102 protein-coding genes and 1 riboswitch (1 of these 103 only partly in view) are annotated in these 111,555 nt (G+C 74.0%); of the genes, 52 read left to right on the top strand and 50 right to left on the bottom strand.

The window, feature by feature from the left end:
- Window positions 1-126: 126 nt before the first annotated feature.
- Together ACFYUZ_RS21880 and bioB are read right to left on the bottom strand one after the other, a co-directional pair.
- Window positions 127-1,407: an adenosylmethionine--8-amino-7-oxononanoate transaminase gene (locus ACFYUZ_RS21880; protein ID WP_389311684.1), complete on the bottom strand. Its 1,281-nt coding sequence runs from the start codon at window positions 1,405-1,407 to the stop codon at window positions 127-129.
- A complete protein-coding gene (bioB, locus tag ACFYUZ_RS21885; protein WP_389311686.1) occupies window positions 1,400-2,641 on the bottom strand; it encodes a biotin synthase BioB in 1,242 nt (413 codons plus the stop codon). Before bioB ends, ACFYUZ_RS21880 begins: the two co-directional genes overlap by 8 nt.
- Window positions 2,642-2,784: 143 nt before the next feature.
- Here bioB and ACFYUZ_RS21890 point away from each other — a divergent pair, with 143 nt between their 5' ends.
- Window positions 2,785-3,987: an 8-amino-7-oxononanoate synthase gene (locus ACFYUZ_RS21890; protein WP_389311688.1), complete on the top strand. Its 1,203-nt coding sequence runs from the start codon at window positions 2,785-2,787 to the stop codon at window positions 3,985-3,987.
- A 170-nt stretch (window positions 3,988-4,157) separates the two neighbouring features.
- Complete coding sequence (locus ACFYUZ_RS21895) at window positions 4,158-4,595, top strand: ATP-binding protein (protein WP_389311689.1); 438 nt, start codon at window positions 4,158-4,160, stop codon at window positions 4,593-4,595.
- A 138-nt stretch (window positions 4,596-4,733) separates the two neighbouring features.
- On the opposite strand, the gene ACFYUZ_RS21900 is transcribed toward ACFYUZ_RS21895, so the two are convergent.
- The 3 genes from ACFYUZ_RS21900 to ACFYUZ_RS21910 all read right to left on the bottom strand — a co-directional run bounded on the left by ACFYUZ_RS21900 (window position 4,734) and on the right by ACFYUZ_RS21910 (window position 6,666).
- Complete coding sequence (locus ACFYUZ_RS21900) at window positions 4,734-5,210, bottom strand: C40 family peptidase (RefSeq protein WP_389311691.1); 477 nt, start codon at window positions 5,208-5,210, stop codon at window positions 4,734-4,736.
- A 3-nt stretch (window positions 5,211-5,213) separates the two neighbouring features.
- Window positions 5,214-5,335, bottom strand: a riboswitch (cyclic di-AMP (ydaO/yuaA leader).
- Between the two features lie 400 nt (window positions 5,336-5,735).
- Window positions 5,736-6,041, bottom strand: a complete 306-nt coding sequence (locus ACFYUZ_RS21905; RefSeq protein ID WP_389311693.1) for a hypothetical protein — start codon at window positions 6,039-6,041, stop codon at window positions 5,736-5,738.
- Window positions 6,042-6,048: 7 nt separating this feature from the next.
- Entirely contained in the window at window positions 6,049-6,666 is a 618-nt protein-coding gene (locus ACFYUZ_RS21910) for an ATP-dependent Clp protease proteolytic subunit (protein ID WP_389311695.1), read from the bottom strand.
- A gap of 63 nt (window positions 6,667-6,729) precedes the next feature.
- On the opposite strand from ACFYUZ_RS21910, the gene ACFYUZ_RS21915 reads away from it, so the two are divergent.
- Window positions 6,730-7,008: a type II toxin-antitoxin system Phd/YefM family antitoxin gene (locus tag ACFYUZ_RS21915; protein WP_123458727.1), complete on the top strand. Its 279-nt coding sequence runs from the start codon at window positions 6,730-6,732 to the stop codon at window positions 7,006-7,008.
- Window positions 7,009-7,138: 130 nt separating this feature from the next.
- On the opposite strand, the gene ACFYUZ_RS21920 is transcribed toward ACFYUZ_RS21915, so the two are convergent.
- A complete protein-coding gene (locus ACFYUZ_RS21920) occupies window positions 7,139-8,137 on the bottom strand; it encodes an ABC transporter permease (protein ID WP_389311697.1) in 999 nt (332 codons plus the stop codon).
- A 104-nt stretch (window positions 8,138-8,241) separates the two neighbouring features.
- On the opposite strand from ACFYUZ_RS21920, the gene ACFYUZ_RS21925 reads away from it, so the two are divergent.
- From ACFYUZ_RS21925 to ACFYUZ_RS21960, 8 genes are all read left to right on the top strand, one after another.
- Window positions 8,242-8,874, top strand: coding sequence for a TetR/AcrR family transcriptional regulator (locus ACFYUZ_RS21925; protein WP_389311699.1), 633 nt, complete (start codon window positions 8,242-8,244; stop codon window positions 8,872-8,874).
- A gap of 162 nt (window positions 8,875-9,036) precedes the next feature.
- A complete protein-coding gene (locus ACFYUZ_RS21930) occupies window positions 9,037-9,339 on the top strand; it encodes an urease subunit gamma (protein WP_030686168.1) in 303 nt (100 codons plus the stop codon).
- 14 nt (window positions 9,340-9,353) lie between these two features.
- Entirely contained in the window at window positions 9,354-9,713 is a 360-nt protein-coding gene (locus tag ACFYUZ_RS21935; RefSeq protein ID WP_389311701.1) for an urease subunit beta, read from the top strand.
- A complete protein-coding gene (locus ACFYUZ_RS21940) occupies window positions 9,706-11,427 on the top strand; it encodes an urease subunit alpha (RefSeq protein ID WP_389311703.1) in 1,722 nt (573 codons plus the stop codon). Before ACFYUZ_RS21935 ends, ACFYUZ_RS21940 begins: the two co-directional genes overlap by 8 nt.
- A gap of 9 nt (window positions 11,428-11,436) precedes the next feature.
- Window positions 11,437-12,102: an urease accessory protein UreF gene (locus ACFYUZ_RS21945; RefSeq protein WP_389311705.1), complete on the top strand. Its 666-nt coding sequence runs from the start codon at window positions 11,437-11,439 to the stop codon at window positions 12,100-12,102.
- Window positions 12,103-12,165: 63 nt separating this feature from the next.
- Entirely contained in the window at window positions 12,166-12,843 is a 678-nt protein-coding gene (gene ureG / locus ACFYUZ_RS21950) for an urease accessory protein UreG (protein ID WP_389311707.1), read from the top strand.
- Window positions 12,840-13,583, top strand: a complete 744-nt coding sequence (locus tag ACFYUZ_RS21955) for an urease accessory protein UreD (protein ID WP_389312171.1) — start codon at window positions 12,840-12,842, stop codon at window positions 13,581-13,583. The genes ureG and ACFYUZ_RS21955 overlap by 4 nt, the downstream gene beginning before the upstream one ends.
- A gap of 143 nt (window positions 13,584-13,726) precedes the next feature.
- Window positions 13,727-15,304, top strand: coding sequence for an alpha/beta hydrolase (locus tag ACFYUZ_RS21960; RefSeq protein ID WP_389311709.1), 1,578 nt, complete (start codon window positions 13,727-13,729; stop codon window positions 15,302-15,304).
- Window positions 15,305-15,356: 52 nt separating this feature from the next.
- Here the strand turns inward: ACFYUZ_RS21960 and ACFYUZ_RS21965 are convergent, their stop codons facing one another.
- Window positions 15,357-16,391, bottom strand: coding sequence for an NAD-dependent epimerase/dehydratase family protein (locus ACFYUZ_RS21965; RefSeq protein ID WP_389311711.1), 1,035 nt, complete (start codon window positions 16,389-16,391; stop codon window positions 15,357-15,359).
- An 85-nt stretch (window positions 16,392-16,476) separates the two neighbouring features.
- On the bottom strand, window positions 16,477-17,175 hold the full coding sequence (locus tag ACFYUZ_RS21970; RefSeq protein ID WP_389312173.1) for a lysophospholipid acyltransferase family protein: 699 nt from the start codon (window positions 17,173-17,175) through the stop codon (window positions 16,477-16,479).
- A gap of 78 nt (window positions 17,176-17,253) precedes the next feature.
- On the opposite strand from ACFYUZ_RS21970, the gene ACFYUZ_RS21975 reads away from it, so the two are divergent.
- Window positions 17,254-18,267: a DUF3048 domain-containing protein gene (locus ACFYUZ_RS21975; RefSeq protein ID WP_389311713.1), complete on the top strand. Its 1,014-nt coding sequence runs from the start codon at window positions 17,254-17,256 to the stop codon at window positions 18,265-18,267.
- Window positions 18,268-18,283: 16 nt separating this feature from the next.
- Here the strand turns inward: ACFYUZ_RS21975 and ACFYUZ_RS21980 are convergent, their stop codons facing one another.
- The 5 genes from ACFYUZ_RS21980 to ACFYUZ_RS22000 form a co-directional block, all read right to left on the bottom strand.
- A complete protein-coding gene (locus tag ACFYUZ_RS21980; RefSeq protein WP_389311715.1) occupies window positions 18,284-18,484 on the bottom strand; it encodes a hypothetical protein in 201 nt (66 codons plus the stop codon).
- Between the two features lie 210 nt (window positions 18,485-18,694).
- Window positions 18,695-19,645, bottom strand: a complete 951-nt coding sequence (locus ACFYUZ_RS21985; RefSeq protein WP_389311717.1) for a cytochrome c oxidase assembly protein — start codon at window positions 19,643-19,645, stop codon at window positions 18,695-18,697.
- 102 nt (window positions 19,646-19,747) lie between these two features.
- Entirely contained in the window at window positions 19,748-20,773 is a 1,026-nt protein-coding gene (locus tag ACFYUZ_RS21990; protein ID WP_389311719.1) for a 6-phosphofructokinase, read from the bottom strand.
- Between the two features lie 158 nt (window positions 20,774-20,931).
- Complete coding sequence (locus ACFYUZ_RS21995) at window positions 20,932-21,660, bottom strand: glutamine amidotransferase (protein WP_365229757.1); 729 nt, start codon at window positions 21,658-21,660, stop codon at window positions 20,932-20,934.
- A gap of 19 nt (window positions 21,661-21,679) precedes the next feature.
- Window positions 21,680-22,927 carry a MurT ligase domain-containing protein gene (locus ACFYUZ_RS22000; RefSeq protein WP_389311721.1) on the bottom strand — a complete coding sequence of 416 codons (1,248 nt, stop codon included), beginning with the start codon at window positions 22,925-22,927 and terminating at the stop codon, window positions 21,680-21,682.
- Window positions 22,928-23,053: 126 nt separating this feature from the next.
- Between ACFYUZ_RS22000 and def the strand changes: the two genes are divergently transcribed.
- On the top strand, window positions 23,054-23,617 hold the full coding sequence (def, locus tag ACFYUZ_RS22005; protein ID WP_389311723.1) for a peptide deformylase: 564 nt from the start codon (window positions 23,054-23,056) through the stop codon (window positions 23,615-23,617).
- A gap of 58 nt (window positions 23,618-23,675) precedes the next feature.
- Here the strand turns inward: def and ACFYUZ_RS22010 are convergent, their stop codons facing one another.
- Window positions 23,676-24,323: a TetR family transcriptional regulator gene (locus ACFYUZ_RS22010; RefSeq protein ID WP_123458712.1), complete on the bottom strand. Its 648-nt coding sequence runs from the start codon at window positions 24,321-24,323 to the stop codon at window positions 23,676-23,678.
- A 162-nt stretch (window positions 24,324-24,485) separates the two neighbouring features.
- Between ACFYUZ_RS22010 and ACFYUZ_RS22015 the strand changes: the two genes are divergently transcribed.
- Window positions 24,486-25,697: an acyl-CoA dehydrogenase family protein gene (locus tag ACFYUZ_RS22015; RefSeq protein ID WP_389311725.1), complete on the top strand. Its 1,212-nt coding sequence runs from the start codon at window positions 24,486-24,488 to the stop codon at window positions 25,695-25,697.
- Between the two features lie 11 nt (window positions 25,698-25,708).
- Here ACFYUZ_RS22015 and ACFYUZ_RS22020 read toward each other — a convergent pair whose 3' ends face one another.
- Window positions 25,709-26,176: a VOC family protein gene (locus ACFYUZ_RS22020; protein ID WP_389311727.1), complete on the bottom strand. Its 468-nt coding sequence runs from the start codon at window positions 26,174-26,176 to the stop codon at window positions 25,709-25,711.
- A gap of 143 nt (window positions 26,177-26,319) precedes the next feature.
- Between ACFYUZ_RS22020 and ACFYUZ_RS22025 the strand changes: the two genes are divergently transcribed.
- Entirely contained in the window at window positions 26,320-27,687 is a 1,368-nt protein-coding gene (locus ACFYUZ_RS22025) for a cytochrome P450 (RefSeq protein ID WP_389311729.1), read from the top strand.
- Between the two features lie 48 nt (window positions 27,688-27,735).
- On the opposite strand, the gene ACFYUZ_RS22030 is transcribed toward ACFYUZ_RS22025, so the two are convergent.
- The gene (locus ACFYUZ_RS22030) at window positions 27,736-28,503 is read right to left on the bottom strand and encodes a putative protein N(5)-glutamine methyltransferase (RefSeq protein ID WP_389311731.1); all 768 of its coding nucleotides are present in this window, start codon (window positions 28,501-28,503) and stop codon (window positions 27,736-27,738) included.
- The gene (locus tag ACFYUZ_RS22035; protein ID WP_389311733.1) at window positions 28,496-28,978 is read right to left on the bottom strand and encodes a glutathione peroxidase; all 483 of its coding nucleotides are present in this window, start codon (window positions 28,976-28,978) and stop codon (window positions 28,496-28,498) included. The genes ACFYUZ_RS22030 and ACFYUZ_RS22035 overlap by 8 nt, the downstream gene beginning before the upstream one ends.
- 36 nt (window positions 28,979-29,014) lie before the next feature.
- On the opposite strand from ACFYUZ_RS22035, the gene ACFYUZ_RS22040 reads away from it, so the two are divergent.
- Window positions 29,015-29,242: a DUF6011 domain-containing protein gene (locus tag ACFYUZ_RS22040; protein WP_389311734.1), complete on the top strand. Its 228-nt coding sequence runs from the start codon at window positions 29,015-29,017 to the stop codon at window positions 29,240-29,242.
- 12 nt (window positions 29,243-29,254) lie between these two features.
- Here ACFYUZ_RS22040 and ACFYUZ_RS22045 read toward each other — a convergent pair whose 3' ends face one another.
- Complete coding sequence (locus ACFYUZ_RS22045; RefSeq protein ID WP_389311736.1) at window positions 29,255-30,208, bottom strand: GntR family transcriptional regulator; 954 nt, start codon at window positions 30,206-30,208, stop codon at window positions 29,255-29,257.
- Window positions 30,209-30,374: 166 nt separating this feature from the next.
- On the opposite strand from ACFYUZ_RS22045, the gene ACFYUZ_RS22050 reads away from it, so the two are divergent.
- A complete protein-coding gene (locus tag ACFYUZ_RS22050; protein ID WP_389311738.1) occupies window positions 30,375-31,484 on the top strand; it encodes an FAD-dependent monooxygenase in 1,110 nt (369 codons plus the stop codon).
- A gap of 147 nt (window positions 31,485-31,631) precedes the next feature.
- Window positions 31,632-32,702 (top strand): RNA ligase (ATP), encoded by a 1,071-nt coding sequence (locus ACFYUZ_RS22055; protein WP_389311740.1) that lies wholly within the window; start codon window positions 31,632-31,634, stop codon window positions 32,700-32,702.
- 9 nt (window positions 32,703-32,711) lie between these two features.
- Here the strand turns inward: ACFYUZ_RS22055 and ACFYUZ_RS22060 are convergent, their stop codons facing one another.
- Window positions 32,712-33,575 carry an acyl-CoA thioesterase gene (locus tag ACFYUZ_RS22060; protein WP_389311742.1) on the bottom strand — a complete coding sequence of 288 codons (864 nt, stop codon included), beginning with the start codon at window positions 33,573-33,575 and terminating at the stop codon, window positions 32,712-32,714.
- 12 nt (window positions 33,576-33,587) lie between these two features.
- A complete protein-coding gene (locus ACFYUZ_RS22065) occupies window positions 33,588-36,146 on the bottom strand; it encodes a DEAD/DEAH box helicase (protein ID WP_389311744.1) in 2,559 nt (852 codons plus the stop codon).
- Window positions 36,147-36,232: 86 nt separating this feature from the next.
- Here ACFYUZ_RS22065 and ACFYUZ_RS22070 point away from each other — a divergent pair, with 86 nt between their 5' ends.
- Together ACFYUZ_RS22070 and ACFYUZ_RS22075 are read left to right on the top strand one after the other, a co-directional pair.
- Entirely contained in the window at window positions 36,233-37,024 is a 792-nt protein-coding gene (locus ACFYUZ_RS22070; RefSeq protein ID WP_389311746.1) for a metal-dependent hydrolase, read from the top strand.
- A 155-nt stretch (window positions 37,025-37,179) separates the two neighbouring features.
- Window positions 37,180-38,793: a peptide-N4-asparagine amidase gene (locus tag ACFYUZ_RS22075; RefSeq protein ID WP_389311748.1), complete on the top strand. Its 1,614-nt coding sequence runs from the start codon at window positions 37,180-37,182 to the stop codon at window positions 38,791-38,793.
- A 50-nt stretch (window positions 38,794-38,843) separates the two neighbouring features.
- Here the strand turns inward: ACFYUZ_RS22075 and ACFYUZ_RS22080 are convergent, their stop codons facing one another.
- From ACFYUZ_RS22080 to ACFYUZ_RS22090, 3 genes are all read right to left on the bottom strand, one after another.
- A complete protein-coding gene (locus ACFYUZ_RS22080; RefSeq protein ID WP_389311750.1) occupies window positions 38,844-40,271 on the bottom strand; it encodes a Gfo/Idh/MocA family protein in 1,428 nt (475 codons plus the stop codon).
- A gap of 156 nt (window positions 40,272-40,427) precedes the next feature.
- The gene (locus ACFYUZ_RS22085; protein WP_389311752.1) at window positions 40,428-43,352 is read right to left on the bottom strand and encodes an FAD-binding and (Fe-S)-binding domain-containing protein; all 2,925 of its coding nucleotides are present in this window, start codon (window positions 43,350-43,352) and stop codon (window positions 40,428-40,430) included.
- Window positions 43,353-43,391: 39 nt separating this feature from the next.
- Entirely contained in the window at window positions 43,392-43,853 is a 462-nt protein-coding gene (locus tag ACFYUZ_RS22090; RefSeq protein WP_389311754.1) for a MarR family winged helix-turn-helix transcriptional regulator, read from the bottom strand.
- 87 nt (window positions 43,854-43,940) lie between these two features.
- Between ACFYUZ_RS22090 and ACFYUZ_RS22095 the strand changes: the two genes are divergently transcribed.
- A complete protein-coding gene (locus ACFYUZ_RS22095; protein ID WP_389311756.1) occupies window positions 43,941-45,785 on the top strand; it encodes an ABC transporter ATP-binding protein in 1,845 nt (614 codons plus the stop codon).
- Between the two features lie 274 nt (window positions 45,786-46,059).
- On the opposite strand, the gene ACFYUZ_RS22100 is transcribed toward ACFYUZ_RS22095, so the two are convergent.
- From ACFYUZ_RS22100 to ACFYUZ_RS22125, 6 genes are all read right to left on the bottom strand, one after another.
- A complete protein-coding gene (locus ACFYUZ_RS22100) occupies window positions 46,060-47,160 on the bottom strand; it encodes an NAD(P)-binding domain-containing protein (protein ID WP_389311758.1) in 1,101 nt (366 codons plus the stop codon).
- Between the two features lie 61 nt (window positions 47,161-47,221).
- Window positions 47,222-48,433: an LLM class flavin-dependent oxidoreductase gene (locus ACFYUZ_RS22105; protein WP_389311760.1), complete on the bottom strand. Its 1,212-nt coding sequence runs from the start codon at window positions 48,431-48,433 to the stop codon at window positions 47,222-47,224.
- Window positions 48,433-49,464, bottom strand: coding sequence for an ABC transporter substrate-binding protein (locus ACFYUZ_RS22110; protein WP_389311761.1), 1,032 nt, complete (start codon window positions 49,462-49,464; stop codon window positions 48,433-48,435). The genes ACFYUZ_RS22105 and ACFYUZ_RS22110 overlap by 1 nt, the downstream gene beginning before the upstream one ends.
- A gap of 35 nt (window positions 49,465-49,499) precedes the next feature.
- The gene (locus ACFYUZ_RS22115) at window positions 49,500-50,234 is read right to left on the bottom strand and encodes an ABC transporter ATP-binding protein (RefSeq protein ID WP_389311763.1); all 735 of its coding nucleotides are present in this window, start codon (window positions 50,232-50,234) and stop codon (window positions 49,500-49,502) included.
- Window positions 50,207-51,067, bottom strand: coding sequence for an ABC transporter permease (locus tag ACFYUZ_RS22120; RefSeq protein ID WP_389311765.1), 861 nt, complete (start codon window positions 51,065-51,067; stop codon window positions 50,207-50,209). Before ACFYUZ_RS22120 ends, ACFYUZ_RS22115 begins: the two co-directional genes overlap by 28 nt.
- A gap of 113 nt (window positions 51,068-51,180) precedes the next feature.
- Window positions 51,181-51,264: a putative leader peptide gene (locus ACFYUZ_RS22125; protein ID WP_352027631.1), complete on the bottom strand. Its 84-nt coding sequence runs from the start codon at window positions 51,262-51,264 to the stop codon at window positions 51,181-51,183.
- Between the two features lie 188 nt (window positions 51,265-51,452).
- Between ACFYUZ_RS22125 and ACFYUZ_RS22130 the strand changes: the two genes are divergently transcribed.
- Genes ACFYUZ_RS22130 through ACFYUZ_RS22140 form a run of 3 tightly spaced genes read left to right on the top strand, consistent with a single transcriptional unit; the run spans window position 51,453 to window position 55,230 of the window.
- Window positions 51,453-52,589 (top strand): hypothetical protein, encoded by a 1,137-nt coding sequence (locus ACFYUZ_RS22130; RefSeq protein WP_389311766.1) that lies wholly within the window; start codon window positions 51,453-51,455, stop codon window positions 52,587-52,589.
- A gap of 42 nt (window positions 52,590-52,631) precedes the next feature.
- Complete coding sequence (locus tag ACFYUZ_RS22135) at window positions 52,632-53,180, top strand: FABP family protein (protein WP_389311768.1); 549 nt, start codon at window positions 52,632-52,634, stop codon at window positions 53,178-53,180.
- A 37-nt stretch (window positions 53,181-53,217) separates the two neighbouring features.
- Window positions 53,218-55,230, top strand: a complete 2,013-nt coding sequence (locus ACFYUZ_RS22140) for a prolyl oligopeptidase family protein (RefSeq protein WP_389311769.1) — start codon at window positions 53,218-53,220, stop codon at window positions 55,228-55,230.
- A gap of 6 nt (window positions 55,231-55,236) precedes the next feature.
- Here ACFYUZ_RS22140 and ACFYUZ_RS22145 read toward each other — a convergent pair whose 3' ends face one another.
- Window positions 55,237-56,220 carry a LuxR family transcriptional regulator gene (locus ACFYUZ_RS22145; protein WP_389311771.1) on the bottom strand — a complete coding sequence of 328 codons (984 nt, stop codon included), beginning with the start codon at window positions 56,218-56,220 and terminating at the stop codon, window positions 55,237-55,239.
- 160 nt (window positions 56,221-56,380) lie between these two features.
- On the opposite strand from ACFYUZ_RS22145, the gene ACFYUZ_RS22150 reads away from it, so the two are divergent.
- Together ACFYUZ_RS22150 and ACFYUZ_RS22155 are read left to right on the top strand one after the other, a co-directional pair.
- Complete coding sequence (locus ACFYUZ_RS22150; RefSeq protein WP_389311773.1) at window positions 56,381-57,793, top strand: aminopeptidase P family protein; 1,413 nt, start codon at window positions 56,381-56,383, stop codon at window positions 57,791-57,793.
- Between the two features lie 214 nt (window positions 57,794-58,007).
- Complete coding sequence (locus tag ACFYUZ_RS22155; protein WP_389311775.1) at window positions 58,008-58,571, top strand: STAS domain-containing protein; 564 nt, start codon at window positions 58,008-58,010, stop codon at window positions 58,569-58,571.
- Here ACFYUZ_RS22155 and ACFYUZ_RS22160 read toward each other — a convergent pair.
- Both ACFYUZ_RS22160 and ACFYUZ_RS22165 read right to left on the bottom strand, forming a co-directional pair.
- On the bottom strand, window positions 58,502-59,215 hold the full coding sequence (locus ACFYUZ_RS22160; RefSeq protein WP_389312175.1) for a response regulator: 714 nt from the start codon (window positions 59,213-59,215) through the stop codon (window positions 58,502-58,504). The genes ACFYUZ_RS22155 and ACFYUZ_RS22160 overlap by 70 nt on opposite strands.
- Before the next feature lie 2 nt (window positions 59,216-59,217).
- Entirely contained in the window at window positions 59,218-60,531 is a 1,314-nt protein-coding gene (locus ACFYUZ_RS22165; RefSeq protein ID WP_389311777.1) for a sensor histidine kinase, read from the bottom strand.
- A gap of 203 nt (window positions 60,532-60,734) precedes the next feature.
- Between ACFYUZ_RS22165 and ACFYUZ_RS22170 the strand changes: the two genes are divergently transcribed.
- From ACFYUZ_RS22170 to ACFYUZ_RS22185, 4 genes are all read left to right on the top strand, one after another.
- Window positions 60,735-61,436 carry an ABC transporter ATP-binding protein gene (locus tag ACFYUZ_RS22170; protein WP_389311779.1) on the top strand — a complete coding sequence of 234 codons (702 nt, stop codon included), beginning with the start codon at window positions 60,735-60,737 and terminating at the stop codon, window positions 61,434-61,436.
- Between the two features lie 263 nt (window positions 61,437-61,699).
- On the top strand, window positions 61,700-64,000 hold the full coding sequence (locus tag ACFYUZ_RS22175) for an ABC transporter permease (protein ID WP_389312176.1): 2,301 nt from the start codon (window positions 61,700-61,702) through the stop codon (window positions 63,998-64,000).
- Window positions 64,001-64,036: 36 nt separating this feature from the next.
- Window positions 64,037-64,552 carry a PadR family transcriptional regulator gene (locus ACFYUZ_RS22180; RefSeq protein WP_389311781.1) on the top strand — a complete coding sequence of 172 codons (516 nt, stop codon included), beginning with the start codon at window positions 64,037-64,039 and terminating at the stop codon, window positions 64,550-64,552.
- Between the two features lie 338 nt (window positions 64,553-64,890).
- The gene (locus ACFYUZ_RS22185; RefSeq protein WP_389312178.1) at window positions 64,891-65,376 is read left to right on the top strand and encodes a DUF2000 family protein; all 486 of its coding nucleotides are present in this window, start codon (window positions 64,891-64,893) and stop codon (window positions 65,374-65,376) included.
- A gap of 65 nt (window positions 65,377-65,441) precedes the next feature.
- On the opposite strand, the gene ACFYUZ_RS22190 is transcribed toward ACFYUZ_RS22185, so the two are convergent.
- Window positions 65,442-66,884, bottom strand: coding sequence for a PLP-dependent aminotransferase family protein (locus ACFYUZ_RS22190; RefSeq protein ID WP_389311783.1), 1,443 nt, complete (start codon window positions 66,882-66,884; stop codon window positions 65,442-65,444).
- A gap of 139 nt (window positions 66,885-67,023) precedes the next feature.
- Here ACFYUZ_RS22190 and ACFYUZ_RS22195 point away from each other — a divergent pair, with 139 nt between their 5' ends.
- The 3 genes from ACFYUZ_RS22195 (at window position 67,024) to ACFYUZ_RS22205 (ending at window position 72,306) form a co-directional block, all read left to right on the top strand.
- Window positions 67,024-68,298, top strand: a complete 1,275-nt coding sequence (locus ACFYUZ_RS22195) for a Tm-1-like ATP-binding domain-containing protein (protein ID WP_389311785.1) — start codon at window positions 67,024-67,026, stop codon at window positions 68,296-68,298.
- Window positions 68,295-69,128 carry a phosphoenolpyruvate hydrolase family protein gene (locus ACFYUZ_RS22200; protein WP_389311787.1) on the top strand — a complete coding sequence of 278 codons (834 nt, stop codon included), beginning with the start codon at window positions 68,295-68,297 and terminating at the stop codon, window positions 69,126-69,128. The genes ACFYUZ_RS22195 and ACFYUZ_RS22200 overlap by 4 nt, the downstream gene beginning before the upstream one ends.
- A gap of 82 nt (window positions 69,129-69,210) precedes the next feature.
- Window positions 69,211-72,306, top strand: a complete 3,096-nt coding sequence (locus tag ACFYUZ_RS22205; RefSeq protein WP_389311789.1) for an AAA family ATPase — start codon at window positions 69,211-69,213, stop codon at window positions 72,304-72,306.
- Here the strand turns inward: ACFYUZ_RS22205 and ACFYUZ_RS22210 are convergent.
- Window positions 72,288-74,063: a protein kinase gene (locus tag ACFYUZ_RS22210; protein WP_389311791.1), complete on the bottom strand. Its 1,776-nt coding sequence runs from the start codon at window positions 74,061-74,063 to the stop codon at window positions 72,288-72,290. The genes ACFYUZ_RS22205 and ACFYUZ_RS22210 overlap by 19 nt on opposite strands.
- Entirely contained in the window at window positions 74,060-75,715 is a 1,656-nt protein-coding gene (locus ACFYUZ_RS22215; protein WP_389311793.1) for a hypothetical protein, read from the bottom strand. The genes ACFYUZ_RS22210 and ACFYUZ_RS22215 overlap by 4 nt, the downstream gene beginning before the upstream one ends.
- Before the next feature lie 434 nt (window positions 75,716-76,149).
- On the opposite strand from ACFYUZ_RS22215, the gene ACFYUZ_RS22220 reads away from it, so the two are divergent.
- The gene (locus tag ACFYUZ_RS22220; protein WP_389311795.1) at window positions 76,150-78,210 is read left to right on the top strand and encodes a SpoIIE family protein phosphatase; all 2,061 of its coding nucleotides are present in this window, start codon (window positions 76,150-76,152) and stop codon (window positions 78,208-78,210) included.
- A 6-nt stretch (window positions 78,211-78,216) separates the two neighbouring features.
- On the opposite strand, the gene ACFYUZ_RS22225 is transcribed toward ACFYUZ_RS22220, so the two are convergent.
- The 3 genes from ACFYUZ_RS22225 to ACFYUZ_RS22235 all read right to left on the bottom strand — a co-directional run bounded on the left by ACFYUZ_RS22225 (window position 78,217) and on the right by ACFYUZ_RS22235 (window position 79,981).
- Window positions 78,217-78,834, bottom strand: a complete 618-nt coding sequence (locus tag ACFYUZ_RS22225; protein ID WP_389311797.1) for a DinB family protein — start codon at window positions 78,832-78,834, stop codon at window positions 78,217-78,219.
- A gap of 167 nt (window positions 78,835-79,001) precedes the next feature.
- Entirely contained in the window at window positions 79,002-79,397 is a 396-nt protein-coding gene (locus ACFYUZ_RS22230) for a molybdopterin-binding protein (RefSeq protein ID WP_389311799.1), read from the bottom strand.
- Between the two features lie 104 nt (window positions 79,398-79,501).
- On the bottom strand, window positions 79,502-79,981 hold the full coding sequence (locus tag ACFYUZ_RS22235) for an Lrp/AsnC family transcriptional regulator (RefSeq protein WP_389311801.1): 480 nt from the start codon (window positions 79,979-79,981) through the stop codon (window positions 79,502-79,504).
- A gap of 400 nt (window positions 79,982-80,381) precedes the next feature.
- On the opposite strand from ACFYUZ_RS22235, the gene ACFYUZ_RS22240 reads away from it, so the two are divergent.
- From ACFYUZ_RS22240 to ACFYUZ_RS22250, 3 genes are all read left to right on the top strand, one after another.
- Window positions 80,382-82,499, top strand: a complete 2,118-nt coding sequence (locus ACFYUZ_RS22240) for a SpoIIE family protein phosphatase (protein ID WP_389311803.1) — start codon at window positions 80,382-80,384, stop codon at window positions 82,497-82,499.
- Between the two features lie 329 nt (window positions 82,500-82,828).
- Window positions 82,829-84,337, top strand: a complete 1,509-nt coding sequence (locus ACFYUZ_RS22245) for an FUSC family protein (RefSeq protein WP_389312180.1) — start codon at window positions 82,829-82,831, stop codon at window positions 84,335-84,337.
- Between the two features lie 131 nt (window positions 84,338-84,468).
- Complete coding sequence (locus ACFYUZ_RS22250; RefSeq protein ID WP_389311804.1) at window positions 84,469-85,524, top strand: lactonase family protein; 1,056 nt, start codon at window positions 84,469-84,471, stop codon at window positions 85,522-85,524.
- 99 nt (window positions 85,525-85,623) lie between these two features.
- Here ACFYUZ_RS22250 and ACFYUZ_RS22255 read toward each other — a convergent pair whose 3' ends face one another.
- Both ACFYUZ_RS22255 and ACFYUZ_RS22260 read right to left on the bottom strand, forming a co-directional pair.
- Window positions 85,624-86,547, bottom strand: a complete 924-nt coding sequence (locus ACFYUZ_RS22255) for a sirohydrochlorin chelatase (protein ID WP_389311806.1) — start codon at window positions 86,545-86,547, stop codon at window positions 85,624-85,626.
- A 213-nt stretch (window positions 86,548-86,760) separates the two neighbouring features.
- A complete protein-coding gene (locus ACFYUZ_RS22260) occupies window positions 86,761-87,792 on the bottom strand; it encodes an N-acetylglucosamine kinase (protein WP_389311807.1) in 1,032 nt (343 codons plus the stop codon).
- An 88-nt stretch (window positions 87,793-87,880) separates the two neighbouring features.
- On the opposite strand from ACFYUZ_RS22260, the gene ACFYUZ_RS22265 reads away from it, so the two are divergent.
- The gene (locus ACFYUZ_RS22265; protein ID WP_389311809.1) at window positions 87,881-88,558 is read left to right on the top strand and encodes a uracil-DNA glycosylase; all 678 of its coding nucleotides are present in this window, start codon (window positions 87,881-87,883) and stop codon (window positions 88,556-88,558) included.
- A gap of 45 nt (window positions 88,559-88,603) precedes the next feature.
- Here the strand turns inward: ACFYUZ_RS22265 and ACFYUZ_RS22270 are convergent, their stop codons facing one another.
- The 3 genes from ACFYUZ_RS22270 to ACFYUZ_RS22280 all read right to left on the bottom strand — a co-directional run bounded on the left by ACFYUZ_RS22270 (window position 88,604) and on the right by ACFYUZ_RS22280 (window position 91,539).
- Complete coding sequence (locus ACFYUZ_RS22270; RefSeq protein WP_389311811.1) at window positions 88,604-89,152, bottom strand: RICIN domain-containing protein; 549 nt, start codon at window positions 89,150-89,152, stop codon at window positions 88,604-88,606.
- A gap of 127 nt (window positions 89,153-89,279) precedes the next feature.
- A complete protein-coding gene (locus ACFYUZ_RS22275) occupies window positions 89,280-90,362 on the bottom strand; it encodes a WD40/YVTN/BNR-like repeat-containing protein (RefSeq protein ID WP_389311813.1) in 1,083 nt (360 codons plus the stop codon).
- 97 nt (window positions 90,363-90,459) lie between these two features.
- Window positions 90,460-91,539: an NADH:flavin oxidoreductase/NADH oxidase gene (locus ACFYUZ_RS22280; RefSeq protein WP_389311815.1), complete on the bottom strand. Its 1,080-nt coding sequence runs from the start codon at window positions 91,537-91,539 to the stop codon at window positions 90,460-90,462.
- 123 nt (window positions 91,540-91,662) lie between these two features.
- On the opposite strand from ACFYUZ_RS22280, the gene ACFYUZ_RS22285 reads away from it, so the two are divergent.
- Window positions 91,663-92,016, top strand: coding sequence for an ArsR/SmtB family transcription factor (locus ACFYUZ_RS22285; RefSeq protein ID WP_389311817.1), 354 nt, complete (start codon window positions 91,663-91,665; stop codon window positions 92,014-92,016).
- Between the two features lie 100 nt (window positions 92,017-92,116).
- Here ACFYUZ_RS22285 and ACFYUZ_RS22290 read toward each other — a convergent pair whose 3' ends face one another.
- The gene (locus tag ACFYUZ_RS22290) at window positions 92,117-92,764 is read right to left on the bottom strand and encodes a DUF305 domain-containing protein (RefSeq protein WP_389311819.1); all 648 of its coding nucleotides are present in this window, start codon (window positions 92,762-92,764) and stop codon (window positions 92,117-92,119) included.
- Window positions 92,765-92,943: 179 nt separating this feature from the next.
- Here ACFYUZ_RS22290 and ACFYUZ_RS22295 point away from each other — a divergent pair, with 179 nt between their 5' ends.
- Window positions 92,944-94,482, top strand: coding sequence for an LVIVD repeat-containing protein (locus tag ACFYUZ_RS22295; RefSeq protein ID WP_389311821.1), 1,539 nt, complete (start codon window positions 92,944-92,946; stop codon window positions 94,480-94,482).
- On the opposite strand, the gene ACFYUZ_RS22300 is transcribed toward ACFYUZ_RS22295, so the two are convergent.
- From ACFYUZ_RS22300 to ACFYUZ_RS22315, 4 genes are all read right to left on the bottom strand, one after another.
- On the bottom strand, window positions 94,461-95,132 hold the full coding sequence (locus ACFYUZ_RS22300; protein WP_389311823.1) for a TetR/AcrR family transcriptional regulator: 672 nt from the start codon (window positions 95,130-95,132) through the stop codon (window positions 94,461-94,463). The genes ACFYUZ_RS22295 and ACFYUZ_RS22300 overlap by 22 nt on opposite strands.
- Before the next feature lie 129 nt (window positions 95,133-95,261).
- Window positions 95,262-95,957: a phosphatase PAP2 family protein gene (locus ACFYUZ_RS22305; protein ID WP_389311825.1), complete on the bottom strand. Its 696-nt coding sequence runs from the start codon at window positions 95,955-95,957 to the stop codon at window positions 95,262-95,264.
- Between the two features lie 99 nt (window positions 95,958-96,056).
- Window positions 96,057-96,992, bottom strand: a complete 936-nt coding sequence (locus tag ACFYUZ_RS22310; protein WP_389311827.1) for a M56 family metallopeptidase — start codon at window positions 96,990-96,992, stop codon at window positions 96,057-96,059.
- Window positions 96,993-97,118: 126 nt separating this feature from the next.
- Window positions 97,119-97,745, bottom strand: coding sequence for a DUF5134 domain-containing protein (locus ACFYUZ_RS22315; RefSeq protein ID WP_389311829.1), 627 nt, complete (start codon window positions 97,743-97,745; stop codon window positions 97,119-97,121).
- Between the two features lie 171 nt (window positions 97,746-97,916).
- Between ACFYUZ_RS22315 and ACFYUZ_RS22320 the strand changes: the two genes are divergently transcribed.
- From ACFYUZ_RS22320 to ACFYUZ_RS22340, 5 genes are all read left to right on the top strand, one after another.
- Window positions 97,917-98,468 carry a GNAT family N-acetyltransferase gene (locus ACFYUZ_RS22320; protein ID WP_389311831.1) on the top strand — a complete coding sequence of 184 codons (552 nt, stop codon included), beginning with the start codon at window positions 97,917-97,919 and terminating at the stop codon, window positions 98,466-98,468.
- Between the two features lie 157 nt (window positions 98,469-98,625).
- Window positions 98,626-100,032: a DUF6421 family protein gene (locus ACFYUZ_RS22325; RefSeq protein WP_389311833.1), complete on the top strand. Its 1,407-nt coding sequence runs from the start codon at window positions 98,626-98,628 to the stop codon at window positions 100,030-100,032.
- Between the two features lie 35 nt (window positions 100,033-100,067).
- Window positions 100,068-100,829 (top strand): SDR family NAD(P)-dependent oxidoreductase, encoded by a 762-nt coding sequence (locus ACFYUZ_RS22330; protein ID WP_389312182.1) that lies wholly within the window; start codon window positions 100,068-100,070, stop codon window positions 100,827-100,829.
- Complete coding sequence (locus ACFYUZ_RS22335) at window positions 100,826-101,905, top strand: threonine aldolase family protein (protein WP_389311835.1); 1,080 nt, start codon at window positions 100,826-100,828, stop codon at window positions 101,903-101,905. Before ACFYUZ_RS22330 ends, ACFYUZ_RS22335 begins: the two co-directional genes overlap by 4 nt.
- A 74-nt stretch (window positions 101,906-101,979) precedes the next feature.
- Entirely contained in the window at window positions 101,980-102,579 is a 600-nt protein-coding gene (locus ACFYUZ_RS22340) for a transglutaminase family protein (RefSeq protein ID WP_389311837.1), read from the top strand.
- A 30-nt stretch (window positions 102,580-102,609) separates the two neighbouring features.
- Here the strand turns inward: ACFYUZ_RS22340 and ACFYUZ_RS22345 are convergent, their stop codons facing one another.
- Entirely contained in the window at window positions 102,610-103,332 is a 723-nt protein-coding gene (locus ACFYUZ_RS22345; RefSeq protein WP_389311839.1) for a lysophospholipid acyltransferase family protein, read from the bottom strand.
- A gap of 223 nt (window positions 103,333-103,555) precedes the next feature.
- Between ACFYUZ_RS22345 and ACFYUZ_RS22350 the strand changes: the two genes are divergently transcribed.
- The 6 genes from ACFYUZ_RS22350 (at window position 103,556) to ACFYUZ_RS22375 (ending at window position 110,084) form a co-directional block, all read left to right on the top strand.
- Window positions 103,556-103,867, top strand: a complete 312-nt coding sequence (locus tag ACFYUZ_RS22350; protein ID WP_389311841.1) for a TlpA family protein disulfide reductase — start codon at window positions 103,556-103,558, stop codon at window positions 103,865-103,867.
- A 197-nt stretch (window positions 103,868-104,064) separates the two neighbouring features.
- Window positions 104,065-104,595 carry a flavin reductase family protein gene (locus ACFYUZ_RS22355; protein WP_389311843.1) on the top strand — a complete coding sequence of 177 codons (531 nt, stop codon included), beginning with the start codon at window positions 104,065-104,067 and terminating at the stop codon, window positions 104,593-104,595.
- 199 nt (window positions 104,596-104,794) lie between these two features.
- The gene (locus ACFYUZ_RS22360) at window positions 104,795-105,580 is read left to right on the top strand and encodes an electron transfer flavoprotein subunit beta/FixA family protein (protein ID WP_389311845.1); all 786 of its coding nucleotides are present in this window, start codon (window positions 104,795-104,797) and stop codon (window positions 105,578-105,580) included.
- A 57-nt stretch (window positions 105,581-105,637) separates the two neighbouring features.
- Window positions 105,638-106,600, top strand: coding sequence for an electron transfer flavoprotein subunit alpha/FixB family protein (locus tag ACFYUZ_RS22365; protein WP_389311847.1), 963 nt, complete (start codon window positions 105,638-105,640; stop codon window positions 106,598-106,600).
- A 156-nt stretch (window positions 106,601-106,756) separates the two neighbouring features.
- Complete coding sequence (locus ACFYUZ_RS22370) at window positions 106,757-108,055, top strand: DUF6986 family protein (RefSeq protein WP_389311849.1); 1,299 nt, start codon at window positions 106,757-106,759, stop codon at window positions 108,053-108,055.
- Window positions 108,056-108,131: 76 nt separating this feature from the next.
- Window positions 108,132-110,084 (top strand): protein kinase, encoded by a 1,953-nt coding sequence (locus tag ACFYUZ_RS22375; protein WP_389311851.1) that lies wholly within the window; start codon window positions 108,132-108,134, stop codon window positions 110,082-110,084.
- A 176-nt stretch (window positions 110,085-110,260) separates the two neighbouring features.
- On the opposite strand, the gene ACFYUZ_RS22380 is transcribed toward ACFYUZ_RS22375, so the two are convergent.
- On the bottom strand, window positions 110,261-111,292 hold the full coding sequence (locus ACFYUZ_RS22380) for a LacI family DNA-binding transcriptional regulator (RefSeq protein ID WP_389311853.1): 1,032 nt from the start codon (window positions 111,290-111,292) through the stop codon (window positions 110,261-110,263).
- Between the two features lie 130 nt (window positions 111,293-111,422).
- Between ACFYUZ_RS22380 and ACFYUZ_RS22385 the strand changes: the two genes are divergently transcribed.
- A protein-coding gene (locus ACFYUZ_RS22385) for an ROK family protein (RefSeq protein WP_389311855.1) crosses the window boundary here: on the top strand, window positions 111,423-111,555 show its 5' end (the start). Its footprint extends 830 nt past the window's final position; 133 of the gene's 963 nt are visible here — the first part of the coding sequence; the start codon lies at window positions 111,423-111,425; its stop codon lies beyond the right edge, outside the window.

Raw genomic sequence — 111,555 nt, forward strand, 5'->3', positions numbered from 1 at the left:
GGGGGGGGGGGGGGGGGGGGGGGGGGGGGGGGGGGGGGCCCCGGCCCGGCCCCCCGGGGGCGGGGGGGGGGGCGCCCCCCGGGGGGGGGCGCCGCCCCGGGGGGCCGGCCCCCCCACGACGGAGGGTCAGCCCGCCGCTGCCGCCGCCCGTACAGCCGCGCAGATCCGGGCCACGTCCTCGTCGCCCGTCACGTACGGCGGCATCGTGTAGATCAGGTCGCGGAACGGGCGCAGCCACACGCCCTCCCGGACCGCCGCGCGCGTCGCCGCCGCCATGTCGACCTCGTGGTCGAGCTGGACGACGCCGATCGCGCCGAGCACCCGCACCTCGCGGACGCCCGGGAGGTCGGCCGCCGGGGCGAGCCCCTCCCGCAGGCCCGCCTCGATCCGCTTGACCTCGACCTGCCAGTCCTGGGAGAGCAGCAGGTCGATGGAGGCGAGGGCGACCGCCGAGGCCAGCGGGTTGCCCATGAAGGTCGGCCCGTGCGCCAGGACCGGGACCTCGCCGCGCGAGATCCCGTCGGCGACGCGGCTCGTGCAGAGGGTCGCCGCCATCGACAGATAGCCGCCGGTCAGCGCCTTGCCCACGCACATCACGTCGGGGGAGACCCCGGCCTGGCCGGCGGCGAACAGCGTGCCCGTCCGTCCGAACCCGGTCGCGATCTCGTCGAAGACGAGCAGCACGTCGTGCGCGTCGCAGGCCTCGCGCAGCACCCGCAGATACGCCGGGTCGTGGAAGCGCATGCCGCCCGCGCCCTGCACGACCGGCTCCACGACCACCGCGGCCAGCTCGTGCGCGTGCTCGGCGATCCGGGCCCGCAGCAGCTCCGCGTACGACTCCTCGTACCCGGCGGGCGGGGCGTCCACGAACACCTGCCGCTGGAGCACCCCCGACCACAGCTCGTGCATCCCGCCCTGCGGGTCGCACACGGACATCGGCTGCCAGGTGTCGCCGTGGTAGCCGCCGCGCCAGGTGAAGAGCCGCTGCTTCTCGGGGCGGCCCAGGGAACGCCAGTACTGCAGGCACATCTTGGCCGCGACCTCGACGGAGACCGAGCCAGAGTCGCTGAGGAAGACGTGCCGCAGCGGCTCCGGGGTGATCTCCACGAGCCGGGCGGCGAGCCGGACGGCCGGCTCGTGGGTGAGCCCGCCGAACATGACGTGGCTCATCTTCTCCAGCTGGCCGCGCACCGCCTCGTTGAGCACGGGGTGGTTGTAGCCGTGGACCGCCGACCACCACGAGGACATGCCGTCGACCAACTCCTCCTGTCCCTCGACGGGTTCGGCGAGCCGGAGCCGCACACCGGACGCGGACGCGACGACCAGCGGTTCCGCCCGGCCCGGCATGGGGCCGTACGGATGCCAGACGTGCGCCCGGTCCAGGGCGAGGAGTTCGTCGTTACGCATTCGGCGCGAGGTCCGTGCCGGCCCCCCGGCGGCGCACGGCCACCAGGTCGGTGCGGGCCTCGCCGGCCGCGGGCGCCGCCGGCGCCGCGTGACCGCCGCAGGGACCGCAGCCGCCGCCCTCCTCCGCGTGCGCACCGCAGCCCGCGCCCTCCGCGGAGGCCTCCGAGCCGCAGCCCGCCGAGGCCTTCGAACCGCAGCCGCCCGCCGCGCCCGCCGCCGCGAGCGCGTCCGCGCGGTGCTTCGGCAGGGTGGTCGTGCCGGCGCCCTCCACCTCGAAGCCCGCGTCCGCGATCATGTCCAGGTCGGCCTGGCCGGCCTGGCCCTCGCTGGTCAGGTAGTCGCCGAGGAAGATCGAGTTCGCGATGTTCAGCGCCAGCGGCTGCATCGACCGCAGGTGCACCTCACGGCCGCCGGCGATCCGCACCTCGACGTCGGGGCAGACGAAGCGGACCATCGCGAGGATCCGCAGGCAGCGCTGCGGGGTGAGGTTCCACTCCTTGGCGAGCGGGGTGCCCTCGAAGGGGATCAGGAAGTTGACCGGCACCGAGTCCGAGTCCAGCTCGCGCAGCGCGTAGACGACGTCGACCAGGTCCTCGTCGCTCTCGCCCATGCCCGCGATCAGACCCGAGCAGGCCGACAGACCGGCGGCGTGCGCCTTCTGCACGGTGTCCACACGGTCCGCGTAGGTGTGGGTCTTGGTGATGTCCCCGTACGTCGCCTCGGACGTGTTCAGGTTGTGGTTGTACGCGTCGGCGCCGGCCTCCCGCAGCCGCTCCGCCTGGCCGTCCGAGAGCAGACCGAGGCAGGCGCACACCTCGACGCCCTCGTTCTGCTCCTTGATCGCCTCGATCGTCTTGCCGACGCGCTCCACGTCCCGGTCCGTCGGGCCGCGGCCGCTCGCCACCAGGCAGACCCGCTTGGCGCCGCCCGCGACACCCGCCGCCGCGGCCTGCGAGGCCTCGTCCGGCTTCAGCCACGTGTACTTGAGGATCTCCGCCTTCGAGCCGAGCCGCTGCGAGCAGTACGAGCAGTCCTCGGGACAGAGACCGGACTTCAGGTTGACCAGGTAGTTCAGCTTCACCCGGCGCCCGAACCACTGACGGCGCACCTTGCCGGCCGCCGCCACCACCTCGAGCAGTTCGTCGTCGGAGGTCGCCAGCACGGCGAGCGCTTCTTCACGGGTCGGCAGCTCGCGCCGCAGCCCCTTCTCCACCAGCGTGTTCAGCAGGTCCATAACCGCAGATCCTTGCCTACCGCCCGCCCCCGGGCCAAGGAGGAACCGAACAAACGCCCCCGATCGAGGTGTGTGGATGACCACATCCCCACCTCGGCGTCCTGCGGTTAGGGTCTGTGCGCTGCCTACAAAAGGATCGCCGCATGCCACGGGACGAGGACGCACGCGCCGCGGGCGCCGACGACGCACGGGCCGCGGACCCGCGCCGCACCGCCTTCGACTGGACCGACGCCGAGGCGCGCCGCCGGGCCGAGGCCGGTCTCGTCCGGACGCTGCGGCCCCGGGCGGCCGAGTCGGACCTCCTGGACCTGGCGGGCAACGACTACCTCGGCCTCACCCGTCGCGCCGAGGTCACCGAGGCGGCGGCCGAGGCGGCCAGGCGCTGGGGCGCCGGCTCCACCGGCTCGCGGCTCGTCACCGGCACCACCCGGCTGCACACCCGTCTGGAGCGCGAACTCGCCGAGTTCTGCGGCTTCGAGGCGGCCCTCGTCTTCTCCTCCGGCTACACCGCGAACCTGGCCGCGCTCACCGCGCTCGGCGGCCGGGACGCGCTGATCGTCTCCGACGCCTCCAACCACGCCTCGATCGTGGACGGCTGCCGCCTCGCGCGCGCCGAGACCGCCGTCGTCCCGCACGCCGACGCCGAGGCCGTCGCCAAGACCCTGGACGCGCACCCGGGACGCCGGGCCCTGGTCGTCAGCGACTCCGTCTTCTCCGTGGACGGCGACAAGGCCCCGCTCCCCGAGCTCGCCGAGGCCTGCCGCGCGCACGGCGCCGGACTGGTCGTCGACGACGCCCACGGCTTCGGCGTCCTCGGCGACGGCGGCCGGGGCGCCCTGCACGAGGCCGGGCTGGCGGGCGACGAGGACGTCGTCGCCACCCTCACCCTCTCCAAGTCCCTCGGCAGCCAGGGCGGTGCCGTCCTCGGCCCGGCCCGGGTGATCGAGCACCTGGTGAACGCGGCCCGCACCTTCATCTTCGACACCGGCCTCGCCCCGGCCGCCGCGGGCGGAGCGCTCGCGAGCCTCCGCCTGATCGCGGCCGAACCGGGTCTCGCCGCGCGGGCCCGCGCCGTCGCCGGGGCGCTGCACCGGCTGCTCACGGAGGCCGGGCTGACCTCCGCCCGGCCCGACGCGGCCGTCGTCTCGGTCCACGCGCCCTCCCCGGAGGCGGCGCTGCGCTGGGCGGCGGACTGCCGCGAACAGGGCCTCGCCGTCGGCTGTTTCCGGCCCCCGTCCGTCCCCGACGGCATCTCGCGGCTGCGCCTCACGGCCCGGGCCGACCTGACGGACGCGGAGATCGGGCGTGCGGTGGAGACGGTCCTGCGGACCGCACCGCGGGTCTGACGACCCGTCGGGAGGTCCAAGGACGTTCTCCGGCAGCAGAGTTCACCGCTTCGGGCGACAGATGGGGACATATCTTGGTGGAACGCCTGCCGGGGCGGCACGATCGGTGGCACTCTGACGCGTAGCGCGATCCGGGGCCGAAGCCCCGGCGGGAAAGGGACAGCGTCGCCATGGCAGACCACCAGGAAGCATCCGTCACGCTGCCGAGCGATCCCGCGTCGGTCCCCACCGCCCGGCGGTACGTCGCGGAGGTCCTCGACGGATGGGGCCTCGACGGTGCCGACGACCTGGCGGACGCGATCCGCCTGATGGTCTCGGAACTGGCCACCAACGCCGTCCTGCACACCTTCGGGCAGTCGCCCACCTTCACGGTCGACGTCCGCCTGGAGCGCGACGAGCGCCTCCACATCGGCGTCACCGACAGCCACCCGCGCTGGCCGCGCCGTCTTCCGGCGGCGGTCCAGCAGGACAACGGCCGGGGCATGGTCATCATCCGCTCCCTGGCGGCGGAGGCGGGCGGGCGGCTCTCGGTCACTCCGACCGAGGAGGGCGGCAAGACCGTCTGGATCACCCTCCCGTGGGCCCAGGAGGCCGTCTCGTACGTCTAGGGACCGATCCGGAGACAGGCCCTGTCCGGGGACGGGCCCCGGCGCTCCCCGGCGCAGGGGTGCGGCGGCGCCACCGCACCCCTGGGGCGGGGTCACGGGCCCGTCCGGGCCCGGGGCCGGGTCAGTGCCCGGCGGGCGTCATCGGACGCGGCCGTAATAGACCTTCGACGTCCAGATCTTGTCGAGCTTCACCCAGGATCCCGTCTTGGGCGAGTGCCAGATCTTGCCGCTGCCGGCGTAGATGCCCACGTGGTAGACCCTCCCGCCGGAGTGGAAGAAGACCAGGTCCCCCTGTTGCCTGCCGGACGCGGAGACGTGCCGGGTGCTGTTGTACTGCTGCTGCGCGGTGCGGGGCAGCGACTTGCCCGCCTTCTTGTACGCGTAGAGCGTCAGACCGGAGCAGTCGAACCGGGACGGCCCGGCGCTCCCGTACCGGTAGGGGGCTCCCTTCTTGGACGCGGCGACGCTCAGTGCCTTGTTCGCGTAGGTGGTCGCCGCCTGGGCCTCGGGTGCCGCACCCGGTGCGAGCATCGTGCCGCCGACGGCGGCGAGGGTGAGAGCCGAGACGGCTCCGGCCCGGGACAGCAGGGACGGGACGTGCATCTGCGCAGTCATGCGCAACCCTTCGTCAGCCGCCTGCGAAGGATGACCTGTCGGGTTCGGGCTGGCGAAGATGCCCGGCCGCGGCTGCGGCTTCACCCCAAGGGACGGCCCCGCTGCGGAAACAGCGCGTACGTCCCGTACTGCTCGGGTCCTCCACTCCTGCCGATCCACTCCTGTCGACCAGACGTCCGGGACGGCGGCAGGACTCGGCGTCCGCCCGGACCGCCCCGCCTCGGATGGCGGGGGCTTGTCGTCGACAGGGATCTTGACCTACACCCGGGGCGAAATCCGAGTTGAAACGGCCATATGTGAGGCTCCTCACGACTGATCCATTCGGGTGGACAGGTTGCTTTCGTGATCGCCGGAGGTTTGGGCTACGAGCCCCGCACCAGCGATGGAACGTCCCATTCCGCCAGATGCGTACACCTGTTGCGCAACTCACCCCGCACATATGTCGACTCATCGACTACGCCGAACGAGGGAGCGATCCTGCGTCGCGTGTCGGCCGTACGGACCTCGACACGACATGCCGGAATGTCAACTCGCCCGTGCGCGGGGGACGGTGACGCGGTCGGCGCGGCGCTCGCCGTCCAACACCCGCAGGGCGCGCGCCAGGGTGTCCGCGTGCACCTCGCTCTCGCCCCGCATATGCATGACCGTCAGGGCCTCGCGCAGCGCCTCCGCGCGTCCCACCAGCGCTTGTGCCGCCCGGAGCGCCCCATAGGTATGCATGCCCCTGGATGGGTTGATCTTCCCCAGGAGGTCGACGACTTCGAGGTACGCGTCGATCAACTGGCCCTCGGCCCGCGTCAGTGCGGGCAGCGGCGGCAGCTCGGGCACCACGGCCGGCTCACCGCGTCGCGCCGGCGTCGCGCCGGCTCGTGATCACGTGGTCCACCAGTCCGTACGCGACGGCCGCGGGCGCGTCCAGGACGGTGAGGCGGTCGAGGTCGGCGTCGATCCGGTCCCGGCTCTGCCCGGTGTACTCGGTGAGCATCCCGGCCGTCAGGGCGCGCAGCCGGAGCAGTTCGCGCGCGTGGATGTCGAGGTCGCTCGGCTGTCCCCGGAGGGGCTCGTCCACGGCCGGCTGCCGGAGGGTGATCCGCGCGCCGGGGAGGACGTGCCGCTTCCCGGGGGTGCCCGCGGCGAGCAGCACGGCGGCGGTGGACACGGCCTGGCCCAGGCAGGTGGTCTCCACGTCGCAGGCGAGCGTCCGCATCGTGTCGTGGATGGCGGTCATGGCGCTGATCGAGCCGCCGGGGGAGTTGACGTAGAGCGCGACGTCCTGGTCGGGGGCGGCGTATTCGAGGTGCAGGAGCTGGGCGATGACGTCGTTGGCCGAGGTCTCGTCGATCGGCGTGCCGAGGAAGACGATCCGGGATTCGAGGAGCTTCGAGTACGGGTCGAGGGTCCGGGTTCCGAAGCTCGTCCGCTCCGTGAACTCGGGCAGGACATGACGGGCGTCCATGGCTGAGCACCTCCAGCTGTCTGTAAAAAATGTACAGGACGTACAGGCCGTAAGATGGGGAGCATGACCTACGAGATCCCGGTGACGCAAGCGCGGGCTGAACTGGCCGACCTCATCAACCGCGTCGTCTACGGCGGGGAGCGCGTCGTCGTGACCCGCCACGGGAAGCCGCTCGTCGCCCTGGTCTCCGCCGCTGACCTGGAAGAACTGGAGGCGGCGGAGAAGCCCGCCGACGAGCAGGTGGTCAGCTCGCTCTCCGGGCTGCACCCGGTCGACTCCGCTCCCGGCGAACAGCGCCGCTTCGGCATCGCCGCCCACCACCGCGACCCCGGCGCTTCCTGACGGCGGGCGGGCGGGCGGAGCGGCACGGACCCGCGCGGGCGGGCGCCGGCCCCCGCGCGCGGGCAGCGCGAAAAGCCGCGCACCCCCGTCCGCTGCAGCGGGGGTACGCGGCGGTCTTGGACCGGGGTTCTCAGCCCACCGGCACCGGAGCCTGCGCCGGGGCGGGAGCCGCTTCCGCCCGGCGGCGCCGAGCCCCGAACGCGGTCGCGGCCAGCCCGGCCACGGCCCAGAGGGAGAGGACGAGCAGCGGGCGGCCCGCCGCCGCGCCGTCGAAGGCGGACACCGACCGCAGGGCCGAGCCCCCGGCGCCCGGCGGCAGCCACCGGCCGAGCGCGCCCACCCCCGTGGGCAGCAGCTCCGGCGCGCTCGACATCCCCGAGAAGGCGTTGCCGAAAAGGACGGTCAGGGCGGCTGCGAGCCCGAAGCCGGGCTTGCCGAGCAGGGTGGCGAGCCCCGCGAAGGCCGAGCCGATGGCCAGGACGGTCAGCCCGAGGACCCCGGCCTCGGCCCACCAGCCGCCGGTCAGCGCGCCGAGCCAGCTGTCGGCGAGCGCGGCGCCCACGAGTCCGGCGAGCGCCGCCGCGCCCACCAGGGTCGCGACCGCCCCGGCCCCGCGGAGCCCGAGCAGGACGGTGGCGACGCCCGCGGCCGCCCCGACCAGGGCGAGCGGCAGCAGGCTCGCGCCGAGCACGGCGCCGCGCGGGTCGCCCGCCGGTGCGGCGACCACGTCCGTGACCCGGACCGGCGCTCCCGCCGGGGCCTGCGCGGTCACGGCCTCGCGCAGCAGCCCGGCCACGACGGGGCTCGCCGCCGAGGCGGTGAGGAGTTCCGTGCCGCTGGGCGTGACGACCACCGCGCCGTACACGTCCCGGTCCTCGATCGCGGCCCGGGCGGCACCGGCGTCCGCGTAACGGTGGATCTCGAAGGCTCCCTCGTGCCGTCCGAGTCCCCGCTCGACCGCGTCGGCCGCGGCGGCGGGTCCGGCCACCCCGACGGGCAGGTCGCGGGGGGCGAGGCGCGCGGCGGGCCAGGCGAAGACCGAGAGGGCGAGGGCGGCGACGACCGGTATCAGGAGGAGTACGGCGAGGGTTCTGCGGCCGGCGGCCGGCGGGGTGGTGGCGGCGGGCATGGCGGCCTCGATTCAAAGCGAAGGATCGTTCGTTTTACGTGGGCTCAGCGTGCGCCGTCGCTGGGAAGTTGTCAAGAATGAATATTCGTTTTAAGTTCGGCCCCATGGCACGTGTCTCCCAGGAACACCTCGACGCCCGGCGCCGCCAGATCCTCGACGGCGCCGCGCGCTGCTTCGCCCGCAACGGTTTCCACGCCACGTCCATGCAGGACGTGCTCGCCGAGGTGGGCCTGTCCGCGGGTGCGGTCTACCGCTACTTCCGCGGCAAGGAGGAGCTGATCGGGGCCATCGCGACCGAGGCCTTCGCCGGCATCCGGGGCGCCTTCGAGGAGGCCTCCCGGGCGACCCCGCCGCCCACCCCCGACGTCCTCCTCGGCGCGGTGCTCCGGCTCTTCCTGGAGGAGCGGGTCGAGGGCGCGGACCGACAGGCCTTCGCGCGGCTGATCATCCAGGTGTGGACCGAGACCCTGCGCAACGAGGCGCTGGCCGAGACCCTCTCCGAGGGCTACCAGGGGATGCGGGCCGCCTGGACGAGGCTGGTGACCGCCTACCGCGAGAGCGGTCTCCTGCGCGCCGACGTCCCCGCCGACCACGTGGCCCGCACCCTCATCGCCACCGCTCAGGGCCTCATCGCCCAGCAGGCGCTCTTCGGCGACGTGGCCGTCGAGGTCCTGCAGGACGGGCTCCGTGGCCTGATGTCGATGTCCGTGCCCGGAGGCGCCGAACCGATTCGATGATCATGGAAACGCAAAGCCGGGGTTAACGAGCCGGAAAAACTTCCGCCCTAACGTGCAATGTCTGGCCGCGTACCGCATCTCCGCAGTTCAACAGAGTGTTGACGGTCGGTAGGGTCCGCAGCTGTCCGGGTCAGATCCGGTCGACGACTGTGAGGTGGAAGAGTGCAGCTGAGCCCGCACGAGCAGGAGCGCCTGCTCATTCATGTGGCGGCCGATGTGGCCGAGAAGCGTCGGGCCCGGGGAGTGCGGCTCAACCACCCCGAGGCCGTCGCACTGATCACCTCCCACATCCTGGAGGGCGCCCGGGACGGCCGGACGGTCGCCGAGCTGATGGCCTCCGGGCGCAAGGTGCTCACCCGCGACGAGGTCATGGACGGCATCCCGGAGATGATCCACGACGTCCAGGTCGAGGCCACCTTCCCGGACGGCACCAAGCTCGTCACCGTCCACGACCCCATCGTCTGAACGGGCGGCCGCCGATGATCCCCGGAGAGATCCTGTACGCGGACGGACCCGTCGCCCTCAACGAGGGGCGTCCCGTCACCCGCCTCACCGTGCTCAACGCCGCCGACCGGCCCGTCCAGGTCGGCTCCCACTACCACTTCGCCGAGGTCAACCCCGGCCTCGACCTCGACCGCGCCGCCGCCCGGGGGCAGCGGCTGCACATCGCCGCCGGGACCGCCGTCCGCTTCGAACCCGGCATCCCCGTCGAGGTCGAACTGGTCCCGATCGCGGGCCGTCGGATCGTGCCCGGCCTGCGCGGCGAGACCGCCGGCCCCCTCGACGCCACCGGCCCCTCCGACGCCACCGAACAGGACAAGGACGGCGACCGTGCCTGACCTCCACCGCGCCGTCTACGCCGACCTGTTCGGCCCCACCACCGGCGACCGCGTACGCCTCGCCGACACCGACCTCCTCGTCGAGATCGAGGAGGACCGCTGCGGCGGCCCCGGCCGCGCCGGCGAGGAAGCCGTCTTCGGCGGCGGCAAGGTCGTCCGCGAGTCCATGGGCCAGGCCCGCACCACCCGGGCCGAGGGCGCCCCCGACACCGTCATCACCGGCGCCGTCGTCATCGACCACTGGGGCGTCGTCAAGGCGGACATCGGCATCCGGGACGGCCGGATCACCGCGCTCGGCAAGGCCGGCAACCCCGACACCATGGACGGCGTCCACCCCGACCTCGTCATCGGCCCCGAGACCGAGATCATCGTCGGCAACGGCCGCATCGTCACCGCGGGCGCCGTCGACACCCACGTCCACTTCATCTCGCCGACCGTCGTCGAGCAGGCCCTCGCCACCGGAGTCACCACCCTCGTCGGCGGCGGCACCGGACCGGCCGAGGGCACCAAGGCGACCACCATCACGCCCGGCCCCTGGCACATGGCCCGGATGTTCGAGGCGCTGGACACCTTCCCCGTCAACATCGGCCTGCTCGGCAAGGGCAACACCATGTCCCGGGAGGCGATGCGCTCCCAGCTGCGCGGCGGCGCCCTCGGCTTCAAGATCCACGAGGACTGGGGCGCGACCCCCGCCGTCATCGACGCCTGTCTGAGCGTCTGCGAGGAGACCGGCGCCCAGCTCGCCATCCACACCGACACCCTGAACGAGGCGGGCTTCGTCGGCGACACCCTGGCCGCCATCGCCGGCCGCACGATCCACGCGTACCACACCGAGGGCGCCGGCGGCGGGCACGCCCCCGACATCATCACCGTCGTCTCCGAGCCGCACGTCCTGCCCAGCTCCACCAACCCGACCCGGCCGCACACCGTCAACACCATCGAGGAACACCTCGACATGCTGATGGTCTGCCACCACCTCAACCCGGCCGTCCCCGAGGACCTCGCCTTCGCCGAGTCCCGCATCCGGCCCTCCACCATCGCCGCCGAGGACGTCCTCCACGACCTGGGGGCCATCTCGATCATCTCCTCCGACTCCCAGGCCATGGGCCGGATCGGCGAGGTGATCATGCGGACCTGGCAGACCGCCCACGTCATGAAGAAGCGCCGCGGCGCCCTGCCCGGCGACGGCCGCGCCGACAACCACCGCGCCCGCCGCTACGTCGCCAAGTACACGATCAATCCGGCCGTCGCCCAGGGCATGGACCACCTCGTCGGCTCGGTCGAGCCCGGCAAGCTCGCCGACCTGGTCCTCTGGGAGCCCGCCTTCTTCGGCGTGAAGCCGCTCGTCGTCGTCAAGGGCGGCCAGATCGCCTACGCGCAGATGGGCGACGCCAACGCCTCCATCCCCACCCCGCAACCGGTCCTGCCGCGCCCGATGTTCGGCGCGCTCGGCCGCGCCGCGGCGGCCGGCTCGGTCAACTTCGTCGCCCGGGCGGCGATCGAGGACGACCTGCCCCGGAAGCTCGGCCTGCACAAGGAGTTCGTCCCCATCGGCTCCACCCGGCGGGTGACCAAGGCCGACATGCGCGAGAACGACGCCCTGCCCCGGGTCGAGGTCGACGCCGACACCTTCTCGGTGAGCATCGACGGCGAGACCGTCGAACCGGCGCCCGCCGCCGAACTTCCCATGGCCCAGCGCTACTTCCTCTTCTGAGCCCTTCTGATGACACTCTCCGCACTCCTCGTGCTCGCCGACGGGCGCTTCCCCGCCGGCGGGCACGCCCACTCCGGCGGCGCCGAGGCCGCCGTCAGGGCGGGCCGCATCAAGGACGCCGCCGACCTGGAGTCCTTCTGCCGGGGCCGTCTGCACACCACGGGCCTCACCTCGGCCGCGCTCGCCGCCGGAGCCGCGCACGGACTCGACCCGTACGAACTCGACGCGGCGGCCGACGCCCGCACGCCCTCGGCGGCCCTGCGCGCCGCCGCCCGCAGACTCGGCCGCCAGCTGATGCGGGCCGCCCGCGCCACCTGGCCGAGCCCCGAACTCGACGCGCTGGCCGCCGCGTTCCCCCGCGGCGCCCACCAGCCCGTCGTCCTCGGCACCGCGGCGCGGGCCGCCGGGCTCGGCCCCGAGGAGGCGGCGCACTGCGTCGCGTACGAGACGGTCGGCGGCCCGGCGACCGCGGCCGTCCGCCTCCTCAGCCTCGACCCCTACCAGGCCACCGCCGTCCTCGCCCGCCTCACGCCCGAGATGGACCGGGTGGCCGAGCGCGCCGCCGCGGCCGCCCGGCAGGGCGTCGTCGACGACCTGCCCGCCGCCTCCGCGCCGCTGCTCGACCTCACCGCCGAACAGCACGCCGCCTGGCCCGTCCGCCTCTTCGCGTCCTGAGCACCGCCCCTCGCACCGCCCCGAGCACCACCCCACCACCGGCCCGAGCACCCGGGAGCCCCCGTGCACCTCGATCACGCCCACACCCACCACGGCGCCGTCTCCGCCGACGCCCACCGTCCCGACGGCACCCGCCGCGCCCTGCGCATCGGACTCGGCGGACCCGTCGGCTCCGGCAAGACCGCCACCGTCGCCGCCCTCTGCCGGGAGCTGCGCGACACCCTCTCCCTCGCGGTCGTCACCAACGACATCTACACCCGCGAGGACGCCGAGTTCCTCCTCCGCAACGCCGTCCTGCCGCCCGAGCGCATCCAGGCAGTGGAGACCGGCGCCTGCCCGCACACCGCCATCCGCGACGACATCTCCGCCAACCTCGAAGCGGTCGAGGACCTGGAGGACGGCGTCGGCCCCCTCGACCTCGTCCTCGTCGAGTCCGGCGGCGACAACCTCACCGCCACCTTCTCCAAGGGACTCGTCGACGCCCAGATCTTCGTCATCGACGTGGCCGGCGGCGACGACATCCCCCGCAAGGGCGGCCCCGGCGTCACCACCGCCGACCTCCTCGTGATCAACAAGACCGACCTCGCCCCGTACGTCGGCTCCGACCTGGAGCGGATGGCCCGCGACGCGAAGGAGCAGCGCGGCGACCTGCCCGTCGCCTTCACCTCCCTGCGCGGCGAGAACGGCGTCGCGCCCGTCGCCGACTGGGTCCGGGCACGGCTCGCGGCGTGGACCGCGTGAGCCTGCGCGCCACCGCCCGGATCACCGCCGACGCCGACGGCGGACTGCCGCTCCTGGTGAGCGACGGCCCCCTCGCCCTGCGCCGCACCCGGGCCGCCGGACCGTACACCCGGGTCACCGTCGTCGGGGCGATGAGCGCCCCGCTCGGCGGCGACCGGCTGGCGATCGAGACCGAGGTGCGGGACGGGGCCCGGCTCCAGGTCGACTCGGCCGCCGCCACCCTCGCCCTGCCCGGCCGGAGCGCCGACCCCGCCGCGTACGACGTGCGGATCGCCGTCGGCGACGGGGCGGTGCTCCGCTGGCTGCCCGAGCAGCTCGTCTCCGCGGCCGGCTCGCACCTGCGGATGCGCACCACCGTCGACCTCGCGCCCACGGCGCGGCTCGTCCTCCGGGAGGAGCAGGTCCTCGGCCGGCACGGCGAACCGCCCGGCACCCTCGTCACCCGTCTCACCGTCCGTCGCGCCGGCCGCCCCCTGTTCGACCAGGAGCTCGCCTTCGGCCCCGGGGCGCCCGGCGGCTGGGACGGCGGCGCGGTCCTCGGCGGCCACCGGGCCACCGGCCAACTCCTCGTGGTCGACCCGGCGTTCGCCGAGACGCCGGTGGAGGCGCGGCCGTTCGGGGAGAACGCCGTGGTCAGCCCGCTCGCCGGCCCCGCCGTCCTCGCCACCGCCGTCGCCCCCGACGCGCTCGCGCTGCGCCGGCTCCTCGATGAGGCTTTGTCCGAACTCGCCCCGTTCTGACCCTTCCTCGAAGCCGTACCGCTCAGCGGTACACCACTCACCGGTTATTGGTTCGGCAAAGAAACAGGTGTACGCCCTTTCGTCTTGAGCCCCAGGGACGAAAGGATCCCCCGGACACACAGACTCCTTCAGGGGGAGGACCATTGAGACGCACAGCAGTGCTCGGCTCTGCCGGCACTCTGATAGCGGGCACGCTCATGGCGACCGCGCTCGCCGCGCCGACGGCCGGTGCCGTCACCGGCCAGGACCGGGACGCCGAGGCGCGCGGCGCGGCCGTCGCCGCCGCCGAGGCCGCCAAGGCCGGCATCGACTGGCAGGACTGCCCGGCCGACTGGGGCTTCGCGAAGCCCATCCAGTGCGGCTGGGTCACCGTCCCGGTCGACTACGCCAAGCCCAACGGCAAGAAGATCAAGATCGCCGTGGACCGCGCCGTGTCCACCGGCACCGCCGCCGAGCGCCAGGGCGCGCTGCTCTACAACCCGGGCGGCCCCGGCGGTTCCGGCCTGCGCTTCCCGCGCCGGGTCACCACCAAGAGCCCGCTCTGGGTGAACACCGCGAAGGCGTACGACTTCGTGGGCTTCGACCCGCGCGGCGTCGGCCACTCGGCGCCCATCTCCTGCGTCGACCCGACCGAGTTCGTCAAGGGCCCCAAGCTCGACCCGGTCCCGGACAGCGAGGCGGACAAGCTCGCCCAGCGCAAGCTGGCCGCCGAGTACGCCAAGGGCTGCGCCGAGAAGAGCGGCGACATGCTGCCCTACATGACGACGCGCAACACCGCCCGTGACCTCGACGTCATCCGGGCCGCGCTCGGCGAGAAGAAGCTCAACTTCATCGGCGTCTCCTACGGCACCTACCTGGGCGCCGTCTACGGCACGCTGTACCCGGACCACGTGCGTCGCATGATCGTCGACAGCGTGGTCAACCCGGCGAAGAGCAACATCTGGTACCAGGCCAACCTGGAGCAGGACATCGCCTTCGAGGGCCGCCTCAAGGACTGGATGAACTGGGTCGCCCAGAACGACGCCACCTACCACCTCGGCGACACCCTGGCGGAGGTCCAGCAGCAGTGGGTGACCCTGCGCGCCGCCGCCAAGAAGGAGCCCCTGGGCGGCAAGGTCGGACCGGCCGAGCTCATCGGCTTCTTCCAGAGCGCCCCGTACTACGACTCCTCGTGGGCCCCGGTCGCCGAGGCCTGGAGCGCGTACGCCGCGGGTGACCCGCAGCCGCTGATCGACGGCGCCGCCGCGGACCTCACCGACACGGCCGGCAACATCGCGTCGGAGAACGGCAACGCCGTCTACACCGCCGTCGAGTGCGCCGACGCGCCCTGGCCGACGAACTGGAACCGGTGGAACCGGGACAACTCGGCCCTCCACGAGCAGTACCCGTTCATGACCTGGGCGAACGCCTGGATGAACCTGCCGTGCGCCACCTGGTCCGCGCCGCGTCAGAAGCCGACCCAGGTCAAGACCGGCAAGGGCCTGCCGCCGGTGCTCATCGTCCAGTCCGAGCGTGACGCGGCGACGCCGTACGCCGGCGCGGTCGAGCTGCACAAGCGCTTCAAGGGTTCGCGTCTCATCACCGAGAAGGACGCCGGTTCGCACGGCGTCACCGGTCTGGTGAACCCGTGCATCAACCCGCGGGTCGAGACGTACCTGCTCACCGGCAAGGTGGACAGCCAGGACGTGACGTGCGAGCCGCACGCCACCCCGAAGCCGTAACACCCCGCACGGCGTGAAGGGAGGGGCGGCCGTCCGACGGCCGCCCCTTCCGTCATGACCGGGACGCCAGCCAGGCGTCCTCCGCCGCGTAGTCGAAGAAATCCACCTGGTACTTCGCGAGACCGGGGAAGGCGTCCCGCCACTCCCGCCCCTTCAGCTGCCCGGCCAGCCACTCGACCGTCTCCGGCAGCGACTCCGCGTACGACACCACCGGCCGGTACCCCAACTCCCGCTCGGCCGCCGTCATGTCGTAGACGATGGGATGCTCCGACGTCCACGGAGTGAGCCCCACGGTGCCCTGCGGCGCCCCCTCCATCAGCACCGTCTCGCTCTCCGCCCCCAGGACCGCGTCGATCGCCGCCCCGATCTCCGCCACCGTCGGCGCCTCCGGGTCCGCCGCGTTCAGCACCCGGCTGCCGGGGGCCGCCGCCGCGAGCCGGACCAGCTCCGCGATGTTGTCGACGTGGGCCGGGTGGAACCGCGACGTCCCGCCGTACGCGAGCACACGCACCGGCCGCCCGTCGAGCGCCCGCTTCACGAACCACAGCTCGCGCGGCCCGGGGCAGTACGGCCCGTGGACGGCGCCCGCCCTCAGCAGCGTCGTCGGCAGCGCGTCGCCCGCCGCGAGCAGCTCCCGCTCCAGGGCGATCTTCCGCGTGCCGTACGTGGTGTCGCCGGGCGCGACCGTACGCCAGTCCTCCGCGAGCGGCACCGGATAGGCGGGGAAACCGTCCGGCCGGTCCTGGGTGTCGAAGCTCCGCCCCCGCTCGTCCTCGTACACCGCCCCGCTCGACACCACCACCGCCGAACCGATCCGGTCGGCCAGGCCCGTCAGCTGCCGGCCGTGACCGGCGTCGTACGCGACGATGTCCACGAGCACGTCGCACCCGTCGCCCAGGCCCGCCGCGAGCGCGCCCTCCTCGTTCCGGTCGAGCCGGACCGACCGGACCTCGTCCGGCCACCCGTCGTCCCTGGCGCCGCCCCGCGAGGCGGCCGTCACCTCCCAGCCGTCCGCGACGAGCGCCCGCACGGCCGCCCGTCCCACCTGTCCCGTCCCACCCAGCACGAACGCGTTTCCCTTGGTCATGCCAGGGACGTTACGGCCGCCCGGCGCCGCGGCCCAGGGGATTGCGCCGTGCGCGGATCCGCCCTCGGCGTTCCCCGCGCGGGAACTATTCCGACGGTGCGTCACCACGCGGCCCGGTGGCCTTCACCACCGCCGCGTACTCGTCCACGTACTCCTGGCCCGACAGGCGCAGGATCGCGTACATGATCTCGTCCGTCACCGCCCGGACCACCGCCCTCTCGCCCGCCGACCCGGCGAACCGGGAGAAGTCCAGCGGCTCCCCGAACCGGATGGTGACCCGGCGGATCCTCGGCACGACCTTCCCCGGCGGCTGGATCTCGAAGGTCCCCACCATCGCGCACGGCACCACCGGGACCCCCGCGGTCAGCGCCATCACCGCCACCCCCACCTTGCCCTTGTAGAGCCGCCCGTCGTGCGAACGCGTCCCCTCCGGATAGATCCCGAGCAACTCGCCCCGGCCCAGGACGCCCAGGCCCTCCCGGATCGCCGCCCGGCCGGCCTCCTTCCCCGACCGGTCGACCGGGATCTGCCCGGCGGCCCGGAAGAAGGCCGCCGTCAGCCGGCCCTTGAGCCCCGGACCCGTGAAGTACTCCTGCTTCGCGAGGAAGGTGATCCGCCGGTCCAGGACGGCCGGCATCAGGAAGTGGTCGGAGAAGGAGAGGTGATTGCCCGCGACGATCGCGGCCCCCTCCTCCGGGACGTGCTCGAGCCCCTCGATCCGCGGCCGGAACAGCAGCCTGAGGAGCGGCCCGAGCAGGACGTGCTTCATCAGCTGGTAGAACACCCGCGACCCCCGTTCGTCGTCCGTCACGCCCGTTGTATCCCCGCACGGGCCCGTGGTCCACTGGTGGGGGAGCGTCACATGACGGGCGAGCGCGGAACCAGGCGCCCCGGCCGCGTCCTCACCGCGCTGCTGTGCGCGCTGACGGCGGCCGGGCTGTACGGCTGCTCCGACTCGGGCCCGCCGCCGCAGCCGCGCCCCACGCCGACGACCGCGCCCGCCACCCCCACCGCCCCCGCCACCGGGCTCTCGCCCTTCACCGGACTTCCCGCGAAGCCCGCGCCCGTCCTGACCGTGAAGATCGACAACGTGCCGGCGGCCCGCCCCCACACCGGACTCGGCGCCGCCGACCTCGTCTACGTCGAGCAGGTCGAGGGCGGAGTCACCCGCCTCCTGGCCGTCTACTCCTCACGCCTCCCCGACCTCACCGGCCCCGTCCGCAGCGCCCGTGAGTCCGACATCGCCCTGCTCGCCGACTACGGCCGACCGGTCCTCGCCTACTCCGGCGCCCAGTCCGCCCTCACCCCGCTCCTCCGGGCCGCCCCCCTCGACCTCGTCACGGAGAGCACCGCACCCCGGGCCTTCCTGCGCTCACCGGACCGGCCGGCCCCGCACAACCTCTATCTGCGCCCCGGCCGCGCCCTCGCCGCCGCACCGCGGGCCGGCGACGCCCGGGACATCGGCTTCCGCTTCGGGCCCGCCCCGCCCGGCGGCACCCCGGTCACCACCTCGACCGTCCGCTACCCGGCGGCCCGCTACACCTTCACCTGGTCCGCCGCCGACCACGCCTGGCACGTGGCCATGGACGGCCGCGAGGCCCGCGCCACCGACACGGGTCCGCTCACTCCGAAGACGGTCGTCGTCCAGCACGTCACGATCCGCCCCTCCCGCTTCCACGACCGCTTCGGCTCGGTCTCCCCGTACAGCGAGACCGTCGGCAGCGGAACCGCCCTCGTCCTGCGCGACGGGCGCGCCCACGAGGCCCGCTGGTCCCGCCCCTCCGCCGGATCCGGCACCACCTTCACCACCCCGGCCGGAGCGCCCCTGTCCTTCGCCCCGGGCCAGACCTGGATCGTCCTGGCCCCGCGCGCGTAGGGGGGCGTCCCGCCGGTCAGGACGTGGTGCCCGGCGGGCGGGGCCCGGGAGACGGTGGTACGGAGCTGTCCGCCGCCGCCATCCCGATCGTCGCCACGACGAGGACCACCAGACCGAACCAGAGCCAGCCGCTGCTGCCGAGCGCCACCGTGTAGGCCGTCGTCAGCACCAGCGCCACGCCGGTGAGCACCGTCATCGTCTTCGTGGGACCGGACATCAGCCCGCCCTCCTCCCGACCGGGGCCGCGCAAGCCGTCCAGCCCATCGTGACCCCACGAGAGGGGCGCGCGCTACTCCCGGGACGCTCCGGCGTGCGCCGGAACGCGAACCGGGCCCGGCGCCGAAGCGGCACCGGGCCCGGAAGGGGGGAAGAGGGGGCGAGGATCCAAGATCTTGGATCCAGGATTCAGAATCCTGGATCCCGAGCGTCAGCGGCTCCGCGCCCGCAGCGAAGCCAGATACGCGTTGTACGCCTCCAGCTCCTTGTCGCCGTCCCGGTCTGCCGCCCGGTCCTTGCGGACGGCCTGCCGCTGCTCGGAGTGGTACCACTGGTAGACCAGCGCGATCAGCACCAGCACGGACGGGATCTCGCTGAAGGCCCAGGCGATGCCGCCCGCGGCGTTCTGGTCGGTGAGGGCGTCGATGCCGAGCGAGGCCGGCGGGTTCTTGTACGCCTCCACCAGCGGCTCGGTCGCCATCATCATCGCGATGCCGAAGAACGCGTGGAACGGCATTCCCGCGAACAGCTCCAGCATCCGCATCACGTATCCGGGACGGTGCGGGCCCGGGTCCACGCCCATGATCGGCCAGAAGAAGATCAGGCCCACCATCAGGAAGTGGACCATCATCCCGATGTGCCCGACCTTCGACCCCATCAGGAAGTCGAACAGCGGCGAGAAGTACAGCGCGTACAGGCTCGCGATGAACATGGAGATGGTGAACGCCGGGTGCGTGATCACCCGCATGTACCGGCTGTGCAGCAGCTTCAGGAGCAGCTCGCGCGGGCCCAGGGAGCCGCGGCCCGCCACCGGCAGCGCCCGCAGCGCGAGGGTCACCGGCGCGCCGAGTAGCAGCAGGATCGGCGACAGCATGGAGATCACCATGTGCTGCACCATGTGCACGCTGAACATGACCATGCCGTAGTCGTTGAGCCTGGTGCACATCACCAGGGCGATCGTCAGCACGCCGACGGTGAAGAGCACCGTCCGGCCGACGGGCCACGCGTCACCGCGCCGCCGCAGCCGCGCCACGCCCCAGCCGTACAGACCGAGTGCCGCCAGGCATCCGATCAGGAAGAAGAGGTCAGGGGAGAACTCCAGGCCCCGCCCCAGCGTGAACGGCGGCAGATCCGTGGTCATGCCGTGCCCGCTGTGATCCATCCGTACACTCCTGGAGCCCGATTCGCGCTTGTTGTCCGCACCAGACTAGAACCGCCCCCGGCCGCGATCGCGACCGGGGGCGGTGGTGACGTACGGGAGTCGTCAGAGCACGCACTCCGCCTCGACGTACCGGTCGGCCGGAACCGTCTTGAGGGTCTCCACGGCCGAGGCCAGCGGGACCATCGTGATCTCCGTGCCGCGCAGCGCGGTCAGCATGCCGAACTCGCCGCGGTGCGCCGCCTCGACGGCGTGCCAGCCGAAGCGGGTCGCGAGGACGCGGTCGTACGCGGTCGGCGTGCCGCCGCGCTGGACGTGGCCGAGGATGACCGGGCGGGCCTCCTTGCCGAGGCGCCGCTCCAGCTCGGCGGAGAGCTGGTTGGCGATGCCGGTGAAGCGCTCGTGGCCGTAGATGTCGGTGCCGGCGGTCTTGAAGTCCATCGAGCCCTCGCGCGGCTTCGCGCCCTCGGCGACGACCACGATCGCGAACCGCTTGCCGGCCTCGAAGCGCTCGCCGACCCGCGAGGTCAGCTCGTCGATGTCGAAGGGGCGCTCGGGCACGACCACGGCGTGCGCGCCGGCGGCCATGCCGGAGTGCAGCGCTATCCAGCCGGTGTGGCGGCCCATCACCTCGACGACGAGGACCCGCTGGTGCGACTCGGCGGTGGTCTTCAGCCGGTCGAGGGCCTCGGTGGCGACGGTGACGGCCGTGTCGAAGCCGAAGGTGACGTCGGTGGAGGCGATGTCGTTGTCGATCGTCTTCGGGACGCCGACGATCGGGAGTCCCGCCTCGGAGAGCAGGTTCGCCGCCTTCAGGGTGCCCTCGCCGCCGATCGGGATGACGGCGTCGAGACCGAGGTCGGCGACGTGGCCCTTGGCACGCTCGACGCCGTCGACGAGGTGCGCGGGCTGGACCCGGGAGGAGCCGAGGATGGTGCCGCCCCGGGCCAGGATGCCGCCCACCGCGTCGAGATCGAGCTTGCGGTAGTCGCAGTCCAGGAGGCCCTTCCACCCGTCGTGGAAGCCGATGACCTCGTCGCCGTGGTCGACCACGGCGCGGTGCACGACGGAACGGATGACAGCGTTCAGACCGGGGCAGTCTCCGCCGGAGGTGAGCACGCCAATGCGCATAGCCCAAAAACCTTTGCAACGTGGGCCGACTCCCGGACCACGTCGTCCGGCTGGATCCCCGCCACCCTATCGCCGCAGGGGTGGCGGGACCGAACCGGATGTCCGCACAGTGGACAACGTACGTTCGTACGAGGGACCTGCGGCGGCCCCGGGGTGACTCAGGCGGGCTGCGTGGCCGCCGCGATGCGCTCGGCGCGCAGCGCCTCGTACCAGCGGTCGTCGGTCGGCGGCAGCGCGTTCACGTCGAGGGCCAGCTTCAGGAGCAGGTCCGCGATCTGCGGGTTGCGGGCCATGACGGGGCCGTGCATGTACGTGCCGAAGACGGTGTCGTTGTACGCGCCCTCGGTGCCGTCGCCGGTCCCGTTGCCGTTGCCGAAGACGGTCCGGGCGAAGGGCCGGGCCGTCGGGCCGAGATGGGTGATGCCCTGGTGGTTCTCGAACCCGGTCAGCTGGGGGAGGCCCAGGCGCGGGTCGATGTCCCCGAGGACGTCGCCGACGCAGCGGGCGCCCTCGCCGCGGGTCGTGGTCACGTCGAGCAGGCCCAGGCCGGGCTGCCGCTCGCCGACGTCGTTGATGAACTCGTGGCCCAGGATCTGGTAGCCGGCGCAGACCGAGAAGATGATCGCGCCGTTGGAGGCGGCCCGGGACAGGCCGCCGTCGCGGAGGAGCCGCTCGGCCGCGAGCCGCTGCGGACGGTCCTCGCCGCCGCCGATCAGGTAGATGTCGCCCGAGGTCGGCACCGGCTGGTCGCTGCGGACGTCGACGCGCTCGACGTGGAGACCGCGCTGTTCGGCACGGCGCTGGACGACGAGGACGTTGCCCTGGTCGCCGTAGGTGCTGAGCAGGTCCGGGTAGACCCAGACCAGGCGCAGGCTGCTGTCACTCATGCTGCAAGTCCTCTACGGGTCAGTTGCCGACGCGGCGGCGGACGTCCTGGAAGGCGGTGTAGTTGGCGATCAGCTCGATCTGTCCGGGCGGGGCCATCGAGACGGCCTCGTCCAGCGTCTCGCAGACGCGGAAGTCCACGCCCGCGACCTCGAGGCGGACCGCGAGGTCCAGCTTCCGGTCGCCGATCACCATGATCGGGTGGCCGACGAGCCGGCCGTAGTCCACGTCCCAGAGCCAGGAGGTGTCCGTGCCGTCGGCGCCCCGCGCGTTGACCGAGAGGATCACCGGGGCGGGCGGCCCGTCGATGAGGGAAAACGTTTCGAGCCAGCCGGCCGGGTTCTTCGCGAGGAGCAGACGCAGGTCGCGGTTCTGGAAGGAGACCACGTCGTAGCGTCCGGCGACGGCCTGCACCTGGTACATGCGCTCCAGGGCCACCTGCGGCGGCACCCCGAAGACCGCGGCGACGGCGGCCGAGGTGGCGGCGTTCGCCTTGTTGGCGCGGCCGGGCAGCTGGAGGCGGATCGGCCAGGCCGAACCGTGCGGGTCGAGCACGTGGTCGCCGCTGAGCGCCCAGCTCGGCGCGGGGCGGCGGAAGCCGCACTCGCCGCAGAACCAGTCGTCGCCCGGACGCTGCATCACACCGCCGCAGGCGGGGCACGACCAGGCGTCGTCCTTCCACTCCTGGCCGGCGGCGACCCACACCACGTTGGGGGAGGAGGAGGCGGCCCACACGATGAGCGGGTCGTCGGCGTTGGCGATGACCACGGCCTTGGTGCCGTTGAGGCCCTCGCGCCACTTCTCGGCGAGCATCCGGGTCTCGGCCGCGCGGTCGAGCTGGTCGCGGGAGAGGTTGAGCAGCGCGATCGCCTTGGGCGTGGTGTCCCGGGCGACGCCCGCGAGGTACTTCTCGTCGACCTCGATCACGCCGAACTTGGAGTCCGTGCCGCCGGCCAGCGCCGAGGTGATGCCGGCGGGCATGTTGGCGCCGAGGGCGTTGGAGACCACGGGGCCGGCGGCGCGCAGGGCCTCCGCGATCAGCCGGGTCGTGGTGGTCTTGCCGTTGGTCGCCGACACCAGGACGACGTCCAGATGCTGCGCGAGCCGGCCGAGCAGGTCGGGGTCGAGCTTCAGCGCCACCCGGCCGCCGATCACCGATCCGCTGCCGCGCCCCGCCGCACGCGACACCGCGGCCGCGGCCTTGCCCGCCGTCACGGCCAGCTTGGCGCGCGGCGACAGCGGCTCTGGATTACCGGGGTGTCCTGACATCGTTCTTGTTCCTCCTTGCGTCGGTCCGGGCTCAGCCTATCGAGATCCGGCCAGCAGCCCGAACAGCGGCACCGGCGAGCGGCCGCACGAAACGAGGAGGTCACGGCGGACCGTACCCTTACGGCCATGCGAAACCGCCCCATCCCCGGCAGTTCCGGCCTCGTCCGAGCGATGACGCTCCTCGGCGACCCCGTGCTGCACACCCCCTGCGCGCCCGTCACCGACTTCGGACCCGAACTGGCCCGGCTCGTCGAGGACATGTTCGCCACGATGTACGCGGCGCACGGCGTGGGCCTGGCGGCGAACCAGGTCGGCGTGGGCCTGCGGGTGTTCGTGTACGACTGCCCCGACGACGAGGAGAACCGCCACCTGGGCCATGTGGTGAACCCGCGCCTGGTGGAGGCGGACGGCGACGTGATCCCGGGCCCCGAGGGCTGTCTCTCCCTGCCGGGCCTGGAGGCGCCGACCCCCCGCTTCGACCGCGCGGTGGTGGAGGGCGTACGCCTGGACGGCACCCCGATACGGATCGAGGGGACGGGTTTCTTCGCCCGCTGCCTCCAGCACGAGACGGACCACCTGGAGGGCGGGGTCTACGCGGACCACGTCACGGGGTGGCGCAAGTCACGCCTGCTGCGGGCGATCCGCAAGCAGCCGTGGGGGGCCGGGGCGGGCCGGATCGCCCGGGCCTGACCCGAAGACGGGTCCCGGAAGGACGGGCCCCGGAAGGACGGGCCCTGGAAGGACGGCCCTAGAAGCCCGGCCCGCCGGGGAGGTCGTCGGCCGCCGCGAGGCGGCCCCACAGGAGGTCGGCCAGGCTCTTGACCAGGTCCGCGCGGGAGCAGGGGCGCTCGCCGAGCCACCAGTCGCCGGCCGCGTGCATCATGCCGACGATGCCGTGGCCCCAGATGCGGGCCTGGGCCTCGGCGGCCGGTCCCAGGTCGACGCGCTCGGCGATGACCTGGCCGAGCTCCTCGCCCATGCGGCGCAGCAGCGGGGCCGAGTGGCGGCCGACGTCGAAGCCCTGCTCGGTCTGGTGCGGCTCCTCCGCCGGGTGCATGAGGAAGCGGTAGACCTGGGGCATCGCCTCGATGGACGCCAGGTACGTGTCGAGGGTGGCCTCGACGCGGCGGCGCCGGTCGGCGGGGGCGTCGAGCGAGGCCCGGAGCGAGGCGAGGAGCGCGTCCGTGTGCCGGGTGGCCAGGGCGCGGTAGAGGCCGCCCTTGTCGCCGAAGTGGCGGTAGAGGATCGGCTTGGTGATGCCGGCCTCGGCCGCGATCGCGTTCATGGACGCCTTGGGGCCGTCCCGGAGCACCACCCGGTCCGCCGCCTCCAGCAGCTCGCGGCGCCGCTGCTCGGCGGTCGTCTGCTGGTCGGTGGCCCGGTGTGCGATGTCCATGTGCGTGTCTCCCCGCCCGTGCGATTCGTGAGGCTCTCGCAACGTAACACCCGGCCGGGATCCGGCGTCGGTCGGGCCGAACCGCTTCACCGCAGGTTGACAGCCTCTACCCACCGGTAACAGACTGCTGTTACCGCAAGTAACGTCATGCTGGGAGGGAACATGGGCGAGTTCACGCTCGAACTCAACGAGGACCAGAAGCAGGTCCGCGACTGGCTCCACGGCTTCGCCGCCGATGTGATGCGCCCCGCGGCCGCCGAGTGGGACGAGCGTGAGGAGACCCCCTGGCCGATCATCCAGGAAGCGGCCAAGATCGGCATCTACTCCCTCGACTTCTACGCCCAGCAGTTCTTCGACCCGACCGGCCTCGGCATCCCGATGGCGATGGAGGAGCTCTTCTGGGGCGACGCCGGCATCGCCCTCTCCATCGTCGGCACCGGTCTCGCCGCCGTCGGCGTCCTCGCCAACGGTACCGAGGAGCAGATCGGCACCTGGGTCCCGCAGATGTACGGCGACGCGAACGACGTCAAGGTCGCCGCCTTCTGCTCCTCCGAGCCCGACGCCGGCTCGGACGTCGCCTCCATGCGCACCCGCGCCGTGTACGACGAGGCGAAGGACGAGTGGGTCCTCAACGGCACCAAGACCTGGGCGACCAACGGCGGCATCGCCAACGTCCACGTCGTCGTCGCCGTCGTCGACCCCGAGCTCGGCTCCAAGGGCCACGCCTCCTTCATCGTGCCGCCGAACACCCCCGGCCTCTCGCAGGGCCAGAAGTTCCAGAAGCACGGCATCCGGGCCTCCCACACCGCCGAGGTCGTCCTGGAGGACGTCCGCGTCCCCGGCTCCTGCCTGCTCGGCGGCAAGGACAAGCTGGACGAGCGCCTCGCCCGCGCCCGCGAGAAGGCGAAGTCCGGCGAGCGCGTGAAGAACGCCGCCATGGCCACCTTCGAGGCCTCCCGCCCGGCCGTCGGCGCCATGGCCGTCGGCACCGCCCGCGCCGCGTACGAGGTCGCCCTCGACTACGCCAAGACCCGCGTCCAGTTCGGCCGCCCGATCATCGAGAACCAGGGCGTCGCCTTCCAGCTCGCCGACATGGCCACCCAGATCGACGCCGCCCGCCTCCTCGTCTGGCGCGCCTCCTGGATGGCCACCGCCGGCAAGCCCTTCACCGCGGCCGAGGGCTCCATGTCCAAGCTGTACGCGAGCGAGGTCGCCAAGAAGGTCACCGCCCAGGCCATCCAGATCCTCGGAGGCAACGGCTACACCCGCGAGTACCCGGTGGAGCGCATGCACCGCGACGCGGCCATCTACACGATCTTCGAGGGCACGAGCGAGATCCAGCGCATGGTCATCAGCCGCGCGCTCGCGAAGTAGCCGCCCCGTCCTCAGACGAGGCAGAACTCGTTGCCCTCCGGGTCCTGGAGGACCACCGCGTAGTAGTCCATGCCGTTCGGCTCGTCCATCGCGTACAGCACGGTCGCGCCGAGCGCCGTCAGCCGGGCCACCTCGCCGTCCACGCGTGCGCGACGGAGGGCGAGGGGGACCTCGCGGCCGCCGCCGACCTTCAGGTCGAGGTGGACGCGGTTCTTGACGGACTTGGGCTCCGGGACGCGCTGGAACCAGACCCGGGGGCCCACGCCCTTCGGGTCGACGATGGACTCCGGGAGCTCCCCGGCGTCCTCGCCGAGCTCGTCCTCCGGGACGCCGATCGCCTCCCAGTACGCCCGCCAGGTGGCGTGGCCGGCGGGCGGCGGGTCGGGGACGTAGCGCAGGGCCTCCAGCCAGAAGGGCACCAGGCGCTGCGGATCGGCGCAGTCGATGGTCAGTTGCAGCGTCAGCTCGGGTCGCTCCATGGGACGAGCCTCCCAGACGCCACTGACAACGGCTCCTTCCGAGCCGACCGGCCAGATCCGGTCCGCAGTTCGGGCATCCCTACCGGCCAGTCACCTCCTGAGGGAGAATCAGCTCGCAGGCGACGATCGAGGGGGAACCGTTCATGGCCATCACCACAGGCACCGAAGCACCCGAACTCGAGGGAAATCCGCTCCTCGGCTCCATGCTCGACCTCAAGCGGGACTCGCTGGGCACCTTCCTGCGCGCCCGGCGCGAGCACGGCAACGTCGTGAAGATCGCCGCGGGCCCGCCCGGCATCCGCGCCACCATCTACGGCGTCTTCTCCGCGGAGGGCGCCCAGCAGGTCCTCGCCGGGGAGTCCGCCAACTTCCGCAAGGACAACGCCTTCTACCAGGAGATCCGCGAGTCCTTCGGCAACGGCCTGCTGACCAGTCAGGACGAGGACTACCTCCGCCAGCGCCGGCTCGTCCAGCCCCTCTTCACCAAGCGCCGGGTCGACGGCTACGCCGCGGCCGTCGCCGCCGAGATCACCACCCTCATCGGTGAGTGGCAGGACGACGAGGCCGACACCGTCGACGTCCTCCACGAGATGACCCGCTTCGCCCTGCGCGCGGTCGCCCGCATCCTCTTCGGCACCGACGTCGACGCGGCCGTCGAGATCGTCGAGCGCAGCTTCCCCGAGCTCAACGCCTATGTGCTGAGCCGTGGCTACGCCCCGCTCAAGGTCCCGCGGGACTGGCCCACCCCCGGCAACCGCAAGGCCGCCGCCGTCCACCGGGCGCTGTACGAGGTCTGCGACCGCATCATCGCCGAGCGACGCGCCTCCGGCCGGGCCTCCGCCGAGGGCGACGACCTGCTCACCCTGCTCGTCGAGGCCGAGAGTGCCGAGGACGGCAGCTTCGACGCCACCGAACTGCGCGAGCAGGTCCTCATCTTCCTCCTGGCCGGGCACGAGACCACCGCCACGTCCCTCGGCTTCGCCCTCCACCTGCTCGCCAAGCACCCGGAGGTGCTCAAGCGGGCCCACGAGGAGGTCGACCGGGTCCTCGGCGGCCGGACCCCCGTCGCCGCCGACCTCGACGCACTGCCCTATGTGACCCGGGTCCTCAAGGAGACGATGCGGCTCTACCCGGCCGCCCCGGCCATCGGGCGCCGCGCCGTCGCCGCCACCGTGGTCGACGGCGTCGCCGTCCCGGCCGGCGCGGACGTCGTCGTCGCCTCCTGGGTCACCCACCGGCATCCCGCCTACTGGGAGGACCCGGAGCGCTTCGACCCGGACCGTTTCACGCCCGAGGCGGAGGCGGCGCGCCCCCGCTACGCCTGGTACCCCTTCGGCGGGGGTCCGCGGGCCTGCATCGGGCAGCACTTCTCGATGCTGGAGTCGGTGATCGCCCTGGCGATGATCCTCCAGAAGCACGGCCTCGAAGCCGTCGACACCGAGGTGCCCGTCGGCTCCGCCATCACCCTCTACGCGACGGGCCCGGCCCGCTGCCGTCTGCTGCCGCGCTGAGACACGAGGGAGCGGCCCCGGCACGGGGGGCCGCTCCCGACGCTTCCCCTACGGCCTCGTCGCGACGACGACCGTCGCCCACCACTCCTCGGAGGTGACGACGCGCGGCACCAGACCGGCCGCGGACATCACCGCGAGGGCCGTCTCCGCCTGACGCTCACTCGTCTCCACCAGCAGGTGTCCGCCCGGCGCCAGCCACTCCGGCGCCTCGGCGGCGACCCGCCGCATGACGTCGAGCCCGTCCGTGCCGCCGTCGAGCGTGACGTGCGGCTCGTGGTCGCGGGCCTCGGGCGGCAGGAGCCCGATCTCCTCGGTCGGCACGTACGGCACGTTGGCGACCAGGACCTCGACCCGGCCCCGCAGCTCCCGCGGCAGCGGCGCGAAGAGGTCCCCCTCGTACACCCGGCCGCCGCGCGGCTCCACGTTCCGCCGGGCGCAGCGCACCGCCGCCGGCTCGATGTCCGAGGCGTGCACCTCCGCGCCCTCGACCCCGGCGAGCAGCACCGCGCCCGCCGCTCCGGAGCCGCAGCACAGGTCGACGCAGACGGCACCGGGCCGGGCCAGCTCCACCGCGTGGCCGACGAGGAACTCCGTGCGCCGCCGGGGCACGAAGACGCCGCCGTCGACCTCGATCCGCAGCCCGGCGAAAGCGGCCCACCCCACGACGTGCTCCAGGGGCAGGCCCGAGGCCCGCCGCTCGACCATCAGGTCGAGCTCGGCGGGCCCGGCGGCGGCCGCGAGGATCATCTCCGCCTCCTCCTCGGCGAAGACGCACCCGGCGGCCCGCAGCCGCTCGACGACCCCCGGGTCAGACAAGCTGCGCCTCGATCGCCGCCACGACCTCGGCGGCCTCCGGCTCGGTGCGCGGACGGAAGCGGGTGACCTTGCCGTCACGGCCGATGAGGAACTTCTCGAAGTTCCACTGCACGTCACCGGCCTCGCCCTCGGCGTCGGCGACCTTCACCAGCTCGGAATAGAGCGGGTGGCGCCCCTCCCCGTTCACGTCCGTCTTCTCCAGGAGCGGGAAGGACACGCCGTACGTCGCCGAACAGAAGGTCGCGATCTCCTCGGCGCTGCCGGGCTCCTGCCCCGCGAACTGGTTGCAGGGCACCCCGAGCACGGTGAAGCCGCGCTCCCCGTACTCCTTCTGCAGCCGCTCCAGACCCGCGTACTGCGGGGTGAGCCCGCACTTCGAGGCCACGTTCACCACCAGCACGGCCCGGTCGCGGTAGTCGGCCAGGGAGACCGGCTCACCGGTCAGGGTCTTCAGGGGGATGTCGTACAGACTCATGGACTGCTCCTCGTCGGAATGAGGTTTGATCTCAACATGGCAGATGAACCACTGGCAATCGCGATCGATTCCGCAGCTCAGACAGGACCGCGCCGGGTGTACTGCCGCCTCTGCGGCCGCCCCCTGACCGGCGCGGACTCGCGCCGCACGGGCCTGGGGCCCACGTGCGACGCGAAGCTCCACCCGGCGCCCCCGGACATCCGCACCCGCCGCCACGAGGTGGAGCAGGACACCCTGCCGGGCCTGGACCCGTCGGCCGACTGAGGCGAGGTCGGCCTAGGCCCGCCGGCCTTCGACGAGGGGGGCCAGGCCGTCGAGGAGTGCCTTGAGGCCGAACGCGAAGAGCGCGTCGAGGCGCAGGTCGTAGCCGTCCTCGAAGGCGCCGACCACCTTGCTGAAGGTCGGGAAGCGGCCGGACACCACCAGTGCCCGGAGGGCGGGGCCGCGACTGTCCATCCACTGCTCCTCGGACTGGCCCGTGGCGGCCTCGGCGTGCGCCTCCTTCTCCAGGTGCACCGCCAGGCCCTGGACATGGCTGTAGAGCAGGACGTGGATGTCGAACAGCGTCGTGGGGTCGAGTCCGTGGCCGTCGAGGGCGTCCAGCATCCACTCGCCGTGGACGATCAGGCCGGGTACGAGCAACGGGCGCGTCAGGGTGTCGAGGTGGGCCAGCCACGGGTGTCTCCGGTACAGGCTCCACAGGGTCCGGGCGCCCAGCTCGACGCGGCCGCGCCAGTCCCCGGGGGCGTCCGCGGGGTAGGACTCCTCGCCGAACGCGGCGTCGGCCATGTGCAGGACGAGGTCTTCCTTGCTCGGGACGTACCGGTAGATCGACATGGCCGCGACGCCGAGGCGGGCCGCGACGCCGCGCATGGAGAGCGCCGGGAGCCCTTCGGCGTCGGCGATCTCGATGGCCGTACGGACGATCCGGTCGAGGCTCAGCTCCTGCTCGGGGTCCGGGGCGGTCGACGGGCGCCTGCGGGCCGGCCCGGCGGGGGCGGTCCCGGCGACCACCGTGCCGATCCGGGGCCGGGCCTCGACGAGCCCCTCCAGACGGAGGGCGGTGAGGGCCTTGGTGGCGGTGGCGAGCGCCACCCCCCACTCCGCGGCGATCTGCCGGGTCGAGGGAACCCGGTCCCCGGGGGCGAGTTCACCGTCCGCGATGCGCCGCCGGACGGCGGTGACGATACGCAGATACGGCGGATCAGGCGCTGCTGTGGTCTTCGTCACGGTCCGCCACCCTTCCAGCCTGTACTAGTGCAGAGGGTAGCAGCGGCGATGTCGAAAGAGGGGGTGCTGTCCTAGTGCAGGCCCCCGAATGCGGTCCATTGAGGACGGTGCGCGTACGGCGTACGTTCAGGCGCGTACACCGTACAGACCAACGGAGGAGCCTCTCATGCGGACCATACTCATCTCCGGCGGCGGCATCGCGGGCCCCGTCCTCGCTCATGGGCTGCGCCGCCACGGCTTCGCGCCCACCGTCGTGGAACGAGCTCCGGGACGACGCCCCGGCGGCCAGGCCGTGGACATCCGCGGCGTCGCGCTCGACGTCGTGGAGCGGATGGGCCTGCTGGAGCGGGTGAGCCGCGAGCGGACCCGGATGCGCGGCATGTCGATCCTCGACCCCGACGGCCACGAGGTCGACCGCTCCACGGAGGCGACCTTCAGCAGCGGACGGCTCGACAGCGAGGACATCGAGGTGCTGCGCGAGGACCTGGTACGTCTGGTCCACGAGCACACGCAGGGCGGCGTCGAGTACCTCTTCGGCGACAGCGTCACCCGGCTCGACGAGGACGAGACCGGCGTCCGCGTCGACTTCGCGCACGGACCGTCCCGCACCTTCGACCTCGTGGTCGGGGCCGACGGCCTCCACTCCACCGTACGGCGCCTGACGTTCGGTCCGGAGGAGCGATTCGCCCACCATCTGGGGAGCTGCCTCTCGGTATTCAGCGCCGACAACTTCCTCGGCCTCGACAACTGGCAGATGTGGCTGACGGACGGTGACACGGGCTTCGGCATCATGCCCGTACGCGACAACACCGAACTCAGGATCGCCTTCGGTTTCCGGTCCGCCCCGCTCGCCCGCGACCGCCGTGACGGCGGCGCTCTGCGGCAGCTCGTCGTGGACAGGCTCGCGTCCATGCGATGGGAAGGGGCCCGCCTGGCCGAAGCCGCCCGGACGGCACCCGACTTCTACTGCGACGCCATGGCCCAGATCCGCATGGACACCTGGTCGCGGGGCCGGGTGACCCTGCTCGGCGACGCCGGCTACTGCCCGTCCCCCCTGTCGGGCCAGGGCACCAGCCTGGCGCTCGTCGGCGCCCACGTGCTGGCCGACTGCCTCGCCAGGGCCCGCGGCGACCACCGCACCGCGTATGCCCGCTACGAGCGGCGGATGCGCCCCTTCGTCGCGCTCAACCAGGCCCTTGCCACCGAGAATCCCGGCGGCCCCGCCTCGGAGGAATCCGTCGAGCACGCCAAGAACGCACTCACCTTGGACGGCTGATCCTCAGCCACGGAACGGGGGAGGAGCCGGGCGGCGCCCGGCGGAGGCGGCGACGTTACCAGCCGTCAAAACCGTTGGGCCAGCGGTTTCGTGACCCGTGAGGATGTCCGGCGATGAGACCGAAACCCGAGTCCACGGAGTCCTGAGATGTCCACCCTGCGCGTCACCGCCGAGGTCCTGACCGTCCACCCGCATCCGAACGCCGACGCCCTGGAGCTCGCCCAGGTCGGGCTCTACCGGGCCGTCGTGGCCAAGGGGGCCTATACGACGGGCGATGTCGCCGTCTACATCCCCGAGCAGGCCGTGCTGCCCCTCGCGCTCGTCGACGAGCTGGGGCTGACCGGGCGGCTCGCCGGAGGGAACTCGGACCGGGTGAAGGCCGTACGGCTGCGCGGGGAGCTGTCGCAGGGGCTCGTGTGCCGGCCCCGTGCGCTCGACGGCACCGACCTGGCGCGGGCCGCGGCCGACGGGGTCGACTTCGCGGAGGCGCTCGGGATCACCAAGTGGGTCCCGCCGATACCGCCGACGATGAGCGGGGACGTGGAGGCGGCTCCCGACCTGCTGCCGTGGGTCGACATCGAGAACCTCAAGCGCTATCCGGACCTGTTCGAGGCCGGTGAGCCCGTCGTCCTGACGGAGAAGCTGCACGGCACCGCCTGCCTGCTGACCTTCCACGCCGAGGACGGCCGCGTGCAGGTCTCGTCCAAGGGCTTCGGGGCGAAGGGGCTCGCCCTCCAGGAGGACCCGCGCAACCTGTACTGGCGCGCCGTCCACGGCCACGGCCTCGCCGCCGTCGCCGAGCGGCTCGCGAAACGCCTCGGCGCACGGAGGGTCGGGCTCTTCGGCGAGGTGTACGGCTCCGGGGTCCAGGACCTCGCCTACGGGGCCGACGCCCGCTCCGAGACCGTCGGCTACGCGCTGTTCGACGTGTCCGCCGAGATCGACGGACAGGTGCGGTGGCTCGACCCGGAGGCGGTCCTGGAGAGCGGCGAGGTCCCCCTCGTGCCGCGGCTGTACTCCGGACCGTACGACCTCGACACCGTCCTCGCGCACGCGAGCGGCCGGGAGACCGTCTCCGGCCGGGAGACGCATCTGCGGGAGGGCGTCGTCATCAGGCCCGCGACCGAGCGGTACAGCCCGGTCACCGGCGGCCGGGCCATCGCCAAGGCGGTCAGTCCGGCCTACCTGACCCGCAAGGGCGGCACCGAGTACGAGTGACCGGAAGGGCTACAGCTTCCTGAACAGGCCCTCCTGGACCACCGACACCAGGAGCCTGCCCTCGCGGTCGTAGATCCGGCCCCGCGCGAGTCCCCGGCCGCCCGTGGCGACCGGGGACTCCTGGTCGTACAGGAACCACTCGTCCGCCCGGAAGGGCCGGTGGAACCACATCGCGTGGTCCAGCGAGGCCATGTCGAAGCCGCGCGGGCCCCACAGCGGCTCGACCGGGATCCGGACCGCGTCCAGGAGCGTCATGTCGGAGGCGTACGTCAGGGCGCAGGTGTGGACCAGCGGGTCGTCACCCAGCGGACCGACGGCCCGCATCCACACGGCGCTCCGCGGGTCCGTGTCCTTGACCTCCTCCTGCGTCCAGCGCAGCCGGTCCACGTACCGGATGTCGAAGGGCTGCCGGCGGGCCATCCGCTCCAGGGCCTCCGGCAGCGCGCCCAGGTGCTCCCGGATCTCGTCCGCGAGGTCGGGCAGGGTCTCCGGGTCCGTCAGGTGCCGCGGCGGCAGCTGGTGCTCGAAGGCGCCCTCCTCCGGCTTGTGGAAGGAGGCCGTCAGGTTGAAGATCGTCCGGCCCTCCTGGATCGCCGTGACCCGGCGGGTCGTGAACGAACGACCGTCGCGCACCCGCTCCACCTGGTACACGATCGGCACCCCGGGCCGGCCCGGCCGCAGGAAGTAGGCGTGCAGCGAGTGCACCGGCCGGTCGCCCTCCGTGGTGCGGCCGGCCGCCACCAGGGCCTGCCCGGCGACCTGGCCGCCGAAGACCCGTTGCAGCGACTCCTGCGGGCTGTGCCCGCGGAAGATGTCGACCTCGATCCGCTCCAGGTCGAGCAGATCCACGAGCCTCTCGGCGGGGTTGGTCACCACAGGTCTCCTCTACAGCTGTCCGACGGACGTCACGCGGACCACCGCCCGGCCCTCCTCGTCGGAGGCGGCGAGATCCACCTCCGCGCTGATGCCCCAGTCATGGTCGCCGTTCGGGTCGGCGAAGGTCTGCCGGACGCGCCACAGCCCGTGCGCCGCGTCCTCCTCGATCGCGAGCAGCTTCGGGCCGCGCGCGTCCGGTCCCGTCCCCAGGTCGTCGTACTCGTCCCAGTACGCGTCCATCGCCTCGCCCCACGCGTCCGCGTCCCAGCCGGACTCGGCGTCCAGCTCGCCGAGCGCGTCGACGTTGTCGAGGGCGGCCAGCTCCACCCGGCGGAACATGGCGTTGCGCACCAGCACCCGGAAGGCGCGGGCGTTCGACGTGACCGGCTTGACCTGGTCGGCCTTCTCCTGGGCCTCCTCGGCCGTCTGGATCTCCGGGTTGGCCAGCTGCTCCCACTCGTCGAGCAGCGAGGAGTCCACCTGCCGCACCATCTCGCCCAGCCAGGCGATCAGGTCCTCCAGGTCCTCGGTCTTCAGGTCGTCCGGGATGGTGTGGTCGAGCGCCTTGTACGCGCTCGCCAGGTACCGCAGGACGATGCCCTCGGTCCGCGCCAGCTCGTACCAGGAGGTGAACTCCGTGAAGGTCAGCGCCCGTTCGTACATGTCACGGATGACCGACTTCGGCGACACCGGGTGGTCGCCGACCCACGGGTGCGACTTCCGGTAGACGTTGTACGCGTGCCAGAGCAGCTCCTCCAGCGGCTTCGGGTACGAGATGTCCTGGAGCCGCTCCATCCGCTCCTCGTACTCGACGCCGTCCGCCTTCATCTGCCCGACGGCCTCCCCGCGCGCCTTGTTCTGCATGGCGGCGAGGATCTGGCGCGGGTCGTCCAGGGTCGACTCGACGACGGACACCATGTCCAGGGCGTACGAGGGGGACTCCGGGTCCAGCAGGTCGAACGCGGCCAGGGCGAAGGTCGACAGCGGCTGGTTGAGCGCGAAGTCCTGCTGGAGGTCGACCGTCAGCCGGATCGTGCGGCCCTCGGCGTCCGGCTCGTCCAGCTGCTCCACCACACCGCCGTCGAGCAGCGAGCGGTAGATCGCGATGGCCCGGCGGATGTGCCGCAGCTGCGCCTTGCGCGGCTCGTGGTTGTCCTCCAGGAGCTTGCGCATCGCCTCGAAGGCGTTGCCCGGCCGGGCGATCACCGAGAGCAGCATGATGTTGGTGACCTTGAAGCGGGAGGTCAGCGGCTCCGGCTCGGCCTCGATCAGCTTCTCGAAGGTGGTGTCGCTCCAGGCGACGAAGCCCTCGGGGGCCTTCTTGCGGACCACCTTGCGGCGCTTCTTCGGGTCGTCGCCGGCCTTCGCGAGCGCCTTCTCGTTCTCGATGACGTGCTCGGGGGCCTGCGCCACCACGAGACCGGCCGTGTCGAAGCCGGCCCGGCCGGCCCGGCCCGCGATCTGGTGGAACTCACGGGCGCGCAGCGTGCGCACCCGGTTGCCGTCGTACTTGGTGAGGGCCGTGAAGAGCACCGTGCGGATCGGCACGTTCACCCCGACGCCGAGGGTGTCGGTCCCGCAGATCACCTTCAGGAGGCCGGCCTGGGCCAGCTTCTCCACGAGCCGCCGGTACTTCGGCAGCATGCCCGCGTGGTGCACGCCGATGCCGTGCCGCACGTACCGCGAGAGGTTCTGGCCGAACTTGGTGGTGAAGCGGAAGTTGCCGATCAGCTCGGCGATCTGGTCCTTCTCCTCGCGCGTGCACATGTTGATGCTCATCAGCGACTGCGCGCGCTCGACGGCCTGCGCCTGCGTGAAGTGCACGATGTAGACGGGCGCCTGCTTGGTCTCCAGGAGCTCGGTCAGGGTGTCCGTGATGGGCGTGAGCCGGTACTCGTACGACAGCGGCACCGGCCGGGTCGCCGAGCGGACCACCGAGGTCGGCCGCCCGGTCCGCCGGGTCAGGTCCTTCTCGAACATGGACACGTCGCCGAGCGTGGCCGACATGAGGACGAACTGCGCCTGGGGGAGTTCGAGCAGCGGGATCTGCCAGGCCCAGCCGCGGTCCTGCTCGGCGTAGAAGTGGAACTCGTCCATGACGACCTGGCCGATGTCGGCGTACTTGCCGTCCCGCAGCGCGATCGAGGCGAGCACCTCCGCCGTGCAGCAGATCACCGGCGCGTCCGCGTTCACGGAGGCGTCGCCGGTCAGCATGCCGACGTTCTCGGTGCCGAAGAGCTTGCACAGGTCGAAGAACTTCTCCGACACCAGCGCCTTGATCGGCGCGGTGTAGAAGGTCACCTGGTCATGGGCGAGCGCGGTGAAGTGCGCCCCCGCCGCGACCAGCGACTTTCCCGATCCGGTGGGTGTGGAGAGGATCACGTTGGCCCCGGAGACGACCTCGATCAGCGCCTCTTCCTGGGCCGGGTAGAGCGTGATGCCCCGGTCCTCGGCCCAGGAGGAGAAGGCCTCGAAGAGGGCGTCGGGGTCGGCGGTCGGCGGCAGCTGATCGATAAGGGTCACGCCCCCATCTTGCCCGCATTCCGCTCGGATGGGGGAACCGGCCATCAGCCGTCTTGATCACGGACGGTAGGCTCGTCCGTCGACCGGACGTCAACTGAGCGCCGGCAGGGGAGAAACGGGGCGGGCCAACCATGATGGGACCGGCGCACTCGCTGTCCGGAGCGGCGGCCTGGCTGGGCGTCGGAGCGGCCGCGGCCGCCTTCGACCACCCGATGCCCTGGCCCGTTCTCGTCGCCGGCGCGCTCATCTGCGCGGGCGCGGCCCTCGCACCCGACCTCGACCACAAGTCGGCGACCATCTCCCGCGCCTTCGGTCCGGTCTCCCGGGGCCTCTGCGAGATCGTCGACAAGCTGTCGTACGCCGTCTACAAGGCGACCCGCTCCTCCGCCGACCCCCGCAGGTCCGGCGGGCACCGGACCCTGACCCACACCTGGCTCTGGGCGGTCCTGATCGGCGCCGGGGCCTCCGTCGCGGCGGTCACCGGCGGCCGCTGGGCCGTCCTCGCGATCCTCTTCGTGCACCTGGTCCTCGCCGTGGAAGGCCTGCTGTGGCGGGCCGCCCGGATGTCCAGCGACGTCCTGGTCTGGCTGCTCGGCGCCGCCGGCGCCTGGATCCTGGCGGGCGTCCTCGACCAGCCCGGCCAGGGCGCGGCCTGGCTCTTCACGAGCCCCGGCCAGGAGTACCTGTGGCTGGGCCTGCCGATCGTCCTCGGCGCCCTCGTGCACGACGTCGGCGACGCCCTGACCGTGTCCGGCTGCCCGATCCTGTGGCCCATCCCCGTCGGCCGCAAGCGCTGGTACCCGATCGGCCCGCCCAAGGGCATGCGCTTCCGGGCCGGCAGCTGGGTCGAGCTCAAGGTCCTGATGCCCGCCTTCATGGTCCTCGGCGGCGTCGGCGGAGCCTCGGCGCTCGGCTTCCTCTAGGGGCCGGCTTCCTCATGGGGCCCGCTTCCTCTGGAGGTCGGCTTCCTCCAGGGCCCGGCCGGGGAGCGGATCTTTTCCCATCGGGGAACAGATCGCGCCATGTCCGCTCATCGTCCTCTGGACCGCGGCGCGGGACCACGCTTCACTTCCGCCCCATGAGATCACTCAAGATCATGAGCGTGATCGGCGGTCTGGTGCTCGCCGCCGGCGCGCTCCTCACCGCCCACCCGGCCGCCGCCGAGGGCCGGACCGGCCCGACGCCCCCCGCCGAGTTCACCACCGACTGGCACGACCCGGTCACCGCCGCGCCGCCCGTCGCCACTCCCGGCACCCGCACCTGCGAGGTCACCCTCGCCGCCGCCCGGTTCCGCGACTTCACCCCGTACCGCGGGAGCTACGCCCCGCCGAAGGAGTGCGGCACGGACGCCCGCTGGAACAAGGTCGTCCTGCGCCTCGACGGACAGGTCAAGGGCCGCCAGTACGACCGCCTCGGCCACCTCACCCTCGGCGGCGTCGAGCTCCTGCGCACCTCCACCCCCGAGCCCTCTCCCGACGGCATCTCCTGGTCCGTCGAGAAGGACGTCACCCGGTACCGCGACACGCTCAGCCGCCCGCAGTCCGTCGAGATGCTCATCGGCAACGTCGTCAACGAGACGTACACCGGTGTCATCGACGTCCGCGTGACCCTCACCTTCCACACCGCCGAGGGCCGCGTGAAGCCCGCCGCGGGCACCCCCGACCGGGTCGTCCCGCTCACCGGCGCCACCCTCACCACCCCGCGCAACACCGAGCGCGTCCTCGCCGAGGTGTACGCCACGGGCTCCGGCGGCGGCTGCGAGGAGTTCTGGTACCTCACCGTCCCCGACGCCGCCCCCTACTCCTGCAAGGCCACCGACGGCCCCCACCGGGAGGTGCGGATCTCCGTCGACGGGAAGCTCGCCGGCATCGCGGCCCCCTTCCCGCACGTGTGGACCGGCGGCTGGTCCAACCCCTTCCTCTGGTACGTGACGCCCGCGCCGCGCGCCTTCGACGTGCAGCCGATCGTCTACGACCTCACGCCGTTCGCGGCCCTGCTCAACGACGGCGCGGCCCATCGCGTCGAGGTCTCCGTCGCCGGCGTCCCCGCCGGGCAGTCCGGCTGGAGCGTCCCCACCAACGTGCTCCTCTGGCAGGACGAGGGCAGCGAGGTCGTCACCGGCGCCCTGGACCGTCACGAGCCCGGCACCCCGCGCAACTCCGCCGTGTACACGGCCGGTTCGCCGGACGTCCTGGAGACCACGGGCGGCGACACGCTCACCGTCGCCGGCCACCTGAACACCTCGCACGGCCGCGTCGCGACCACCGTCACCCGCACCGTCGACCACCGATCCACCCACCGCTGGGGCGCCGACGAGAACCCCGACGCGCTGACCGCCCGCTGGACCGACGACGAGACCGTGACCGTCGGCCGGACCGCGACCCGCACCCGGCGCGCGTACACCATGGACGGAGAGATCTCCGTCGACGGCGCGAACCGACTGCGGACCGTCCTCACCGTCGGCGACCGCGCCGCCGTCGACGTCGTCCGGGGCGGCAAGCGGCTGTCCTGGTCGCGCCTGGACGACACGTACACCGGCGACGCCTCCTTCACCCTCGGCGTCCCCCGCGAGCAGCGGCGCGCGATCGGCACCAGCACCGAGCGCTACCGCCTGTACGGCTCCGACGGCTGCTACGACCGGAGCCTGACGTCCGTCCAGGGCACGGTCACCGAGGACCTGCGGCGCTGCTGAACACGGCGCTGCCCGGCCCCTTCGTCCCGGGGGCCGGGCAGCACCGCCGGTCAGGCCGGCTTCGCCGAGTCCACGCCCGAGCGCGCCCTGGGCCACTCGCCGCGGGTGAAGTCGGGGATCTCCTGCGGCGCCCCGTTCGCCTTGATCGAGGCGTGGCTCAGCGGCACCGGAGCCGTCCAGGTGGCGGCGTCGTACACGTCGAAGTCCGGCGGAAGGCCCAGCTGGAGGCACTGCGTCAGGCGGTGGACCATGATGTAGTCCATGCCGCCGTGGCCGCCCGGCGGATCGGCGTGCTCCTTCCACAGCCAGTGGTCGAACTCGGCCGCGTACGCCGAGAAGTCGCCCCACGCGTCGTCCTTGTGGTCCGGCTCCAGATAGATCCGGGCCGGGTAGTCCTCGAAGACCCCCCGCGTACCGCCCAGGCTGTTGATCCTGCTGTACGGGTGCGGGGTGGAGACGTCGTGCTCCAGGCGGATCAGCCGGCCCTTCGCCGTCCGGATCACGCTGATCGTCCGGTCGCTCTCGACGTACGTCTCCTTCCAGCTCGGGTCGCCGGGCGGCACGTGCGCCGCGCGGTACTCGGCGAGCCCGAGCGCCGGGGTGCCGAAGCTGCTGATGCTCACCGCCCGGTCGCCCCGGTTGACGTCCATGTAGTTGGCGACCGGCCCGAAGCCGTGGTTCGGGTAGAGGTCCCCGCGCAGCCGCGTGTGCCACAGCCGGCGCCAAGGTCCCTCGTAGTACGTCGGCGAGAACATCAGGGCGCGCAGGTCGTGGTTGTACGCCCCCGCGCCGTGCAGCAGCTCCCCGAACTTGCCGGCGTGCGCCATCCGCAGGACCCGCATCTCGTTCCGCCCGTAGCAGCAGTTCTCCAGCTGCATGCAGTGGCGGCGGGTCTGCTCCGACAGGTCGACCAGCTCCCACAGCTCGGCGAGCTCCAGCGCGACCGGACACTCCACGCCGACGTGCTTGCCGTTCAGCATCGCCGATCTGGCGATCGCGAAGTGGCTGTCCCAGGGTGTCGCCACGTGCACGAAGTCGACGTCCGTGCGGGCGAGGAGGTTCTCGTAGTCGGCCTCGCCGTGGGTGTACAGGGCGGGGGCGGGCTGTCCGGCGGCGACGACGGCCGCGGCGGCCCGCTCGGCCTTCTCGCGCACCGGGTCGCAGACGGCGACCACCCGGACCCAGGGGAGGGCGAGGTAGAGGCGGACCATGCTGCCGCCGCGGTTGCCGAGCCCGACGAGGGCGATCCGGACGGTGGAACGGCGTTCGAACGGGACCCCGGCCATGGTGGCGCCCCGGCGCCGTGGCACGGCCGCGGTCCCGGACCCGGCGGCGGATCCGGTGGCGGGGGCGGATCCGGTGGCGGCCCGGGCGGTCTGCCCGCCCACGGTGGCGATGCCGAGCCCGGCCCCGGCCGCTCCCGCGGTGGTCCTGAGGACCGTGCGGCGGCTCGGGGGGCGAGGTGTCTGGTCGTCCATGGAACCTCCCTGCTGACGGGTGGTTGGACTGTACTGTTCAGGCTCCTCCGGCGAGCCGCACCGGCCGCGGATGATCACCCGAACATACGAAGGGCCCCTCACCGTACGGGGTGAGGGACCCTGTGCGCCCGGGGCGGCAGGCTGATTGACGGATGGTCAGGGGCGAGTGGCGCGTTCCAGTGCGAGCAGCACCGATCCGTAGCTCCGGCCCGTCGCCCGGTCCATCCCGATCTCGCACATCCGGTTGGCCGAGAGGTGCGCGTCGAACGGCCTGGCCGTGACCTCGGCCGCCTCGCGGGCCGTCGCCGAGGCCGTCAGCTCCGGATGCAGCATGCCCCGGTCACCGGCGAAGGCGCAGCAGCCCGCGTCGGCCGGGACGACGACCTCCTCCGCGCAGGCCTCGGCGAGCACGGTGAGCTTCTCCTCGTCGCCCAGGTGCCGCATCGAGCACGTCGGATGCACCACGGCCGAGGCGACGCGGCGGCGCACCTCCAGCCGGGGCAGCAGCTCGTCCGCCGCCCACACGACCGAGTCCAGCACGGTCAGTTCGGCGTGCAGCGCCCGGTTGTCCTCCGTCAGGTACGGCACCACCTCGTGCGCGATCCCGAGGGCGCAGGAGGAGGCGTCCACCACGAGCGGCAGCCGCCCGCCGGCCGTCCACCCCCAGGCGGCCTCGACGATCCGGTTCGCCATCACCTCGTTGCCCCGTTCGTACCCCTTGGAGTGCCAGATCGTCGCGCAGCACGTGCCGGCCACGTCGTCCGGGATCCACACCGGCCGCCCGGCCCGCGCCGACACCGCGACGACCGCCTCGGGGAGCGAGGGCCCGCGCTCGCCCTCCGGGCCCCCGAAGACGCGGTTCACACAGGCCGGGTAGTAGACGGCGACCGCCGCCGGACGGTGGGTGCGGGGCAGCCGCCGCGCCGCCGCGCCCGGGATCTCCGGCAGCCACTCCGGTACGAGGTCGGGGCGGACGGCCCTGCGGGCGAGGCCCGTCAGAGATCCCAGGACCCGGTCGCCGATCCGGTCCGCGGCGGCGACGGCGAGCCGCGCGGAGGCCTCCACCGCGCGGAAGTTCCTCGCGGCCAGGGCGGCGATCCGCTCCTCGCGCGGCGAGTGCCGCTCGTGCCGGAACTCCTTCATGAGCGCCCCCGTGTCGATCCCGACCGGGCAGGCCAGCCTGCAGGTGGAGTCGCCGGCGCAGGTGTCGACGGCGTCGTAGCCGTACGACTCCAGGAGCCGGGCCTCGACGGGGGAGCCGTCGGACTGGCGCATCATCTCCCGGCGCAGCACGATCCGCTGGCGCGGAGTGGTCGTCAGGTCCTGGCTGGGGCAGGTCGGTTCGCAGAATCCGCACTCGATGCAGGGATCGGCGGTCCGCTCCACGGTGGGGATCGTCTTCAGGCCGCGCAGATGGGCCTGCGGGTCGCGGTCCAGGACGATCCGCGGGGCGAGGACCCCGGCGGGGTCGATGGCCTCCTTGACGCGCCACATCAGATCGGTCGCCCGCGTCCCCCACTCCAGCTCCAGGAAGGGCGCGATGTTGCGGCCGGTGGCGTGCTCCGCCTTCAGCGAGCCGTCGAAGCGCTCCACGGTCAGCTTGCAGAACTCGTCCATGAAGGCCGCGTACCGCTGGACGTCGGAGGGGTCGGCCGCGTCGAAGGCGAGCAGGAAGTGGAGGTTGCCGTGGGCCGCGTGGCCGGCCACGGCCGCGTCGAAGCCGTGCCGGGCCTGGAGGCCGAGCAGCGACTCGCAGGCCTCGGCGAGCCGCTCCGGCGGCACGGCGAAGTCCTCGGTGATCAGGGTCGTGCCGGAGGGGCGGGAGCCGCCGACCGCCGTCACGAAGGCCCTGCGGGCCTTCCAGTAGCCGGAGATCCGCTTCGGGTCCCGGGTGAAGGCGTTCTCCACGGAGGCCACCGGGGCGACCAGGTCGAGGCCGGCGAGCACGGCCCGCGCCGCCCGCTCGTACGCCTCCAGGGCGGGCGTGTCCGGGGCCCGGAACTCGACCAGGAGCGCCGCCGTCTCCTTCGGCAGCTCCGCCCAGTCGGCGGGCACGCCCGCCACCCTCACCGAGGCCCGCAGCGTGTTGCCGTCCATCAGCTCGACGGCGAGCGCCCCGGCCTCGTTGAACAGGGGGACGGCCGCGGCGGCGGCCGGCAGCGAGGGGAAGAGGAGCAGGGCCGTGGACACCTCCCGGTCCAGCGGCAGGGTGTCGAAGACGACCTCGGAGATGAAGCCGAAGGTGCCCTCGGAGCCGACCATCAGACCGCGCAGGATCCGCACCGGGGTGTCGCCGTCGAGGAAGGCGTCGAGCCGGTAGCCGTTGGTGTTCTTGATGGCGTGCTTGGCGCGGATCCTGGCGGTCAGTTCGGCGTCGGCCTCGATCTCCGCCTTCAGCGCCATCAGCTCCGCGCACAGCCTCGGCTCGGCGCGCGCGAGCTCCTCGTCGGCGTCCGGGGCCGCCGTGTCGACCACGGTCCCGCTCGGCAGCACCACGGTCAGGGAGGCGACGGTCCGGTACGAGTTCCGGGTGGTGCCGGCCGTCATGCCCGAGGCGTTGTTGGCGACGACGCCGCCGATCGTGCAGGCGACCGCGCTGGCCGGATCGGGCCCCAGGACCCGCCCGTACGGGGCGAGCGCGGCATTCGCCCGCACCACCGTGGTGCCGGGCCGGATCCGCGCCCGGGCCCCGCCGTCCAGGACCTCGACGCCCGCCCAGTGGCGGCGCACGTCCACGAGGACGTCCTCGCCCTGCGCCTGCCCGTTGAGGCTGGTCCCGGCGGCCCGGAAGACCACCTCGCGGCCCTTGCCGTGGGCGTACGACAGGACGGCGGAGATGTCGTCGACGTCCTCGGCGACCACGACGACCTGCGGGACGAAGCGGTACGGGCTCGCGTCCGAGGCGTAGCGCACCAGGTCGGAGATCTTCGACAGGACCTTCCCCGGCCCCAGGAGCTCGGTGAGCTCCTCGCGCAGCCGCCGCGGCGTGCCCCGTGCCTGGAGCTCCGGCACGCGGTCCGGGGCGGGGGTCCGCTTCGTGCCGGGACGCAGGGCCCGGGGGTTCGGCTCAAGCAGCGGCATGTCACGGCTCCCCTTCGGCGCGGCCCCGCGCCCCACGGGTCAGCAGCCGCGCTCCGGGCCGGGTTCGACCAGGGCGGACAGCAGACCCTCGAGCACCTCGCGCTGTTCGACGGTCAATGGAGCAAGGATGTCCTCTGCGGCGGCCCGGCGCGCGCTGCGCAGCTCGCGCAGCGTGGCGCGTCCCGCGTCGGTGAGCTCGATCCGCACCACCCGGCGGTTGCTCGGGTCGGGCACCCGGCGCACCCGGTCGCCCGCCTCCAGGCCGTCGACGAGACTGGTCACGGCCCTCGGGACGACCTCCAGACGGGCCGCGAGGTCGGCCATCCGGGGCGGCTCCCCGAAGTGCGCGACCGTGCGCAGGAGCCGGGACTGCGCCGGGGTGATGCCGACCGGCTCCAGGTGGCGCTTCTGGATGCGGTGCAGGCGCCGGGTGAGCCGCAGCAGCTGCTCGGCGAGGAGTCCGTCGGTGTCGGTCCTGGCCGGCGGGTCGGAGTTGCTCATGCGGGAACAATATCAGGACCTTGTTCATTGTGAGTATAGGTAACAGTGAGCTATGCTCCGATGGATCGTCTCTCCACGAAGGAGCCCATGCGCCCCCACGACCAGTCCGACTGGACGCCCCCGCCCCGCGACTCCGGTCAGCCCAAGGAGCCCGCCCAGGTGCGGCGGATCCTGCGGCTCTTCCGCCCCTACCGCGCGCGCCTCGCGCTCGTCGGCCTCCTGGTCGGCGCCGCCTCGCTCGTGTCGGTCGCCTCGCCGTTCCTCCTCCGGGAGATCCTGGACACCGCGATCCCCCAGGGCCGCACCGGGCTGCTCAGCCTGCTGGCCCTCGGCATGATCGCCACCGCCGTCCTGACCAGCGTCTTCGGCGTGCTCCAGACGCTCATCTCGACCACCGTCGGCCAGCGCGTCATGCACGACCTGCGCACCGGTGTCTACGAGCAGCTCCAGCGGATGCCGCTCGCCTTCTTCACGCGCACGCGCACCGGCGAGGTCCAGTCCCGCATCGCCAACGACATCGGCGGCATGCAGGCGACCGTGACCTCCACGGCCACCTCCCTCGTCTCCAACCTGACCGCCGTCGTCGCGACCGTCGTCGCCATGCTCGCCCTCGACTGGCGCCTCACCCTCGTCTCGCTGCTCCTGCTGCCGGTCTTCGTCTGGATCAGCCGGCGCGTCGGCCGCGAGCGCAAGAAGATCACCACCCAGCGCCAGAAGCAGATGGCCGCCATGGCCGCGACCGTCACCGAGTCCCTCTCGGTCAGCGGCATCCTGCTCGGCCGCACCATGGGCCGCGCCGACTCGCTCACCCTGGCCTTCGCCGAGGAGTCCGAGCGCCTCGTCGACCTCGAAGTGCGCTCCTCCATGGCGGGGCGGTGGCGGATGTCCACCATCGGCATCGTCATGGCCGCCATGCCCGCCCTGATCTACTGGGCCGCCGGCATCGCCCTCGGCTCGGGCGGCTCGGAGATCTCGCTCGGCACGCTCGTCGCCTTCGTCTCGCTCCAGCAGGGCCTCTTCCGTCCCGCCGTCAGCCTGCTCTCCACCGGCGTGCAGGTGCAGACCTCCCTCGCGCTCTTCCAGCGCATCTTCGAGTACCTCGACCTGCCCGTCGACATCACCGAGCCCGACGAGCCGGTCCGGCTCCCGGAGATCCGCGGCGAGGTCTCCTTCGAGAAGGTCGAGTTCCACTACGACTCCGAGGGGCGGGACCGCCCGACCCTGACCGGCATCGACCTGACCGTCCCCGCCGGCGGCAGCCTGGCCGTCGTCGGCCCCACCGGCTCCGGCAAGTCCACCCTCAGCTACCTCGTGCCCCGGCTGTACGACGTCACCGGCGGCCGCGTCACCCTCGACGGGGTCGACGTGCGGGACCTGGACTTCGACACCCTCGCCCGCGCCGTCGGCGTCGTCTCCCAGGAGACGTACCTCTTCCACGCCTCCGTCGCCGACAACCTCCGCTTCGCCAAGCCGGACGCCACCGACGAGGAGATGGAGGCGGCCGCGCGCGCCGCCCAGATCCACGAGCACATCGCCTCGCTCCCCGAGGGGTACGACACCCTCGTCGGCGAGCGCGGCTACCGCTTCTCGGGCGGCGAGAAGCAGCGCCTGGCCATCGCGCGCACCATCCTGCGCGACCCGCCGGTGCTGATCCTCGACGAGGCGACCAGCGCCCTCGACACCCGGACCGAGCACGCGGTGCAGCGCGCCATCGACGCCCTGTCGGCCGGGCGCACCACCATCACCATCGCGCACCGGCTCTCCACCGTCCGCGACGCCGACCAGATCGTCGTCCTGGAGGGAGGCGGGATCGCCGAGCGCGGGACGCACGAGGAGCTGCTCGCCCGGGACGGACGGTACGCGGCCCTGGTCCGCCGGGACGCCCGTACCGAACAGGCGAACGTGGGAGCGGTTGTTCCCCAGAACGTGTGATCGTCCCGGGATTCGTTGCCCCGCCCCCTCGCGGCATCGGAGGATTACGGAGTGCGAGCGACGGGCTGCAGACCGCGACCGCACACGTCCCACTGATGCACCTGTACGAGGAGAAGCACCACCATGAACGTCATCACCAACCTGCTCGCCGGCGTCCTCCACTTCCTGGGCTGGCTCGTCTGACGATCGCAGTGCCCGGCGCCGTCGGCCCCCCGTCCCAGGGGGCCGGCGGCGCCGCCGCGTGCGCGGTGGCCGGACTCGCGTGACCGGAAGGTCAGACGGTCGGCGCGGCGGCCTCCTCGCGGCCGAGGAGGCGGTGGATGTCGGAGACGGCCGCGCGGCCGGCCCGGTTGGCGCCGATCGTCGAGGCCGAGGGACCGTAGCCCACGAGGTGGACGCGTTCGTCGCGGACCGCGCGCGTGCCCTCCACCTGGATGCCGCCGCCCGGCTCGCGCAGCCGCAGCGGCGCCAGATGGTCGATCGCCGCCCGGAAGCCGGTCGCCCACAGGATGACGTCCACGTCGACGGTCCGGCCGTCGTCCCAGGCCGCCCCGCTCGGGGTGATCCGGTCGAACATCGGCAGCCGGTCCAGGATCCCGCGCGCGCGTGCGTCGCGGATCGCGTCGGTCAGGGGAAGGCCGGTGACCGAGACCACGCTCTGCGGCGGGAGCCCGCGCCGCACCCGGTCCTCGACCAGCGCGACGGCCGCCCGCCCCTCCACCTCGCCGAACGGGCCCTCGCGGTAGACGGGCTCGCGCCGGGTCACCCAGAACGTCTCCGCCGCGACCTCGGCGATCTCCATGAGGTGCTGGGTGCCGGAGGCCCCGCCGCCCACCACGAGCACCCGCTTCCCGGCGAACGCCCCGGGGCCCGGATAGCCGGAGGTGTGCAGCTGACGGCCCCGGAAGGTCTCCTGCCCGGGGTAGCGCGGCCAGAACGGACGGTCCCAGGTGCCCGTCGCGTTGATCAGGGCCCGGGTCGCGTACACGCCCTCCGAGGTCTCCACCCGGAGCCGGCCGCCCTCGCCCTCCCGGACGGCCGTGACGTCGACCGGCCGGTGGACCCGCAGGTCGAACGTCCGCTCGTACGTGTCGAAGTACGCGCCGATCACCTCCGAGGAGGGACGCGAGGGGTCGGCCCCGGTCAGCTCCATGCCGGGCAGCGCGTGCATCCCGTGCACCTTGCCGTAGGTGAGGGAGGGCCACCGGAACTGCCAGGCGCCGCCCGGGTCGGGGGCGTGGTCCAGGACGACGAAGTCCCGGTCGGGCTCCAGGCCGGTGCGCCGCAGGTGGAAGGCGGCGGAGAGCCCCGCCTGTCCGGCGCCGATGACGGCGACGTCCACCGTCCTGACCTCTTCGAACCCGAAATCGTTCACGCTTCCACCAACCGGGGCGGGGGTGCGGTTCTTCCCGCGCCGCCCCGCCCCGTGGTGGCGTCTACCGCCCGCCGGACACGAGCAGCGGCGCCCCGCCCGGCGCCGAGGCCGGACGGCCGTTCACCGCCGGGACGCCGAGCAGCGGGGAAGCGGGCGACGACGGCAGCAGCCCGCGCGCCGCCAGCTCGGGCGTCACGCCCTCGCCGAACCAGTACGCCTCCTCCAGGTGCGGATAGCCGGACAGCACGAAGTGCTCCACCCCCAGGTCGTGGTACTCCTCGATCCGGTCCGCCACATCGGCGTGGCTGCCGACCAGCGCGGTCCCCGCCCCGCCCCGCACCAGACCGACGCCCGCCCACAGGTTCGGCGAGATCTCCAGCCGGTCGCGGTCGAGCGAACCGCCGCCGTGCAGCGCCAGCATCCGCTGCTGGCCCACCGACTCGCTCCGGCCGAGCACCTCCTGCGCCGCGGCCACGGTCTCCGCGTCGAGGTCCGAGAGCAGCCGGTCGGCCGTCGCCCAGGCCTCGCGCGCCGAGTCGCGCGAGATCGTGTGCAGCCGGATCCCGAACCGGACCGTCCGGCCGCGCTCCTCCGCGAGCCGCCTGATCCAGTCGATCTTCTCCTTCACCTGCCACGGGGGCTCACCCCACGTCAGGTACACGTCCGCGTGCTCCGCGGCGACCGGACCGGCCGCCGCGGACGAGCCGCCGAAGAAGATCTCGGGCAGCGGGTCCGGCGGCAGAGCGGTGAGCCCGCCCTCGATCCGGAAGTGCTCGCCGTCGAAGTCGAACGGCCGCCCGCCCCACGCGCCCCGCACCACCGAGAGGAACTCGGCCGTGCGCGCGTACCGCCGGTCGTGGTCGAGGTGGTCGCCGAAGCGGCGCTGCTCGGCCGAGTCGCCGCCGGTCACCACGTTGAGCAGCAGCCGGCCCCGGGTGATCCGCTGGTACGTGGCCGCCATCTGCGCCGCGAGCACCGGTGAGATCACCCCCGGCCGGAACGCCACCAGGAACTTCAGCCGCTCGGTGTGCTGGGCCAGCGCGACCGTCGTCAGCCAGGCGTCCTCGCACCACGTGCCGGTCGGCGTCAGCACGGCCTCGAAGCCCAGCTGCTCGGCCGCCTTGGCGATCTGGACGAGGTAGTCGATGTCGGGCGCGCGCACCCCGGACACGGCCCGGTCCCGGGTGATCCCGCCGTCCGTGTAGGCGTGCCGGTCGACAAGGGTCCGGCCGTCGCCGCCGGTCGGCAGGAACCAGTGCAGATGGACGGTCATCAAGAGGCCTTTCCGTAGCTGCGCGCCGGGCTCGTGGACGGCGGCAGGTCCTTGTTGAAGCGGGTGTCGACGTAGTCGGCGAAGCGGAACGTGTGGGGGATCAGGCCGAGTTCGGCGAAGGTGTCGGCGATCTTCTGCTCGGAGGCGATCGCCGCGTCGTCGAGGGCGACGGGGACCCGGGTCCCGTTGCTGCGCTTCACCGCGGCCAGGGCCACCTCGTACGGCAGCCCGGTCTCCTTCGCCCAGACCTTCGCCCACTCCTCGGGGTGGTCGAACACCCAGCCCTGGGCGCGGCGCAGCCGCTCGACGAAGTCGCCGACGGCCTTCGCCTTCTCCTTGTCGGCCAGCGCCGAGGGGGCGGCGACCTGGAAGCCGAGGCCGTTGACGAGACCGCGTCCGTCGGTCAGCACCCGGCCCTTGCCGCTCAGCAGGACCTGGGAGGTGTACGGGTCCCAGACGGCCCAGGCGTCGACCTTGCCGCTGGTGAACGCGGCCAGGGCGTCGGCCGGCTGCAGCAGGCTGACCCGGACGTCGTCCAGTCCCAGGCCGGCCTTCCGGAGCGAGGCGATCAGCTGGAAGTGAGCGGAGCTGCCCTGGGCGACGGCGACCTTCTTCCCCTTCAGGTCCCGCGCGGTGCGCAGCGGCGAGTCCTTCGGCACGAGGATCGCCTCGCCCGCGGAGTCTCCGTGCGTCGACGCGACCACGGTGATCTTCGAACCGGCGCCGGCGGCGAAGACGGGCGGGGTGTTGCCGACGGAGCCGAAGTCGACGGCCTTGGCGTTGATCGCTTCGAGGAGCGGTGGGCCCGAGGTGAAAGTCGACCACTTCACCCGGTACGGGAGGTCGTCGAGCTCACCGGCGGCGCGCAGCAGGGCCTCGGCGCCGCCCTTCTGGTCGCCGACGTTCAGGACGAGGGAGCCCTGGCCGTCGGAGTTCGAGGCGTCACCGGCGGCGGAGGCGCCGGAGCAGGCGGAGGCGAGCAGGGCGAGCGGCACGAGCAGCGCCGCGGCGGACAGGCGGAAGGACTTCACGGGTGTCTCCTCGGGGGACGGTGGGGGCGCGGCGGTCAGGCCGTCGCGGTTGCGGCGAACTCGTTCTCGACCACGCCGAGTTCGGCGAGCAGCCGGGTGCGGAGCGCGGCGAGCGCGGGATCGCCGGGGGAGCGGGGCCGGTCGAGGTCGACGGCGGTGTCGTACGCGATCACGCCGTCCCGCATCACCAGTGCGCGGTCCGCGAGCAGCAGGGCCTCGTCGACGTCGTGCGTGACGAGCAGGACCGTGCAGCCGCGCCGCTGCCACAGCTCGGCCACGAGCCGCTGGGCCTTGATCCGGGTCAGGGCGTCGAGCGCGCCGAACGGCTCGTCGAGCAGCAGCAGATCCGGGTCCCGTACCAACGCCCGTGCGAGAGAGGCGCGTTGGGCCTCGCCGCCCGACAGGGTCTTCGGCCACGCCCCCGAACGGTGGGCGAGCCCGACCTCCGCGAGCGCCTTCTCCGCCACCGCCCGGTCCGGCGTGCCCGGCAGCCCGAGCAGCACGTTCCGCCAGACCTTCTTCCAGGGCATCAGGCGCGGCGCCTGGAAGGCCACCGCGCGGCGGCGCGGCACGAGGACCGTGCCGGACACCTCCCGGTCGAGGCCCGCGAGGATCCGCAGGAGGGTGGACTTGCCGCAGCCGCTGTGGCCGAGCAGCGCGGTGAACTGTCCCGGGCGCAGGGTCAGGTCGAGCCCGTCGACGACGGGGCGCCCGTCGAAGGAGCGGGTGAGGCCCCGGACGGTCACTGCCCCGTGAAGGTCGGTCGCCATTGCAGCAGCAGCCTTTCGAGAGTACGGACGAGGGCGTCGGCGAGCAGGCCGAGGAAGGCGTAGACGACCAGGCAGACGACGATCACGTCCGTGCGGAAGAACTCCCGCGCCTGGTTCATGAGGAAGCCGATCCCGGCGTCGGCGTTGATCGACTCGCCGAAGACCAGGGCGAGCCAGGCCGTGGCCAGGGAGTAGCGAAGCCCGGTCATCGCCCCGGGCAGCGCGCCCGGCAGGACCACGTGCCGGACCAGTCCCCACCGCCCGAGCCCCAGGGACTCGCCCGCCTCGACGAGCCCCGCGTCGACGCCCCGGATCCCGGCGTACACGTTCAGATAGAGGTGGAAGGCGACGCCGAGGGCGATCAGCGCCACCTTGGGCGCCTCCCCGATGCCCAGCCAGATGATGAACAGCGGGATGAGCCCGACCCACGGCACCGTCCGCAGCATCTGCACGGGAGCGTCGACCAGGTCCTCCCCGAGCCGTGAGAGCCCGGACACCAGGGCGAGCGATATCCCCACCACCCCGCCGAGCAGCAGCCCCACGGCGACCCGCCGCAGCGAGACGCCCATCGCGGTCGGCAGCGTCCCGTCGCCGACCAGCTCGCCGGCGGCCCGGGCGATGGTTCCCGGCGAGGCCAGCACGTCCGCCGGCAGCACCCCCGCCGCGCTGCACGACTGCCAGAGGAGGAGCAGCAGTACGGGTCCCACGGCCCGGCGCAGCCAGCGCGGGACGGACGGGCCGCGGCCCGGTCTCCGGGTGGGGGTCAGGGACTCGACATCCGGCAAAGGCGATATGTCGGGCGGAAGGGCGGGAGGGGCATGGTCGACCGTCATGACGGACTCCGGGGGAGAGGGAGGTGGAGGTACGCCTCAGCGGCCGTGGGCGCGGAGCGGACACGCGCGCACGACGATCAGGGCGTCAGAGGTGTGGTGGGGGTGAAAGGGCGTCAGCGGCCGCGGCGACACGCGGCGGAGGCCACCCGCAGCAGGTCGATGTGACCGCGCGTGGTGAGCAGGGCTGTACGCAACATGGCGCGAACGTAGCGGTCGTCACGCGCCGGGTCAACGGCGTCTCGGACCCTGGACGCGCGAGCCCCGGGCCGGCTCGCCCACCGGACCGACGCGCCTCCGTGCTCCGCACGTGACCGGCAGGACACCCCCTAGTCTCCAGCTGACCGGGGAAGTCCCGGGCAGCACGTTCACGACGGGGGACAGGAACATGACGTATCGACGCGCGGCGATACCCGCGCTGATCGGCGGGCTGCTGCTCACCGCACTCCTGTGGTGGGCGGGGGCGAGCGCGGACGCACTGCGGCTGCCCGGCAGCGACGGGACGCTCAGCCCCGGGGCGGTCGCCGAGCTCCAGCGCTGGGTGGCCCCCTGGGCGTACGACCCCCCGGTCTTCCTCGACTCCGGCGCGCAGGCGTCCGGCTACGTCCCGGACACCTCGGGCGGCGACGACCGCGACCACTACAGCGGGCTGTACACGACCGGGCTCCAGATCCGGTACGGAGCCGTCCTCCTCGCCTTCGTGCTCGGCGCCCTCCTCCTGATCCGCAGGCTGCCGCCCGTGCGCGGGCGGACGACGGCTGCGTTCCTCGCGCTGTGGGCCTGGGGCGCGGCGGCCGGGACCCTCGCGGTCGCCGTCTCCGCGCCGTGGATGATCGCCTCGACGGGACACGGCGGTTACCGCTTCCTGCCCCAGCTGGCGAACGTGATCGCCGGCGGACGGCAGCTCCCCGTGGCCGTCTCGCTCGTCGTGGCGGGGGCGACCGTCCTCGTCGCGCGGATCGCCGCCGAAGGCGCGGGACCGCTGCCCCGCACGGACGTCCCGGCCCGCGCCGCGCGCCTGGCCGCCACCGCCGGGACCGCCGTGATCGCCCTGTCCGTGGTCGTCCTCTCCTACCAGCCGGTCGCCGCCGCCCTCCAGGAGTTCTCCCCGGACGGCGGACTCCTCTCCGAGCCCGGCGACCTGCTGCGCCAGTGGCTGCTGCTCGGCGCCTGGGACGGCCCGGCGGGCGGCCCGATCGGCGACTGGCTCCGCCACCGCGCCTCCGACGTCCTCCTCCTCGCCGTCGTCTGGTGGGCCCTGCGCCGGCTCCCCGGGCTCCTCACCCGGGCCACGCTCCCGGCCATGGCGGCCGGCGCGGTCTGTGCCACCGTCCTCGGGCTGCTCGCGGGCCGGCTCCTCCGGATCGCGGTGGTCCAGACGGGCCCCCGGCAGGGCCTCCTCCACTCCACCGCCGGCATCGGCATCGGCATCCCGGCCGCCCTCACCTTCGGCCTCGCGGCCGGCGTCGCCGCCACCGCGGTGCTCCGGCTCTCCCTGCGGAGCGCGCCGGACCCCGCGGCCTAAGCTGCCGTACGGCACAGGCCCCGACCCCAGGAGCGCATCCCCATGAACGACCGCGACCGGCAGCACCCGTACCCCGACGCGTTCCGGGCGGACGAGGCGCCCGCGCCGCACGCGCTGCTCGCCCCGGTGGCCGGGCTGCTCGGGACCTGGGTCGGGCGGGGGCGGGGCGGCTACCCGACGCTCGCCGAGGAGTTCGCGTACGAGCAGGAGGTCACCTTCAGCCACGACGGGCGCCCCTTCCTGCACTACGAGGCGCGGGCCTGGCTGATCGACGAGGACGGCACCCCGCTGCGGCCGTCCGCGCGGGAGAGCGGCTGGTGGCGGCTGCAGCCCGAGGGCCGGATCGAGGCGCTGATCACCCAGCCCACCGGCATCGCGGAGATCGCCGTCGGCCGCGCGGACGGCGCCACCGTGGACCTCACCACCGAGCGGGTCGCCCTGGCCCCCACCGCCAAGCAGGTCGACGCCACCCGCCGCCGCTACACCCTCACCGGCGAGGACACCCTCGACTTCCTCCACGACCTCGCCGCCGTCGGCCGCCCGCTCCAGCACCACCTCGCGGTACGGCTCCACCGCGAGAAGCGGCGCTGACGGCGGGCCCCGGCGGCGGGACCTGCACAATACGGGGGTGAGCGATGACGACCCGTACCTGTGGCTGGAAGACATCTCCGGCGAGGCCGCCCTCGCGTGGGTGGCCGAGCGGAACGCCGAGACGGCGGACGTGCTGGCCGCCGACGACGGGTTCGCCCCGCTGAAGGCACGCCTGAGGGAGGTGCTCGACGCCTCGGACCGCATCCCGTACACCGTGCGGCGCGGCGCGCACCTCTACAACTTCTGGCGCGACGCCGAGCACGTGCGCGGGGTGTGGCGGCGCACGACCCTGGAGCAGTACCGCAAGGACGACCCCGAGTGGGAGGTCCTCCTCGACGTCGACGCGCTCGCCGCCGCGGAGGGCGAGAAATGGGTGTGGGACGGGGCCCGGGTGCGCCGCCCCGCGTACGACCGGGCCCTGGTGCGGCTCTCCCGGGACGGCGGCGACGCCGTCGTGGTCCGCGAATTCGACCTCGCCGCGCGGGAGTTCGTCGAGGGCGGCTTCGAGGTGCCGGAGGCGAAGACGCGCATCGGGTGGATCGACGCCGACACCGTCTTCGTCGGCACGGACACCGGACCGGGCTCGCTGACCGGATCCGGCTATCCGCGCACGGTCCGCCGCTGGCGGCGCGGCACGCGGATCGAGGAGTCCGAGCTCGTCTACGAGGCCGAGGACACGGACGTGTCGGCCTGGGGGTACCGCGACGACACCCCCGGCTTCGAGCGGGACTTCGTCGGCCGCTCGCTGGACTTCTTCCGCAGCGAGACCCACCTCCTGGAGCCCGACGGCACGACCGTGCGCATCGACGTCCCCGACGACGCGCTCGTCGAGGCCCACCGCGGGCATCTGCTCGTCACCCTGAAGTCCGACTGGCTGGGACAGCCCACCGGCTCCCTCCTCGCCTTCGGCCTGGACGCCTTCCTCGCGGGCGACCGCACCCCCGAGGTGCTCTTCACCCCGGACCCGCGGACGGCCCTCGCGGGCCGCTCCTGGACCAGGCACCACCTGATCCTGGAGACGATGCGGGACGTCAGCGCCCACATCGAGGTCCTCACCCCGGGCCGCGACGGCGCCGGCTGGACGCGCACCCCGCTCGTCGGCGTCCCGGCGCTGTCCGCCGTGAGCGTCGTGGACACGGACCCGGACGTCTCCGACGAGTACTTCCTCGACGTCTCTGGCTTCCTCCAGCCCTCCAGCCTCCACCGCGGACACATCGGCGCCGACACGGAGGTCCTCAAGCAGGCCCCGGACCGCTTCGACACCGCCGGGCTCACGGTCGAGCAGCACTTCGCGACCTCCCCCGACGGCACCCGCGTGCCCTACTTCGTCATCGGCCCCGACCACGCCCTCACCGGCCCCGGCCCCACCCTGCTCTACGGCTACGGCGGCTTCGAGGTCTCCCTCACCCCCTCCTACGGCGCCGTCACCGGCCGGGCGTGGCTGGAGGGCGGCGGCACGTACGTCATCGCGAACATCCGGGGCGGCGGGGAGTACGGCCCGGACTGGCACCAGGCCGCGCTCCGCGCGGACCGGCCGCGGGCCTTCGAGGACTTCGCGGCCGTCGCCCGGGACCTCGTCGCCCGCGGCGTCACCACCCCGGCGCAGCTGGGCGCGTCGGGCGGCAGCAACGGCGGCCTGCTCATGGGCGCGATGCTCACCCGCCACCCGGAGCTGTTCGGCGCGATCGTCGCGCAGGTCCCGCTGCTCGACATGACCCGCTTCCACAAGCTCCTCGCGGGCGCCTCCTGGATCGCCGAGTACGGCGACCCCGACGACCCGGCCGACCTCGCCCACCTGCGCGAGATCTCCCCGTACCACCGCCTCACGGCCGACCGGACCTACCCGCCGGTGCTCCTGATGACCTCCACCCGCGACGACCGCGTCCACCCCGGCCACGCCCGCAAGACGGCGGCCCGGCTGCGGGAACTCGGCCACCCCGTGCTGTTCCACGAGAACACCGGCGGCGGCCACGCGGGCGCCGGGGACAACGAACAGGCCGCCCACAACAGCGCCCTCGTGCACACCTTCCTCCGGCGGCACCTCACCTGAGCCGCCTCACAACCACCCCTGGCGCTGCGCCTGCAGCGCCATCTGGAAGCGGCTCGTGGCGCCGAGCCGGGCCATGAGGACCTGGACGCGGCGGAAGAGCGTGCGGCGGCTGACCCCGATCTCCCGGGCGACGACCTCGTCGCTCGCCCCGCCCGCGAGCAGCCGCAGCAGCCGGCGGTCGGCCGGCAGCAGTCCGGCCGGCCGGACGGAACGGCCGTGCAGCGGCAGCGCGCTCTGCCAGGCCTGCTCGAACAGCGCCACGAGCGCCGACAGCAGGCCGCACGGCTGCACCACGAGCATGCTGTTGTGCACGTCGGCCTCCTTGATGGAGAGCGAGACCATGGCGTACGCCTCGTCGATGATCACCAGCTTCACCGGCACGGACGGCAGCACCCGCGCCTGCTCGCCCGCCTCCACGCACGGCTCGATCGCCTCCTCCAGCTGCCCCGGGTGCTCCAGCGACGCCTGCGAGTAGACGACCCGCTGGGTCACCCCGCGCGCCAGGGTCGCGAGCGCGTCGTCGGTCGCGCTCGGCAGCGGGAAGTACGGGGGAGAGTCCAGCTGCCGGATCTCCTCGCGCGCGCTGGCCCAGGCGTGCCGCATGCGGGGGCCCACCGCGTCCCCCGTCACCACCTCGACGAGATCGTCGTGGTACGCGGCGAGCCGCTGCCGCCGGAAGGACTCGAAGGCGCCGCCGACGGTGATCCGCGACTCGTCGAGCTCGGCCGCCCGGTGCCGCCCCAGGATCTCCAGGCCCGCGGCGGGCGGCACCGGAGCCACCGGGTCGAGGTCCTGTCCCGCGGGACTCGCCAGGCCCGCGTCGACGAGTTCCCCGTACGCCGCGGACAGCTCCGCACCGTCGAGACCGGCCGCGGAGCCGATGGCGCTCAGCGGCGCGGGGCCGAGGTCCAGCAGCCGGACGTAGACCCGGCGGGCCTCGTCGCCGATCCCGAGCAGCCGGAGCGCCTCACCGAGCTTCGCGTTCGCCATGGACCGCATTATCGACCCGCCCCGGCGGCCCCCGCCGCCCGGGGTGTGGCCGATCCGTGCCACTGGCCGATCCGGGCACCCGGCGGGCCCGCGGCGCAGTACCGTCCGGGTGCCGTCGACGAGCGGCGGTCGGGAACGTACTGGGAAGAAGGTGCAGGACGTGGCGAAGGGTCGCAAGAACGGCCTCTACAACGGCGTCTCCGAGGAGCTCTCCGCTCTGATGAGGACGGGATGGGCGGACACCGAGCGGCACGATCTCGAACCGGCCGAGCAGGCGCCGTACGCGGCCGGCCGCCGCGCCGCGCTCTCCGCGCTCTTCCCCGGCGAGCGCCTGATCGTCCCCTCGGGGAACCTCAAGTACCGCTCCAACGACGACAACTACCCGTTCCGCCCGTACTCCGGCTACGTGCACATGACCGGCGACCAGGCCCGCGACGGCGCCCTCGTCCTGGAGCCCCGCGCCGACGGCGGCCACGACGCCTACTGCTACCAGCTGCCCCGCGACAGCCGCGACGACGACGAGTTCTGGATCGGCTACACGGCCGAGCTGTGGATGGGCCGCCGCCGCTCCCTCGCCGAGTCCGCGACCGTCCTCGGCCTGCCCTGTCGCGACGTCCGCACCGTCACCGAGGACCTGGCCGCCGGCTCCGGCGTGCCGACCCGGATCGTCCGCGGAGTCGACCCCGCCCTCGAGGCCGCCGTCACCACCGACGAGGAGCGCGACGCCGAGCTGGAGGGGGCGCTCAGCGACCTCCGCCTCGTCAAGGACGAGTGGGAGATCGGCGAGATGCGCAAGGCGGTGGACTCCACCGTCCGCGGCTTCACCGACTGCGTCGCCGAGCTCTCCCGGGCGATCGCCTCCTCCGAGCGGTGGATCGAGGGCACCTTCTTCCGCCGGGCCCGCCTGGAGGGCAACCACGTCGGCTACGGCTCGATCTGTGCCGCCGGCGACCACGCCACGATCATGCACTGGACGGACAACGACGGCCCGGTGCGCCCCGGCGAGCTGCTGCTCCTCGACGCCGGCGTGGAGACGCACTCCCTCTACACCGCCGACGTCACCCGCACGCTGCCCATCAGCGGCACCTTCAGCCCCGTCCAGCGCCAGGTGTACGACGCGGTGTACGAGGCCCAGGAGGCGGGCATGGCCGCGGTGAAGCCGGGCGCCCCGTACCGCGACTTCCACGAGGCGTCCCAGCGTCACCTGGCGGCCCGGCTCGTCGAGTGGGGCTTCATCGAGGGCCCCGTCGACCGCGCGTACGAGCTCGGCCTCCAGCGCCGCTTCACCATGGCGGGCACCGGCCACATGCTCGGCCTGGACGTCCACGACTGCGCGCAGGCCCGCACGGAGGAGTACGTCGACGGCGTCCTGGAGCCGGGCATGGTGCTCACGGTCGAGCCCGGCCTGTACTTCCAGCCGGACGACCTGACCGTGCCCGAGGAGTGGCGCGGCATCGGCGTCCGGATCGAGGACGACCTCCTCGTCACCGAGGAGGGCCACGAGAACCTCTCGGCCGGTCTGCCGCGCTCCTCGGCCGAGGTCGAGGCGTGGATGGCCCGTTTCGCGGGCTGAGGCCCCGCCGGGCCGTCGGAGGGGCCGTCCGCGCACGTGCGGGCGGCCCCTCCCGTCGTCTTCGCGCGCGCGTCCGGGCCGCGTGCGCCCGAACGACAGAAAGAGGGGAGGATCTTCACCGATTCAGGTGACAGCGGTCGAGGCGAAACGTCCCTCCCGGCGAAGGGGCGGCCACGCTCGACGTGACACATGGAGCCACCCTGTGGAGCGTCCGATGCAGCTGATCCCCCGTCACGACCCGTACCTCGTCGTCCGCTCGACCGGCGGCCTCACGGTCGCCGCCCTCCGGGGCGAGCTCGACCTCGTCCTGGTGCGGCACCTGCGGCCCGAGCTCGACGCCCTCGTCCGGGAGTCCGACGCCCTGACCGTCGACATCCGGCGCCTCTCCTTCTGCGACGCCACGGGACTGGGGCTCCTCGCCCACTGCGCCGGGCGCATGCACCGGCGCGGTGCGCGGTGGCGGCTCCTCTGCGACCAGCCGTGGATCCTGCGGCTCATCCGGCTGACCGCGCTGACCGATGTCCTCCGCCCCGAGCCGGGACCACCGGACTTCCTCGACGAGCCGGACGAGACCGTCGGCCCGCCGGACCCGCTCGGCCCGCCGGACCCGCTCGGTCTGCCGGACCCGCTCGGAGGGGCGGACGCGGCGGCCCGGCCGGACCCGGCGGCCCGGCCGGAGGCGGTCGTCGGTCTGCCGCGGCCGGTCCCTCAGCCCGTCCCGCCCGGCCCGGTGGTTCCGCTGCCGCCCGAGCCCGGCGTGACGAGGCCCGTCTCGTAGGCGGCGATCACGGCCTGGGCCCGGTCGCGCAGCCGGAGCTTCTGGAGGACGCGGGCGACGTGGGTCTTCACCGTCGCCTCGCTCAGCCGGAAGCGCGCCGCCAGTTCGGCGTTGGTGTGGCCGCGCGCCAGTGCCTCCAGGACCTCCAGCTCGCGCGGGGTGAGCGTGGCCAGCTCGCGGTGCGGCGCGACGGGCCGGGACCCCCCGCCCGCACCGGGCGCGGCGAAGCGCTCCACCAGGCGCCGCGTGATCGCCGGGGCGAGCAGGGCGTCCCCGGAGCGGACGAGCCGCACCGCCGCCGTCAGGTGCTCGGGGGTGACGTCCTTGAGCAGGAAGCCGCTCGCGCCCGCCGCGAGCGCCGCGTACACGTACCGGTCGAGGTCGTACGTGGTGAGGACGACGACCCTCGGCGGCGGCGCCCCGTCCGCCAGGATGCGCCGCGTGGCCTCCAGGCCGTCCGTGCCCGGCATCCGGATGTCCATCAGGACCACGTCCGGCCGGGTCCTGCGGACCGCCGCCACCGCCGCGTCGCCGTCGGCGGCCTCCGCGACCACGTCGATGCCGTCGGCGGCGAGGATCATCCGGAAACCGGTCCGCACCAGCGCCTGGTCGTCGACGATCACCACGCGCGGGGCGTCGGCCACGGTCACGGAACCTCCCACGGAATCACCGCACGGACCCGGTACCCGCCGTGCGGGCGGCTGCCGGCGTCGAGCGTACCGCCGTACACCGCGAGCCGTTCCCGCAGTCCGAGCAGCCCGTGACCCCCGCCCGGCTCCGCCGTCCGCAGCCGGCGCCCGCCCGTGTCGGACACCTCCACCCGCAGCCGGTCCGTCCCGTACTCCACCGTCACCGACACCCGCGCGCCGTCCGCGTGCTTCACCGCGTTCGTCAGCGCCTCCTGCACCACCCGGTACGCGGCCAGGTCCACCCCCGCGGGCAGCTCCACCGGGACGCCCCGCACGGCCACCTCCACCGGCACCCCGGAGGAGCGCACCCGGTCCGTCAGCTCCCCCAGGCGGTCGAGGCCGGGCTGCGGGGCGAGCGTCACGTCGGCGGCCGGATCGGGACCGTCCGCGGCCATCGTGAGCAGTCCCATCACGTGCCGCAGCTCCGACATCGCCGTCCGCCCGGCCGCCTCCACCGCGAGCATCGCCTCCCGGGCCTGCTCCGGCGAGGTGGTCAGGACCGTGCGCGCGGCACCGGCCTGAATCGTCATCATGCTCACGTTGTGGGTGACCACGTCGTGCAGCTCCCGGGCGATCCGGGACCGCTCCGCCTCCACCGCCCGGCGCAGCTGCGCCTCCTGCTCCGCCCGCAGCGTCCGCTCCCGCTGCCGCCAGAGATGGACGCCGTGCGAGGCGAGGGCGAGCGGCAGCAGGACGAGGACGGGCACCAGGTCGCCGTCGACGTCCGGGACCAGCGGGAAGACCGCGTGGAGCAGGGCGCCGGCCAGGAGCGAGGCCGCCACCGACTTGCGGTGCGGGCTGTACATCGCCGCGCTGTACGCCGCGACGAGCCCCGAGGCGAAGGTGATCCGCGTGGCGTCGTCCGCCGCGTCCCCCAGGTGCAGGACCACCGCCGCGACCGTCACCGTCCAGTGGACGGTCAGCGGGAAGCGGCGCCGCAGCACCAGCGGCAGCGCGGTCAGCACGGCCGCCGCCGTCTCCCAGGCCTCCACCGGCGGCAGCACGTGCTCCACGGCGGGCACGGGGCGCGGGCCGGGCAGGTCCGGGAGGGCGGGAGGGGAGGGGAGCTGCCCGGGCACGGGCGTCCTGCTCCCCACCAGATCGGGCCGGAGCTCCACGTAGGAGCGGTTCAGGTTCCCGACGATCGTGGCGACCGCGAGCGACAGGGCGAGCAGCCCGTCGGCCGTCCACGCCCAGCGGGACAGCGGGGGCGGCGCGCCGATGGTCCGCGATCCCCGTATCCGGCCCATGAATTCCTCGTACCTGCTCACCGCCGCAGTGTGCCAAGCGGGGCGCCGCGGCGGATCGGTCCCGGGGACCAGGGCACCGTCCCCGCGGAGTACATCGCGCGGATGACCCGCCCGGGCCTCCGCCGCACACGGTACGGAGCTTCGCCACCACGGCCGACGCGCCCCCGGCCGGCCCGCTCCTAGCGTCGGGGCGAACCCGAACGCTTCCGAGCCCTGGAGGACCCGTGACCCCATCCGAAGCCGAGCCGCTGATCGACCTGAGCGAGGTCGGCAGGACGTACGAGGACGGGCCGGCCGCGCTCGCCGGTCTCGACCTCCGGGTGGCGCGGGGGGAGTCGCTCGCCGTGCTCGGCCCCTCCGGCAGCGGCAAGTCGACGCTGCTCAACCTCCTCGCCGGGCTCGACCGGCCCAGCACCGGCCGGGTGACCGTGGACGGCCTGCGCGTCGACAGGCTGAGCGAGACGGCCTCCGCCCGCTACCGGCGCAGCCGCGTCGGCATGGTCTTCCAGTTCTTCCACCTCCTCGAGGACCTCACCGTCCTCGACAACGTGCTGCTCCCCGCCCAGCTCATCGGGACGCCCCGCGGCCGGGCCGCGGCGCGCGCCGCCGAGCTCCTCGACCGGCTCGGCGTCGCCCGGCACGCGCGCGTGCACCCCGGCCGTCTCTCCGGGGGCGAGCGGCAGCGCGTCGCCGTCGCCCGCGCCCTGATGAACCGTCCGCCGCTGCTCCTCGCCGACGAGCCCACGGGAGCCCTCGACACCGCGTCCGGCGCGGAGGTCCGCGGCCTCCTGCGCGACCTGAACGCCGACGGCCAGACGATCGTCCTCGTCACCCACGACCTCGCGCTCGCCGAGGCCTGCGCGACGCGCACGGTCGAACTCGTCGACGGCCGCGTCACCCGCGACGTCCCGGTGGCGACCCGATGAGCGCGCGCCCCCTCGGCCCGGGCGGCGGGAGGCCCGTGAGCGTCCGTTCCCCCGGCCCGGGCGGCGGGAGGTCCACGAGCGTCCGCTTCTCCGGCCCGGGCGGCGGGAGGTCCACGAGCGTCCGCTTCTCCGGCCCGGGCGGCGGGAGCGACGGCGGTCCGACGAGCGCGACTCCCCACGCTCCGAGCAGAGGGGCCGGCGGTGGCGCCCTGGGCCGCGTCGTGCGCGCCGGTGTCGGGCGGCGCCGTACGCAGACCGCCGTGATGGTCCTGACCACGCTGCTCTCCGTCGCCTCCGCCGTCCTCGCGCTCGGCCTCCTCGTCGCCTCCGCCGCGCCCTTCGACCGGGCCTTCGCCCGGCAGCACGGCGCCCATCTGACCGTGCTGTTCGACGGCTCGGCCGCCCCGCCGGAGCGGCTCGCCGCCACCGCCCGCGCGTCCGGAGTGGCAGCGGCCTCGGGCCCCTTCCCCGTCACCGCCGTGCGCCTCGACCCGGACGGGGCGGCCCCGCCCGGGTTCGCGCCGCCCCCGCTGACGGTCGTCGGCCGGGCCTCCGCCACGGGACCCGTGGACGCGGTGACCCTGACGGAGGGCCGGTGGGCCGCGGCCCCCGGCGAGATCGTCCTGGAGCGGGGGTCCGTACCGCCGGCGTCCGGCCTCGGGGCGCGGCTGTCCGCGGACGGCGTCGGCCTCAGGGTGGTGGGCATCGCCGAGTCGGTCGGCGAGAGCGCCGACGCCTGGGTCGTACCCGGGCAGCTCACGGCGCTCGCCGGGGGCCGGCCCCCCGCGCTCCAGATGCTCTACCGGCTCACCGCGGCCGGCACCGCCGCCGACGTGACGGCCGGCCGGAAGGCCGTCACCGCCGCCGCGCCGGCCGGAGCGGTCACCGGCAGCCGCTCGTACCTCGACGTGCGGGAGACCGCCCGCGAGAACACGGCGGCCTTCGTACCCTTCGTCACCGCCTTCGCCCTCCTCGGCCTGGCGATGTCGGTCCTGGTCATCGGCATCGTGGTGAGCGGCGCCGTCGGCGCCGCGACCCGCCGGATCGGAATCCTCAAGTCCCTCGGCTTCACCCCCCTCCAGGTCGGACGCGCCTACGTGGCCCAGGCCCTGATCCCGGGCACGGTCGGGTCGGTGCTCGGCGTCGCCCTCGGGAACGCGCTCGCCGTCCCCCTCATGGCGGAGGTGGCCGAGGTGTACGGCACGACGGAGGTCCTCATCCCCGCCTGGGTGGACCTCGCCGTGCCGGCCGGAGCCCTCGCCCTCGTGGCCGGCACCGCCCTCGGGCCCGCCCTGCGCGCCGCCCGGCTGCCGACCGCGACCGTCCTCCGCCTCGGCCCCGCCACCGGCGGCGGCCGGGGGCGCGCGGTCCGCGGCCTGCTCGGACGGCTGCCGCTGCCCCGGCCCGTCGCCCTGGGCCTCGCCGCTCCCTTCGCCCGTCCCGCGCGCGCGGCGAGCACGGCCGCCGCGGTGACCTTCGGGGCCCTCGCGGTGACCTTCGCCGTGGGACTCGGCAGCACGCTCGTCGCCGTCAAGACCGACGGCGACCCGGACCGGGGCGGCGACGTCACCGTCCGCACGGTCGCCCTGCCCCGCGGGAACCCGGAAGGTCCGGGCGGAGCGCCGCCGCTGCCGGGGAAGCCCGCCGACCCGGCCGCCGTGGCGGCGGCGATCGCCGCGCTCCCGGGGACGGGCTCGGCGTACCGGACGGCCCGCACCCAGCTGGAGGCGGCCGGGCTCAAGGGAGGCGTGCCCGTCGTCGCGTACGAGGGGGACACGTCCGGCAGCCGCCACACGATGGTCTCCGGCCGCTGGTTCGGGGCCGGCGGGGAGGCCGTCGCGGCGACCCGGTTCCTGCGTGCCACCGGGGTCCGGGTCGGGGGCACGGTCACCCTCTCCGAACAGGGCCGCGGGGTCCGGCTGCGGATCGTCGGCGAGGTCTTCGACCTGGGCGACGACGGCATGACCCTGCGCACCGCGGCGGCGTCCGTCGCCACGCTCCGGCCCCGCTACCAGCCCGCCGACTTCGCCGTGACCGTCACCGCCGGCACGGACGCGGCGCGCTACGCGGAGCGCCTCGACGCCGCCGTGTCGCCGCTCGGGGCGGAGGCCGCCGTCACGGAGGGAGGCAGGTCGAGCGTCATCCGGGCGATGCAGGCCCTGGTCGTCATGCTGACCCTGATGCTGGTCGTCGTCGCCTGCCTCGGCGTGCTGAACACGGTGGTCCTCGACACCCGTGACCGCGCCCGTGACCTGGGCGTCCTCAAGGCCCTGGGGATGACCCCGGGGCAGACGGTCGCGCAGGTCCTCACCTCGGTCGGCGCCCTCGGCCTCGTGTCGGGCCTCGTCGGCGTGCCGCTGGGCGTGGCCCTCCACGGCCGGGTGATGCCGGCGATGGGCCGTGCGGTCGGCACCACGATCCCGCCCGCCGACATCGACGTGTACGGGGCGCCGCTGCTCGTGCTCCTCGCGACGGCGGGTGTCGTGATCGTGACGGCCGGGGCGCTGCTCCCGGCGGGCCGGGCGGCCCGCACGACCACGGCGCGGGCGCTGCGGGCGGAGTAGGGCGGCGCGGGGCGGGAAGGAGGATACGGTCGCCGCATGTCTGAAGTCCGGTTGACCACGCCCTCCTTCCTCGTGCTCGGCATCATCGACAAGCTGGGCGAGGCCAGCCCGTACGACGTGAAGGTGGAGGCCGCGCGGACGGTGGCCCCGTTCTGGTCCATGCCGCACGCGCAGGTGTACGCGCAGTGCGACCGGCTCCTGGAGGCGGGGCTGCTGTCGGAGGTGCGGCAGCCGGGCGGTCGCAACCGGCGCCTGATGAGCCTCACGGAGGCGGGGGCGGCGGCGCTGCGCGACTGGCTGGCCGACCCCGCCTTCGTCCCGGTCGAGGCACGCGAACGGGGCATCCTCAAGCTGTGGTTCGGCGCCAGCCCGCGCGTCCACGCACCGGTCCAGATCGACGAGCACCGCAGGACCCTGGAGGAGTACGAGGGGCTGGAGCGGGAGGTCGGCGAGCTGCTGACGCGGGGGCAGCGCGAGGCGCTGGAGTTCGGCATCCGGTACGAGCGGATGATGGTCGACTTCTGGCAGTGGGTGGAGAGCCGGGAGCCCTGAGTCCCGCAACGACGTTTTGTTACCGGCCGGTTGACCCCGGCGGTGCGCGGCCTGCCTTCACCCATGGTCCAGAAAGGACTATGGGTGAAGGGGGGACGGCCATGGGGCGTCCGACCGGCACGAGGTGGGGGTGGGGACGGGCGTCGGCCGTCGCGGTGACCGTGGTCTGCCTGGCGTACGCGCCGATCGCCATGACCGGACTCTGGCCGTACGCGCGGCCCGGAGCCCCCGCCGTCGGAGAGTGGCTCCTCGGCCGGTCCGTCTCCCCGGAGTTCGTCGCCGAGGCCGTGCACGACCGGGCGGGACCGTACGGGCGCAGCCTCGCCGTACGGACCACCATGCAAGGAATGTACAAGACCGCGCCGCGGGGCCGGCGGCAGTCTCGGGGCATGACGACGACCGACGACACCCCCGTACGTTTCGACACCAAGATCGCCGTGCTGCTGCGCGAGGACCTGGAGACCTGGCAGCGGCTGAACGTGACGGCCTTCCTGGTCAGCGGCCTCGGCACGGAGCTCCCCGAGGTGATCGGCGAACCGTACGCCGACGCCGACGACACCCCGTACCTGCCGATGTTCCGGCAGCCCGTCCTGGTCTTCGAGGGGACCGAGGAGACGCTGACCGCCGCGCACGGCCGCGCCCTCTCCCGCGCGCTGCCGCGGGCGGTGTTCACGAGCGACCTCTTCGCCACCGGCAACGACCGGGACAACCGCGCCGCCGTACGGGCCGTGGGCACGGATCGGCTCGATCTGGTGGGCATCGCCGTGTACGGGCCGCGCAACGCGGTCGACAAGGTGCTCAAGGGAGCCCGGATGCACCCCTGAGCCCTGCGCGCCCCTGGGCCCCGCGGACCCCCTGAGTCCCACGGCCCCCGGGGCCGGCCGGGCCGTCACCCCGCCGCGCGCCCCGCGCACTCCAGAAGGATGGGGAGCGCGGCGGCCAGCGCCTCCGTCCCGTGCGCGTACGGCAGCCGGAGCCGGTCCCGGAAGCCGTCCACCGGCGAGAACGCCGCCCCGGGGACCACCGACACCCCGTGGCGCCGCGCCAGCTGCGCGAGGGCCTCCGTGTCGACGCCCGGGATCCGCACCCACAGCGCGGGACCGCCCGCCGGCCGGGTCCACTCCCAGTGCGGGGCCGCCCCGCGCACCAGGGCCTCGGCGGCGTCCCGCTGCCCCCGCAGCCCGGCCCTGCGCCGGGCGCGGGCCTCGGGCAGCCGGTCGAGCAGACGGACGGCGACGAGCTGGTCCACGACCGAACAGGCCAGGTCCACCGAGGTCTTGATCTTCGCGAGCCGGGCCACCACCCGGGGCGAGGACCGCACCCAGCCCACCCGCAGGCCTCCCCAGAACAGCTTCGACAGCGTGCCCACGGTCACCGTGGAGCCCATCGGGAGACCGGCCACCAGGGGAACCGGGGCGGCGCCGTCGCTTCCCGCCGTCCCGTTCCCGAGGGCGAGTTCGGCACAGGCCGTGTCCTCGACCGTGAAGAGCTCCCGGTCCGCGAGGACCCGCCGCCACTCCCGGCGCGCGGCGCCGTCGAGCGTGCGCCCGGTCGGGTTGTGGACCGTCGGCTGGAGGTACACGAGCCGGGGCCGCCCGTGGGCGCACAGCCGCCGCAGCTCCGCCGGGCCCGCGCCGCCGTCCGGCCCGTCGCCGCCGACCGGGACGAGACGGGCGCCGCGCGCCCGCAGCGCCTCCAGGGCGCCCCGGTAGGTGGGGTTCTCCACGACCACCGTGTCGCCCGGCTCGACCAGGGCCTGCGCCACCAGCCACACCGCCTGCTGCGAACCCGAGGTCACCAGGATCTGCTCCGCCTCCGTCGCCACCCCCGCCGCCCGGTAGTACGCGGCGATGCCCTCCCGCAACGCGGGGATCCCGTACGGGTGGTAGCCGTCGTCCCCGAGCAGGCCGCCCAGATCGGCCCGGGTCAGCGCCCCCACGGCCTCGCCGACCGCGCCGAGTCCGGGCAGCGCCCCGCTCGACAGGTCCGCCGCTCCGGACCCCTCCGAGCGCGCGTTGAAGCTCACGAGCCGCCCCTCGGCGACGTACCGGTCGAGCGCCCCCGACCCCCGCAGCCGGGAGCCGCTGCCCCGCACGCTCTCCAGCCACCCCTCGTTCTCCAGGAGTCCGTACGCGGCCGTCACGGTGGACCGGCTCACGCCGAGGACCAGGGCCAGTTCGCGCTGCGAGGGCAGCACGCTGCCGCCGGGCACGTCCCCGTGCTCGGCCAGCTCCCGCAGCGCGTCCGCGAGCCGCCGGGGCAGCGGCCCCGACCCCTCCGACGACCAGCCGGTGAGGAGGCGGGACAGACGGGTCGAAGCAATCCTGGCCATGGCACCCATCTTGCTCCACGACGCAGGCCAATCCGCCCCGACTGGTCGTTGTCGCCGCAGGTCACGCCTCGGAGGATCGACAGCGGCGGGACCGGGCACGGACCGGGGCCGGGACCGGGACCGGGAGAAAGGTGAGGGCATGGCGACCGTCGTGCTGGTCGGCACACTGGACACCAAGGGGGAGGAGTACGCCTGGCTGCGCGAGCGGCTCAGGGAGTACGGCAGCGACGTCCTCCTCGTCGACACCGGCGTCATGCCGCCGCCCGCCCAGGCGCCCGTGGCCGACGTTCCCGCCGACGTCGTCGCGCGCGCCGCGGGCCACGACCTGGCGCGGCTCCGGGCCGCCGGGGACCGCGGGGCGGCCGTCACCGCCATGGCGCAGGGCCTCACCCGGATCGTCGTCGACCTCTACCGCAAGGGACGACTGCACGCCGTGCTCGCCGCGGCCGGCAGCGGCGGCTCCGCGATCGCCGCCCAGGCCATGCGGGCCCTGCCCATCGGCGTCCCGAAGGTGCTCGTCAGCACCATGGCCGGCGGTGACGTCTCCCCGTACGTCGACAGCAGCGACCTCACCATGATGTACAGCGTCGTCGACATCTCCGGGCTCAACTCCGTGTCCCGCCAGGTCCTCGGCAACGCCGCCGCGGCCGCCGCCGGCATGGCCCGCCGCCACGAGCGCAACCACGACGAGTCCGCCGGCCGGGGACGGCCGGTCGTCGCGGCCACCATGTTCGGCGTGACCACCCCGGCCGTCGACACGGCCCGCGCCCGCCTCGCCGAACTCGGCTACGAGGTCCTCGTCTTCCACGCCACCGGCGCCGGCGGCCGGGCCGTCGAGAAGCTCGCCCGGGACGGCATGCTCGACGGCGTCCTCGACCTGACCACCACCGAACTCGCCGACGAACTCGTCGGCGGCGTGCTCGGCGCGGGCCCCTCACGGCTCACCGCCGCCGGCGCCGTGGGCATCCCGCAGGTCGTCGCCCCCGGAGCGCTCGACATGGTCAACTTCGGGCCGGCCGCCACCGTCCCCGAGCGGTTCGCCGAGCGCCGGCTGCTCGTCCACAACGCGACGGTGACCCTGATGCGCACCACCGCGCGCGAGATGGCCGAACTCGGCACCGGGATCGGCCGCAAGCTCCGCACCGCGCGCGGTCCGGCCGAGGTCTTCTGGCCCCTGCGCGGCGTCTCCGCCGTCGACGTGGCCGACGGGCCCTTCGCCGACCCGGAGGCGGACCGCGCCGGGCTCGACGCGCTGCGCGCCGCCCTCCGGGGCGGCGACGTCCGGCTCCACGAGCTCGACGCCCACGTCAACGACCCCTCCTTCGCGATCGCCATGGCCGACCGCCTCCACCGGCTGATCACCGAGAACACCCGCGCCACCGCCCGCCGAGACACCGAGGAGCGAACATCGTGACCACCATCAGCCGCCAGGACGTGCTCGACCGGCTGCGCGCCCAGGTCGCCGCGGGCCGCCCGATCGTCGGCGCCGGCGCGGGCACCGGCCTCTCAGCCACGTGCGCCGAGGCCGGCGGGGTCGACCTGCTGATCATCTACAACTCGGGGCGCTACCGGATGGCCGGGCGCGGCTCGCTCGCCGGTCTGCTGCCGTACGGGGACGCCAACGCCATCGTCCAGGACATGGCCCGCGAGGTGCTCCCCGTGGTCCGCGACACGCCCGTCCTCGCCGGCGTCTGCGGCACCGACCCCTTCCGCCGCATGGACCTCTTCCTCGACGAGCTCAAGGCCATGGGCTTCGCCGGGGTGCAGAACTTCCCCACCGTCGGCCTGTACGACGGCACCTTCAGGGTCAACCTGGAGGAGACCGGCATGGGGTACGGCCTGGAGGTCGACATGGTCCGCGCCGCCCACGCGCGCGACCTGCTGACCGCCCCGTACGTCTTCGACCCCCAGCAGGCCGCCGACATGGCCGCCGCCGGCGCCGACGTCCTGGTCCCGCACGTCGGACTCACCACCAAGGGGGCCATCGGCGCGGGCACGGCCATGACGCTCGACCAGGCCGCCACGGCCGTCCAGGAGATGCACGACGCGGCCAAGCGGGTCAACCCCGGCGTCCTGGTCCTCTGCCACGGCGGACCCATCGCCGAGCCCGAGGACGCGCGGTACGTACTGGAGCACACCACCGGCGTCGTCGGCTTCTTCGGGGCGTCGTCGATCGAGCGCCTGCCCACGGAGCGGGCCATCACGGAACAGACCCGCGCCTTCAAGGCCCTCGCCACCGGCTGAGGCCGTTGTCGGTGGCGTGCCGTACAACTGGGGAACGAGAGGGGCGGGAACGGGGGCAGGCGCGGGCCAGGGGGGACTGTACGTGGACACTTTCGCGGATCCGGGGTGCGCCGACCGCGCGCCCTTCGCCGGGCGGGAGCGGGAACTCGCCCGGCTCGACGCGCTGTCGAGCGCCCGGGCCGACGGGACGGGCCCGGCGGCCGTGGACGTCACGGGCGAGCCGGGCATCGGGAAGAGCCGCCTCCTCACCGAGTTCGCGGTACGGGCCAGGGGGCGCGGCGCGACCGTCCTGCACGGCCGGGCCGGCTCGGCCCCGGGGGACGACACCCCCTTCCAGCCCTTCGTCGACGCCCTCGCCGACCTGGACCCCCGCGACCACGCCACGGCGCCGGACCTGGCCGGACTCGCGGAGCTCGTCGAGGGCGCCGCGCCGGTGCGGCGGATCGCGACGGCGCTGGGGAGGATCGCGGCACCCGGGCTCGTGCTCGTGCTCGACGACCTCCACGGGGCGGACGCCGCCTCCGTCGCGCTCGTGGACCACCTCCTCCGGCACCCGCCGAGGGCACCCGTCCTCCTCGTCCTGGCACGGCGCGAGCGCCAGACCCCGCCCGCCCTCGCCTCCGCCCTCGCGCGCGCCGACGACGCGGGGACCCTCACGAGACTGACGCTCCGTCCGCTGACGCCCGAGGAGTGCGCCCAGGGCCCCGGCGCCGGGCTGCCGCCCGAGCAGGCGCGGGACCTCCACGCCGCCAGCGGCGGAAACCCGCTCTACCACCGCGCTCTCGCCCTCACCCGCACGCACCGGGGCGGGACGTCCGGCCCCGCGCCGATGGCCGCCCTGCTCGACGAACTCGCCCCCCTGGGCCGGACGGAGCGATCGCTCGTGGAGGCGACGGCGGTGCTCGGCCCCCGCGCGACCCCCGAACTGCTCGCGACCGTCACCCGCGAGGACACCGGTGCCGCCCCGTGGCCGGTGCTCCGCCCGGGGGCCGGCGGGGACGCGGGGCGGCCGGCCGAGGAGGGGGCCGCCGGCGCTCCGCGTCCCTCACACCGGCCGGGCCCCGACGACGCCCGGTGCCCGTCGCCGTGCGGGGTGCCCGGTGCGGTCCCCCGTCCGCCTGGGCCGTGCGGGGCGCCTGGTGCGGCCTCCCGTCCCTCTGCGCCGCGCGGTGCGGTCGACGCGGCCCCGTGGCCGCCCGTGCCGGCGGCGGTCGGCGCGGCGCTGCGGGAACTCCTCCGACGGGATCTCGTCCGTGCCGAGCCCGCCGGGCGCGTCCTCGCGCTGCGGCACCCCGCGCTGTCCGAGCTGCTGCTCGGCACGCTCGACCCCTGGCGCCGCCGGGAGCTGCACCGGCGGGCCGCCGCCGCGCTCGCCGCGGTCGGCGCGCCCGTGACCGAGCGGGCCCCGCACCTCGTGCGGGCCGCGACCGTCTGGGACCCGGCCACCGCCGCCGAACTGGTCGAGGCCGCCGAGCGCGTCACGGCGGCCGACCCCTCGCGCGCCGCCGACTGGCTGGGTGCCGTGCTCGACCTGCTGCCCGACGCCCCCGAACACCACGGCACCCGGCGCGAGCTGACGCTCGAACGGGCCGGGGCCCTGGGCTCGGCGGGACGCGTCGCGGAGAGCCGGGACCTCCTCCACCGCCTCATCGACGAGGGCCGAGGCGAGGAAGGAGCGGAGGGGGCGGAGCCGCGGACCTCGGCCGTGCTGCTCTGCGCGTTCATGGAGCGCCACCTCGGCCGCTACCCCGAGGCGGACGCCCTGCTCCGCCGCGAACTGGCGCGGACGCCCGGGCCCCGGCCGGACCTGCGGACCCGGCTCGTCGTCGAGTGGGGCTGCCGCGCCCTGTTCGCCGCCCGCTACCCCGAGGTCCGCCACGTGGTCGCGGAGACCCTCGACGCGACCCGGCGGCGCCACGACGACGCGGGGACGGCCGAGGTCCTCACGCTGGCCGCCCTCGGCGAGGCGTACGAGGGCGGGACCGCGGCCGCCCGTGCCCACGCCGCCGAGGCCGCGGCCCTCACCGACTCCTTCACCGACGGCCGACTGGCCGACCACCCCGAGTCGTTGGTGCGCCTCGGCTGGAGCGAGGCCTTCCTGGAGCGGTACGGGACGGCCGAGCGGCACGCCGCCCGGGGCATCGCGATGGCCCGCCGCGCCGGGCGGCCCTTCGCCCTCTCCCAGCTCCTGCTCTGCTCGGCGTACGTCCACCTCCTGACGGGCCGGGTCGGCACCGCGCTCGACCAGGCCGAGGAGGCCCTCGCGGTGGCCCGCGTCCTGGGCGGCGCCGAACTCGTCGGCTTCAGCCGGGCGATCCGGGCCACGGTGCTCCTGCACGCCCGGCCGCTCGGCGACCCGGAGGTGCCGGCCGCCGCCGAGGAGGCCGCGGCGACCGTCGGGACCGCCGAGGGCTGGTGGGCCACCCAGGCCCGCTGCATGCTCGCCCACGCCGTCCCGCTCGACCAGGACCCGCACCGGGTGCGGGAGGTGCTCCTGCGGTCGGGGGGCGACCGGGACCTCTCCCGGCTCCAGCCCTCCCTGCGCCCCGGCTACCTCGAAGTCCTCACGGGCGCCGCCCTCGCCGCCGGGGACCTCCCGGAGGCCGAGCGGGTCGCCCGCCGGGCCCTCGCGGAGGCGGAGTCGCTCGGACTCCCCGTCCAGAGGAGCGCGGCGCGGCGGGCCTGGGGCCGGGTCCTGGCCCGGCGGGGCGAACCGGCGGCCGCCGCCCGGGCGTTCACCGAGGCGGCGGCGGACGGTGCGCGCTCCGGTGCGGTCCTGCGGGAGGCCCAGGGCCTGCTCCTCGCCGCCCCGCAGCTCCAGGCCTCGGGTGACGCGGAGCAGGCCGCCGGAGCCTGGCGCGGGGGCCGCCGGCTGGCCGCCGGGGCGGGCGCCCGCCTGCTGGTGGACCTGGCCGACCGCACCCGGCCCGGGCCGCCCCGGGACGAGGGCACGGGCGGGCGGCTCGCCGTCCTCACCCCGCGCGAGCGGGAGATATCGACCCTGGTGGCGGAGGGGCTCACCAACCAGGCCGTGGCCGACCGGCTCTGTCTGAGCCCCCGCACGGTCGAGAGCCACGTCGCCCGGGTCTACCGCAAGACAGGGGTGGAGACCCGGGCGGGACTGGCCTCGCTGGTCGTCAGGGACGAGAGGGCGGCAGGTCAGTCCTTGCGGGGATAGGTGGCGGTCACCCGGCCCCTGGCGTCGGCCGTCAGGTAGGCCACGCCGTACGTGTCGGACAGGTAGACGCTGAGCCCCGCCTCGCTGCCGAGGAGCGTCGAGCCCGGCGTGAGGACGACGTAGCGGCTCGTCGGTTCGTCGACGCCGAGTTCCTTGTCGGCGCGCTTCACGAGCGCGGGGAGGGCGTCCCACGAGAACGCGTCCAGGTCGGCCGGGACGGCGCCCGGGAAGGCGGTGCCGCCGGGCCCCTGCCGGACGGCCACGTCACCGCCCCGGTACATGTACCGGTCGTACCGCTTCGTGCTGCCCTTGACCAGGCACTCGGCCACCGCGTAGTCCGGGTACACGACGAAGCTGGTGACCTTCGCCCCGCCGGAGGCCGCCTTGACGGCCGCCACGGCGGTCCGGACCCCGTCGGCCGTCAGCAGGTCGAGCTTCTCCGGAGCCGTCTCCTTCGCGGGCGCCGACGCGGTGGCGGGGGGCCGCGCGTCCGGGCCCTGCCGCGAGGGAGCGGTGGTGCTCGGCCCGTTCCCCGGGTCGGCCGGCCGCCACTCCCAGTTCATCGCGGCCACGGGGATCCCGACGGCGAGCACCACGACGGCGGCCGCCCCCAGGAACCGGCCGAGGCGCCCGCGCCGTCTCCGCCCGGCGACGGCGGGAGGCGCGGCCCCCACGGGAGCCGTCCCCGCCGGAGCCGTCCCCATCGGAGGAGCCTCCGGAGGCGCGGCCCCCACGGGAGCGGCATCGGCCGGGGCGACCGTCGACGGAGCGCCTGCCGTCGGAGCGGGGCCCACCGGCGCGGCCTTCACCGGCGCCGGACCCGTCGGTGCGGTGCCCGTCGGTGCGGTGCCCGGCGGCGTGGTGCTCGGCGGTGCGAGCCGGAACGAGGTCGTCCCTCTCGCTGCGGAGGCCGTCGCCTCCCCGGCCGCCGTCCCGTCCGTCGCGGCGGCCGTCAGCGCGCGGTCGAGTTCGTCCGCGTCGGGCCGGGCGGCGGGGTCCCGTACGAGCAGCCGGGTCAGTACGCCGGTCAGCGCCCCGGCCCGCAGGGGAGGGGGCACGTCGTCGGAGAGGACGGCGGCGAGGGTGGCCAGGGTGTTCTCCCGGCGCAGCGGGTGACGGCCCTCCACCGCCACGTACAGGAGCATGGCGAGCGACCAGAGGTCGGCGGCCGGACCGCTCGTGCCGCCGCGGATCCGCTCGGGCGCCATGTAGTCCGGCGAGCCGATGACGGAGCCCGAGGCCGTCAGGACGGTGGACTCGCGGATCGCCGCGATGCCGAAGTCGGTGAGCACGGGCCGCCCGTCCGGCCGCAGGAGGACGTTGGCGGGTTTCACGTCGCGGTGCTCGATGTCCCGCTCGTGGGCGGCGCGCAGGGCGGACAACAGCTCGCGGCCGAGCACGGCCGCCTCGGCGGGCGTCATCGTGCCCCGGTCCAGCCGGTCCTGGAGCGAGCCGCCGGTCACCAGCTCCATCACGAGCCACGGATAGGTGCCCTCGCCCGCGTCCACGATGTGATGGATCGTCACCACGTTGGGGTGGTCGATCCTGGCGAGGGCGCGTGCCTCGCGCAGCACGCGCGCCCGCAGCGTCCGGGCGCCCTCGACGTCGTGCTCCGCCATCGCGGGGTCCGGCGGGCGCACCTCCTTGACCGCCACGTCACGGTGGAGGGCCAGGTCGCGGGCACGCCACACCGTCCCCATCCCGCCGCCGCCCAGCCGCTCCACCAGTTCGAAACGGCCGTCGATCACTCTGTTCACACGCACCCCTGTACTCGGGTCACACTCTGCTCCTCGCGGCGCCGCGGCCCGCGGGGCCCGGTTCCGGTCCCGCCCACCTCGCCGTACGCGTCCACCTGGTAGCGGCCGGGCGGCCCGTACGGCTCGGGCAGCACGCGCAGCCACGCCCGGGCTCCGCCCGGTTCCCCGGGGCGGTCCGGCCGCCCGCGTCCCGCCTCCCGTCGGGCCTCCGCCTCGACCACCTCGGCGGCGGCCGCGCCCCACACCTTCCGCACCTGCCGGGCGCGCCCGTGCAGGGAGCGCGCCGCGGCGGTGTGGTCACCGGCCGCCCGCCACAGGTCGGCGGCCCGCTCATGGGCGCGGGCCGCCTTCTCCGGCGACCCCGCCGCACCGAGCGCACGCGCCGTGAGCTCGCTCAGGGCCGCGGCGTGACGCGGGTCGCCCCACCGCCGGGCCTCCGCCGCCACGCACGCGAACTCCCGTGCCGCGCGGCCGGGTTCGCCGAGGCCCAGCGCGCAGAGGGCGAGCCAGGCCCCGGCCCGTACGCGCGCCGCCCCGTCGTCGCCGTCGTCGTCGCGGTCGCCGTCGTCGGCCTCGGCGAGGCCGGACAGAGCCTCCCGCAGCACGGCGGAGGCCTGACGCCAACGGCCGCGCTCGGCCCGCGCGACGCCGAGCGCGAGGCGGGCGAGGACGCTCAGCCGCCCGTCCCCGGCCACCGAGTCGGCATGCCGGACGGCCTCCCCGAGGAGGGAGACCTCCTCGTCCCCGGCCGGGCGGCCGGGGACTCCGGCGAGCGTGCGCGCGAGGGCGAGGCAGAGTCGCGCCCGGTCGGCACGACATCCCCTGGAGGCCGTCGTGCCGAGAGCGGCACGGAGGAGCGCGGCCGCCTCCTGACGGGCGCCGGTGGCACGGAGCACCCCGGTGAGGAGGAGCACGCTCTCGGCGGCCGGCCACGACCGGCCCCCGGCGTGGTGGTCCGCCATCGCGGCCCGCAGCTGGACGAGGGCGGCGGCCGGGTCGTCGGGCGCGGTGACGCGACCGAGCAGCGTACGGGCCTCGGCGAGCACGCCGGGGACGGCCGGAGCCGCCCGGTGCGGTGTGACGAAGGCGATGAGCCGCGCGAGTTCCGCGCGCAGCGCGGCGGCCTCGGCGACCGGGTCGGGGCCGGTGTCGAGGAGGTCCGCGCGGGCCCGGCAGCGGAGCAGGAGCACCGTCGCGGCCTCGGCGGCGGTGACCCGCCCGGCGGTGTGCAGGACGCTCGCCCGCTCGGTCAGCTCCCCGAGGCCGGCGCAGACCGTCGCCCCCGGCTCCGGACCACCGAGCAGCGCCCGCGCGCGCGAGACCAGCGCCTTGCCGGGCTGTCCGGCCCGTTCGTGCAGGTCGGCGGCGCGGGAGAAGAGCGGGGCCGCCGCCTGCCGGGCCCGGCCCCGGCAGGCGAGCGCGGTCGCGTCCAGGGCGTCGGCGTGGTCACGGGACATGAGGGAGCCGCCGGCGCGCCGCAGGGCCGTCGTCGCCCGTTCCCAGGCGCCGCCGGCCGAGGGGTGTCCGTCGGCGGTGAGCCGCCGGGCCCGGCGCAGCAGCTCCTCCGGGTCCTCCGGCTCCTCGCCGTGGCCGGACCCCCGGCCGTACGGAGACGCGCCGGGACGGAACTCGTCGGGCGAGCGGCTGCTCATGCGGGCTGCTCCGGGGAGACGGGGACGCGACGGGGCACGCGGAAGGACGGGGGACGGGGAGGGCCGGGACGCGAAGGGCTGGGGCACGGAGGCCGGGAGACGGAGAAGGACGAGAGACGGAGAAGGACGGGAGACGGAGAAGGACGGGACACGGAGAAGGACGGAGGGGCGGAGAAGCGGGAAAGGGGGGCGGTACGCCCGTACGCACAGGTCGGACCGACTCTCGCACCCCCGCCCCGCCCCGCACATCCGTAGAACTACGGAACCCTCACCGGCGCCCCGCCCCGGACCCGCACCGCCCGCGGCGAGCCGGGCGGCGACGGCGGGCCCCTACCGATCGGCCGCACTGCGCAGCGCCCGCCCCCGGCTCCTCGGCTAGGGTGATTCGGTAGGGATTGCGCCCCCCGGGGCCGGGCCGATGCGTAGGTCGATGCGTGGAGACTCATCAGTCGTCGAGCAGGGTCCCGCAGCCGCCCCGTGCGGCCGTCGGGGACGCGGGTGTGCTCCGCGAGCTGCTGCCGATCGCCCTCTGGCGGGAGGACGCCGAGGGCCGCATCGTCGAGTGGTCGCTCGCCGCGCAGGACCTCCTCGGCCACCGGCCGGAACACGTCCTCGGAAGGCTCGCGACCCCGCTCCTCGTCCCCGACGCCAACCGCGAACTCGCCGCCCGGCTCACCGACCGCGTCCAGTCGGGCGAGACCATGGTCGGCACGCTGCCCGTCCGGCACCGCGACGGCCACGCGGTCACCATGGAGATGTGGATCGTCCCGGCCGCCGACCCGGAGGGACGTCCGGGGGCGATGCTCATCGCGGTGGAGACCTCAGAGGTCCTGCGGATGCGGGAGAACCTGGCGGCGATGGAGAGCCTCTTCACCCAGTCGCCCATAGGGCTCGCCCTGCTCGGCCCCGACCTCCGCTTCCTGCGCGTCAACGACGCCCTGGCGCGGATGAACGGCGTGCCGGCCGCCCGGCACGTGGGCCGCCGGCTCACCGAGGTCGTGCCCGACGTCAACGCCGCCGGGCTCGAATCGCTCATGCTCCAGGCCATGGAGAGCGGCACGGCCGTGGTGGACGCCCGCCGGGTCGGACGTACCCCCGCCGACCCCGACCGGGACCACATCTGGTCCTGCTCGTACGCCCCGCTCGTCGACCGCACCGAACGACGGCCGCTCGGGCTCATCGCCTCCCTCGTCGACATCACCGAGAGCCAGGAGGCGCACATCGAGGTCGAGCGCGCCCGCCAGCGCTTCGCCCTGCTCGCCGAGGCCGGCGCCCGGATCGGCACCACCCTGGACCTGAACCAGACCGCCCAGGAGGTCGTCGACTTCCTCGTGCCCCAGCTGGCCGACTCCGCCGACGTGCAGATGCTGGAGTCCGTCCTCGAACCCGACGACCCGGCCGACTCCACCCGGGGCCTGCTGCGGCGGCTCGCTGCCCGCTTCCCCGACCCGACCGCGCCCACGGCGCTCCTCGCCCCTGGCCAGACCTTCCAGATCCCCCTCGACTCCGTGTACGAGAAGGTGGTCGTCCACGGACGGCCCACGAACCTCTACACCTCCGACCTCCCGGCGCTCTTCACCGATCCGCGCACCGAGGCCCTGCGCACCTACCTCGCCACCCGCATCGGCTCGGCCCGGCTCGTCCCCCTGGTGGGCCGGGGCCAGGTGCTCGGGGCGGTCACGGTGACCCGCCTGAAGACCCGCGAGCCCTTCGACGCGCAGGACCGCGTCCTCATCGACGAGGTCGTCGCCCGCGCCGCCCTCAACATCGACAACGCCCGCCTCTACACCACCCAGCGGGAGGCCGCCCTCACCCTGCAGCGCAGCCTCACCAACAACGAGCTCCCCGCCGTCACCGGCCTCGAACTCACCGGCCGCTACCTCCCCGCCAGCTCCCACGACGTCGGCGGCGACTGGTTCGACGTCATCGCGCTGCCCGGCGGCCGGACGGGCCTCGTCATCGGCGACGTCATGGGCCACGGCATCCACGCGGCCGCCGTCATGGGCCAACTGCGCACCGCCGTGAGGACCCTGGCCCGCCACGACATCGCACCGGACCGCATGCTCAGCTCCCTGGACGCCGTCGTGGCCGACCTCGGCGAGGACGAGATGGCGACCTGCGTCTACGCGGTCCACGATCCGGCCACCGGCGGCTGGATCATCGCCCGCGCCGGCCATCCGCCGCCGGCCGTCGCCACCGCGGACGGCACCATCACCTTCCTCGACGGACCGCCGGGGACCCCGCTGGGCACCGGAGCGCACGACTTCGGTACGGAGGAGGTCGTCCTGCCCGGGGGCGGGCTCCTCGTCCTCTACACGGACGGTCTCATCGAGGCCCGCGACCGCGACCTCGACCAGGGCATGCGGCAGCTCGCCGAGGCGCTGCGGCCCCTGGACCGGCCGCTGGACACGCTGTGCGACGACGTCCTCGGACGGCTCCTCGCGGGCTCCGCCCAGGACGACGTGGCCATGCTCCTCGCCCGCACCGTCCGCTGAACCCCGCTACGCGCGGAGCCGGTGCAGATCGCGGAGGAGGGCGATCTCGGCGCCGTGGTGCAGGAGTTCCTGGTTCACCCACCAGACGATCTCCAGGAAGGGGTTCTCCGGGTCGCTGCCGTGCGGGTAGGTGCAGTGGCCCACGGTGTCGAGCGCCTCGTCGTCGACGGACAGCAGCGCCCCGCGCCACGCGGCCGCGGCGGCGTCGAAGGCCGGCAGGGCGGTGGCCACGTCCCCGGCGACGGGGAAGTCGTCACGGGTCAGGCCGCGGCTGCCGTTCGTGTGGTCGGCGCGGAGCGCGAGCATCTCGGAGAGGTGGCTCAGCCGCCAGGCGATCGTCGTGAACGGCGGCGGCGCGGGGTGCGGCGGGGGCGTCGTGTCCCGGCCCCATTCGCCGGCGCCGACCAGGAGGGTCGCGCGCGGCCCCGGACCGTCGGCGTGGCGCCGGACGGACCAGCAGTCGGGCACGGGCTCCCAGAGGTACTCCGCGTCGGTGATCGGACCGACCTCGACGTCCGTCCCGTTGCCGCTGTCCATGACCGGTCCCGTCAGCCGGTCGGTGAGCCGTCGCCGGGCGAAGTCGAACTGGTCGAGGAGGGGGACGAGCCGCTGGGGCAGGGGCACGGGGCGCTCCGGATCACACGGGGACGGGACCGTCGCACCTTGCCACAGGAGTCCGCCCGGCGCCCGTGAATATCCCTGCCGGGCGCCTGCGGCCATCCCTGCCGGGCGCCTGCGGACATCCCTGCCGGGCGCCCGCGGCCATCCCTGCGGATCCCGGCGGTCGGGGCTCAGGACCGGTCGATGTGCACGCTGGTCGACTTCACGCGGGCGGTGGCCTGCATGCCGACCTCGAGGCCCAGCTCCTCCACCGCCTCGCGGGTGAGCAGCGAGACGATCCGGTGCGGACCGGCCTGGATCTCGACCTGGGCGGCGACGTCGCCGAGCTTGACGGAGGTCACGATCCCGGGGAAGGCGTTGCGGGCCGAGGTGTACGGCTCCCCCTCGTCGCCGGCGGGGCCCTGCCCGACCTCGACGGAGAAGGCGGCCAGATCGCGGCCGTCGATGAGCCGCCGGCCGTTCTCGTCGCGGTGGGTCGTGACCCGGCCCGCGTCGGCCCAGCGGCGTGCCGTGTCGGGGCTGACGCCCAGCAGGCGTGCCGCCTGGCCGATGGTGTAGGACTGCATGCCGGCCACGCTAGGCCGTACGGAATCCCCCCTGCAAGGCGGTCGGGGGCCTGCTCGCGCCGGCTGCCGGCCCCCGGGACCGACCGGCCGGACGGAGCGGTGGCTCAGACCGCGCCCGAGCGCCGCCCGACCGCCTCGACCAGTGGCAGCAGCCGGTGCGCCACCCGCTCCCGCAGCGCGATCTCGGTACGGGTGCGGACCACCCCGGGCAGCTGGATCAGCCGTTGGATGACGTCCTCCAGATGCCCGGCGTCCCGCGCCACCACTCGGGTCAGGAGATCACCGCCTCCGGTGATGGAGAAGGCCTCCACGATCTCCGGCACGCCCGCGAGCGCGTCGCCGACCTCGTCCAGGTGACCCTGCGTCACCTCGACGTGCACGAAGGCGAGCACCGGGTGCCCCAGCGCGGCGGGGGAGAGGACGGGTCCGGTCGCCATGATCACCCCGTCCCGCTCCAGGCGGTCGATCCTCGCCTGCACGGTGCCGCGCGCCACCCCCAGGATCCGCGCGTACTCGCGCACGCTGGTCCTCGGCTGCTCGATGAGCAGCCGCAGGATCCGCGTGTCGAGCTCGTCCACCGCCATGCTCCGTCAGCCTCCTTCACCCGGCTCGTCCGGTTTTCGACTGTACCCACGCCCCCCGGGGGCGCCGCGCCCACGGGTCGTGCACCTGGCGACGGCCCGGCCCCCGCACGCGGTGGGCTCGGACTCCTTCCGGCTCCTGGCCCACGTGCGGCGGGCCGCGGTCGTGCTCGACGGCCCGCCCCGCGGGACCGCCCGCGCGGACCCCGGCCCGGGGCTCTGCGTCGAGCCGCGCGTGGACGTGGGGGACCGCGTGGACGCGGGGGGCCGCGTGGGCGTGGGGGAGGGCCCCGCCGGACGACGGAACTCCCTCCCGCTCCGTTCGCGAGGCGGCGCGATCTGGGAGAGGCTCGTCGGAACCGGCTGAGGCGCGGCCGGGCCCTTCCGGCGGGAGCGACGACGAGTGGACACGGACGGCGGGCAGGATCCGGCGGGCACGCCCCCGCCCGGGGCGGCCGAGCCCTGGAGCGCGGAGACCGCCTGGGACGACGCCGTCCTCGACGCGGTGTTCACCCAGTCCGACATCGGGCTCCACGTGCTCGACACGGACCTGCGCGTCGTCCGGGTGAACCCCGTCGCCGCCGGACTCCAGGGCATCCCCGCCGACCGCGTGCTCGGCATGCCCGCCGTCGAGGCGTACGCCGCGTTCGCCGGCGTGCACGCCGACGAGGGCATCCTGCGCGAGGTGCTCGAGACGGGCCGCTCCACGACCGAGCGGCTCGTCACCGGTCACCCGCCCGGCGCCGAACACGCCGAACGCGTCTACTCGGCCTCCGTCCACCGCCTCCAGGACGACGCCGGCCGGGTGCTCGGCGTGGTCGTGACCACCACCGACGTCACCGACCGCGAGCAGGCCCACGCCCGCCTGCGGCTCCTGCACGAGGCGCACGAGCGGATCGGCACCGGCCTCGACGTGGAGCGCACCGCGCGGGAGCTCGTCGACGTGACCGTGCCGGCGTTCGCCGACTCCGTCGTGGTCGCCCTCACCGACGCCGTCCTCCGGGGGCAGGACCCGGCCCTCCAGTCGCGGGACGCGGTCCCGCTGCTGCGCTGCACGGCCACCGGTGGCACGGGGGCCGGGCCGGCGTGCCCCCCGGCCGGTGCCGTGCTGCTGCCGGGGATCTTCGGGGACGGGGAGCCGACGCCCGCCCGTCCCCTCCCTCCGGCGGCGACGAGCGACGAGCGGGCGACGCGTCTCGTGGTGCCGCTGACCGTACGCGGGCAGATCTTCGGCGCGGTCGCCTTCCAGCGCCGCGTCGACGCGGCGCCGTACGGCCCCGAGGACCGCGCCCTCGCCGACGCCCTCGCGTCCCGTACCGCGAACTGTCTGGAGAACGCGCTCCGGTACACCCGTGAGCACATCGTCATGACCGCCCTGCAGAGCTGGCCGCCGCCCAAGGAGGAGGCCACCCAGAGGGCCGTCGACGTGGCCGGTCGGCACCGGCCCGGCGGCAGCGGCGCCGGGTCCTGGTGCGACGTGATCCCCCTGCCGGGTGCGCGCGTGGCCCTCGTCGTGGGGCAGGTGGAGTCCCCGGGGCCGGGTGCCGTCGCCACCATGAGCCGTCTGCGGACCGCCGTCCACAGCCTGACCACGCTCGACCTCGACCCGCACGAACTGCTCGCCCGCCTCCACGCGACCACCCTCAGACTCGCCGCGGAGGGCCTCGTGTCGGAGGGCCTCGTGGCCGAGGGCCTCGCCGTGGAGGGCCCGCTCGGGGAGGGCATGCTCGGGGAGGGCGGGACGGCGCCCGTCGGCATGCCCTTCGCTCAGCCTCCCGACGCCCACCCCACCGCCGGCTGCACGATCGCCGTCCACGACCCCGTCGACGGGCGCCTCGACATCGCGCGGGCCGGCGCCTCCCTGCTCGTCGTCGTCCACCCCGACGGGACGGCGGACACCCGGCCGCTCGACGACGGGCCCCTGCTGGGCGCCGAGGGCCCGCCGTTCGCCTGCGCGACGCTCCACCTCCCTGAGGGCAGCACCCTCTGTCTGGCGTCCGGCGGCGAGGAGCCGCGTACGGAGGACCTCATGGCCGCCCTCGCCCACCCGGAACGCGACCCGGAGGCGATGGCCGACGACGTGGAGCGGCTCCTCGCCCCCGACCGGGTCCTGCTCGTCGCCCGCACCCGCCACCTGCCGCCGGACGGACTCGCGCAGTGGGAGATCCCCTACGACCTGTCCGCGGTGGGGACGGCGCGGGCCCACGTCGAGGACCGGCTCCGGCGGTGGAACCACCCCGCCGACCCGTTCGCGGTGACGCTCGTCGCCAGCGAACTCGTCACCAACGCCCTCCGCCACGGCGCCGCCCCGGTCGTCCTCCGCCTCATCGCCGACGGCCCGTCCCTGACCTGCGAGGTGAGCGACGCCGGACAGGCCGCGCCCCACCTCCGCCACGCCAAAGCCGTCGACGAGGGCGGCCGCGGCCTCGTGATCTGCGCCTCCCTCGCGGACAACTGGGGCGTGCGCTACACCGACGGCGGCAAGACCGTCTGGGCCGAACTGAGCGGGGACGACGTCTAGGCCGGGTTCCCGACTCCCGCAGGCCCTGTACGTCCTGTGGGGCACGGAGGCACGGGGGCGGCCTGCGCGCGGGCGTGGGCCAATGGCTCCGTCCGGTCAGCTCTCGCGCCGTACGGCCGGACCAATGGCTCACCCTTTCGTCCGTCGGTTGAGCCGCTGTACCCCTCTCGGTCTATCCTTGTAGCCATCACACATCTTCGGCGCCGCAGCGCCGTCCGGCGACGAGGCCGGACCGGCCCGCGGTGCTTTCGTCGTGTCCGGGCCCCCACCACCCCAGGGGAGTCCCGCGCGCGGTGAGGGACAGATCAAGGGGGGCGGAATTGGCCGCCGTGCAGAAGTACTTCCTGGCCCCGGACCCGGGGCTCGTCCGGCTCCGGATCTCGCTCCGTGCCGTCCTCGGCGTCGCGCTCGCGGTCGCCCTGGCCGAGCTGTGCGGTCTGTCCCTCATCGCCTCCATCACCGCCGGCCTCGCCGCGCTGCTCGCCCTCTTCACGGTCGCCGACCCCTCGGTGCGCCGTCAGGCCGTCACCACCGCCCTGCTGCCGGCGGCCGGCTTCCCCGTGCTGGCCCTCGCGACCCTCCTGCACGGCGTGCCGCTCCTGCGCGACGCGACCTGGCTGCTCGTGATCTTCGCCGGCGTCTACGCGCGCCGCTGGGGACCGCGCGGGCACGCGCTCGGCATCTTCGCCTTCATGCAGTTCTTCGTGACCCAGTTCCTGCACGCCCTGCCCGCCCAGCTCCCCGAGCTGTACGCGGCCACCGGCATCGCCCTGGGCGCGGCCGCGACCGTGCGCTTCGTGCTGTGGCCCATCGAGCGCCGGGTCCCGCCGCCGGCCGTGCCCCCCGCCCTGCCCGGGACGGGGCTCGCCCGGGCCACCACCCGTCAGGCCGTCCAGGTCTCCGTCGCCTCGGGGGCGGCCCTCGTCATCGGACAGTTCCTCTCGGAGGAGCGCTGGTACTGGGCCGTCGGCACCGTCTGGTGGATCTTCGTCAACACGGCCTCGCGGGGCGAGACGCTCGTACGGGGCTTCCGCCGCGTCCTCGGCACGGTCACCGGCATCGCCGCCGGGTTCCTCGTCGCCGTCCCGCTGGGGGGCGCGCCCGTCGTCACCGCCCTGCTGGTCGCCCTGTGCGTGTTCGGGATCTTCTACACCGCCGCCGTCTCGTACAGCTGGATGATCCTGGCGGTCACCGTCATGGCCAGCCTGCTCTACGGACTGCTGGGGGTGCTGGACGGCGCGCTGCTCCTCCTGCGCGTGACCGAGACCTGCGTCGGGGCCGCGTGCGCCGGCCTCGCCGTGACGCTGGTCCTTCCCGTCCGCACGCACACGACGAACGACGCGTGGATCCAGCGGGCGCTCCTCTGCGTCCGGGCCGCCACCTCGGCGTCCGTTCGCCGCCTCGCCGGCGAGGAGGCCGCCGACCCGACGCCGCACGCCGCCGAGCTGGAGGCGCTCCTCGGGCGCGTGCGGCTCTCGCTGGCTCCGCTGGTGCATCCGCTGGCCCCGTTCAGGGGGAGGAAGCAGCGCGCGCGCCGGGTCCTCGCGCTTCTCGACGAAGCGGCCGGAGAGGTGCGGGGGCTGGTCGCCGTCGCCGCCGACCCGGACGCCGGTCACGACGCTCGCCTGGCCGCCGCCTGCTGGCGGGTCGAAGCCGCCGTGGAGGCCCTCACCTCTCGTGAAGGGGCCGCGGTGGAGCCGGAGGGTCACCTCCGGGTCGAGAGCCAGGCCCACGCGGGTGCGCCGGCTCTCGCCCACGCGAGCGGGCTCGCCCGCGTGCTCACGGAGCTGGACGCTCCGCTGCGGACCCAGCCGGGTGCGTGGACGCTGCGTTCCTGACGCTCCGGGTTCCCGCCGTCTCCGAGTCGTGAGGCCCGGACCCACCCTTTTGGTCTAGACCGCCTGCTACCGTCGGCCCGACGAGACGAGGGCCGGTCGACCGCGACCGGCCCGGGGACAGGGGAGGCGCCGTGGGCGGCACAGGGACGGTCCGAGGCCGGAGCGGGATACGGGCGTACATCGGCTCCTTCACCACGGCGGGCGGCCGCGGCGTCCTCGCCGCCGACGTGGACGAGGAGACCGGCGCGCTGACCGTCACCGGCGGCAGCGACGCCGTCGCCGACCCCTCCTTCCTCGCCCTCGCCGGGTCCGTGCTCCACGCCGTGTCCGAGACCGAGGCGGGCGCCGTCGCCGCCTTCGACGTCACGGGGCCCGTGCCCCGGCCGCTCGGCGCCCCCGTCCCCGTCGACGGCGCGGGCCCCACCCATCTGGCGCTCGCCGCCGGACACCTCCTCACCGCCAACTACACCTCGGGCAGCGTCACCGCCCTGCCCCTGGCCGGGGACGGCACCGCCCGCCCCGCCACGGCGGTCCTGCGGCACGAGGGAAGCGGCCCCGTCGCCGACCGTCAGAGCCGCCCGCACGCGCACCAGGTGCTCCCCGACCCCGGCGGCCGCTGGGTCGTCAGCGTGGACCTCGGGACCGACTCCGTACGGATCTGCGCGCTCGACCCCGCGACCGGGGAGCTCGTCCTCCACGGCGAGACCGTGCTGCGCCCCGGCACCGGGCCGCGCCACCTCGCCTTCCACCCGGCCGGCACGCACGCGTACGTCCTGAACGAGCTGGAGCCCACCCTCACGGTCTGCCGCTGGGACGCCGTGGAGGGCGTGCTCGAACCGCTCGCCGAGACCCCCGTCGTCCCCGAGGGCACCGCCGGGCCCTGCTATCCCTCCGAGGTGGTCGTCGCCCCCGACGGCCGCTTCCTCTGGGCCGCCGTGCGCGGCGCCGACGCCCTCGCCGTGCTCGCCCTCGGGGCGGGCGGCGCCGAGGCCGTTCTCGTCGCCACCGTGCCCTGCGGCGGCACCTGGCCCCGCGACCTGACCCTCGATCCCTCCGGGCGGCGGCTGTACGCGGCGAACGAGCGGTCCGGGGACGTCACCTGGTTCACCCTCGACCCGGAGACCGGGATCCCGTCGCGCGCCGGCGCGATCGAGGCCCCCGCGGCCTCCTGCGTCGTCCTCGGCTGAGGCCCGGAGCCCGCCGGACACGACGAAGGGCCCGCACCGGACGAATCCGGAGCGGGCCCTTCCGTACGTCACGGGGCCGGGTGTCCCAGAGGGCGGGCCTCAGAGCGACGGGGCGCCCTGCGGCTGCTGCGGCGCGATGCCCAGCGCGGCCGTGTACTGCGAGAGCACCAGCTTGCCGATGGCCGGGTAGGCGCCCAGCGGTTCGGCGGCGGCGCACCCTGCCTCCTTCGACGCCTCGTCGAGGAGACCGTCGGCCAGCTCGGGGCCGATCAGGTACGGGGCGAGGGCCAGCTGCTCCGCGCCGGCGGCGCGCAGCTGCTCGGCCACGGAGGCGATGGAACCCTCCTGGTCGAGGGCGGCGGCCATCACCGGGACGGCGAGGCGCGCGGCGAGCAGCATGCCGGTGATCCCGGCGGCCTGCACGGCCTCCTCGCCGCCGACCGTGGCCAGGATGATGCCGTCGGCGGCCGTCGCGACCGTGAACAGCCGGGCGCGGTCGGCGCGGGCCAGGCCGGCCTCGGAGAGACGCACGTGCAGGGCCTCGGCGAGCAGCGGGTGCGGTCCGAGGACGTCGGTCAGCTCGGCGGTGTTGCCGGCGTCCATCAGGGCCTGGCGCACCTGGCGCATCTGGGCGCTGTCCGGGCCCGCGAGCAGCGGGACGACGACCGCGGCGGGGCCCGTCGGGGCGGTGACCTCACGGCCGGCGGCCAGGGCCAGCTCGTACCGCTCGCCGCGGAGCGCGGCGGCCGCCGTGAGGACGGAGGCGAGCGAGGGGAACTCGGCGTCGTCACCCTCCAGGAAGCCGATCGCGGCCTCCAGGCCGGGCAGCTCGGAGCGGGCGATGCTCACGACCTCCTCGGCAAGCGCGCGTATGGCGTCGGACGGCGTGCCGGGCACGGCGAGAACCAGTGCGGGAGCGCCCTCGGGCGCCGCCGCGGGTTCGGGGCGACGGTGCCGCCCGGACTGGCGGGGTCGAGGCATTCGTACAGGCAGGCCGGAAGCAGGCCCAGTGGGGGAGCTCATGGCGCCGCATGCTACTGGTTTCGCCCGCCGCGCCGTTGGCTGAGGTGCGGTCACGTGCCTTCCGTCCCCCTATGTCCGCTCTCGGCCCCGGCTTCCGTTCCGCCACCCTTTCGCGCCCGCCCCGGTTCCGGCTCCGCCTCCTTCCCTCCGTCGTCCCGTCCGGGCCTTCTCCCGTTCCCGCGCACCGCGTTCGAGCTGGGCGGGCGGCCTCGCCTACGCCGCTCCGGCGCCGAACAGACGGAGCAGCGACGGGTCTTCCGGCAGGCGCAGGGTGCCGGTGGCGAGCGCGGAGGCGAGGGTGACCGCCCCGGCGAGCGGGTCTCCCGCCGCCTCCACCGTCCGGGCCCCCGGCAGCAGCTCCCCCAGGGCGGACCGGAACGGCGCGAGCAGGGGCTCGCCCATCTTGAAGAGCCCGCCGGTGAGGGCCACCGGGGCGCCCGGCTCCGCCGGGCACGCGGCCTCGGCGGCCTCGGCGATGTGGGCGCCGGCCCGCGCGAGGATGCCGGCCGCCACGGGGTCGGTCGCGGCGCAGCGCCCCACCTCGGGGGCGAAGGAGGCGAGTACGGCGGGGCGGTCCGTACGCGGGTAGAGCAGGCCCGGCAGTCCGGCTGCCGGCCCGAAGAGCTTCTCGGCCCGGGTCAGGAGCGGTCTCGAACCCCCGCGCCGTCCGTCGTGCGCGCGCATCGCCGCCTCCAGGCCCGCCCGGCCGATCCAGGCGCCGCTGCCGCAGTCGCCGAGGAGGTGCCCCCAGCCGTCCGCCCGGCGCCAGGCCGTCAGGTCCGTGCCGAGCGCGATCAGGCCCGTGCCGCCCGCGACGACGGCGCCCGGCCGCTGTCCGAGCGCCCCGGCATAGGCGGTGACCGCGTCGGCCGCGAGCGCGAGACGGCGTACGCCCCAGGCCTCCTCGAAGGCGCGCGGCAGTTCGGCCCGCAGCTCGTCGCCGAGGGTCGCCATCCCGGCGGCGCCCACGGCCGCGGCGACGACCGGCCGCGCACCGGACCGCTCCCGCAGGGCGGTGACGGCGGGCAGGACCTGCTCCAGGAAGTGCGCGGCGGAGATCCCGCCCGGTCCCGTCCGCACCGGCTCCCGGGAGGAGACGGTCTCCAGGAGGGTGCCGCTCGCGGCTTCGGCCAGCGCGACGCGGAGCCCCGAACCGCCGGAGTCGACACCGACGACCAGGGCCCCGGCGGCCTCCTGCGCGGAGGGAACGGGAAGTACGGAGTCCACGGGATCCACGGAGACCACGGTGCACCATCCTGGGAGGCGTGAGCGGCGGCGGGCGGAGGTCCGGGCCGGACCCGGCTGTCACTGTAGGCCGGTAGAGTGACGGACCGTGACAGCGCGACCCTTGAACGAACTGGTGGAGCCCGGCTGGGCGGAGGCCCTGAGCCCCGTCGCGGGACGTGTCGCCGCGATGGGCGACTTCCTGCGCGCGGAGATCGCCGCGGGCCGGACGTACCTGCCCTCCGGGCCGGACGTGCTGCGGGCCTTCCAGCAGTCCTTCGACGAGGTGCGGGTCCTGATCGTGGGTCAGGACCCTTACCACACCCCGGGGATGCCGATGGGGCTCAGCTTCTCGGTCGCGCCCGAGGTCCGTCGGCTGCCGCCCAGCCTGGAGAACATCTTCCGGGAGCTGCACACCGACCTCGGTCTGCCCCGGCCGTCGAACGGCGATCTGACCCCGTGGACCCGCCAGGGCGTCCTCCTGCTCAACAGGGCGCTGACGACGGCCCCGCGCAAGGCGGGCGCCCACCGGGGCAAGGGCTGGGAAGAGGTCACGGAGCAGGCCATCCGCGCGCTGGCGGCCCGGGGCAAGCCCCTGGTGTCGATCCTCTGGGGGAGCGACGCCCGCAGGGCCCGCCCGCTCCTGGGGAACCTGCCGGTGATCGAGTCCGCGCATCCGTCCCCGATGTCGGCGGACCGGGGCTTCTTCGGTTCCCGTCCGTTCAGCCGGGCGAACGAGATGCTCGTCGGCATGGGCGCCGAGCCGGTGGACTGGCGCCTGCCCTGAGCCCGGAGGGGCGCCGGTGCGGTGCCCGGCGCCCCTGTCGGCGGGTCAGGCTCGCTGGGGGTAGAAGGTCTGGTTGGAGTCCTGCCGGTAGCTGCAGTCCCACAGCCGGGCCGGGGCGCCGTTGTCGGTCCGCCAGTCGGCGATCTCCAGGCACTTGCCGGCGGCGTAGTCGTAGTCCGGGTAGATCATGCCCGAGTTGCCGTACCAGGTCTGGTTGGCGCCGTAGTGGCAGCTCCACTGGTCGGCCACGGCGCCGTTGTGGGTGCCCCAGTCGCGGATCTCCAGGCACTTGCCGCTGTTCAGGTTGATGTACCAGTACGGGCCCCTGGAAGAGCCGGGGGCGGAGTACCGCGCCCACTTCTGGTTGTCCCCGCCGGTGCAGTCCCACTGGCGGACGGCCGCGCCGTCGTTCTTGCTCCAGTCGGCTACCTCCAGGCACTTGCCGGAGGTGTGCAGGGGCCGGAGCTCGAAGACGCCCTCCAGGGCGAGGTCCTGGGCCTGGGCCGGGGCGGCGGTGACGCCGAAGACGAGGCCGAGGGCGGCGGCGAGCACGAGCAGGCCGCGGCGGGCGTGGGCGAAGAGGCTGGGCTTCATGGTCCTCTGCAATCGGGGAGGCCCCGGCCGACGGCCGGGAGAGCGGCCCCATGATCGCATGTCCGTGCGAACGAACTCCCCTCTCTGCGGGGCCGTTTGACCCGGACCGGCGGAACCCGGGATTCCGTCAGATCGCGGCCGCCCGCACGCACAGCACGTCCGGCAGGTGCTCCGCCAGGAGCTGCCAGCTGTCCCCGTCGTCGGCGCTCGCGTACACCTCGCCGTTCCGGTTGCCGAAGTAGACGCCCGCCGGGTCCGCGTCGTCCGTGCACAGCGCGTCCCGCAGCACCGTGCCGTAGTGGTCGCCCTCGGGCAGTCCCCGGCTCAGGGGCTCCCAGGTCCCGCCCGCGTCCGTCGTGCGGTAGACGCGGCAGCGGCGGCCCGCCGGGACCCGGTCGGAGTCGGCGGTGATCGGGAAGACGTAGGCGGTGTCGGGGCGGTGCGGGTGCGCGGCGACCGCGAAGCCGAAGTCGGAGGGGAGGCCCGAGCCGATGTCGGTCCAGCTCGCGCCCGCGTCGTCGCTGCGGAAGACCCCCCAGTGGTTCTGGAGGTAGAGCCGGTCCTTGTCGCCCGCGTCCTGGGCGATCTTGTGGACGCACTGCCCGAACTCGGGGTTCGGATCGGGCAGGAAGACGGCGGACACCCCGCGGTTGGAGGGCGCCCACGCGGCCCCGCCGTCCCGCGAGCGGAACACCCCCGCCGTCGACACCGCGACCGTCAGCGCCTCCGGGTCGCGCGGGTCGGTGACGACGGTGTGCACGGCCTCGCCCCCTCCGCCGGGCACCCATTCCGAGCGGGTCGGATGCTCCCAGAGCGGGCGGACGAGCTCGAAGGACTCGCCGCCGTCCGCCGACCGGAAGAGCGCGGCCGGCTCGGTCCCCGCGTACACGACGCCGGGGGAGTGCTCCGGCGCCGGGTGCAGCTGCCAGACCCGCTCCAGGGAGGCTCCCGTGTCCTCGGGGAACCTCACCGCGGGGCGGGCCGGTTCGGTCCAGGTCCTGCCGAGGTCGTCGGAGTGGAAGACGGAGGGGCCCCAGTGCGCGCTGTCCCCGCCGGCGAGCAGGCGCGGGGTCGGCCGCCGGGTGTCGATGGCGACCGAGTACACCGCCTGCGCGGGAAAGCCGGGATCGTCGAACTCCCAGCGTCCGTCGTGCCTCCGGCCGATGAAGAGGCCCTTGCGGGTGCCTACGGTGAGGAGTACGTCGGGCATGGCTGCCACCTCCAGGACGCCGTTGTCACTGATACGGGCCAGTCTGCACCCGGCCACCGACAACGCCCCCCGGAGACACTCCCGGCCCGGCCGGCGGTCAGATCGCCCAGGCGTACTGCGGCGGCGCGGGGGTCCGCGCGCCCAGCTCGCGGGCGGCGCGGCGCGGCCAGGAGGCGTCGCGCAGCAGCTCGCGGCCGAGGAGGACCGCGTCGGCCTCGCCGGAGGCGAGGATCTTCTCGGCCTGCTCGCTCTCGGTGATCAGGCCGACGGCGGCGACGGGCAGCCCGGTCTCGGCCTTGACGCGGGCGGCGAAGGGCACCTGGTAGCCGGGGCCCACCGGGATCTCGGCCGGTCCGCCGTTGCCGCCGCTGGAGACGTCGAGGAGGTCGACGCCGTGCTCGCGCAGCAGGGCGGCGAAGCGCACGGTCTCGTCGACCGTCCAGCCCCGCTCCTCCAGCCAGTCGGTGGCGGAGATCCGGAAGAGGAGGGGCAGTTCCTCGGGCCAGACGGCGCGCACGGCGTCGACGACCTCCAGGGCGAGGCGGGTGCGGTTCTCGAACGAGCCGCCGTAGGCGTCCGTGCGGTGGTTGCTGTGCGGGGAGAGGAACTCCCCGATGAGGTAGCCGTGCGCGCCGTGGATCTCCAGGACCTCGAAGCCGGCCGCCAGGGCCCGCCGGGCCGCGTCCGCGAACTGTCCGGTGATCTCCCGGACGTGCTCCACGGTCAGCTCGGTCGGGACGGGGTAGCCCTCGGCGAACTCGACCGGGCTGGGGCCGACGGGCTGCCAGCCCTCGCCCGGCCAGACCGGACCGCGGCCCACCCAGGGGCGGTCGGTGGAGGCCTTGCGTCCGGCGTGCCCGATCTGGATGCCGGGCACGGTGCCGTGCTCCTTGAGGAATCCGGAGATGCGCCGCAGTCCCTCGACCTGGGTGTCGTTCCAGAGGCCGAGGTCGGCCGGGCTGATGCGGCCCTCGGGGGAGACGGCGGTCGCCTCCACGAGGATCAGTCCGGCGCCGCCGGTGGCGCGGGCCGCGTAGTGGGCGAAGTGCCAGTCGCCGGCGACGCCCGCGTTCGGTCCGCTCGTCTCCGCCGAGTACTGGCACATGGGCGCCATCCAGACCCGGTTGGGCACGGTCAGGGAACGCAGGGTGTACGGCTCGAACAGGGCGACGCTCATGACGGACTCCGTTTCGGGATGCCTCGAAGATGCTCGTACGATACTCATCGTAGTACGGCACCTGTCAAACTACGAGGACCCTCGTACAATGGGGCGCATCCCGGATGAAGTGGAGCCGCCGCCATGACGACCACCACCAGCCCGCGCGTCCTCGAACACCCCACGCGCGACCAGATCCGCCTCGAAGAGGTGCTGCACGCCCTCTCGGACGCCGTGCGCCTGCGGATCGTGCGGGACCTGGCGCGCGAGGAGACCGAACTCAGCTGCTCCTACTTCGACCTCCCGGTCACCAAGTCCACGACCACGCACCACTTCCGGGTGCTCCGCGAGAGCGGCGTGATCCAGCAGATGTACCGGGGCACGACCAAGCTCAACTGCCTGCGCAGGACCGACCTCGAAGCCCTCTTCCCCGGCCTCCTCGACTCCGTCCTGGCCGCCGCCGGCGCCCAGGCGGGACGCGAGGGGGAGACCGCCTGACGGCCGGCGCCGGGCGGAACGCGAGAAGGGCGGAACGCGAGGAGGGCGGAACGCGAGGAGGGGGCGGCCGCCGGCCGCCCCCTCCCGCCTCCGGTCGCGCCTACAGGGAGCGCATCCGGTCGATCTCCGAGGTCTGTTGGGCGATCACGTCGTTCGCCATCTCCTCCACCAGGACGTTGTTCCCCTCGCTCAGCACCTCGGCGGCCATCGTCACGGCCCCTTCGTGGTGCGCGATCATCAGCTTCAGGAAGAGCGCGTCGAAGGCCCTGCCCTTCGCGTCCCGCAACTCCTCCAGCTGGGCCTCGGTCGCCATGCCCGGCATCGAGTGGTGGTCGTGGGCGCCCTGCTCGCGCGGACCGCCGTTGTTTTTCAGCCAACCTTCCATCGCGTCGATCTCCGGCCGCTGTGCCGCCGCGATCCGCTCGGCCACCCTCTTCACCTGGGGCGAGGAAGCCCGCCCCGGTGCCAGCGCCGTCATCGTCAGCGCCTGCCGGTGGTGCACGGTCATCATCTGCACGTAGCGGAAGTCCGCGCCGTTCGGGCTCTCGTCGGGGAGCAGTCGCGCGGCCTCCTCGGGGGATATCCGCCGGGCCGGCTCCCCGGGCTTCCCCGGTGCCACCACCGAGGGGCCGGTCGAGGCGCCGGCCCGCGGCGTGCCCTGGTCGGGGGCCGACTCGCAGGCGCCCAGGGCGAGTACGGCGACGGCGGACAGGGCCGCGGCGACGACGGCACGCTGACGGCGGATCAACAACGCGACCTCCAGGGGTTCTTGCGTGGACAGTGACCGTTCCTAGCACTTTTCTCGGGGGGACCGATCAAAAACCTTCATTACGACTGTGTTGCCATCTGTTGAGATGTGCACGCCACGGAAGATACTGCCGGGGTGCAACACCCGTTCAAAGCTGAACGGATACCAGGGAGGACGGAGTGACTTCGTTGCGTACCCCGCGTACCACGTCCGACACGCGTGACCCGCGTGCCCGGTTCAGACGCCTGGGTGTGGCATCCGCCGCCGCCGGGCTGCTGGCCACACTGCTCGCGGCAGGCCCCGCGGCCGCCACCCCCGACCCCGGAGACGCCGGCCCCGCACAGGGCACGGTCTCCTCGCAGCAGGCCGCCGAGGCGCGCTCCGCCATCCGGAGCGGCGAGATACCCGGCGTGGACGAGATCGTCCACAGCCAGAACATCGAACACCTGGCGAACGTCCCCAAGGACGCCCTCAAGGGCCTCAACTCGGACCTCGCCTTCCAGGGCAAGTACGCCTTCGCAGGCAACTACGACGGCTTCCGGATCTTCGACATCAGCGACCCGAAGGCCCCGAAGACCGTCGCGCAGGTCCTGTGCCCGGGCTCCCAGAACGACGTCTCCGTCTCCGGGAACCTCCTCTTCCTCTCCACCGACTCCTCCCGGAGCGACAACTCGTGCGCCAGCACGACGCAGCCCGCCTCGGTGAAGGAATCCTGGGAGGGCATGAAGATCTTCGACATCAGCGACATCGCCAACCCGAAGTACGTCGCCGCCGTCGAGACCGCTTGCGGTTCCCACACCCACACGATCCTGCCCAAGGGCAAGAACGTGTACATCTACGTCTCCTCCTACTCGCCCAACGCGGCCTTCCCGGACTGCCAGCCCCCGCACGACGGCATCTCCGTCATCAAGGTGCCCCGCAAGGCGCCCGAGCAGGCGGCGGTCGTCGGCTTCCCCGTCCTCTTCCCGGGCGAGGGCCCGGACGGCGGCGGCAACCCGGGCGCGCCCACCAACCCGGGCGTCTCCAAGACCACCGGCTGCCACGACATCACCGTGCTCCCGTCGGAGAACCTCGCGGCCGGCGCCTGCATGGGCGACGGCATCCTCTTCGACATCAAGGACCCCGAGCACCCGCGGGTCATCGACCAGGTCCAGGACAACGTCAACTTCGCGTTCTGGCACTCCGCCACCTTCAACCAGAAGGCGAACAAGGTCGTCTTCACCGACGAGCTGGGCGGCGGCGGCGCCGCCACCTGCAACGCCCAGGTCGGCCCCAACCGGGGCGCCGACGGCATCTACGACATCGTCGGCAAGGGCGACCGGCGCAAGCTCGTCTTCCGCAGCTACTTCAAGATCCCGCGCCACCAGGCCGACACCGAGAACTGCGTCGCCCACAACGGCTCGCTGATCCCGGTCAAGGGCAAGGACCTCATGGTCCAGGCCTGGTACCAGGGCGGCGTCTCCGTATGGGACTTCACCGACTCCTCCGCCCCGAAGGAGATCGCCTACTTCGAGCGCGGTCCGCTGTCCGCCACCACCATGGCGACGGGCGGTTCCTGGTCCGCGTACTACTACAACGGCCACATCTACTCGAACGACATCGCGAAGGGCTTCGACGTGCTGAAGCTCTCCGACCGTCGTACGGACCCGGCGAAGCGGATCCGGATGGACCAGCTCAACGTCCAGACCCAGCCGGACTACTTCGACCTCGACGACTGATCGAGGCCGTGACGGCCGGCTGACGGCCTGAGCACCGGCATGCCGCCGGGCGGACCCCCGTCCGGCGGCGTGCCCGCCTCCCAGTCCAGCCCGTACCGCTGGAACAGCTCCGACCGCAGGCGTGCCAGCGGCATCGGAGCCCCCGGCAGCAGCACCGCCACCACCGAGCCCATCAGCAGGGCGCGCAGCAGCGGATAGTCCGTGTCCACGTCCGTGGAGCCGTACCGCGCGATCGTGTCCCGCAGCAGGAACGCCAGGCGCTGCTGCTCCTCGCACTGCACGAACCCCTCGGCCTGCAGGATGCTCGCCATGTGCGTCCGCATCAGCGTGGGCCGGGTCACCGCGAGCCCCAGGATCGCGTCGATCGCGCGTGCCAGCCGCTCGCGGCCGTCCTCCGTGCGCGGCTCCCGCTCCAGCGCCTCCTCCAGCGTGAGGTGCATCAGCCGGTGCACCGCCGCCTGGAGCAGCTGCCGCTTGCCCGCGAAGTAGTACGAGATCAGCCCCCGCGCCGTGCCGGCCCGCTCCGCTATGTCACCGAGCGTGGTCGCCTCGTAGCCGTGGGTGTCGATCAGCTCCACCGTGGCCTGGAGAATCCGCTCGCGCGACCGGCGCCGAAGCTCTTCATTGACCGATGGGCTACGCGGGGACATGCTGGACTCCTGCGTTGACTGGCTGCCGGCCAATATACTCGGCGCATCCCGTCGGCATGTCCGTGTGGCGTACCGCCGGGGATGCCGTCTGTTCTGGGCGACACGGGGGATCGTCCAGAACAGGCGGCTTCATCGTCCTTCTCCCATTCTGCTCCCGCCGCTCCCCGCGCCGCCGTCGCCGCCGGGGGAGGGGCGTGCCGCTCCGCGCCGCTCGCTCCAGCGGTACGTGAGCACCGCCGCGGCCACCCAGCACCAGCCGAGCAGCCAGCCCTCCACGACGTCCGAGGGCCAGTGCACGCCCAGGTAGACCCGCGTCCAGCCGACCCCGAGCACCGAGACGACCGCCGCGCTCGCCAGGGCGCCCCAGCCGCGCCACTCGTCCCGCCAGTGCAGGGCGAGCACCCACAGCAGCAGCCCGCAGGTGACCGTCGCCGTCATCGCGTGGCCCGAGGGGAAGGCGGCGTACCGCGCCGAGTCGAGGGGCTCGCTCCAGTACGGCCGCTCCCGCCCCACCAGCGCCTTGAGGGCCTGCTGGGAGCCGGCGGCCAGCAGGCTCGTCCCCGCCACCCACAGGGCCGCCCGCCGCTCCCGCCGCCACCACAGCACCACCGTGGCGGCCGCGGCCAGGGCACGCATCGTCCACGGGTCCCACACCCAGTCCGTCAGGACGCGGTTGACCTGGACGAAGCCGGGATGGGCGAGGGCGTTGCGGTGGAGGGCCTCGGCGACCGCACGGTCGAAGGAGAGCAGCGGCGGCCACCCCACCGCGACGAGCACGAGCAGGATCAGGGCGAGGACTCCGGAGACCACGGCGGAGGAGCGCATGCGCCGATCCTGCCCGACGATCCGCCCCGCAGGGCCCTCTGCACGGCCCGTGCGCGTCGCCGCCGTGATCCCGTCCGCCGCGCGCGCCGTCACCGGCCGCTATCCCAGCGCGCTGAGCGCCGGGACGAAGGCCACCAGCACGGGGACCACGGGCACCAGGGACGCGGCCGCCGTCAGTCGGAGCCGGCGCCCCGCGGTGAGCCGGGGAGCCGCGGTGAGCAGCCGGTTCACCCGCTGGGGCAGATCGGCGTCGTGCGCCGGGCCGGGGCCGAAGACGCCCCGGTCCTCGTTGAGTTCGACCAGCGCGAGCGCGATCGTCAGCCGCCCGAAGCGGCGCGAGGCCACGTCGTCGGCGGCCAGCTCCACCAGGCGGTGCATCTCCTCGCGGAAGGCCGCGAAGACCGGGATCCCCGGGAACCCGGCGGCCAGCGCCGCCGAGGAGTGCAGCAGCCAGTCGTGCCGCGCCCGGGCATGGCCCTGCTCGTGCGCCAGGACCGCGTCCAGCTGACGTCCCTTCAACCGCCGCAGCGCCGCCGTCGTGATGACCAGCCGGGGCGTGGAGCCGGCCATCCACCAGGCGTCCGCCCGCTCGCCCTCCAGGACGACGAGCCGCTCGCTGCCCGGCCGCTCCCCGGGCAGCAGGGGCGCGCGGACGAGCAGATCGCAGCGGCGCCGTCGGCGCCGGGCGCGGGCCCGGCCGATCTCCCGGCCCAGCATCGCCCCCGACCAGAGCCCGCCGGCCGCCAGCACCACGGCGAGCACCGCCGACCAGGGCCCCGACGTGCCGAGTTCGTACGCGTCGACCACCGCGCTCGGCGCGCCCGCGAAGACCTGTCCCCGTACGGCCTTCCACGTGGCGGACGCGCTGAACGTCATGGAGAGCGCGAAGCTGACCAGCACCGCGGCCACCACGCACTGCCACACCCACAGGGCCACCACGGGTTCTCGCTCCACCCAGTCGGCTCGGGACAGCAGCCGGGGGGCCGCGACGGCGGTCAGGACGCCGAGCAGGAACAGCGCGAGGGAGACCCACATGGGCGTCACCCTATGAGCGCGGTACTCGCCGGGGGTACGGGGAAGGGCGGCAAGTGACGTACGCCACGGTTTGGTTGGCCGGAAGCGGCTGTCGCCGGGCCGGATCCCGTGAGGCCCGGGGGAGCGTCACAGGGTCACCAGCATCGCCAGCATCGCGAGCGCCATCGAGAGCCGGCAGGCGTGTGTCAGCTCCGGCCGGGACGCCCAGGCGCGCCCCCCGCCGCCGGTGGTCGCCCAGGCCGCGCCCGCACCGCTCCCGGAAGTCGTCCAGGCCGCGCCCGCACCGCTCCCGGCGGCCGCCGTCACCGGCACGAGCCGGGCCCCCGAGCGGAGCACGTACGCCACGTAGTAGAGGAGGAGCCCGCCCGTGAGCACGGGTATGCCGCCCGCCGCCCCCGCCGCGTGCCCCGCGTGCGCCCCCGCCGCGCCGGGCGCCGCCATCGCCACCGCCATGTAGACCATGGCGAGCGAGCCCACCAGATGGTGCAGATGGTGGCCGCCGTGCCGGACCGCCAGCAGGCCGTGCAGCGTCGCCGCGCCGAACACCGCCGCGTACACCGTCCAGCCCCACTCCGGCGGGGTCAGGGCCGCGGCCGGCAGCGCCATGGCCGCCATCCCGAACCCCATCACCGCCTCGCCGACCGCGGCCCGCCGCTCCTCGCCGTCGCAGACGCGCGTCCGCAGCAGGCAGTACACGCCCGTCGCCGCGCACAGCGCGACCAGCAACCACCCGGACAGAGCCGGTCCGTGCACGGCACACCTCCCCCTCGCCGCCGTCCCCTCCAGGGAGGAATGCCCGCCTCCCGGACGCCGCACGCGGGCGCACGGGCGCGCACAGGTGTACGAGGGGAGCGAAAGAGGCGCGCGTTAGGCTCGGGACGATCGCGCACGCCGATCGTCAGCGCCCGAGGGGAGCCCCGTTACATGGACACCGCCACGTCCCAGGAGACCGGCCGGATCAGCTACCGCGAAGCGGTCCTCGACGACGTCCCGGCACTCGTCCCGCTCGTGGAGTCGGCCTACCGGGGCGACGCCAGCCGGGGCGGCTGGACGACGGAGGCGGACATCCTCCAGGGGCAGCGCACCGACCCCGAGGGCGTGACCGCGGTCATCACCGCCCCCGGCAGCCGGCTCCTGGTCGTCGAGCGGGACGGCGAGCTGGTCGCCTGCTGCCAGCTGGAGCACCGGGGCGAGGCCGCCTACTTCGGCATGTTCGCCGTCCGCCCGGAGCTGCAGGGCGCGGGTCTGGGCAAGCGGATCATCGCGGAGGCCGAGCGCCGGGTGCGCGAGCTGTGGGGCGTGCGGGAGATGCACATGACGGTGATCTCCGTCCGTGAGGAGCTGATCGCCTGGTACGAGCGGCGCGGCTACCGGCGCACGGGCCGGATGACCCCCTTCCCCTACGGCGACGAGCGCTTCGGGCTGCCCCAGCGGGACGACCTGGAGTTCGAGCTGCTGATCAAGCCGCTGAACTGATCCGTCCGGCGGAAGGGCGGCTTCGACCCTGACGGACAGGAAAAACTTCTGCCGTCAGGGGGGTCGCACAGGATAATTTCTCTTACCTCCCCTTGTGGGAACGAAGCGTCAATGGTTACGTTGTCTTGACGCAAGGTTCTCCTGTGGAGGAAGAGGCATGACGGAAATTCTTGTGCAGGACGTGACCGGTGGGGGGATATCCACCGAAGCCCGTGTGATCGACCACCCGGCCTGGGCCGAGCTCAAGAATGCCGTGGAGGAGATCCGTCCCTGGCAGTCCGCGGACGGCTCCATCGACTTCGAGGCCGAGGGCGCCCCCGCCCGCGCGCTCGTCGAGCTGACCGTGGACCGCCTGGTCGCGGCCGTCGAGCAGCTCTCCCCGCTCGTCCCGCACGACGGCGCCTACCACCGCGCCCTCGTCGCGGACCTGCGCAAGTGGGTCGAGAGCGGCTTCACCGTCCCGGACTTCCTGGACTCCCTCATGGAGTTCCACCCGGCCGCCGACCGCGCCGACGGGCTCCAGCACCTCGTGCTCTTCCCGATGTACACGCAGAACGGCAACCTGGACCGCAACTTCGAGGCCGTCGTGCTCCGCATGGTCTGGCCGGAGTGGCTCTCCGAGCTGGAGCGCACCCGCTACGACAACCCGGGCTTCTGCGGCATCACCTTCGAGGACTTCACCGCCGGGTACGACACCAACTCGGCCGTCCTCTTCCCGGAGACCGTCGCCGTCCGCGAGGTCCCGGAGCGCTTCACCTGGGGCGGCATCTTCTGCGACCGTGAGGCCGCGCGCTTCCGCAAGGTCACCGAGGCCGCGGTCGACACCCTCGGCGTGAAGCTGCCCGAGGACATCGCCGTCATGCTCGGCGACCAGAACCGCTGCCAGCAGGCCTTCGCGCTCTGGGACCTGGTCCACGACCGCGCCCACAGCCGCGGCGACCTGCCCTTCGACCCCTTCATGATCAAGCAGCGCCAGCCGTTCTGGATGTACGGCCTGGAGGAGCTCCGCTGCGACCTCACCGCCTTCAAGGAGGCCGTGAAGCTGGAGGCCGAGGGCAACGGGCACGGCCGCGACGTGCAGTACGCCGTCCTCTTCGACCGGATGTTCCGCTTCCCGCTCACCGGCGACCGCACCCGCAACTACGACGGTCTGGGCGGCCAGCTCCTCTTCGCGTACCTCCACAAGAACGACGTGGTGCGCTGGACGGACAACATCCTCACGATCGACTGGGACCGCGCCCCCGAGGTCACCAACCGCCTCTGCTCCGAGATCGAGACCCTCTACCGCGAGGGCATCGACCGCCCGAAGCTGGTCCACTGGTTCAAGGCGTACGAGTTCGTCTCCACCTACCTCGCCCCGCACCCGGGCTCCAAGTGGGCCAAGGGTCCCGACGCCCTCGACCTCTCCCTGCCGCCCCGCAAGCTCGTCGACGACGTGCTTCCGGACGAGTTTCCGCTCAGCATGTTCTTTGAGGCCCTCGCCAAGAAGCTGAAGGGCGTGATCGCCGACACCAAGGGGATCACCGCCGCCGACGTCCCGAGCATCGAGCGGGCCGCCGCGTGAGCGACCTCACCGAGAGCACCGAGGAGGCGTCGCCCATGATCGCCAACGGAAACGGCGGACCGCTCGACGGCGCCGTCATCGCGGTCGCAGGCGCGGCCGGTCCCGCCGGCCGCGCGGCCCTGCTGCGTCTCGCCGAGGCGGGCGCCACGGTCGTCGCCTCCGACGCCGACCCGGCGCGCCTCGCGGAGGCCGTCGACGCCGCCCGCTACGCGCACGGCGGAGCCAAGGTCGTCGGCGACACGGTCGACCTCCTCGACCTGGACGCCACGCGCGACTGGGCGGCGAAGACCGAGAAGGAGTTCGGCCGGATCGACGGCCTGGTCCACCTCGTCGGCGGCTGGCGCGGCGCGCCCTCCTTCGCCGAGACCGACCTGCGGGACTGGGACTTCCTGGAGAAGCTCCTGATCCGCACCGTCCAGCACACCTCGCTCGCCTTCCACGACGGGCTGCTGCGGGCCGGCGGTCGCGGCCGGTACGCCCTGATCAGCCAGTCCGGCGCGTCCAAGCCGGTCGCCAACAACGCCGCGTACAACGCCGGCAAGGCGGCCGCCGAGGCCTGGACCCTCGCCATGGCCGACTCGTTCCGCAAGCTGGGGGGCGACGAGGGCCCGCAGGCGGCGGCTGCCATCCTGGTGATCAAGGCATTGGTGCACGACGCGATGCGCGCCGAACGCCCCAACGCGAAGTTCGCGGGCTTCACCGACGTCAAGGACCTGGCCGACGAGATCGCCGGGCTCTGGGACAAGCCCGCCCAGGAAGTGAATGGACAGCGTCTGTGGCTGACCCCCAAGCCGTGACCGCGGCACTCGGCCCCAGGACCGACGCACGTCGTCACCACGACCCGTCGGTCCGGGGCTTCGCCAGCGACAACTACGCCGGCGCCCACCCCGAGGTCCTCGCGGCCATCGCCCTCGCCAACGGCGGCCACCAGGTCGCCTACGGCGAGGACCAGTACACCGAGCACCTCCAGCGCATCATGCACAGCCACTTCGGCCCCACCGCCGAAGCCTTCCCGGTCTTCAACGGCACCGGGGCGAACGTGACGGCCCTCCAGGCCCTCACCGACCGCTGGGGCGCCGTCGTCTGCGCCGAGACCGCCCACATCAACGTGGACGAGGGCGGCGCGCCGGAGCGGATGGGCGGCCTCAAGCTGCTCACCGTCCCCACCCCGGACGGCAAGCTCACCCCCGAGCTGATCGACCGGCAGGCCTGGGGCTGGGAGGACGAGCACCGGGCGATGCCCCAGGTCGTCTCGATCACCCAGAACACGGAGCTCGGCACCGTCTACACGGTGGAGGAGATCCGCGCGATCGTGGAGCACGCCCACGCCAAGGGCATGAAGGTGCACCTCGACGGGGCCCGGATAGCCAACGCGGCCGCCTCGCTGGACGTGCCGATGCGCGCGTTCACCAACGCGGTCGGCGTGGACGTGATCTCGTACGGCGGCACGAAGAACGGCATGCTCTTCGGCGAGGCCGTCGTCGTGCTCAACCCCGACGCGGTCAGCCACATGAAGCACCTGCGCAAGCTGTCCATGCAGCTCGCCTCGAAGATGCGCTTCGTGTCGGTGCAGCTGGAGGCCCTCCTCTCGAAGGACCTGTGGCTGCGCAACGCCCGCCACGCCAACGCGATGGCCCAGCGCCTCGCCGCCGGTGTGCGCGAGCTCGACGGGGTGGAGATCCTCTACCCGGTGCAGGCCAACGCGGTCTTCGCCCGCCTCCCGCACGAGGTGAGCCGACGCCTGCAGGAACGCTTCCGCTTCTACTTCTGGGACGAGGCGGCCGGCGACGTCCGCTGGATGTGCTCCTTCGACACCCTGGAGGACGACGTGGACGCCTTCCTCCAGGCGCTGAAGGAAGAGCTGGCCCGCTAGCTTCGCCTGTATGAATATACGGCCGGACGGAAAGTCATTGACTCCGTCCGGCCGTCTCCATAGGGTCGTCCCGCATGGAACTCATCCAGCAGAGCCCTGATGTCAACGCGTACCTCGCGGCGGGCGAGGCCGTCGACCATGAGCACCCGCTCGTCAGGGAAGTGTCCGACCGCCTCGCGGACGATCATCCCGACGCATACTCATACGCCGAAGCCGCCTACGCGTACGTCCGCGACGCCATCCCGCACTCCATGGACTCCGGCGACCTCCACGTCACCTGGCGCGCCTCCGACGTCCTGCGGCGGCGCACCGGCATCTGCTACGCCAAGTCCATCGCGTACGCCGCGCTCCTGCGGGCCCGCGGCATCCCCGCGGCCCTCTGCTACCAGCGGCTCACCGAGGACGACGGCTCGGACCCGGTGATCCACGGACTGGTCGCCGTCCTGCTGCCCGGCGAGAGCGCCTGGGCGCGCCAGGACGTACGGGGGAACAAGCCGGGCGTCGACGCCGGGTTCTCGCTGGGGGAGGAGCGGCTGGCCCGGACCGTACGGCCCGAGCTCGGCGAGGCGGACCATCCCGAGCTGTACGTCGAGCCGCACCCGGCCGTCCTGGGCGCCCTGAAGGCCGCCCCGGACCGCCCGCACCTCGACCGGACGCTGCCCGCGGAGCTCTGATCCCCGGGGCGGCGCGGAGAAACGGTTCCGTCAGCCGGCTTCCTTGACCTGGGCCGGCGTCGGAGCCGTACCGCCCAGGTGCGCGGGCACCCACCAGGTGTCGCTCGCGTCCTTCGGGCGCACCGGGTAGGCGCGCTGCGCGGCCTCCAGGAGCTCCTGGACGCGCTCGCGCAGCCGCCGGGTGATCGCGCCCGCGTACTGGTCGGCGGGGGCCTCGACCGGCTCCCCCACGCGGATGGTCACCGGGATGTGGCTCCGCTTGAAGTTCCGCGGCCGGCCCTTCGTCCACAGTCGCTGGGTGCCCCACAGCGCCATCGGGATCAGCGGGACGCCGGCCTCCTGCGCCAGGCGCGCCGCACCCGTCTTGAAGCCCTTCAGCGTGAAGGACTGCGAGATGGTCGCCTCGGGGAAGACGCCGATGATCTCGCCGGCCCGCAGCGACTCCAGGGCGTGCTTGTAGGCGTGCTCGCCCTGGGCGCGGTCCACCGGGATGTGCTTCATGCCCCGCATGAGCGGGCCCGAGATCTTGTGCTTGAAGACCGAGTCCTTCGCCATGAAGCGCACCAGGCGCTTCTGGGGGAGGGCCGCGAGACCGGTGAAGATGAAGTCCAGATAGCTGATGTGGTTGCTCACGAGCACCGCGCCGCCGGTCCGCGGGATGTGCTCCGAACCCTGGGTGTCGATCTTCAGGTCGAGCGCCTTGAACATGGTCAGAGCGGCGCCGATGACCGGTCGATAGACGAGTTCTGCCATCGGAGAGGAACCTCTTCTTCACGTGCCCGGAGCGGGTTCTCCCGGCGAAGTTACGCGGCCGTAGGTTTTCGGCTTTGGGCAGATCGTGCCCCATGTGGGGCCCCGTGACCAGTCCAGACGGCTTCGTACGGGGAGATTCTCGTCACTCGCGGTGGTCGTGGCGGGAATCGATCGGCCCCGTGCGACGCTGCACCGGGGGAACGGGAGAGCGAAGGGAAGTGGGATGACCGAGGTCCTGGGGCCGGAGGCGCTCGGCGCCGCGCTGGGGGAGAGGGCCACCCTCGTCCAGTTCTCGACGGCCTTCTGCCAGCCCTGCCGCGCCACCCGCCGCACCCTCGCCGAGGTCGCCGCCATGGTGCCGGGCGTGGGGCACGTGGAGATCGACGCCGAGGAGCGCCTCGACCTCGTGCGTGAGCTCGGCATCGCCCGCACCCCCACCGTCCTCGTCCTCGACGCCTCCGGACGCGTCGTCCGCAGGGCCGCCGGACAGCCCCGCAGGGCGGACGTCATCGCCGCTCTCGGACAGGCCGTCTGACGCCGTGACACTTCTCCCACATCCCGGTACCCACTTGACTGCACCGTCCACCGATCGTCACCCTGACGGAGTGCCCATAGAACTCCTTCTCTACGGCCGGGCCCACGTGGACCTGGCCCGCAACGCGAGCGCGCGCTGTCCGGGTGTCTGACCACCCCAGGACCCCTCTCATGACGCCCTCGCAGAAGGACAACTCCATGACGGTTACGCCGGACCTCCAGCTCAGCACCGTTCCCACGATCGGCGCACCCCGCCAGGCCTCCCCCGATCTGCTCCGCTCGGTCTTCCGCCGGCACGCGGCCGGCGTCGCGGTCATCACCGCGCACGGCGAACGGCCCGTCGGTTTCACCGCCACCTCGCTCAACTCCGTCGCCGCCGAACCCCCGCTGGTCTCCTTCGGGGTGGGTACGGGCTCCTCCAGCTGGCCCGTGGTCTCCGAGGCCGAGTTCATCGGCGTCCACATACTCGGCGAGCACCAGCAGGAGCTCGCGGCCACCTTCGCGCGCAGTGGCGCCGACCGCTTCGGCGAGGGGACCCGCTGGAGCGTCGGCCCCGAGGGCGTGCCGGTCCTGGACGGCGTCCTCGCCTGGCTGGTCTGCCGGGTGGTGGCCCGCGTGCCCGCCGGGGACCACCGGATCGTCATCGCACAGGCGGTCGCCGGGGACCCGGACGGGGCGGGCCGGCCGCTGCTCTACCACCACGGCCGCTTCAACGCCCTGCGCGACTGAGGGTTCCCGTACGCGCCGCTCTCCGCGCGTTGGCAAGGTCACATGCCTGAGCGCTTGCTCACTGGTAACGGACTGGGTGTACTGGCGAGTAATATTTCGGTCGGGGCGTCCGGCGCCCCGACCGGAAACCCGCCCTTCAGGCGCCTATGCTGCGAGCAACAAGGCAGCCCAGTTATGACGATGCAGTAGGAGAGCCGGCGTGAGCTTGAGGATCGTTGTCTGTGTGAAGTACGTGCCCGACGCCACCGGCGACCGGCACTTCGCCGATGACCTGACGGTGGACCGCGACGACGTCGACGGCCTGCTGTCGGAGCTCGACGAGTACGCGGTCGAGCAGGCGCTCCAGATCTCCGAGGAGGCCGACGACGCCGAGGTCACCGTCCTCACCGTCGGTCCCGAGGACGCCAAGGACGCGCTGCGCAAGGCGCTGTCGATGGGCGCCGACAAGGCCGTCCACGTCGAGGACGACGACCTGCACGGCACCGACGTCATGGGCACCTCGCTGGTGCTCGCCAAGGCGATCGAGAAGATCGGCTACGACGTCGTCATCGCCGGCATGGCCTCCACCGACGGCACCATGGGCGTCCTCCCGGCGATCCTGGCCGAGCGCCTGGGCGTCCCGCAGGTCACCCTGCTCTCCGAGGTCAAGATCGAGGACGGCGTCGTCACCGGCCGCCGCGACGGCGACACCGCCTCCGAGCAGCTCCAGGCCTCGCTGCCCGCCGTCGTCTCCGTGACGGACCAGTCGGGCGAGGCCCGCTACCCCTCCTTCAAGGGCATCATGGCCGCCAAGAAGAAGCCGGTGGAGTCCCTGGACCTCTCCGACCTCGACATCGAGGCCGAGGAGGTCGGCCTGGAGGGTGCCTGGACCGCGGTCGACTCCGCCGCCGAGCGTCCGGCCCGCACCGCCGGCACGATCGTCAAGGACGAGGGCGAGGGCGGCAAGCAGCTGGCCGAGTTCCTCGCGAGCCAGAAGTTCATCTAAGGGCTCGCGCGAGCCGCTGAAGTCCGCCCCTTTTCGTTCGCAGGAGATTGAAGTCCCATGGCTGAGATTCTCGTCTACGTCGACCACGTCGACGGAGCCGTCCGCAAGCCCACCCTGGAGCTGCTGACCCTCGCCCGCCGCCTGGGCGAGCCGGTCGCCGTCGCGCTGGGCAACGGCGCCGCCGACACCGCCGCCGTCCTCGGCGAGCACGGTGCCACCCGCGTCCTGACGGCCGAGGCCGCCGAGTTCGCCGACTACCTCGTCGTCCCGAAGGTCGAGGCCCTGCAGGCCGCGTACGAGGCCGTCTCCCCGGCCGCCGTGCTCGTCCCCTCCTCCGCCGAGGGCAAGGAGATCGCCGCCCGCCTCGCGGTGCGCATCGGCTCCGGCATCATCACCGACGCCGTGGACCTGGAGGCCGGTGACGAGGGCCCGGTCGCCACGCAGTCCGCGTTCGCCGCCTCCTTCACCACCAAGTCCCGCGTCTCCAAGGGCACTCCGGTCATCACGGTCAAGCCGAACTCGGCCCCCGTGGAGGCCGCCCCGGCCGCCGGCGCCGTCGAGGCGCTGGCCGTCTCCTTCTCGGAGAAGGCCACCGGCACCAAGGTCACCTCCCGCACCCCGCGCGAGTCGACCGGCCGTCCGGAGCTGACCGAGGCCGCGATCGTGGTCTCCGGCGGCCGCGGCGTCAACGGCGCCGAGAACTTCGCGATCATCGAGGCGCTCGCCGACTCCCTCGGCGCGGCCGTCGGCGCCTCGCGCGCCGCCGTGGACGCCGGCTGGTACCCGCACTCCAACCAGGTCGGCCAGACCGGCAAGTCGGTCTCGCCGCAGCTGTACATCGCCTCCGGCATCTCCGGCGCGATCCAGCACCGCGCGGGCATGCAGACCTCGAAGACCATCGTCGCCATCAACAAGGACGCCGAGGCCCCGATCTTCGACCTCGTCGACTACGGCGTCGTGGGCGACCTCTTCGACGTCGTCCCGCAGCTCACCGAAGAGGTCAAGACCCGCAAGGGCTGATGACCTGCGGTTCTGTCGGTCCCGGGGGCCGCACGGCGATCTGTCGCCGTGCGGCCCCCGGCCGTTTCGGACAACCATTGACGCAGGTCCCGGCGGCCTACTAACTTCGCTATACGGATTGTTGATTCCGTGCAGCGGAAAACAGGAGGATGCAGGATGGGTCAGCAGGAGAAGGTGTCGACGAGCCTCGCCGGCGCGGTCAGCGAGGGCATCAGCGCCTCCCTCGCAGCGGTGGACGCCGAGCTCGACCGGCGCTACCCGGGAGACCCCGGCACCCGCCAGCCCGTCCACACCGTCTACGTCCCCGGCAACGTCTTCGACGCCGACACCATCCGCTCCTGGGGCGACCAGGCCCTCGCCGCCCTCGACGAGCACGCACCGGACGCCGCCTCCTTCGCCGCCGTCCTCGGCCTCTCCGACGACCTCGCCGAGGACGTCTACGGCCGCGTACGGGCCAAGCTGGAGCGCGAGCCCATCGAGGACCTCCGCGTCGACTTCGAGGACGGCTACGCCGGACAGGGCGGGGCCGCGGAAGACGCAGACGCCGCCCGCGCCGCCCGCCTGATCACCGAGGCGTACGCGAACGGGACGGCCGCCCCGTACATGGGCATCCGGATGAAGTGCATGGAGGCCGCCGTACGCGACCGCGGCATCCGCACCACCGACGTCTTCCTCACCGGTCTCCTGGAGAACGGCGGCCTCCCCGACGGCCTCGTCCTCACCCTCCCCAAGGTCACCTACCCCGAGCAGGTCTCCGCCTTCGTCCGCCTCCTGGAGTCCTTCGAGAAGGCCCACGGCCTCGACGCCGGCCGCCTCGGCTTCGAGATCCAGATCGAGACCAGCCAGTCCATCCTCGCGTCCGACGGCACCGCCGCCGTCGCCCGCATGATCGGCGCCGCCGAGGGCCGCGCCACCGGACTGCACTACGGCACCTTCGACTACAGCGCCTGCCTCGGCGTCTCCGCCGCCTACCAGGCCAGCGACCACCCGGCCGCCGACCACGCCAAGGCGATCATGCAGGTCGCCGCCGCCGGCACCGGCGTCCGCGTCTCCGACGGCTCCACCAACGTCCTCCCCGTCGGCTCCACCGAGCACGTCCACGAGGCCTGGCGCCTGCACTACGGCCTCACCCGCCGCGCCCTCTCCCGCGCCTACTACCAGGGCTGGGACATGCACCCCGGCCACATCCCCACCCGGTACGCCGCCGTCTTCGCCTTCTACCGCGAGGGCTTCGAGACCGCCGCCAAGCGCCTCTCCGCCTACGCCAACCACGCCGGCGGCGACGTCATGGACGAGCCCGCCACCGCCAAGGCGCTCTCCTCCTACCTGCTGCGCGGCCTCCAGTGCGGCGCCCTCGACACCGCCGAGGTCGACGCCCTCACCGGCATGACCCGCGCCGACCTCGAGCGCTTCGCCGCCCCGCGCCGGGGCGACCTGACGGCGACCGCCCAGTAACCGGTCGCCCACAGGGAGTCCACCGCCGCCCCGTACCCTGTACGCGTCCAACGCAGCCACAGGGAACGGGGCATCGGTGTCATCGGGGGAGTACGAGCGGCTCGCGGGCCGCTACAGAACGGTGCGGCAGCTCGGGCGCGGCGGCATGGGCGTCGTCTGGCGCGCGGTCGACGAGGTCCTCGGCCGCGAGGTGGCCGTCAAGGAACTGCGCACCTACAACGACGCGTCGGGCCCCGAGCTGGAGGACCTCCGGCTGAGGATGCAGCGCGAGGCGCGAGCGGCCGCCCGGGTCAGGCACCCCGGGGTCATCGCCGTCCACGACGTGACCGAGCACGAGGGCCGCCCGGTCATCGTCATGGAACTCGTCGACGGGCCCTCCCTCGACGGCGTCCTCGGCGAACGCGGCACCCTCGACCCCCGGGAGGCCGCGCAGATCGGCGCCGCCGTCCTGGAGGCGCTGGCCGCCGCGCACGACGCGGGCGTGCTCCACCGCGACGTGAAGCCCGGCAACGTGCTCCTCGACCGAGGGGGACGGGTCGTCCTCACCGACTTCGGCATCGCCACGATGGACGACCCCGGCGACGGCTCCGCCACCCATCTGACGCGCAGCGGGGAGATCGTCGGCTCGCTCGACTACCTGGCGCCCGAGCGGGCCCAGGGGCAGCAGCCGGGTCCCGCCTCGGACGTCTGGGCGCTCGGCGCCACCCTGTACGCGGCCGTGGAGGGCACCTCGCCGTTCCGCCGCACCTCCACCTGGCAGACCCTGAACGCCATCGTGGTGGAACCCCTTCCGGCCCCCCGCCTGGCCGGCCCCCTCGCCCCGGTCCTGGCCCGGCTCCTCGACAAGGACCCGGCCCGGCGCCCGGACGCCCGGACGGCCGCCCGCCTGCTGACCGAGGTCGCGGAGGGGCGGGACGCGACGGCGCCGGGCGTACCGGCCGGGGCGCCCGGCGCCGCCGGCCCGTGGCCCACGGCCGTCGACGGCCCGGACGCGCCGCCCGTGGCGCCGGGCACGCCGACCACGGGTGCGGACGCGTCGCCTGCGGCCCCGGGCACCTGGCCCGGCGGCCCCGACGCGCAGGCCCCCGGCGCCCCGCATCTGTGGGCGCCCACCCAGCACGACGCCGTACCGCACCGCCCCGAGGGCTTCGGGCCGGCCGTGCCGCCGGCCGCGGGAGCGGCCATGGGCGCGCCCGGACAGGCCGCCCCCGGCGGCCCGGTGCCGATGTCCGGGGCACCGGCGGGACCCGTGGCGTACGGCGCCGGTGCCGCACCGACGAGGCGTTCGGCCGGGCGCGGGCGGGCCGGTCGGAACCGCTCGGGCGCCCTGGTCGCCGCGGCGGTCGCGGGCGTCCTGCTGGTCGGCGGCGGCGTCACCTACGTCCTGGTCGGCCGGGACGGCGGCCCGGAGCAGGCGCAGTCGGCCGGGGGACAGTCGCCGACGAGCCCGGGCGCCGAGCCCGGCCGGGTCCTCGACTCGGGGGCGCCGGGGTCGGGAGCGAGCGCGACCGGGAGCCCGTCCGCGTCCGCGACGCCCTCGGAGGGGGACGCGAAGGGTTCGTCGTCCGCGAGCCCGAGCCGGTCCGCATCCCCCTCCTCGCACTCGTCCTCGACCCCGTCCTCGCACGCGTCCCCGTCCCCGGCGAGGACGACCAAGGCGCCGGTGCCGGGCGGCAGCACCGGCGGAACGTCCGGCGGCGGTTCGACCACGACGGGCGGCGGCGACACGTCCCCGAGCCCCGCGTCCGGCGGCTGCACCTCCATCGGCGGCGGGAAGTACGACTGCCAGGTGTGGCGCACCGAGAAGACGTACCGTCACGACGGCGGCGAGATGGGCGTCCTGAACGCCGGCACGAACTACTTCTACTGCCAGGTCGACCTGGGCCGCCGCGAGACGTACGGCCGGTGGACCAACATCTGGTGGGCCAGGACCGACGACGACAGCGGCAACACCAACGTGTACTTCAGCGTCGTCTACCTCAAGGGCGGGGCCAACGACCAGCCCGTGCCCGGCCTCCCGATCTGCTGAACGGGCCGCCGCCGGTCCCCCCCGTGAGGGGCCCGACGGCGGCCCCGGCCACGGCGGTCCCGGCTCGGCCGTACGCGGCCGGGCCGGGGGTGGGGAGTCCGGCTCGGTCCGTACGAGGCGGGGCCGGGGGGCGTGAAGCCCGGCTCTCGGTCGTGCGGGCCGGGCCTGGCCGGGCGTCAGGACTCGGTCGGTGGGACCTCGCCCGAGCCGCGGGCGATCAGGCGGGTCTCCAGGACCACCGTGGCCGGCGCCTCGTCGGCCCCCTCCAGGCGCCGGAAGAGCCGTTCCGCCGCCGTCCGGCCGAGCGCGGCCGCGTCCTGGGCGATGACCGTGATGCCCAGCAGGTCGGCGAGCTCGATGTCGTCGAAGCCGACGAGGGCGACCGGGCGTTCACGACCGGCGAGGACCCGTACGGCGGTGACCGTCACCCGGTTGTTGCCCGCGAACAGCGCCGTCACCGGCTCCGGCCCGGAGAGCATCGCCCCGGCCGCCTCCGCCACCCGCTCCGGGTCGGTCGGGCCGAGCGACACCCACGTCTCGGCCACGTCGAGGCCCGCGTCCTCCATCGCCGCCCGGTAGCCCCGCAGCCGCTCCTTCGCGGTGTGGATGCCGGGCCGGTCGGCGATGAATCCGATCCGCCGGTGGCCCTGCGCGACGAGGTGCGCCACCCCGGCCCGCGCGCCGCCGAAGTTGTCCGAGAGGACGACGTCCGCGTCGATCCCGCCCGCCGGGCGGTCGACGAAGACGGTGGCGACGCCCGCCCGGATCTCGGGCTCCAGATAACGGTGGTCGCCGCCCGCCGGGATGACGATCAGTCCGTCCACGCGCCGCGCGCACAGCGCGAGCGCCAGCTCCTGCTCGCGCTCCGGGTCCTCGGCGCTGGAGCCGTTGATGAGCAGGGCCCCGTGCGCCCGCGCCACCTCCTCGACCGCCCGGCTGAGCGGCCCGTAGAAGGGGTCGGCGAGGTCCTCCAGGACCAGCCCGACGGTCGCCGTCCTGCCCTTGCGCAGGACGCGCGCGCTGTCGTTGCGGCGGAACCCCAGCGCCTCGATGGCCTCCCGCACCCGGTGCTCGGTGTCCGGGGTGACGCCCGGTTCGCCGTTGACGACCCGGGACACCGTCTTGAGGCCCACGCCCGCCCGGGCGGCGACGTCCTTCATCGTGGGCCGGTTGCCGTAGCGGGGCTCGGGACGGGCGGTGTCGGCCACGGTGCGCGGTTCCTCCGGAGCGTGTCGAGTCGATCTCGGTTCGAGCATAGGCCCTGGACAACGTTGTCATAACTGGGAGACTGTAGGGAATCACTTCCCGTTCCCACCGCCGGCAGGAGGCTTCGCGCGCATGGACACCGACCCCGCCTCGGGCCTCGTCGCCGCCCTCGACATCGGGGGCACCAAGATCGCCGGCGCGCTGGTCGACGGGGAGGGGCGCATCCGCCTCCGCTCCCGGCGGCCCACGCCCGCGCGCGAGGACG

Origin of the sequence: Streptomyces sp. NPDC004266, from assembly GCF_042874095.1 — a bacterium.
GTDB lineage: Bacteria > Actinomycetota > Actinomycetes > Streptomycetales > Streptomycetaceae > Streptomyces.

What these genes read in the sequence shown, in the direction of transcription:
- ACFYUZ_RS21915 (WP_123458727.1), top strand. Translation starts at nt 6,730, where the DNA reads ATGACCTACGAGATCCCGGTGACGCAAGCGCGGGCTGAACTGGCCGAC.
- ACFYUZ_RS22085 (WP_389311752.1), bottom strand. Translation starts at nt 43,352, where the DNA reads ATGCCGCTGCTTGAGCCGAACCCCCGGGCCCTGCGTCCCGGCACGAAG.
- ACFYUZ_RS22275 (WP_389311813.1), bottom strand. Translation starts at nt 90,362, where the DNA reads ATGCCCGACGTACTCCTCACCGTAGGCACCCGCAAGGGCCTCTTCATC.
- ACFYUZ_RS22095 (WP_389311756.1), top strand. Translation starts at nt 43,941, where the DNA reads ATGCGCCCCCACGACCAGTCCGACTGGACGCCCCCGCCCCGCGACTCC.
- ACFYUZ_RS22135 (WP_389311768.1), top strand. Translation starts at nt 52,632, where the DNA reads ATGAACGACCGCGACCGGCAGCACCCGTACCCCGACGCGTTCCGGGCG.
- ACFYUZ_RS22195 (WP_389311785.1), top strand. Translation starts at nt 67,024, where the DNA reads ATGGCGACCGTCGTGCTGGTCGGCACACTGGACACCAAGGGGGAGGAG.
- bioB (WP_389311686.1), bottom strand. Translation starts at nt 2,641, where the DNA reads ATGGACCTGCTGAACACGCTGGTGGAGAAGGGGCTGCGGCGCGAGCTG.
- ACFYUZ_RS21895 (WP_389311689.1), top strand. Translation starts at nt 4,158, where the DNA reads ATGGCAGACCACCAGGAAGCATCCGTCACGCTGCCGAGCGATCCCGCG.
- ACFYUZ_RS21990 (WP_389311719.1), bottom strand. Translation starts at nt 20,773, where the DNA reads ATGCGCATTGGCGTGCTCACCTCCGGCGGAGACTGCCCCGGTCTGAAC.
- ACFYUZ_RS22255 (WP_389311806.1), bottom strand. Translation starts at nt 86,547, where the DNA reads ATGAGCTCCCCCACTGGGCCTGCTTCCGGCCTGCCTGTACGAATGCCT.
- ACFYUZ_RS22355 (WP_389311843.1), top strand. Translation starts at nt 104,065, where the DNA reads ATGACGGTTACGCCGGACCTCCAGCTCAGCACCGTTCCCACGATCGGC.
- ACFYUZ_RS22105 (WP_389311760.1), bottom strand. Translation starts at nt 48,433, where the DNA reads ATGACCGTCCATCTGCACTGGTTCCTGCCGACCGGCGGCGACGGCCGG.
- ACFYUZ_RS21900 (WP_389311691.1), bottom strand. Translation starts at nt 5,210, where the DNA reads ATGACTGCGCAGATGCACGTCCCGTCCCTGCTGTCCCGGGCCGGAGCC.
- ACFYUZ_RS22320 (WP_389311831.1), top strand. Translation starts at nt 97,917, where the DNA reads ATGGACACCGCCACGTCCCAGGAGACCGGCCGGATCAGCTACCGCGAA.
- ACFYUZ_RS22065 (WP_389311744.1), bottom strand. Translation starts at nt 36,146, where the DNA reads ATGGCCGGTTCCCCCATCCGAGCGGAATGCGGGCAAGATGGGGGCGTG.
- ACFYUZ_RS21965 (WP_389311711.1), bottom strand. Translation starts at nt 16,391, where the DNA reads ATGACCAAGGGAAACGCGTTCGTGCTGGGTGGGACGGGACAGGTGGGA.
- ACFYUZ_RS22215 (WP_389311793.1), bottom strand. Translation starts at nt 75,715, where the DNA reads ATGAGCAGCCGCTCGCCCGACGAGTTCCGTCCCGGCGCGTCTCCGTAC.
- ACFYUZ_RS22145 (WP_389311771.1), bottom strand. Translation starts at nt 56,220, where the DNA reads ATGGCGAACGCGAAGCTCGGTGAGGCGCTCCGGCTGCTCGGGATCGGC.
- ACFYUZ_RS22190 (WP_389311783.1), bottom strand. Translation starts at nt 66,884, where the DNA reads ATGGCCAGGATTGCTTCGACCCGTCTGTCCCGCCTCCTCACCGGCTGG.
- ACFYUZ_RS22310 (WP_389311827.1), bottom strand. Translation starts at nt 96,992, where the DNA reads ATGTGGGTCTCCCTCGCGCTGTTCCTGCTCGGCGTCCTGACCGCCGTC.
- ACFYUZ_RS22000 (WP_389311721.1), bottom strand. Translation starts at nt 22,927, where the DNA reads ATGTCAGGACACCCCGGTAATCCAGAGCCGCTGTCGCCGCGCGCCAAG.
- ACFYUZ_RS22180 (WP_389311781.1), top strand. Translation starts at nt 64,037, where the DNA reads ATGTCTGAAGTCCGGTTGACCACGCCCTCCTTCCTCGTGCTCGGCATC.
- ACFYUZ_RS22015 (WP_389311725.1), top strand. Translation starts at nt 24,486, where the DNA reads ATGGGCGAGTTCACGCTCGAACTCAACGAGGACCAGAAGCAGGTCCGC.
- ACFYUZ_RS22035 (WP_389311733.1), bottom strand. Translation starts at nt 28,978, where the DNA reads ATGAGTCTGTACGACATCCCCCTGAAGACCCTGACCGGTGAGCCGGTC.
- ACFYUZ_RS22285 (WP_389311817.1), top strand. Translation starts at nt 91,663, where the DNA reads ATGACGACCACCACCAGCCCGCGCGTCCTCGAACACCCCACGCGCGAC.
- ACFYUZ_RS22365 (WP_389311847.1), top strand. Translation starts at nt 105,638, where the DNA reads ATGGCTGAGATTCTCGTCTACGTCGACCACGTCGACGGAGCCGTCCGC.
- ACFYUZ_RS21935 (WP_389311701.1), top strand. Translation starts at nt 9,354, where the DNA reads ATGATCCCCGGAGAGATCCTGTACGCGGACGGACCCGTCGCCCTCAAC.
- ACFYUZ_RS22185 (WP_389312178.1), top strand. Translation starts at nt 64,891, where the DNA reads ATGCAAGGAATGTACAAGACCGCGCCGCGGGGCCGGCGGCAGTCTCGG.
- ACFYUZ_RS22070 (WP_389311746.1), top strand. Translation starts at nt 36,233, where the DNA reads ATGATGGGACCGGCGCACTCGCTGTCCGGAGCGGCGGCCTGGCTGGGC.
- ACFYUZ_RS21920 (WP_389311697.1), bottom strand. Translation starts at nt 8,137, where the DNA reads ATGCCCGCCGCCACCACCCCGCCGGCCGCCGGCCGCAGAACCCTCGCC.
- ACFYUZ_RS22350 (WP_389311841.1), top strand. Translation starts at nt 103,556, where the DNA reads ATGACCGAGGTCCTGGGGCCGGAGGCGCTCGGCGCCGCGCTGGGGGAG.
- ACFYUZ_RS22075 (WP_389311748.1), top strand. Translation starts at nt 37,180, where the DNA reads ATGAGATCACTCAAGATCATGAGCGTGATCGGCGGTCTGGTGCTCGCC.
- ACFYUZ_RS22305 (WP_389311825.1), bottom strand. Translation starts at nt 95,957, where the DNA reads ATGCGCTCCTCCGCCGTGGTCTCCGGAGTCCTCGCCCTGATCCTGCTC.
- ACFYUZ_RS22025 (WP_389311729.1), top strand. Translation starts at nt 26,320, where the DNA reads ATGGCCATCACCACAGGCACCGAAGCACCCGAACTCGAGGGAAATCCG.
- ACFYUZ_RS22055 (WP_389311740.1), top strand. Translation starts at nt 31,632, where the DNA reads ATGTCCACCCTGCGCGTCACCGCCGAGGTCCTGACCGTCCACCCGCAT.
- ACFYUZ_RS21985 (WP_389311717.1), bottom strand. Translation starts at nt 19,645, where the DNA reads ATGGATCACAGCGGGCACGGCATGACCACGGATCTGCCGCCGTTCACG.
- ACFYUZ_RS22130 (WP_389311766.1), top strand. Translation starts at nt 51,453, where the DNA reads ATGACGTATCGACGCGCGGCGATACCCGCGCTGATCGGCGGGCTGCTG.
- ACFYUZ_RS22230 (WP_389311799.1), bottom strand. Translation starts at nt 79,397, where the DNA reads ATGCAGTCCTACACCATCGGCCAGGCGGCACGCCTGCTGGGCGTCAGC.
- ACFYUZ_RS21995 (WP_365229757.1), bottom strand. Translation starts at nt 21,660, where the DNA reads ATGAGTGACAGCAGCCTGCGCCTGGTCTGGGTCTACCCGGACCTGCTC.
- ACFYUZ_RS22125 (WP_352027631.1), bottom strand. Translation starts at nt 51,264, where the DNA reads ATGTTGCGTACAGCCCTGCTCACCACGCGCGGTCACATCGACCTGCTG.
- ACFYUZ_RS22340 (WP_389311837.1), top strand. Translation starts at nt 101,980, where the DNA reads ATGGAACTCATCCAGCAGAGCCCTGATGTCAACGCGTACCTCGCGGCG.
- ACFYUZ_RS22270 (WP_389311811.1), bottom strand. Translation starts at nt 89,152, where the DNA reads ATGAAGCCCAGCCTCTTCGCCCACGCCCGCCGCGGCCTGCTCGTGCTC.
- ACFYUZ_RS22020 (WP_389311727.1), bottom strand. Translation starts at nt 26,176, where the DNA reads ATGGAGCGACCCGAGCTGACGCTGCAACTGACCATCGACTGCGCCGAT.
- ACFYUZ_RS22280 (WP_389311815.1), bottom strand. Translation starts at nt 91,539, where the DNA reads ATGAGCGTCGCCCTGTTCGAGCCGTACACCCTGCGTTCCCTGACCGTG.
- ACFYUZ_RS22345 (WP_389311839.1), bottom strand. Translation starts at nt 103,332, where the DNA reads ATGGCAGAACTCGTCTATCGACCGGTCATCGGCGCCGCTCTGACCATG.
- ACFYUZ_RS22175 (WP_389312176.1), top strand. Translation starts at nt 61,700, where the DNA reads ATGGTCCTGACCACGCTGCTCTCCGTCGCCTCCGCCGTCCTCGCGCTC.
- ACFYUZ_RS22080 (WP_389311750.1), bottom strand. Translation starts at nt 40,271, where the DNA reads ATGGACGACCAGACACCTCGCCCCCCGAGCCGCCGCACGGTCCTCAGG.
- ACFYUZ_RS22090 (WP_389311754.1), bottom strand. Translation starts at nt 43,853, where the DNA reads ATGAGCAACTCCGACCCGCCGGCCAGGACCGACACCGACGGACTCCTC.
- ACFYUZ_RS22235 (WP_389311801.1), bottom strand. Translation starts at nt 79,981, where the DNA reads ATGGCGGTGGACGAGCTCGACACGCGGATCCTGCGGCTGCTCATCGAG.
- ACFYUZ_RS22370 (WP_389311849.1), top strand. Translation starts at nt 106,757, where the DNA reads ATGGGTCAGCAGGAGAAGGTGTCGACGAGCCTCGCCGGCGCGGTCAGC.
- ACFYUZ_RS22050 (WP_389311738.1), top strand. Translation starts at nt 30,375, where the DNA reads ATGCGGACCATACTCATCTCCGGCGGCGGCATCGCGGGCCCCGTCCTC.
- ACFYUZ_RS21980 (WP_389311715.1), bottom strand. Translation starts at nt 18,484, where the DNA reads ATGTCCGGTCCCACGAAGACGATGACGGTGCTCACCGGCGTGGCGCTG.
- ACFYUZ_RS22040 (WP_389311734.1), top strand. Translation starts at nt 29,015, where the DNA reads ATGGCAGATGAACCACTGGCAATCGCGATCGATTCCGCAGCTCAGACA.
- ACFYUZ_RS22155 (WP_389311775.1), top strand. Translation starts at nt 58,008, where the DNA reads ATGCAGCTGATCCCCCGTCACGACCCGTACCTCGTCGTCCGCTCGACC.
- ACFYUZ_RS21890 (WP_389311688.1), top strand. Translation starts at nt 2,785, where the DNA reads ATGCCACGGGACGAGGACGCACGCGCCGCGGGCGCCGACGACGCACGG.
- ACFYUZ_RS22300 (WP_389311823.1), bottom strand. Translation starts at nt 95,132, where the DNA reads ATGTCCCCGCGTAGCCCATCGGTCAATGAAGAGCTTCGGCGCCGGTCG.
- ACFYUZ_RS22120 (WP_389311765.1), bottom strand. Translation starts at nt 51,067, where the DNA reads ATGACGGTCGACCATGCCCCTCCCGCCCTTCCGCCCGACATATCGCCT.
- ACFYUZ_RS21945 (WP_389311705.1), top strand. Translation starts at nt 11,437, where the DNA reads ATGACACTCTCCGCACTCCTCGTGCTCGCCGACGGGCGCTTCCCCGCC.
- ACFYUZ_RS21880 (WP_389311684.1), bottom strand. Translation starts at nt 1,407, where the DNA reads ATGCGTAACGACGAACTCCTCGCCCTGGACCGGGCGCACGTCTGGCAT.
- ACFYUZ_RS22010 (WP_123458712.1), bottom strand. Translation starts at nt 24,323, where the DNA reads ATGGACATCGCACACCGGGCCACCGACCAGCAGACGACCGCCGAGCAG.
- ACFYUZ_RS22330 (WP_389312182.1), top strand. Translation starts at nt 100,068, where the DNA reads ATGATCGCCAACGGAAACGGCGGACCGCTCGACGGCGCCGTCATCGCG.
- ACFYUZ_RS21925 (WP_389311699.1), top strand. Translation starts at nt 8,242, where the DNA reads ATGGCACGTGTCTCCCAGGAACACCTCGACGCCCGGCGCCGCCAGATC.
- ACFYUZ_RS21975 (WP_389311713.1), top strand. Translation starts at nt 17,254, where the DNA reads ATGACGGGCGAGCGCGGAACCAGGCGCCCCGGCCGCGTCCTCACCGCG.
- def (WP_389311723.1), top strand. Translation starts at nt 23,054, where the DNA reads ATGCGAAACCGCCCCATCCCCGGCAGTTCCGGCCTCGTCCGAGCGATG.
- ACFYUZ_RS22325 (WP_389311833.1), top strand. Translation starts at nt 98,626, where the DNA reads ATGACGGAAATTCTTGTGCAGGACGTGACCGGTGGGGGGATATCCACC.
- ACFYUZ_RS22115 (WP_389311763.1), bottom strand. Translation starts at nt 50,234, where the DNA reads ATGGCGACCGACCTTCACGGGGCAGTGACCGTCCGGGGCCTCACCCGC.
- ACFYUZ_RS21910 (WP_389311695.1), bottom strand. Translation starts at nt 6,666, where the DNA reads ATGGACGCCCGTCATGTCCTGCCCGAGTTCACGGAGCGGACGAGCTTC.